This is a genomic window from Wenjunlia tyrosinilytica (assembly GCF_014646055.1).
Taxonomy (GTDB): Bacteria; Actinomycetota; Actinomycetes; order Streptomycetales; family Streptomycetaceae; genus Wenjunlia; species Wenjunlia tyrosinilytica.
Map to the genome: position 1 here is coordinate 113291 of NZ_BMMS01000001.1, position 115343 is coordinate 228633.

At 71.1% G+C, this 115343-nt stretch carries 92 protein-coding genes and 1 other RNA gene (2 of these 93 running past the window's edge); 55 read left to right on the forward strand and 38 right to left on the reverse strand.

The window, feature by feature from the left end; all coding sequences use genetic code 11:
- Both efeU and IEY86_RS00510 read left to right on the forward strand, forming a co-directional pair.
- Positions 1–55, forward strand: partial view of an iron uptake transporter permease EfeU gene (efeU, locus tag IEY86_RS00505; RefSeq protein WP_189129419.1) — the final stretch only. The gene continues 794 nt to the left of window position 1, outside the view; only the last 55 of its 849 coding nucleotides appear in the window; the start codon falls outside the window, past its left edge; its stop codon occupies positions 53–55.
- A gap of 10 nt (positions 56–65) precedes the next feature.
- The gene (locus IEY86_RS00510; RefSeq protein ID WP_189129420.1) at positions 66–1040 is read left to right on the forward strand and encodes an SCO2278 family lipoprotein; all 975 of its coding nucleotides are present in this window, start codon (positions 66–68) and stop codon (positions 1038–1040) included.
- A gap of 109 nt (positions 1041–1149) precedes the next feature.
- On the opposite strand, the gene IEY86_RS00515 is transcribed toward IEY86_RS00510, so the two are convergent.
- On the reverse strand, positions 1150–1443 hold the full coding sequence (locus IEY86_RS00515) for a hypothetical protein (protein WP_189129421.1): 294 nt from the start codon (positions 1441–1443) through the stop codon (positions 1150–1152).
- Positions 1444–1820: 377 nt separating this feature from the next.
- On the opposite strand from IEY86_RS00515, the gene IEY86_RS00520 reads away from it, so the two are divergent.
- The 3 genes from IEY86_RS00520 to IEY86_RS00530 all read left to right on the forward strand — a co-directional run bounded on the left by IEY86_RS00520 (position 1821) and on the right by IEY86_RS00530 (position 5289).
- On the forward strand, positions 1821–2873 hold the full coding sequence (locus IEY86_RS00520) for a chitinase (RefSeq protein WP_189129422.1): 1053 nt from the start codon (positions 1821–1823) through the stop codon (positions 2871–2873).
- 90 nt (positions 2874–2963) lie between these two features.
- Complete coding sequence (locus IEY86_RS00525; protein WP_189129423.1) at positions 2964–4484, forward strand: fibronectin type III domain-containing protein; 1521 nt, start codon at positions 2964–2966, stop codon at positions 4482–4484.
- Positions 4485–4680: 196 nt separating this feature from the next.
- Complete coding sequence (locus IEY86_RS00530; RefSeq protein ID WP_189129424.1) at positions 4681–5289, forward strand: hypothetical protein; 609 nt, start codon at positions 4681–4683, stop codon at positions 5287–5289.
- A 65-nt stretch (positions 5290–5354) separates the two neighbouring features.
- Here IEY86_RS00530 and IEY86_RS00535 read toward each other — a convergent pair whose 3' ends face one another.
- Positions 5355–6077 (reverse strand): bifunctional DNA primase/polymerase, encoded by a 723-nt coding sequence (locus IEY86_RS00535; RefSeq protein WP_189129425.1) that lies wholly within the window; start codon positions 6075–6077, stop codon positions 5355–5357.
- A gap of 270 nt (positions 6078–6347) precedes the next feature.
- Between IEY86_RS00535 and IEY86_RS00540 the strand changes: the two genes are divergently transcribed.
- Both IEY86_RS00540 and IEY86_RS00545 read left to right on the forward strand, forming a co-directional pair.
- Positions 6348–7001, forward strand: a complete 654-nt coding sequence (locus IEY86_RS00540) for a biliverdin-producing heme oxygenase (protein WP_189129426.1) — start codon at positions 6348–6350, stop codon at positions 6999–7001.
- A 27-nt stretch (positions 7002–7028) separates the two neighbouring features.
- Positions 7029–7229, forward strand: coding sequence for a hypothetical protein (locus IEY86_RS00545; RefSeq protein WP_189129761.1), 201 nt, complete (start codon positions 7029–7031; stop codon positions 7227–7229).
- A 58-nt stretch (positions 7230–7287) separates the two neighbouring features.
- On the opposite strand, the gene IEY86_RS00550 is transcribed toward IEY86_RS00545, so the two are convergent.
- Together IEY86_RS00550 and IEY86_RS00555 are read right to left on the reverse strand one after the other, a co-directional pair.
- Complete coding sequence (locus IEY86_RS00550) at positions 7288–8325, reverse strand: aspartate-semialdehyde dehydrogenase (RefSeq protein WP_189129427.1); 1038 nt, start codon at positions 8323–8325, stop codon at positions 7288–7290.
- A gap of 303 nt (positions 8326–8628) precedes the next feature.
- The gene (locus IEY86_RS00555; RefSeq protein WP_189129428.1) at positions 8629–12477 is read right to left on the reverse strand and encodes a GH92 family glycosyl hydrolase; all 3849 of its coding nucleotides are present in this window, start codon (positions 12475–12477) and stop codon (positions 8629–8631) included.
- 401 nt (positions 12478–12878) lie between these two features.
- Between IEY86_RS00555 and IEY86_RS00560 the strand changes: the two genes are divergently transcribed.
- The 3 genes from IEY86_RS00560 (at position 12879) to IEY86_RS00570 (ending at position 18951) form a co-directional block, all read left to right on the forward strand.
- Positions 12879–16163 carry a GH92 family glycosyl hydrolase gene (locus tag IEY86_RS00560; RefSeq protein ID WP_189129429.1) on the forward strand — a complete coding sequence of 1095 codons (3285 nt, stop codon included), beginning with the start codon at positions 12879–12881 and terminating at the stop codon, positions 16161–16163.
- 96 nt (positions 16164–16259) lie between these two features.
- A complete protein-coding gene (gene ddaH, locus IEY86_RS00565) occupies positions 16260–17114 on the forward strand; it encodes a dimethylargininase (RefSeq protein ID WP_373286928.1) in 855 nt (284 codons plus the stop codon).
- A 406-nt stretch (positions 17115–17520) separates the two neighbouring features.
- Positions 17521–18951 carry a sugar transferase gene (locus tag IEY86_RS00570; protein WP_189129430.1) on the forward strand — a complete coding sequence of 477 codons (1431 nt, stop codon included), beginning with the start codon at positions 17521–17523 and terminating at the stop codon, positions 18949–18951.
- An 8-nt stretch (positions 18952–18959) separates the two neighbouring features.
- Here IEY86_RS00570 and IEY86_RS00575 read toward each other — a convergent pair whose 3' ends face one another.
- Positions 18960–19904 (reverse strand): GDP-L-fucose synthase family protein, encoded by a 945-nt coding sequence (locus IEY86_RS00575; RefSeq protein ID WP_189129431.1) that lies wholly within the window; start codon positions 19902–19904, stop codon positions 18960–18962.
- Between the two features lie 153 nt (positions 19905–20057).
- Here IEY86_RS00575 and gmd point away from each other — a divergent pair, with 153 nt between their 5' ends.
- Genes gmd through IEY86_RS00590 form a run of 3 tightly spaced genes read left to right on the forward strand, consistent with a single transcriptional unit; the run spans position 20058 to position 22719 of the window.
- Positions 20058–21071, forward strand: a complete 1014-nt coding sequence (gene gmd / locus IEY86_RS00580; protein ID WP_189129432.1) for a GDP-mannose 4,6-dehydratase — start codon at positions 20058–20060, stop codon at positions 21069–21071.
- On the forward strand, positions 21068–21604 hold the full coding sequence (locus IEY86_RS00585; protein WP_189129433.1) for a DapH/DapD/GlmU-related protein: 537 nt from the start codon (positions 21068–21070) through the stop codon (positions 21602–21604). Before gmd ends, IEY86_RS00585 begins: the two co-directional genes overlap by 4 nt.
- The gene (locus IEY86_RS00590; protein WP_189129434.1) at positions 21601–22719 is read left to right on the forward strand and encodes a glycosyltransferase; all 1119 of its coding nucleotides are present in this window, start codon (positions 21601–21603) and stop codon (positions 22717–22719) included. The genes IEY86_RS00585 and IEY86_RS00590 overlap by 4 nt, the downstream gene beginning before the upstream one ends.
- A gap of 91 nt (positions 22720–22810) precedes the next feature.
- Here IEY86_RS00590 and IEY86_RS00595 read toward each other — a convergent pair whose 3' ends face one another.
- On the reverse strand, positions 22811–24013 hold the full coding sequence (locus IEY86_RS00595) for a glycosyltransferase (RefSeq protein ID WP_189129715.1): 1203 nt from the start codon (positions 24011–24013) through the stop codon (positions 22811–22813).
- 319 nt (positions 24014–24332) lie between these two features.
- Here IEY86_RS00595 and IEY86_RS00600 point away from each other — a divergent pair, with 319 nt between their 5' ends.
- The 5 genes from IEY86_RS00600 (at position 24333) to IEY86_RS00620 (ending at position 31232) form a co-directional block, all read left to right on the forward strand.
- The gene (locus IEY86_RS00600; protein ID WP_229698054.1) at positions 24333–25823 is read left to right on the forward strand and encodes a hypothetical protein; all 1491 of its coding nucleotides are present in this window, start codon (positions 24333–24335) and stop codon (positions 25821–25823) included.
- Positions 25820–27529 carry a Wzz/FepE/Etk N-terminal domain-containing protein gene (locus tag IEY86_RS00605; RefSeq protein WP_229698055.1) on the forward strand — a complete coding sequence of 570 codons (1710 nt, stop codon included), beginning with the start codon at positions 25820–25822 and terminating at the stop codon, positions 27527–27529. Before IEY86_RS00600 ends, IEY86_RS00605 begins: the two co-directional genes overlap by 4 nt.
- The gene (locus IEY86_RS00610; RefSeq protein WP_189129436.1) at positions 27526–29055 is read left to right on the forward strand and encodes an oligosaccharide flippase family protein; all 1530 of its coding nucleotides are present in this window, start codon (positions 27526–27528) and stop codon (positions 29053–29055) included. Before IEY86_RS00605 ends, IEY86_RS00610 begins: the two co-directional genes overlap by 4 nt.
- A gap of 79 nt (positions 29056–29134) precedes the next feature.
- A complete protein-coding gene (locus IEY86_RS00615) occupies positions 29135–30670 on the forward strand; it encodes a fibronectin type III domain-containing protein (protein WP_229698056.1) in 1536 nt (511 codons plus the stop codon).
- Between the two features lie 127 nt (positions 30671–30797).
- Positions 30798–31232 carry an FAD synthase family protein gene (locus IEY86_RS00620; RefSeq protein ID WP_189129437.1) on the forward strand — a complete coding sequence of 145 codons (435 nt, stop codon included), beginning with the start codon at positions 30798–30800 and terminating at the stop codon, positions 31230–31232.
- Here IEY86_RS00620 and IEY86_RS00625 read toward each other — a convergent pair.
- A complete protein-coding gene (locus IEY86_RS00625) occupies positions 31224–31928 on the reverse strand; it encodes a CDP-alcohol phosphatidyltransferase family protein (protein WP_189129438.1) in 705 nt (234 codons plus the stop codon). The two genes, IEY86_RS00620 and IEY86_RS00625, sit on opposite strands and share 9 nt — an antisense overlap.
- 84 nt (positions 31929–32012) lie before the next feature.
- Here IEY86_RS00625 and IEY86_RS00630 point away from each other — a divergent pair, with 84 nt between their 5' ends.
- The 3 genes from IEY86_RS00630 to IEY86_RS00640 all read left to right on the forward strand — a co-directional run bounded on the left by IEY86_RS00630 (position 32013) and on the right by IEY86_RS00640 (position 37767).
- Positions 32013–33329, forward strand: coding sequence for a glycosyl hydrolase family 28-related protein (locus tag IEY86_RS00630; RefSeq protein WP_189129439.1), 1317 nt, complete (start codon positions 32013–32015; stop codon positions 33327–33329).
- A 320-nt stretch (positions 33330–33649) separates the two neighbouring features.
- Positions 33650–36163 (forward strand): collagenase, encoded by a 2514-nt coding sequence (locus IEY86_RS00635; protein WP_308425089.1) that lies wholly within the window; start codon positions 33650–33652, stop codon positions 36161–36163.
- Positions 36164–36228: 65 nt separating this feature from the next.
- The gene (locus tag IEY86_RS00640; protein WP_189129718.1) at positions 36229–37767 is read left to right on the forward strand and encodes a phytoene desaturase family protein; all 1539 of its coding nucleotides are present in this window, start codon (positions 36229–36231) and stop codon (positions 37765–37767) included.
- 60 nt (positions 37768–37827) lie between these two features.
- On the opposite strand, the gene IEY86_RS00645 is transcribed toward IEY86_RS00640, so the two are convergent.
- Positions 37828–38439 (reverse strand): TetR/AcrR family transcriptional regulator, encoded by a 612-nt coding sequence (locus tag IEY86_RS00645; RefSeq protein ID WP_189129440.1) that lies wholly within the window; start codon positions 38437–38439, stop codon positions 37828–37830.
- 147 nt (positions 38440–38586) lie between these two features.
- On the opposite strand from IEY86_RS00645, the gene IEY86_RS00650 reads away from it, so the two are divergent.
- Positions 38587–39723: an acyl-CoA dehydrogenase family protein gene (locus tag IEY86_RS00650; RefSeq protein ID WP_229698086.1), complete on the forward strand. Its 1137-nt coding sequence runs from the start codon at positions 38587–38589 to the stop codon at positions 39721–39723.
- A gap of 825 nt (positions 39724–40548) precedes the next feature.
- Positions 40549–41469 carry a class I SAM-dependent methyltransferase gene (locus IEY86_RS00655; protein ID WP_189129442.1) on the forward strand — a complete coding sequence of 307 codons (921 nt, stop codon included), beginning with the start codon at positions 40549–40551 and terminating at the stop codon, positions 41467–41469.
- Between the two features lie 256 nt (positions 41470–41725).
- On the opposite strand, the gene eda is transcribed toward IEY86_RS00655, so the two are convergent.
- Complete coding sequence (gene eda, locus IEY86_RS00660) at positions 41726–42340, reverse strand: bifunctional 4-hydroxy-2-oxoglutarate aldolase/2-dehydro-3-deoxy-phosphogluconate aldolase (protein ID WP_189129443.1); 615 nt, start codon at positions 42338–42340, stop codon at positions 41726–41728.
- A 144-nt stretch (positions 42341–42484) separates the two neighbouring features.
- Positions 42485–43285 carry a peroxide stress protein YaaA gene (yaaA, locus tag IEY86_RS00665; RefSeq protein ID WP_189129719.1) on the reverse strand — a complete coding sequence of 267 codons (801 nt, stop codon included), beginning with the start codon at positions 43283–43285 and terminating at the stop codon, positions 42485–42487.
- Between the two features lie 116 nt (positions 43286–43401).
- Here yaaA and IEY86_RS00670 point away from each other — a divergent pair, with 116 nt between their 5' ends.
- The gene (locus IEY86_RS00670) at positions 43402–44844 is read left to right on the forward strand and encodes an RNB domain-containing ribonuclease (RefSeq protein WP_373286929.1); all 1443 of its coding nucleotides are present in this window, start codon (positions 43402–43404) and stop codon (positions 44842–44844) included.
- 24 nt (positions 44845–44868) lie between these two features.
- An RNA gene (gene rnpB / locus IEY86_RS00675) (RNase P RNA component class A) lies at positions 44869–45272 on the forward strand.
- 449 nt (positions 45273–45721) lie between these two features.
- On the opposite strand, the gene IEY86_RS00680 is transcribed toward rnpB, so the two are convergent.
- Together IEY86_RS00680 and IEY86_RS36105 are read right to left on the reverse strand one after the other, a co-directional pair.
- Positions 45722–46255 (reverse strand): GNAT family N-acetyltransferase, encoded by a 534-nt coding sequence (locus tag IEY86_RS00680; protein ID WP_189129444.1) that lies wholly within the window; start codon positions 46253–46255, stop codon positions 45722–45724.
- The gene (locus IEY86_RS36105) at positions 46252–47115 is read right to left on the reverse strand and encodes an NsdA family TPR-like regulatory protein (RefSeq protein WP_506016872.1); all 864 of its coding nucleotides are present in this window, start codon (positions 47113–47115) and stop codon (positions 46252–46254) included. Before IEY86_RS36105 ends, IEY86_RS00680 begins: the two co-directional genes overlap by 4 nt.
- 582 nt (positions 47116–47697) lie before the next feature.
- On the opposite strand from IEY86_RS36105, the gene IEY86_RS37965 reads away from it, so the two are divergent.
- Together IEY86_RS37965 and IEY86_RS00690 are read left to right on the forward strand one after the other, a co-directional pair.
- The gene (locus IEY86_RS37965; protein ID WP_373286930.1) at positions 47698–48279 is read left to right on the forward strand and encodes an ATP-binding protein; all 582 of its coding nucleotides are present in this window, start codon (positions 47698–47700) and stop codon (positions 48277–48279) included.
- Between the two features lie 286 nt (positions 48280–48565).
- Positions 48566–51070 (forward strand): WD40 repeat domain-containing protein, encoded by a 2505-nt coding sequence (locus IEY86_RS00690; RefSeq protein ID WP_189129445.1) that lies wholly within the window; start codon positions 48566–48568, stop codon positions 51068–51070.
- 445 nt (positions 51071–51515) lie between these two features.
- Here IEY86_RS00690 and IEY86_RS00695 read toward each other — a convergent pair whose 3' ends face one another.
- Together IEY86_RS00695 and IEY86_RS00700 are read right to left on the reverse strand one after the other, a co-directional pair.
- A complete protein-coding gene (locus IEY86_RS00695; RefSeq protein WP_189129446.1) occupies positions 51516–52292 on the reverse strand; it encodes a class II aldolase/adducin family protein in 777 nt (258 codons plus the stop codon).
- Positions 52289–53662 (reverse strand): MFS transporter, encoded by a 1374-nt coding sequence (locus IEY86_RS00700; protein ID WP_189129447.1) that lies wholly within the window; start codon positions 53660–53662, stop codon positions 52289–52291. The genes IEY86_RS00695 and IEY86_RS00700 overlap by 4 nt, the downstream gene beginning before the upstream one ends.
- Positions 53663–53927: 265 nt before the next feature.
- Here IEY86_RS00700 and IEY86_RS00705 point away from each other — a divergent pair, with 265 nt between their 5' ends.
- The 8 genes from IEY86_RS00705 to hpaD all read left to right on the forward strand — a co-directional run bounded on the left by IEY86_RS00705 (position 53928) and on the right by hpaD (position 62796).
- A complete protein-coding gene (locus tag IEY86_RS00705; RefSeq protein ID WP_189129448.1) occupies positions 53928–54881 on the forward strand; it encodes a LysR substrate-binding domain-containing protein in 954 nt (317 codons plus the stop codon).
- A gap of 125 nt (positions 54882–55006) precedes the next feature.
- On the forward strand, positions 55007–56191 hold the full coding sequence (locus IEY86_RS00710; protein WP_189129449.1) for a cytochrome P450: 1185 nt from the start codon (positions 55007–55009) through the stop codon (positions 56189–56191).
- Between the two features lie 41 nt (positions 56192–56232).
- Positions 56233–56556, forward strand: coding sequence for a 2Fe-2S iron-sulfur cluster-binding protein (locus IEY86_RS00715; RefSeq protein WP_189129450.1), 324 nt, complete (start codon positions 56233–56235; stop codon positions 56554–56556).
- On the forward strand, positions 56553–57791 hold the full coding sequence (locus IEY86_RS00720; RefSeq protein WP_229698058.1) for an NAD(P)/FAD-dependent oxidoreductase: 1239 nt from the start codon (positions 56553–56555) through the stop codon (positions 57789–57791). The genes IEY86_RS00715 and IEY86_RS00720 overlap by 4 nt, the downstream gene beginning before the upstream one ends.
- A 13-nt stretch (positions 57792–57804) precedes the next feature.
- Complete coding sequence (locus IEY86_RS00725) at positions 57805–59250, forward strand: fumarylacetoacetate hydrolase family protein (protein ID WP_189129451.1); 1446 nt, start codon at positions 57805–57807, stop codon at positions 59248–59250.
- Positions 59247–60167, forward strand: coding sequence for a 4-hydroxy-tetrahydrodipicolinate synthase (gene dapA / locus IEY86_RS00730; RefSeq protein WP_189129452.1), 921 nt, complete (start codon positions 59247–59249; stop codon positions 60165–60167). The genes IEY86_RS00725 and dapA overlap by 4 nt, the downstream gene beginning before the upstream one ends.
- 131 nt (positions 60168–60298) lie before the next feature.
- Positions 60299–61789, forward strand: a complete 1491-nt coding sequence (hpaE, locus tag IEY86_RS00735; protein WP_189129453.1) for a 5-carboxymethyl-2-hydroxymuconate semialdehyde dehydrogenase — start codon at positions 60299–60301, stop codon at positions 61787–61789.
- Entirely contained in the window at positions 61786–62796 is a 1011-nt protein-coding gene (gene hpaD / locus IEY86_RS00740) for a 3,4-dihydroxyphenylacetate 2,3-dioxygenase (protein WP_189129454.1), read from the forward strand. The genes hpaE and hpaD overlap by 4 nt, the downstream gene beginning before the upstream one ends.
- 130 nt (positions 62797–62926) lie before the next feature.
- On the opposite strand, the gene IEY86_RS00745 is transcribed toward hpaD, so the two are convergent.
- Genes IEY86_RS00745 through IEY86_RS00755 form a run of 3 tightly spaced genes read right to left on the reverse strand, consistent with a single transcriptional unit; the run spans position 62927 to position 65807 of the window.
- Positions 62927–64090 (reverse strand): bifunctional RNase H/acid phosphatase, encoded by a 1164-nt coding sequence (locus IEY86_RS00745; RefSeq protein WP_373286931.1) that lies wholly within the window; start codon positions 64088–64090, stop codon positions 62927–62929.
- The gene (locus IEY86_RS00750) at positions 64090–64833 is read right to left on the reverse strand and encodes a zinc ribbon domain-containing protein (RefSeq protein WP_189129723.1); all 744 of its coding nucleotides are present in this window, start codon (positions 64831–64833) and stop codon (positions 64090–64092) included. Before IEY86_RS00750 ends, IEY86_RS00745 begins: the two co-directional genes overlap by 1 nt.
- Positions 64830–65807, reverse strand: coding sequence for a Nif3-like dinuclear metal center hexameric protein (locus IEY86_RS00755; protein WP_189129455.1), 978 nt, complete (start codon positions 65805–65807; stop codon positions 64830–64832). The genes IEY86_RS00750 and IEY86_RS00755 overlap by 4 nt, the downstream gene beginning before the upstream one ends.
- Before the next feature lie 306 nt (positions 65808–66113).
- On the opposite strand from IEY86_RS00755, the gene IEY86_RS36110 reads away from it, so the two are divergent.
- Positions 66114–67499, forward strand: a complete 1386-nt coding sequence (locus IEY86_RS36110) for a hypothetical protein (RefSeq protein WP_229698059.1) — start codon at positions 66114–66116, stop codon at positions 67497–67499.
- A gap of 256 nt (positions 67500–67755) precedes the next feature.
- Positions 67756–67932, forward strand: a complete 177-nt coding sequence (locus IEY86_RS00765) for a hypothetical protein (RefSeq protein ID WP_189129456.1) — start codon at positions 67756–67758, stop codon at positions 67930–67932.
- Positions 67933–67954: 22 nt separating this feature from the next.
- Here the strand turns inward: IEY86_RS00765 and IEY86_RS00770 are convergent, their stop codons facing one another.
- The 3 genes from IEY86_RS00770 to chsH3 all read right to left on the reverse strand — a co-directional run bounded on the left by IEY86_RS00770 (position 67955) and on the right by chsH3 (position 70964).
- Positions 67955–68887, reverse strand: coding sequence for a 3-oxoacyl-ACP reductase (locus tag IEY86_RS00770; RefSeq protein WP_189129457.1), 933 nt, complete (start codon positions 68885–68887; stop codon positions 67955–67957).
- Positions 68888–68974: 87 nt separating this feature from the next.
- On the reverse strand, positions 68975–70054 hold the full coding sequence (locus IEY86_RS00775) for a Zn-dependent alcohol dehydrogenase (RefSeq protein ID WP_189129458.1): 1080 nt from the start codon (positions 70052–70054) through the stop codon (positions 68975–68977).
- Between the two features lie 52 nt (positions 70055–70106).
- Positions 70107–70964 carry an enoyl-CoA hydratase ChsH3 gene (gene chsH3, locus IEY86_RS00780; protein ID WP_189129459.1) on the reverse strand — a complete coding sequence of 286 codons (858 nt, stop codon included), beginning with the start codon at positions 70962–70964 and terminating at the stop codon, positions 70107–70109.
- A gap of 278 nt (positions 70965–71242) precedes the next feature.
- Here chsH3 and IEY86_RS00785 point away from each other — a divergent pair, with 278 nt between their 5' ends.
- From IEY86_RS00785 to IEY86_RS00795, 3 genes are all read left to right on the forward strand, one after another.
- Positions 71243–72382 (forward strand): sensor histidine kinase, encoded by a 1140-nt coding sequence (locus IEY86_RS00785; RefSeq protein WP_189129460.1) that lies wholly within the window; start codon positions 71243–71245, stop codon positions 72380–72382.
- Entirely contained in the window at positions 72379–72984 is a 606-nt protein-coding gene (locus IEY86_RS00790; protein WP_189129461.1) for a response regulator transcription factor, read from the forward strand. Before IEY86_RS00785 ends, IEY86_RS00790 begins: the two co-directional genes overlap by 4 nt.
- 121 nt (positions 72985–73105) lie before the next feature.
- Complete coding sequence (locus IEY86_RS00795; protein WP_189129462.1) at positions 73106–74284, forward strand: methyltransferase domain-containing protein; 1179 nt, start codon at positions 73106–73108, stop codon at positions 74282–74284.
- Here IEY86_RS00795 and IEY86_RS00800 read toward each other — a convergent pair.
- Positions 74270–75466, reverse strand: coding sequence for a lipid-transfer protein (locus IEY86_RS00800; protein WP_189129463.1), 1197 nt, complete (start codon positions 75464–75466; stop codon positions 74270–74272). The two genes, IEY86_RS00795 and IEY86_RS00800, sit on opposite strands and share 15 nt — an antisense overlap.
- A 170-nt stretch (positions 75467–75636) precedes the next feature.
- On the opposite strand from IEY86_RS00800, the gene IEY86_RS00805 reads away from it, so the two are divergent.
- The 5 genes from IEY86_RS00805 to IEY86_RS00825 all read left to right on the forward strand — a co-directional run bounded on the left by IEY86_RS00805 (position 75637) and on the right by IEY86_RS00825 (position 80815).
- Positions 75637–76221, forward strand: a complete 585-nt coding sequence (locus IEY86_RS00805) for a class I SAM-dependent methyltransferase (protein WP_229698087.1) — start codon at positions 75637–75639, stop codon at positions 76219–76221.
- A gap of 184 nt (positions 76222–76405) precedes the next feature.
- On the forward strand, positions 76406–77689 hold the full coding sequence (locus tag IEY86_RS00810; protein WP_189129465.1) for a YML083C domain-containing protein: 1284 nt from the start codon (positions 76406–76408) through the stop codon (positions 77687–77689).
- Positions 77679–78599: an N-acetylmuramoyl-L-alanine amidase gene (locus IEY86_RS00815; RefSeq protein ID WP_189129466.1), complete on the forward strand. Its 921-nt coding sequence runs from the start codon at positions 77679–77681 to the stop codon at positions 78597–78599. The genes IEY86_RS00810 and IEY86_RS00815 overlap by 11 nt, the downstream gene beginning before the upstream one ends.
- Before the next feature lie 112 nt (positions 78600–78711).
- Complete coding sequence (locus IEY86_RS00820) at positions 78712–79575, forward strand: hypothetical protein (RefSeq protein WP_189129467.1); 864 nt, start codon at positions 78712–78714, stop codon at positions 79573–79575.
- Positions 79576–79804: 229 nt separating this feature from the next.
- Complete coding sequence (locus tag IEY86_RS00825) at positions 79805–80815, forward strand: LLM class F420-dependent oxidoreductase (protein ID WP_189129468.1); 1011 nt, start codon at positions 79805–79807, stop codon at positions 80813–80815.
- 61 nt (positions 80816–80876) lie between these two features.
- Here the strand turns inward: IEY86_RS00825 and IEY86_RS00830 are convergent, their stop codons facing one another.
- Positions 80877–81419, reverse strand: coding sequence for a hypothetical protein (locus IEY86_RS00830; RefSeq protein ID WP_189129469.1), 543 nt, complete (start codon positions 81417–81419; stop codon positions 80877–80879).
- Positions 81420–81597: 178 nt separating this feature from the next.
- Here IEY86_RS00830 and IEY86_RS00835 point away from each other — a divergent pair, with 178 nt between their 5' ends.
- Positions 81598–81885 (forward strand): hypothetical protein, encoded by a 288-nt coding sequence (locus IEY86_RS00835; RefSeq protein WP_189129470.1) that lies wholly within the window; start codon positions 81598–81600, stop codon positions 81883–81885.
- A 16-nt stretch (positions 81886–81901) separates the two neighbouring features.
- Here IEY86_RS00835 and IEY86_RS00840 read toward each other — a convergent pair whose 3' ends face one another.
- The 3 genes from IEY86_RS00840 to IEY86_RS00850 all read right to left on the reverse strand — a co-directional run bounded on the left by IEY86_RS00840 (position 81902) and on the right by IEY86_RS00850 (position 85254).
- Positions 81902–83014 carry a prenyltransferase gene (locus IEY86_RS00840; protein ID WP_373286932.1) on the reverse strand — a complete coding sequence of 371 codons (1113 nt, stop codon included), beginning with the start codon at positions 83012–83014 and terminating at the stop codon, positions 81902–81904.
- A complete protein-coding gene (locus tag IEY86_RS00845) occupies positions 83011–83832 on the reverse strand; it encodes a class I SAM-dependent methyltransferase (RefSeq protein ID WP_189129471.1) in 822 nt (273 codons plus the stop codon). The genes IEY86_RS00840 and IEY86_RS00845 overlap by 4 nt, the downstream gene beginning before the upstream one ends.
- A 93-nt stretch (positions 83833–83925) precedes the next feature.
- Positions 83926–85254 (reverse strand): glycosyltransferase family 4 protein, encoded by a 1329-nt coding sequence (locus IEY86_RS00850; RefSeq protein ID WP_189129472.1) that lies wholly within the window; start codon positions 85252–85254, stop codon positions 83926–83928.
- A 336-nt stretch (positions 85255–85590) separates the two neighbouring features.
- Between IEY86_RS00850 and IEY86_RS00855 the strand changes: the two genes are divergently transcribed.
- Both IEY86_RS00855 and IEY86_RS00860 read left to right on the forward strand, forming a co-directional pair.
- Entirely contained in the window at positions 85591–86208 is a 618-nt protein-coding gene (locus IEY86_RS00855) for a TetR family transcriptional regulator (RefSeq protein WP_189129473.1), read from the forward strand.
- A 171-nt stretch (positions 86209–86379) separates the two neighbouring features.
- Positions 86380–86985, forward strand: a complete 606-nt coding sequence (locus IEY86_RS00860) for a response regulator transcription factor (RefSeq protein WP_229698060.1) — start codon at positions 86380–86382, stop codon at positions 86983–86985.
- A 140-nt stretch (positions 86986–87125) separates the two neighbouring features.
- Here the strand turns inward: IEY86_RS00860 and IEY86_RS00865 are convergent, their stop codons facing one another.
- The 9 genes from IEY86_RS00865 to IEY86_RS00905 form a co-directional block, all read right to left on the reverse strand.
- The gene (locus tag IEY86_RS00865) at positions 87126–87332 is read right to left on the reverse strand and encodes an MbtH family protein (protein ID WP_189129474.1); all 207 of its coding nucleotides are present in this window, start codon (positions 87330–87332) and stop codon (positions 87126–87128) included.
- A 104-nt stretch (positions 87333–87436) separates the two neighbouring features.
- A complete protein-coding gene (locus tag IEY86_RS00870) occupies positions 87437–88813 on the reverse strand; it encodes an MFS transporter (RefSeq protein ID WP_189129475.1) in 1377 nt (458 codons plus the stop codon).
- Positions 88810–94956, reverse strand: a complete 6147-nt coding sequence (locus IEY86_RS00875; protein ID WP_189129476.1) for a non-ribosomal peptide synthetase — start codon at positions 94954–94956, stop codon at positions 88810–88812. Before IEY86_RS00875 ends, IEY86_RS00870 begins: the two co-directional genes overlap by 4 nt.
- On the reverse strand, positions 94838–96604 hold the full coding sequence (locus IEY86_RS00880; RefSeq protein WP_373286941.1) for a condensation domain-containing protein: 1767 nt from the start codon (positions 96602–96604) through the stop codon (positions 94838–94840). Before IEY86_RS00880 ends, IEY86_RS00875 begins: the two co-directional genes overlap by 119 nt.
- 162 nt (positions 96605–96766) lie before the next feature.
- Positions 96767–98128, reverse strand: coding sequence for a serine hydrolase domain-containing protein (locus IEY86_RS00885; protein ID WP_189129478.1), 1362 nt, complete (start codon positions 98126–98128; stop codon positions 96767–96769).
- Between the two features lie 130 nt (positions 98129–98258).
- Positions 98259–99497, reverse strand: a complete 1239-nt coding sequence (locus IEY86_RS00890; RefSeq protein ID WP_189129479.1) for a copper amine oxidase — start codon at positions 99495–99497, stop codon at positions 98259–98261.
- Positions 99498–99509: 12 nt separating this feature from the next.
- Positions 99510–100232 carry a Tat pathway signal sequence domain protein gene (locus tag IEY86_RS00895; protein ID WP_189129480.1) on the reverse strand — a complete coding sequence of 241 codons (723 nt, stop codon included), beginning with the start codon at positions 100230–100232 and terminating at the stop codon, positions 99510–99512.
- Between the two features lie 302 nt (positions 100233–100534).
- Positions 100535–100768 (reverse strand): ferredoxin, encoded by a 234-nt coding sequence (locus IEY86_RS00900; RefSeq protein WP_189129481.1) that lies wholly within the window; start codon positions 100766–100768, stop codon positions 100535–100537.
- A complete protein-coding gene (locus tag IEY86_RS00905; RefSeq protein ID WP_189129482.1) occupies positions 100768–102231 on the reverse strand; it encodes an aldehyde dehydrogenase in 1464 nt (487 codons plus the stop codon). Before IEY86_RS00905 ends, IEY86_RS00900 begins: the two co-directional genes overlap by 1 nt.
- Before the next feature lie 199 nt (positions 102232–102430).
- Between IEY86_RS00905 and IEY86_RS00910 the strand changes: the two genes are divergently transcribed.
- The 6 genes from IEY86_RS00910 (at position 102431) to IEY86_RS00935 (ending at position 109025) form a co-directional block, all read left to right on the forward strand.
- Complete coding sequence (locus IEY86_RS00910; protein ID WP_189129483.1) at positions 102431–103462, forward strand: Strvi_7410 family MBL fold metallo-hydrolase; 1032 nt, start codon at positions 102431–102433, stop codon at positions 103460–103462.
- 68 nt (positions 103463–103530) lie between these two features.
- Positions 103531–104721 (forward strand): SCO2321 family membrane protein, encoded by a 1191-nt coding sequence (locus tag IEY86_RS00915; RefSeq protein ID WP_189129484.1) that lies wholly within the window; start codon positions 103531–103533, stop codon positions 104719–104721.
- On the forward strand, positions 104721–105449 hold the full coding sequence (locus IEY86_RS00920) for an SCO2322 family protein (RefSeq protein ID WP_189129485.1): 729 nt from the start codon (positions 104721–104723) through the stop codon (positions 105447–105449). The genes IEY86_RS00915 and IEY86_RS00920 overlap by 1 nt, the downstream gene beginning before the upstream one ends.
- The gene (locus IEY86_RS00925) at positions 105449–106528 is read left to right on the forward strand and encodes an energy-coupling factor transporter transmembrane component T (protein WP_189129486.1); all 1080 of its coding nucleotides are present in this window, start codon (positions 105449–105451) and stop codon (positions 106526–106528) included. The genes IEY86_RS00920 and IEY86_RS00925 overlap by 1 nt, the downstream gene beginning before the upstream one ends.
- Complete coding sequence (locus tag IEY86_RS00930; RefSeq protein ID WP_189129487.1) at positions 106525–108168, forward strand: ABC transporter ATP-binding protein; 1644 nt, start codon at positions 106525–106527, stop codon at positions 108166–108168. Before IEY86_RS00925 ends, IEY86_RS00930 begins: the two co-directional genes overlap by 4 nt.
- 32 nt (positions 108169–108200) lie before the next feature.
- Positions 108201–109025, forward strand: a complete 825-nt coding sequence (locus IEY86_RS00935) for an ECF transporter S component (RefSeq protein ID WP_189129726.1) — start codon at positions 108201–108203, stop codon at positions 109023–109025.
- Between the two features lie 76 nt (positions 109026–109101).
- On the opposite strand, the gene IEY86_RS00940 is transcribed toward IEY86_RS00935, so the two are convergent.
- The gene (locus IEY86_RS00940) at positions 109102–110271 is read right to left on the reverse strand and encodes a steroid 3-ketoacyl-CoA thiolase (RefSeq protein WP_189129488.1); all 1170 of its coding nucleotides are present in this window, start codon (positions 110269–110271) and stop codon (positions 109102–109104) included.
- A 222-nt stretch (positions 110272–110493) separates the two neighbouring features.
- Here IEY86_RS00940 and IEY86_RS00945 point away from each other — a divergent pair, with 222 nt between their 5' ends.
- Positions 110494–111729, forward strand: a complete 1236-nt coding sequence (locus IEY86_RS00945) for a cytochrome P450 (protein ID WP_189129489.1) — start codon at positions 110494–110496, stop codon at positions 111727–111729.
- A 108-nt stretch (positions 111730–111837) separates the two neighbouring features.
- On the opposite strand, the gene IEY86_RS00950 is transcribed toward IEY86_RS00945, so the two are convergent.
- The 3 genes from IEY86_RS00950 to IEY86_RS00960 form a co-directional block, all read right to left on the reverse strand.
- Positions 111838–113469 carry an alpha/beta hydrolase gene (locus IEY86_RS00950; protein ID WP_189129490.1) on the reverse strand — a complete coding sequence of 544 codons (1632 nt, stop codon included), beginning with the start codon at positions 113467–113469 and terminating at the stop codon, positions 111838–111840.
- Positions 113470–113661: 192 nt separating this feature from the next.
- On the reverse strand, positions 113662–114501 hold the full coding sequence (locus tag IEY86_RS00955) for a patatin-like phospholipase family protein (RefSeq protein WP_189129491.1): 840 nt from the start codon (positions 114499–114501) through the stop codon (positions 113662–113664).
- 81 nt (positions 114502–114582) lie between these two features.
- On the reverse strand, positions 114583–115343 hold the 3' portion of the coding sequence (locus IEY86_RS00960) for a bifunctional glycosyltransferase 87/phosphatase PAP2 family protein (RefSeq protein WP_189129492.1). 1315 nt of this gene lie beyond the right edge of the window; the window shows 761 of its 2076 coding nt (coding positions 1316–2076); its start codon lies beyond the right edge, outside the window — the gene reads right to left on this strand; it ends in the stop codon at positions 114583–114585.

Here is a 115343-nt window from a genome sequence, read left to right on the forward strand (position 1 = left end):
CCCGGCCAAGGCTTCCGCCCAGACCGCCGACCGCCGGGTGACCGCGGCCAAGTAGGGTGCTGCGGGTGCGATCGACATCCCCTTCACGGCTCCTGGTGGCGCTGGCGGTGTCGGCGGCCCTGACGGCGGCCGGCGGGTGCGTCACCGTGCACGGCGAGACCGCAATGGTGCCCTCCGTCGGCAAGGACGACGCGGCGCGGGTCCTGGCCTCCTTCACGGCCAGGACCAACCGCGCCAACCAGAAGCTCGACCTCGAGTTGAACAAGCGGAACGAGACCGGGGTGCTCGGCGCCATCGACGAGGCCACCTTGAAGGTCAAACGTGCCTCGCACCCCCAGGGCGACCCCGGTTACCGGCCGTTGGAGCTGTCCGGCGCGCGCTTCCTCATACCCGAGCAGCGCGGCTGGCCGAAGTGGTTCGTCGCCGACACCGCGAACAACCGGGACACCAACCGGTGGCTGATCTCATTCGTCCGAGCCGGGGCCGGGCAGCCGTGGAAGGCCACCTACCTGCTGGTGCTCGATCCGAAGGAGATGCCGAGGCTGAGGATCGGCAAGGACGGCTACGCCCGCGCGGTCCCGCCGAAGGACCCGGGTCTGGCCGTGTCCCCCGCCGACCTCGGCGCGGCCTTCGCCGGCTATCTGCGGACCGGCGGCCCCCGGGGGCGGTTCGCCGACGGCGCCCACACCTCGCGGCTGCGCAGAGAGCGCGACCGGACGGCGAAGACCCCGAAGTACGTGACGCAGTACGTGGACCAGCCGGTGTCCGGTCGGGAGTACCCGCCGATCGCGCTGCGCACGGCGGACGGTGGCGCCCTGGTGCTGTTCACCTCGCAGCACAGCTGGAAGGTCACCGCCGCCCGGGGCACCCGCCTTCCGGCGTCCGGCTCCTACACCAAGGTCCTGATGACCGGTGCGCCGAAGCGGTCGGTGACCCGGGTGGGCATGGCCGAGCAGGCGGCGGTCGTGCCGAGGGCCGGAGCGGGTGAGGTGGAGATAGTGAACCGCATCATCGGCATCGTTTCGGCGCACGGGGAATAGCGCCGCGCGGGGGCGCTTTTTTGGGGACCTTCGCCCATGAACGGCCGCGAAGGGCCGCCAGGAAGCCACTCATTGCCGCGGCGAATTCATCCGATTTCCCTGACCGGGATCAGGCGAAACCCTCGTCGGCCCCGGCCGGCAGGGGAACACAGGGGGCGGGCTCGTTCCCCAGCCCCCATGCGCCGGCGCGGCCCGCGATCACCACATAGGCGAGAAGGACCAGGAAGGCGGCCGTCATCACTATGGCGGCGGTACGGAAGGAGCGGCGCTCCTCGTCGTCCGGCCGGTTCGCCCCCACGGTGATGTGCAGGACGGGCCCGGTCGCACCGCTGACGGTGACGGCGGTACCGGGCGAGCCGTTCAACCGCTGCTTGGGAGTGGCGAACGAGTCCGTGTCGGTCATGGGTCTCCGTAGAGTCGTACGTGCCGCGGCGGGCAGGACGCCGTTGCCCATCAGCGAGAACCAACACCCGGCGTCCTGCCCTGGCACCACCACACCAGCGGCTTCGCCGCTTGGCAAGCCATGAAAGCGAATTACCCCAGACTTTTCGGTACCCGCATGAATTATTTCGGTACCGACACCATGTCATTTCGGTGCGGCCGTACGGACCTTCGCCGACTATCGTGCCCAGGAATGCATGCCTGTTAACGGCTCCTCAGAATTTCCTTAGCCAATCCTTAAGAACGGCCGCGGTCTCTTCCACGGGCTCTACCGTGCTGGGGCACCAGTCGCTCACGAGCCATCACTTCGCTGATGGAGGAGACGAGGTAATTCTCCGTATGAGCAATCACCGTCGTACCGTCAATCGCAGGGCCATCGCCGCCATCGGTGTCCTGGTCGGCGGCGCCCTCGCAGCGGGCGCGGCCGGGATCCTCCCGGGTGTGGCACTGGCCCATCCCCCTTCTGCGCACAAGGCCTCCGTACCCAAGGCGGGCGCTCAGCGCGCCACCTTCGCGCCGTACGTCGACGCCTCGCTCAGCCCTCCTTTCGACCTGCCGTCGGAGTCGAAGGCCTCCAGGGTCAAGGAGTACACCCTGGGATTCGTCAACCGCGGCAGCGGCTGCGTCCCGCAGTGGTCCGGCACGTCCAGCCTCGACAACCCCGTGGCGGCGAAGATCGGCGCCCTGCGCAAGGCCGGGGGTGATGTGCGGGTGTCCTTCGGCGGCGCCGCGGGAGCGGAGCTGGCCACCGTGTGCTCCAACCCCACGAAGCTGGCCGCCGCCTACGCCAAGGTCGTGGACCGCTACAAGCTCACCAAGCTGGACTTCGACATCGAGGGCTTCGCCCTGCACATGCCCGATGTCACCACTCGCCGCTCGCAGGCGCTGGCCAAGCTCCAGAAGGACCACCCCGGTCTCGACATCACCTTCACCCTGCCCGTTCTGCCCAACGGCCTGACCCCGGACGGCGTCAAGCTGCTCGCGGACGCCAAGGGCAACGGTGTCCGGGTCTCCGGCGTCAACATCATGGCGATGGACTACGGGCCCTCGTTCAAGGGCGACATGGGCGATCTGGCGATCAAGGCCGCCACCGCCACCCAGGGCCAGCTCAAGAGCACGCTGCGGCTGTCCGACGCGGCGGCGTGGAAGGCGCTCGTGGTCACCCCGATGATCGGCGTCAACGACGTCCAGGGCGAGACCTTCACGCTCCAGGACGCCCGGCAGTTGGTCACCTTCGCCAAGTCCAAGCATCTGCGGGGGCTTTCCATGTGGTCCACCACGCGGGACAAGCAGTGCCCGGGAGGCACCAAGGACCAGGCCGACCCCACGTGCAGCGGCATCGTCCAGAAGCCGCTGGCCTTCACGAAGGTTTTCGCCTCCTACCGGGGCTAGAGCACGGCGGACACCGTCCGCACCGTCGATCACCACCTGGGCTGAAGCACGCCCCCACCCACAGTCATACAAGATGATTGGAAGTCTGCAATGCCTGGAACAAGAGCGGCGCACAAGGACAAGACGGACAAGCACAAGCGCAAGCACCGCGTCCTGTTCGCCGCGATCGCCGCAACGGCCGGTCTCGCGGCCGGCGCGGTGGGCATCAGTACCGCGATGGGAGCCATCGCGCCCACGTCCCATACATCGCACACCTCGTCGTCGCGGCACTCCTCGACCGACCCCGACCCGGCCTCGAAACCGCTGCACAGGACGGCTCCCGCTCCACTGGCCTCGACGCCCCACAGTGACAAGAACCGGGGCATGGTCTACGACGGCCTGATCACCGCGCCGAAGGGCGACCGGTGCGTCGGTGCCTTCCGCGTCGTCGACTCCCCGCTGTGCACCCATGGACCGGACGCCCCGCCCAAGGGCGTGGACATCCACAAGGACACTCCTCCGGCGGTGAAGGCCGACCCGGGAGCGCTGTCGCAGGACGGACTGCCCACGGTCGATGTCAGCCGGGGCGGCACGAGGGCCGCGGGCTCCACCCCGGTCTCCGCCCCCGGCTCCACGGCGGCACCTTCGGCGGTGGCCTGCGACGGGGACGGCAAGCAGGGCAACCGGGTCCAGGTGCTGTATCTCCACGCACCCGGCCAGGACCGCTTCGCCCAGTACCTGCCCTCGTTCAGGAAGTGGGCGGCGGACGCCGACCTCATTTACAGCGAGAGCGCCAAGGAGACCGGAGGCACCCGCCACATACGGTTCGTCACCGAGCCCGGCTGCAAGGTCTCGGTGCTGAACGTCGAGATATCCGCCGACGCGCTGCGCGACTTCGGCGCGAGCAACCAGGCCCTGGGCGCCAAGGGCTTCAACCGCCACGACCGCAAGTACATGGTCTACGCGGACTCCCAGGTGTACTGCGGGATAGGCACCCTCAATGGGGACGAACGGCCGGGAGCCGACAATCAGAGCAACTTCGGTCCCTCGTACGGCCGCTCCGACTCCGGCTGCTGGAACGGCTCCGTCTCCGCTCACGAGCTCGGGCACAACCTCGGTGCGGTGAACAACAGTGCCCCGCACACCAGCAAGGGCGGCCACTGCGTGGACGAGTGGGACATCATGTGCTACTCGGACTCCCCGAACCACCCCCAGATGCAGATCCTCTGCCCCGAGCGCGGCCACGACCAGCGCCTGGACTGCAACCACGACGACTACTACAACACCAGCCCCAAGCCGGGCAGTTACCTGACCACGCACTGGAACGTGGCCAACAACAAGTTCCTCATCGCGGGCAAGGGCCAGCCGGCCGACCCGAAGACCGGCCCCAAGGCCAAGGCATCCCGCATCACCACGAACGCCGCCCTGCTGAAGTGGCAGCCGGTCGACTCCGCGCGGAGTTACGACGTGCGGCTCAACGGGCGGAGCATCGGGAAGTTCACCTCGACCGCCGTGCTGGTCAAGGGCCTGAAGCCCGATACGAGCTACAAGGTCACCATCGTCGTGCGCGACAGCGGCGGCCACGCCTCCAAGCCCGGCCCCGCCACCACCTTCCGCACCAAGAAGTCCTGATGAGCCACGACCCGGTCCCACCCCGGCCGGGTCGTCTCCGGTGGCCCCGGCACACCCCTTAGGCGGGGCCACCACCCCGGCGGTACGCGAGTCAGGCTCAACGCCGACCCGTACCGCCGGGGCCTTTCCCCTCCCCCGTTCCCTTCCCTCCCCCCGTTCCGCTCTTCCCCGTTCCGCTCTTCCGCGAGGAGTCGCCATGCGTGTCCACCCCGCCTCCGTCCCAGTGACGGCACTGATGTCCGCGGTCGCCCTCCTGGGAGCGGTGGCACCGGCCGCCGCCCACGGCGGCACCATCGAGTTCCGGGTACACGGCCACGACGGGGACGGCGGCCATGTAAGAGCCGTCGCCACCTACGCGGACGACCAGGACCCGGTGACGGAGAAGGTCTCGGGGACACTGAGCGCGGTCTCCTCCGACGGGCGCACGGCGGGGCCCTGGCGTCTGGTGGCCGTCCCCAGGAGCCCGGGGACGTACACCACCCGCGAGGAGCTGCCCAAGGGCGAGTGGCGGGTGACCGTGGAGAGCGGCTTTCCCGAAATCGGCTCCGGCAAGGGCAAGGTGAGGATCACCTCCGCGGCGGCGCCGGCCGACGGGAAGAAGGAGCCCGACGCCGCGCGATCACCTGCCGACGGCGGGACGGACACGGCGGACACCCGGGAGGAGAAGGCGCATCCGTCCGACCGGGCGAGCGGCGAGGCCGCATCGGCCGGAGGCAATCAGTGGATCGGCCTGGCGGCGGGCATCGGAGGCGCCGTGGGCGCGCTGCTGGGCTGGCGCTGGCGCAGAAACCGCCGCGGGCGCTAGCCGCGCGGGCCGGGCCGCGGCACCCCGCCGCTCCCACCCCGGCACTCGCCCCGCCCGGACCGCGCCTACCGCCCCAGCAGCCGCTCGCGCTCGTTGTCCCGCTCGCGCTCGAGCCGCTCCGCGTGCTCGGCCGCGGTGGCGCAGGTGTCGGTGAGGATCTCCAGCAGCGGGAGCGGGTCGGGCAGCGGGTGTTCGGGCCCGCGCAGCCAGCTCACCGTGCCCCCGGCCGGGTGCCGGGACGGCGGCAGCAGCACATAGCTCCCCCGGCAGTGCCAGCGCAGCCCCGGATGCTCCTCCAGCGTCTCCGGGTGGCAGTCCAGCTCGCACGGCCACCACTCGTCCTCGTCGGCAGGGGTGCCCCGGGTGGCGGTGAAGAACAGATAGCGGTCCGGGCCGCACAGGGCCACGGGACCGGCGTCGAGCCCCCGCTCCTCGAGCCTGCGCAGCGCGGCGGCACCGGCCTCGGCGGGGACGTCGAGCACGTCGTGGGAAGTGCCGGTGGCGGTGATGAAGTTGGCCTGGGGCTGGGTGCGCAGCCAGCGCCGTACCTGGTCCGGGTCGGTGGTGGCCTGGGTCTGCCAGGCGAACGAGACCGGGTGCATGCCCGGGGTGGGACAGCCGACACGGTCACAGGAACAGCCGAATCCCGAGGGATGCGCCGCCGGGGCCACGGGGAAGGATGAAGCGGCGGCTCGCAGGAGCAGGTCCTCGCGGCTCGCCGCGTCGTCACCGCCGTCCGTCCGCGGCCGACGCCGCAACCACTCGGACATCCTGCTCCTGCGCTCCATCGAGCCCCTCTCCTGGCACGCGCCGTGGTCCAGTCCACAGTACGGAGCCGCGGCAGCGTACGAGAGGGAAACCACGGATGGTTTCCCCATCCTCCTCCTCCCGGCCACGGCTGTCACAACGGGGGTGCCGCCGACGCGCCGCTCCGGGCTTTCGCCGCCTCCCCCTCGATTGCCCCGGACCGGTGTGGAGGACGCCGTGGCGGGGCACACATGAGGGGAGAACTTGCCGACCCCTTGTCGGCAAGCTGCCCCGGCGCACCGGAGGTACCCATGGAGCCCACCCCGTTCTCCACGGCCATCCGTACCGCCTCGCAGGGCAGCCATGCCGCGACCAACCACTCCCCGTTCATGAGCCATCTGCTCGACGGGCGCCTCGGGCTCGACGCCTTCACCCGGATGACCGAGCAGCTGTGGTTCGTGTACGAGGCGCTGGAGGGCAGTGCGCAGCGGCTGGAGGACGATCCGGTGGCGGGCCCCTTCCTGAAACCGGAGCTCATGCGCGCCGCGGAGCTCGCCAAGGATCTGGCCCATCTGTCGGGCCCCGGATGGCGGCGCCGACTGGAGCCGCTGCCCGTCACCGCGGTCTACGCCGCGCGCATCCGCGAGGTCGCGGAGGAATGGCCCGCGGGGTATGTCGCCCACCACTACACCCGCTATCTGGGTGACCTCTCCGGCGGGCAGATCATCCGTTCGATCGCCGAGCGCCGCTGGGGCCTGGACCACCGGGGCGACGGTGTGCGGTTCTACGTCTTCACGTCGATACCGAACCCGGCCGAGTTCAAGCGGGAGTACCGCGCCCTGCTGGACGGGCTGCCCGTGGACGAAGTGGAGAAGCAACGGGTGATCGAGGAGTGCCGCCGGGCGTTCGGCTTCAACCGCGGCATCCTGGAGGCGCTGGACGGGCAGTTCCCGCTCAGCGCGTGAACGAGGCGCTGGAGCACAATGGACCGCATGGGCTCCCAGGAATCCTCTTCCGCGCCTCGGTGCTGCGGCGACGACCCCACCGAGGCCGACACCCCGGCCGAGGGCTCACCCTCGGCGGCGGTGAAGGCTTGCGTCTGCGACCTGTGCGGCGAACCGACCGAGGACGGCGCCACCCTGTGTCCGGTCTGCCACTGGCAGCAGGCCCAGCGCTCCCAGTGCTCCGGCTGACCGGAGCATTGGGCTGGACCCGAGCACGGGGCTGGACCGGCCGGTGCGCCCGCACCGGCTAGCGCGCGCCGAGCTCCGCGGCGACCAACTCGGCGATCTGCACGGCGTTGAGCGCCGCTCCCTTGCGGAGGTTGTCGCCGGAGCAGAACAGCGCGAGGCCGTTCCCGCCGTCAACGGTCTCGTCGGCCCGGATACGGCCCACGAAGGTCGGGTCCTGACCGGCCGCCTGGAGCGGGGTCGGCACCTCGGACAGGCTCACACCCGGGGCACCGTCGAGCAGCTCACGGGCGCGCTCCGGGGTGATCGGACGGGCGAACCGGGCATTGAGCTGGAGCGAGTGGCCGGTGAAGACGGGCACGCGCACACAGGTGCCGGACACCTTCAGCCCGGGGATCCCGAGGATCTTGCGGCTCTCGTGGCGCAGCTTCTGCTCTTCATCGGTCTCGTAGGAGCCGTCGTCCACGATCGAGCCCGCCAGCGGCAGGACATTGAACGCGATGGGGCGCACGTACTTGTTCGGCGCGGGGAACTCCACCGCCGAGCCGTCGTGGGTCAGCTCCTTGGCCCGCTCGGCGACCTTGTTGACCTGCTCGTCGAGCTCCGCGACCCCCTCGAGCCCGCTGCCGGAGACCGCCTGGTAGGTGGAGGCGACCAGGGCGACCAGCTCCGCCTCGGCGTGCAGCGGCCGCAGGACCGGCATGGCGGCCATGGTGGTGCAGTTCGGGTTGGCGACGATGCCCTTGGGGCGGTCCGCCACGGCGTGCGGGTTGACCTCGGAGACCACGAGGGGCACCTCGGGGTCGCGCCGCCAGGCGGAGGAGTTGTCGATCACGACGGCCCCGGCCGCCGCCACGGTGGGCGCCAGCGCCTTGGAGGTGGAGCCGCCCGCCGAGAACAGCACGATGTCCAGGCCGCTGTAGTCGGCCGTGGCCGCGTCCTCGACCGTGATGTCACCGCCGCGCCACGGCAGCGTCCGCCCGGCGGAGCGGGCCGAGGCGAACAGGCGCAGCGTGTCCGCGGGGAACTGCCGCTCGTCCAAAATCTTCCGCATGACGCCGCCGACCTGGCCGGTGGCTCCTACAATGCCGATCCTCATGACGGCGACCCTACCCAGCGGCCCTGTCCCCACCCAAGCCGATATCGCCCATCGGACACCGGCTCCGGGCCGGCTCGCGTGCGCGGCGGCTGTCCACGACGGCGCGGCCCACGCAGGCCCCAGTCCACGCAGGCCCCAGTCCACGCAGGCCGCAGTCCACGCAGGCCCCGGTCCACGGCGGCGCAGCCCGCAGCGGCCCGGCCGGCTCAGCCCCTCCGCCGACCGCCCGGCACACGGGTGGCGGCCGGAGGTCCCCTCGGGGGCGGGGACCTCCGGCCTCGGGGGGGAGGGGGATGGGGATGGTCAGGAGAGCAGCTCGAACTCCGCGAGGGAGGCCGGGCCGCCGGTCAGTTCCAGGCGGTAGTGGGTGTAGCGCCCGGGGTGGCCGATCCCGAAGACACGGGTCTGCTGGTTCCAGGAGAAGGACTGGTCGGACCGGGTGTCCAGCACCTTCCACTTCTCACCGTCGTCCGAGCCCTTGAGCACCCAGCCCGACGGGGCCTTCGAGGCGTCCATGGAGGTGAGGGTGTACATGCGGGGTCGGGACTTGCCGTCCAGCTTCACCTGCGCCCACTCCACGGAGGTGGCCGTGGCCGAGGTGTTGTCCACCAGGGCCTTGGCGTCGCCCGCGCTGGAGGTGGTCTCGGTGTCCGCCGTGGTGACGTCGGCGAGCGGTGAGGGGACCTCGTCGCCCTTGGTGATCGAGGTGGGAGCGGAGTCCCGGCCGGTGCCCCAGTGGGAGGGCCGCGGTCCCATGGCGAACTCCAGCGTTCCGCCCCTGGCCAGCAGCGCGTGCGGCAGGGCCGTGGAGTTCCAGCGCCTGCCGTTGACCTCGAGCCCCTGGACGTAGACGTTGGACGCGCTGTTGCGCGCAGCCCTGACCACCAGGTCCCGGCCGTTCTCCAGGTGCACGGTGGCCTTCCTGAACAGCGGCGAGCCGACGGCGTACTCGGGGCTGCCCATCACCAGCGGGTAGAAGCCGAGGGAGCTGAAGACGTACCACGCGGACATCTCGCCGTTGTCCTCGTCGCCCGCGTAGCCCTGGCCGATCTCGCTGCCCGCGTACAGGCGGGAGACGGCCTCCCGCACCAGCGCCTGCGTCTTCGAGGGCTGCCCGGCCGCGTCGTACATGTAGGGGATGTGGTGGGAGGGCTGGTTGCTGTGCCCGTACATCCCCATCCGCACATCGCGGGCCTCGGTCATCTCGTGGATGATGCCGCCGTAGGAGCCGGCGAAGTCCGGGGACGCGGTCTCGGGCGTGGAGAAGAAGGTGTCGAGCTTCTTGGCGAGCTTGTCCTTGCCGCCGTAGAGGTTGGCCAGGCCCCGGCCGTCCTGGGGCGCGGTGAACGCCATGTTCCAGCCGTTGGTCTCGGTGTAGTCGTAGCCCCACACCCGCGGGTCGTACTTGTCGGCCGGCAGGCGCCATTTGCCGGAGGCGTCCTTGCCCTGGAAGAAGCCGATCGACGGGTCGTAGAGGTTGACGTAGTTGCGGGCCCGGCCGAGGAAGTAGTCCCCTTCCTCCTTGTACTGCCGCTTGCCGGTGCGCTGGTACAGCTTCTTCGCCATCTGCGCGATGCCGAAGTCGTTGAGGTAGCCCTCCAGCGCCCAGGACATGCCCTCGCGGGTGCCGGTGCCGGTGTAGCCGAGGAAGACCGAGGTCTCCATGCCCTTGCGGCCGACGCCGGAGTTGGGCGGGGCGACGGTGGCGTTCTTCAGCGCCGCGCGGTACGCCGCCTCCGCGTCGAAGTCGACGCCCTTGAGGTAGGAGTCGGCGAAGGCCACGTCGGAGCTGGTGCCGGTCATGAGGTCGGCGTAGCCGGGTGAGGACCAGCGGGACATCCAGCCGCCGTCCTTGAACTGCTGGACGAATCCGTCGACCATCTCACCGGCCCGCTTCGGGGTGAGGAAGGAGTAGGCGGGCCAGGTGGTGCGGTAGGTGTCCCAGAAGCCGTTGTTGACATAGACCTTGCCGTCGACGATCTTCGCGCCCGTACGGGTGGGGGTGTTCTCGCCGGTGGGGGCGGAGAACGGGCTGGCGTACCGGATGCCCTCGTCCGTCTTCTCGAAACCGGAGTTGGGGTAGAGGTAGAGGCGGTAGAGGTTGGAGTACAGGGTGGTCAGCTGGTCGCGGGTCGCCCCCTCGACCTCGATCCTGCCGAGGATGCCGTCCCAGGCGTCGCGGGCGCGGGCCTCGACCGAGGAGAACGACGCCGACTGCGGGATCTCCTGCTCGAGGTTGGCCTTGGCCTGGTCGGTGCCGATGAGGGAGGTCGCGATCCTCAGGTGAACGGTGCGGTCGGCGCCGGTCCTGAAGCGGAAGAAGCCGGTGACGTTGTCTCCCCCGCCGCCCTTGAGCTTGCCGCTGTCGGTCACCGGCGCGTCGAAGACGCCGTGGACGAACAGGCGCGTGGCCCCGGTGGACAGGCCGCTTTTCACATCGGAGTAGCCGGTGAACGTGCCGTGCTCGGCGTCGAGGGTCAGGCCGCCCTTGTCGTTGACGTTGTCGAAGATGACGCTCGCGTCGTCGCCGGGGAAGGTGAACCGCATCATGGCGGCATGGTCGGCGGGGGCGATCTCCGTCCTGAGCCCGTTCTCGAAGGTCACCCCGTAGTAGTGGGGCTTGGCCGTCTCGTTCTCGTGGCGGAACGGCAGGGCGCGGGCCTTGCGTGAGGCGTCGGGGGTGCCGGCGGCGGAGGAGGGCATGACCTGGAAGGTCTGCCGGTCGCCCATCCACGGGCTGGGCTCATGGCTGGCGGTGAACGCCTGGAGGGTCGGCAGGTTCTTGTCGTTGTTGGCCCGTGCGTAGTCGTAGAGCCAGCTGGTGGAGGCCGAGTTGGTCATCGGGCTCCAGAAGTTGAAGCCGTTCGGGACCGCCGTGGCCGGGAAGTTGTTGCCCCTGGAGAAGTTGCCGGTGGAGTTGGTGCCGCGGACAGTGGAGGCGTAGTCGGACAGGTGCGCCGACGGCTTCTCCTGCGGCGCCGGTCCGATGTCGATGTCGTCCACCCAGCCGCGGAATTTCGCCGGGCCCTTGGGCGCGTCGTAGGCGACCAGGACCCGGTCGACGGTCCGGCCCGCGGCGACGGCGCCGATCGCCGACTCCTTGTGGTTCCACTGGTTCACGTAGAGCGTCTTGGAGGCGCCCTGCCCCTGTGGTGACAGGCGTGCGCCCTGCTGGTCGACCGCGCGCAGATCACTGAGGTACGTGCCGTCGGTGAAGGCGAGGTCGAGCGAGGTGTACGTCGCCGGGTACTTCAGGTCCGTCTCGGGCATCTGAGGGAAGATCATGTAGGACAGCCGCGTGCGCGCGGTGACCTTCACATCCACGTCGAAGACCTTGTTGTACGAGTAGGCGCGGCCGTCGGGCTTGTGGGTGCCCGCGTACTGCAGCGCGTGAAGACCCGTGAAGCCCGCGTTGGACTTCGCCGTGGGCGAGCCGGACGGGCCGCGGTGGACGAAGCTGCGCATGTCGGAGGGGGCGGGCGGCGCGGTGTTGCCGTCGGAGAACTGCACCTCGGCGAGTTGCAGGATGCCGTCCCCGGCGTTGCGGGTGATCTCCAGCCGGTAGTGCTGGTAGGCGGTGGAGTTGTCGAAGGAGTACTCCTTCGTCTGGAACCGCTCCTCGAAGCTCTGGCCCTCGCGGGTGTCGAGCGTCGTCCAGTCCTTGCCGTCCTTGGAGCCCTGGAGCTTCCAGTCCCTGGGGTCCCGCCCTGGTTCGTCGTTGGCGGAGGACAGGGCGTACCGGACGACGGCGACGGGGTCCTCGAGGTCGAACTCGACCCAGCCGGTGTTCTCGAAGACCAGCCATTTGGAGGAGACCTCGCCGTCGACGAGGTTCTCCTTCACCTCGCCCGACGCCTCGTACTCGCCGTTGGCCCTGACGTCGGTGACCTTGTCGGTGACATTGCCGGGGATACCCGTGGTGACCGTGCCGTCTATGCCCGACGCCCTCTTGGCGCCCGCCGCGTCGGTCTCGACGGTGTTGCGCCATGCGGGCTGCGGGTCGCCGGGCTCGAACGAGGAGGAGAACCGCCCCGCTGCCGGAGCGGGCTCGTGGGGAGCGGCGGCAGCGGCCCCCTGTGCGGTCGCGACCAGCACAACGGCCGCCACGAGGGCGGCCGCTCGTCCGTGTCCGCGCCTTCGTCTGCGCTGCATTCCGAGCCTCTCCTGTTCGTGGGGTACGGGAGTTGCTGTGCTGAAGGTGGCTTGCCGGACGGTGATCGCGACAACGTTGTCAGCCCAAATCCGAGAACGGCAGGGCCAGTGCGCGAAAACAAGTACGACCCAGCGGGGCTGGTGGTGTCAAGGGGGCTGCTGGCTCGGCGTCACATACCATCCGTGCGGCTCCGGTTGCGGCTGCCCCGTGGCACGCCACGCCGGCGGCACGGCAACGGCACCGCCCCGCACCTCACACGCTTCGTACGACCGGGTGCTCCTGACATCGCATCAGCGACCGGGCCGGACGGAGCTGTTCCGCTCCTCGGGTCCGCCGCGGTACAGTGCGCGCGGCTTGCACGACCCGGTGATCGCGGCCCCTCCTGGAAGGTGGGTCCGCAGTGCCCTTCCGTCCCTTGTCCTCCCTACTCGCCGCGGTGGTGACCGGCGCGCTGGTCACCACGGCCGCTCCGGCGCTCGCCGCGCCCCGTCACGACGACGGACTCGTCGACGACCCGACCGCCTATGTCGATCCGCTGATCGGCACGAAGAACGGCGGCAATGCCTTCCCCGGTGCCGTCCTGCCGTTCGGCATGGCCTCGTGGAGCCCGGAGAACACCCGCGGGGACGCCACCCGCACCGCCGCCCCCGGCGGCTACCAGTACGACGCCACCCGCATCCGCGGCTTCAGCCTCACCCATATGTCGGGCACGGGCTGCGCGGGAGGCTCCGGCGACATCCCGTTCTTCCCCCACGTCGGCGACGTCACCTCCTCCCCCGCCTCCGACACCAAGGACGCGGTCTACGCCTCCGACTTCAGCCACGACGACGAGACCGCCGAGCCCGGCCACTACAAGGTGGCCCTCAAGTCCGGCGCGAGCGCGGACCTGACGGCGACGACCCGGACGGGCGCGGCCAGATTCACCTATCCCCAGGACAAGCCGGCCTCCCTGCTGATCCGCACCGCCAACTCCGAGGTCGGCAGCACCGACGCGGACATCGACATCGACCCGGCCACCCGGACCGTCTCCGGCTCGGTCACCAGCGGCAACTTCTGCGGCTACCTCGACCCCGAGGGACGGCGCAGCTACTACACACTGCACTTCACAGCCGTCTTCGACCGCGACTTCACCGCCACCGGCACCTGGCAGGACGGGGACCTGCGCCCCGGGACCACGAGCGCCAAGGGCGGCACCGGCGGCTTCGACAACGGCGGCCGACCGGTGGCGGGCAAGGGCTCCGGCGGCTATGTGCGGTTCGCGCCCGGCAAGGAGCCGGTGAACGTCCGGGTCGGCATCTCCTATGTCAGCCGGGCCGCCGCGAAGGCCAATCTGGAGGCCGAGAACCCCGGCCGCCGCGGCTTCGACCGGCTCGTGCGCGCCGCCCACGGCGCCTGGCGCGACCAGCTCGCCGCGATCAGGGTGGGCGGTGGCACCGACGCCCAGCGCACCACGTTCTACTCCGCGCTCTACCACAGCCTGCTGCACCCCAATGTGATCAGCGACGCGGACGGCCGCTACTCGGGCAGCGACGGCAAGGTCCACCGGGTCTCCAAGGGCCACCGCGCGCAGTACGGCACCTTCTCCGGCTGGGACGTCTACCGCTCGCAGGTGCAGCTCCTCACTCTTCTGAGGCCGCGCACCGGTTCCGACATCGCGCAGTCGCTGCTGAACCTCGCCCAGCAGAACGGCGGCATCTGGGACCGCTGGATCCACAACGCGGGCGGCACCCACGTGATGAACGGCGACCCCTCGGCCCCCGCTCTCGCCGGCATCCATGCCTTCGGCGGGCGGGACTTCGACCTCGACGCGGCCCTGGACTCGCTGGTGAAGGCCGCGACCAGGCCCACGGCGAAGGACCTGAGCCCCGCGGGCAAGCCGATCATGTCGGTCGGGCAGCGGCCCTCCCTCGACAAGTACCTCAAGCTGCACTACATGCCGTCGGTGTCCAACGCGTGGGCGGGCGCGGCCGAGACGCTGGAGATGTCGGGCGCCGACTACGCGCTCTCCCGGCTGGCCGCGGCCGCCGGGCGCCCGAGGACCGCCGAGGAGTTCGGAAAGCGCGCGCAGTGGTGGCAGAACAACTTCAATGTCGAGGCCGACAAGGGGGGCGGCTACATCGCCAACCGCAAGGCCGACGGCAGCTGGGTCACCGGCTTCACCCCGGCCACGGGCAATGGGTTCGTGGAGGGCACCAGCGCCCAGTACACCTGGATGGTCCAGCACAACCCCGCCGGCCTGTTCGCCGCGATGGGCGGCCGGGACAAGGCGCTGGCCCGCCTGGACTCGTTCTTCCACAAGGCCGACGGGAGCTGGGCGCTGACCGGCTCGGGAGGGGACAAGTCCGAGCTGGACAACGAGCCGTCGGTCAATGTCCCCTACCTGTACGACTACGCGGGACGCCCCGACAAGGCCCAGGAGACGGTCCGCGCGGCGATGAAGCAGCTGTGGACCACCGCCCCCGGCGGCATCCCCGGCAATGACGACCTCGGTGAGATGTCGTCGTGGTACGTCTTCTCGGCCCTCGGTATGTATCCGCAGGTGCCCTCGCGCGCCGAACTGGTCCTGGCCTCGCCGCTCTTCCCGCGGGTGCACATCGAACGGGGCTCGCGGGACATCACCGTCTCGGCTCCCGCGGCCGCCGAGGACGCTCCCTTCGTGCATGGCCTGCGGGTCAATGGGCGCACCAGCGCCAAGCCCTGGCTGCCGGGCTCGTTCCTCGAGCACGGCGGCAGGCTCGACTACACCCTCGGCACCACCCGCGATCCCGACTGGGGCGGCTCCGCCGCCGACGCCCCGCCGTCCTTCCGCGACGGCGAGCAGCCGTACCAGATCGGCGTGGGCCCGACCACGGCCACGCTGGCGCCCGGCGAGAGCACGAAGGTGAAGGTCTCCACGGTCTCGTTGAACGGGAGCACCGGGCCCCAGCTCCGCTTCGAGGTCCGCGCCCCGGACGGGGTCACCGCCTCCCCGGCGTCGGGAACGGTGCGGGACGGCACGGCGGAGATCACGCTGTCCACGACGGCGGAGACCAAGCAGGGCTTCAGCGACGCCGTGGTCACGGTGACGACCGAGGGCCAGACGGTCCGGCAGCCGGTGGCCCTCACCGTCGCCGAGCCCGGCACCCTGCTGGCGGCTTTCAACAACGCGGGCGCCTCCCAGGACTCGGGCGACCACGACGACGCCGACTTCGACGGCGGGGGCTGGAGCTACTCGCGCCAGGCGCTCGCCGCCGAGGGGCTGACCCCGGGCGCCGCCAGGACCGTCGAGGGGCTGGAGTTCACCTGGCCGGACTCCCCGGCCGGGCGCCCCGACAACGCGGTGGCCTCCGGGCAGACCCTGGACCTGCCCCCGGTCACATCCCTGTCGTTCATCGGCAGCGCCAGCAACGGCGACAGCTCCAGGACGGCCAAGGTCACCTACACCGACGGAAGCACGGGCACCGCGGACCTGTCGTTCACCGACTGGACGATCGGCGGCGGGGGCGGCACCATCCAGTACGGAAACCTGGTCGTCGCCAAGACTCCGTACCGCAACGTCATCGGCAGTGACAAGGACCCCGTGGGCACCTATGTCTTCGCCACCAAGCCCTTCCACGCCCCCGAGGGCAGGAAGATCGCGAGCGTGACACTGCCGGACGACGAACAACTGCACGTTTTTGCGGTCGCCACGGGGAGTTCGGGCTGATTTTCCGCAGGAATCCATGGCGTGCTCTGTGCATTTCCTAGGATCCGGGGGGACAGTCTGCGCACAGGTGTCCCACCCGGACCTTAGGAGCCCTCATTGCGCACACACGCCGTGCCGGAACGGACCGCCACACCCCGGCGGTATCTGATGTGCCCGCCGACCTACTTCGAGGTCACCTACTCCATCAATCCCTGGATGGATCCGACCAAGCCCGTCGACCGGGAGCTGGCCCTCGCCCAGTGGGAGGACCTGCGCGACCGGTACCTCTCGCTCGGCCACACGGTCGAGGTGCTGGACCCGGTCCCGGGCCTGCCGGACATGGTCTTCGCGGCCAATGGCGCGACGGTCGTGGACGGCAGGGTCCTGGGCGCGCGGTTCGCCAACCCGCAGCGGCGGGACGAGGCGACGGCGCATCTGGAGTGGTTCCGGGCCCAGGGATACAGGGACGTGCACGAGCCGGAGCACGTGAACGAGGGTGAGGGCGACTTCGCCGTCACCAGCTCCTGGCTGCTCGCGGGGAAAGGTTTCCGCAGCAGTCCCTTCGCGCACGCCGAACTCCAGGAGTTCTTCGGCCGCCCGGTCATCAGCCTGGAACTGGTCGACCCGCGCTACTACCACCTCGACACCGCCCTGGCCGTCCTGGACGGCGACGAGGTCGTGTACAACCCGTCGGCGTTCTCGGCCGGGAGCCGGGCGGTGCTGCGGCGGCTGTTCCCGAACGCGGTGCTGGCCACCGACGAGGACGCCACCGCCTTCGGGCTCAACGCGGTGTGCGACGGCCGCCATGTCCTGCTGCCGCAGGGGGCGCAGGCACTGGCGGCCCGGCTGAGGGCACACGGCTACGAGCCGATCGGCGTCGACACCTCCGAGCTGATCAAGGCGGGCGGCAGCGTGAAGTGCTGCACGCAGGAACTGCGTGAACGGGGTGAGGAGATCGCTGTCGCGGCCTGACCCGACCCGAGCAGGAGACCGCGCCCGCCCCGGGCTGCCGTTCGGGGCGGCCACGGTTGTCCCTGCCCCTGTCCCTGCCGCCCACGCGTCGCGCCGGCAGCGGCGGCAGGCTCGCCCGAGCGATCCCGAACGCGCGCGAAACGGCTCCGCTGTCGTACGCTGCGCATCGTTAGTGCGGGCGGGCCTCAACTGCATCGGGCCCCCCGTTATGTGAACCAGGGAACAACTGAACCATCAAGTTAGGTAAATCGCAGCGGACACACTGGTCAGTGTCCTAGCGTTCGATGGTGGAATGGCGAGCCGACACTCTGGGGGAGTGACAGCTGCGCCAGATGTTCCGGCTGAGCCAGCAGGGGGGTCCATGCGGCTGTTCGGAATCGCGGGTTCGAGTGTGCTCGATCCCGCGATGGCACGGAAGAGAACATTCCTCAAACAGGAGGAGAAGGCCGGGTGGTATCTCCCGACCGCCTTGCTCGTCGACGCGCTGGGAGTCGCCCTGCCGGTCGGTGCCGTCTTCGACGCCACCGACCAGCCGCGCCCGGGGTGGTGCGCGGTGGCCGCGGCGGCCGCCTGGCTGTCGATAGCGGCCTCGAGGAACCGGTACAGCCGCAGGCAGCTCGCCGAGAGCGGCTCGGTGATCGCCGTCGCCCGTGACTGGGTGACGCTGATCGGTGTGCTCGCGGTGCTCCACGTGGTCGCCGGTGACAGCACCTCGGCGGCGGCCGCGCTCGTCGCGCTCCTGCCCTGCGTGCTGGTGACCGTTGTCCGCAGGAAGGCCATGCACCGGCATCTGCTGGCCACCCGCCGTGAGGCGCAGGCGGTCCGCCGGGTGCTGGTGGTGGGTGAGACGACGGCGGCCGACCACATCGTCGGGCACCTCGCCCGCCGCACCGACCACGAGTTCGTGGCCGTGGGCATCTGCGCCATAGGAGAGGGTGCCTCCGCGTCCGGCCTTCCCGTGTACACCCGGCTGGGCGGTGCGGGGGCCCGCCCCGGCCCGGACGACGCGGCGGCCGTGCTGGAGAGCGCCGACACCCTCGGCGCGGATCTGATCTTCGTCGCGCCGGGACAGCACATGGCGGGTGAGCGGCTGCGCCGGCTCTCCTGGGCGCTCCACGACAACGGGCGGCCGCTCGCCGTGCTCCCCGGTCTGACCGACGTCTCACGGCGCCGGGTCCGGCTGGCCTCGGCGGCCGGACTGACCCTCATGCATGTCGCGCCGCCCATCCGGCGCGGCCTGCCGTCGGTGCTGAAGACGGTGACCGACCGGGTGGGCGCGCTGGCCCTCATCGTGGGCTTCTCCCCGCTGTTCACCCTTGTCGCGCTGGCGGTCCGCCTGGACTCAAAAGGCCCCGCGTTCCATCAGCAGATACGTATCGGCAAGGTCGGCAGGCCTTTCCGGATGTGGAAGTTCCGCACGATGATCGACGGCGCCGAACGGCTTCGGGGGGAGCTGGAGTCGGCGAACGAGAACGACGGCCATATGTTCAAGATGCGCAAGGACCCCCGGGTGACCCGGGTCGGACGCTTCCTGCGCCGCTACTCCCTCGACGAGCTGCCGCAGCTGTTCAACGTCCTGGCCGGGCACATGTCCCTGGTCGGACCGAGGCCGCCGCTGCCCGAGGAGGTGGCCCGCTACGACGAGGTCGAGATGCGCAGGCTCAGCGTCAGGCCGGGCCTGACCGGTCTGTGGCAGGTCAGCGGACGGTCCGACCTCTCGTGGGACGAGACCGTCGCGCTGGACCTCAGCTACGTGGACAACTGGTCCCTCGCCAGGGACGTCGACGTCATGGCCCGCACCCTGCGGGCGGTGGTCGACGGCCGCGGCGCCTACTAGGGCGGCGCTCAGGCGTGGGCCGGTGCGGACTGCCACGAGCGGTAGGTGGCCGCGATCCCCTCGGCCAGCGGGATCCGCGGCGCCCACCCGAGGGCGCGCATCCGGCCGATGTCGAGCAGCTTGCGGGGGGTGCCGTCCGGACGGCTGCGGTCCCAGACCAGCTTGCCCTCGTAGCCGACGGCCTCGGCCACGGTCTCGGCGAGCTCGCGGATCGTCAGGTCCTCGCCGCAGCCGACGTTGACCACGTCGTCCCCGTCGTAGCGGCGCAGCAGTGTCTCGCAGGCCGCCGCGAGGTCGTCCACGTGCAGGAACTCCCGGCGCGGGGTGCCGGTGCCCCAGAGCTCGACCTCGGCGCGCTCCTCCTGCCTGGCCTCGTGGAAGCGGCGGATGAGGGCGGGCAGGACATGGGAGGTCTCGAGGTCGAAGTTGTCGCCGGGGCCGTAGAGGTTGGTCGGCATGGCGGCGATGTAGGAGGCGCCGAACTGCTTGCGGTAGGACTGGATCTGCACGATCCCGGCGATCTTGGCGATGGCGTAGGCCTCGTTGGTCGGCTCCAGCGGGCCGGTCAGCAGCGCGTCCTCGGTGATCGGCTGGGGTGCGAACTTGGGGTAGATGCAGCTCGATCCCAGGAAGAGCAGGCGGCGCACTCCGGCGGCGTGGGCGCCGGAGACGACGCCGAGCTGGATGAGCAGGTTGTCCTCGAGGAACTCCACGGGGCGGGTGCTGTTCGCCATGATCCCGCCGACCTTGGCGGCGGCGAGCACGACCGCGTCGGGTCGGGCCTCACGCAGGTAGGCGGCGGTGGAGGCGGCGTCCCGCAGGTCGAGTTCGGCCCGGGTGCGGGTGAGGACCTCGTAGCCACGGGCGGCGAGGCGGCGGGCGACCGCGGATCCCACGAGACCGCGGTGGCCCGCGACGAAGACCCGGGCGGGGGGCGGCAGCAAGTCATCCATGGGATGGATTCTGCCAGTGACTCGGGGCGGCTCCACCGGATCGAGGGAAATTCCGGACATGGGCCCACTGCTCGACTCCGGTGATCCGGAACAGGTACGGTCCCCGCTCGGGGGCACATTACGAACGGGGACTGCCTTGAGGGGGGCACAGAAATGAACAAGACCGCCGTCATAACTGGCATAACCGGTCAGGATGGCTCGTACCTTGCCGAGCTCCTGCTCGACAAGGGCTACACGGTGCACGGTCTGATCAGGCGCTCGTCGAGCTTCAACACCGAGCGGATCGACCACATCTACCAGGACCCGCAGACACCGGACCGCCGCCTGGTACTGCACCACGCCGACCTGTCCGACGGTGTCGCGCTGGTCAACCTGCTGCGGGACATACAGCCCGACGAGGTCTACAACCTGGGCGCCCAGTCCCATGTCCGGGTCTCCTTCGACGCCCCCCTGTACACCGGTGACGTGACCGGGCTCGGCGCGGCGCGGCTGCTGGAGGCGATCCGGGCGAGCGGGGTGCGGACCCGGCTGTACCAGGCCTCGTCATCGGAGATGTTCGGCTCGACGCCCCCGCCGCAGAACGAGCGCACCTCGTTCCACCCGCGCAGCCCCTACGGCTGCGCCAAGGTCTTCGCGTACTGGTCGACGGTGAACTACCGCGAGGCGTACGGCCTCTTCGCCGTCAACGGGATCCTGTTCAACCACGAGAGCCCGCGCCGCGGTGAGACCTTCGTCACCCGCAAGATCACCCGCGCCGTCGCCCGTATCCACGCGGGGCTCCAGGAACGGCTCTACATGGGCAATCTGGACGCCGTGCGCGACTGGGGCTACGCACCGGAGTACGTCGAGGCGATGTGGCGGATGCTCCAGCGCGACGTACCGGACGACTACGTGGTGGCGACCGGTGTGCCCGCCACGGTCAAGGACTTCCTGGGCGCGGCCTTCGGCTCCGTCGGCCTGGAGTGGGAGCGGTATGTACGCTTCGACCCCAAGTACGAGCGCCCCTCCGAGGTCGACGCGCTGATCGGTGACGCCTCCAAGGCCCGCGACCTGCTGGACTGGACCCCGAAGGTGCAGTTCGACGAGCTCGCGCGGATCATGGTCGAAGCCGATGTGCGGCAGCTCGAGGACGAGATGTCGGGGCAGACGGTCCGGGTCGACCGATGACGGCGGACCCTCGGGAGCGCAGCCTGCGGGGGTTCACCGGAGCGGGGTACGACAAGGGCCGGGGCATCGCCGTCCAGGCGGCCTGGTTCGCCGCGCTGAACCTGCTCTTCGTCAAGTGGTGGTTCCCCGCGCGCTGGCGGCCGGCCCTCCTGCGCGCGTTCGGCGCCGCCGTCGGGCAGCGGGTGCTGATACGGCACCGGGTGCGTGTGCAGTGGCCGTGGAAGCTGGAGGTGGGGGACGACGTGTGGATCGGCGAGGACTCCTGGCTGATCAACCTCGAGCCCATCACCATCGGCAGCGACGTCTGCGTCTCCCAGGGCGCGATGCTGTGCACCGGCAGCCACCAGCGGCGCTCGCCCACCTTCGAGTTCGACAACGGGCCGATCCGGCTGGAGCCCGGCTCCTGGGTCGCCGCCCGCGCGGTCGTGCTGCGCGGGGTGACGGTCGGCGAGGGCGCGGTCGTCGGAGCCGGGGCGGTCGCCCACCAGGACGTCAAGGCGGGCGCGGTGCTGACCACCGGGGGCACCTCGTGAGGGTCGCTCATGTCGTCACGCTGGTCAGCGACGACGGCGCCTACGGCGGGCCGGTCAGCGTGGCCACCGGGCAGCTCGGCGAACTGGCCGCCCGAGGCCACGAGGTGGAGCTGCTGTCGCTGTGGCGGGGCGCCGCCCCGGCGCCGGACCAGGTGGACGGGGTCCCGCTGCGCGCCCGCCGGGCCCGCACCCTCATTCCGGGCCAGGGCTTCCTCGGCCTGTTCCACCCCGGCCTCGCGCTCGACCTGTGGCGGCGCACCGGCCGGGCCGACGCCGTCCATGTCCACGCCGGACGCGACCTGGTCTCGCTGGCCGCGCTCGCGGTGGCCGTGCTGCGGCGCCGCCCGTTCGTCGTCCAGACCCATGGCATGGTCCAGCCCCGGCGCTCGCCGGTGGCCAGGGTCTTCGACCGCCTGTATGTGCCGCTGCTGCGCAGGGCGCGGGCCGCGCTGGTCCTCACCGACGAGGAGGAGGCGGGTCTGCGCGAGGTGTTCGGGGACAAGGCGCCCCCCTTGGTGCGGCTGCCCAACGGGGTGCGGGTCGTGGAGCGCACACGGGAGGCGGCCGGCCTCGATGTGCTGTACCTGGCCCGCCTCCAGGAGCGCAAGCGCCCTGAGGCCTTCGTCGAGATGGCCGCCCTGGTCCGCGAAGAGGTGCCGGACGCCTCGTTCACCCTCCACGGCTCGGACGAGGGCTCACTGCCCGCCGTCCTGCGCCTGATCGAGGAACGGGGCGTGGGCGGGACCGTGGTCTACGGCGGCGCCCTGGACCACACCGCGGCCGTCGCGCGGACCGCCGCCGCCGACGTCTATGTCCTGCCGAGCGTCAATGAGCCCTTCCCCATGAGCGTGCTGGAGGCCCTGGCGGTCGGCACGCCGGTGGTGTGCACGAGCAGCTGCGGCATCGCCGCCGAACTCGACCACCGCGGCGCCGCCCTGGTCACCGACGGCACCCCCCGCGCCCTCGCGGACGCCGTCCGCACCCTCCTCACCGACGACAAACTGCGCCGCTCCCTGACGGAGGCGGGCCACCGAGCGGTGAAGGAAGCCTTCTCGGTGCAGGCGGTGGCGGACCGCCTGGAGAACCTGTACACACCCGCCGACGCCGACCGCTGATCAGAACGGGACCGTGTGGACCCTGCGCTGCCGAGGACCCCGAACGGCGCCGGCGACGGTCGCGAGAAGCCGTTGTCGTCGTGAAGCACCGTCACCCCGTGGTCAGCGCCTCCCGCAGGAGGGAGGTGATACGGGCCAGGCCCGCTCGGCGGCTCAGGCGTTCCTCGACGTAGGCCGGGCCCCGCTCGCCGAGTTCTCGGGCGTGGCCGGGGTTGGCGGCGAGTTTGCGGACGGCGTCCAGCAGGGCCTGCGGGTCCTCGGGGGGCACGACGACGCCCGCGCCGGAGCGTTCGACCTCCTGGGCCGTGCCGCCCACTGCCGCCACCGAGGCGATGACCGGGCGGCCCGCCGCGAAGTACGAGGTGAGCTTGGAGGGCAGGCTCATGTCCAGCACGGACGCCTTCTGGGTGACGGCGAGGACATCGGCGGCGCCGAGGATGTCGGGGAAGTCCGCGTCCTCGGCCGGCGGCAGGAACGCGAAGTTGGCCAGGCCCTCGGACAGGCGCCGCAGTTCCTCGCGCTGGTTGCCGTCGCCCATCAGCACGATCCGGATTCTCGGGTCGCCGGCCGCGCGGGCCGCTTCCACCAGGACCTCCAGCCCCTGTTTGAGGCCCATGTTCCCCGAGTGGAGCACGACCGTGTCCTCGGGAGCCCAGCCCAGCCGGGCGCGCACGGCCGAGCGGTCGCCCGTGGGCCCGTTGACGTGGGTCCAGTTGGGCACCACCCGGATCCTGGACTCCGGCACCCCCATCGCGGCCACCCGTGCCACGAACGACTCGTGCACCACCCCGACGACCGCCGCCGAGCGCAGCACCCGCCCCTCGATCCCGCCGGCCAGCGCCGCGACCCTGCCGCCGCCGCTGATCCCGCTCTGGGCCGCCGCCGCGCCCATCAGGTCCTGGACCACGACGGCATGCGGCACCTTGCGCCGCCTGGCGATCCGGGCGCCGATCACTCCCCCGGCCAGGCTCGGCATCTGGCTGAGCACCACGTCGGGCCGTACCTCGGGCCCGGCCAGCGAGCCGTGGGCGAGGAAGCTCGCCTCGTACAGGGCCCGGCGCACGGCCGTCTGGCGCGGTGGCACGGTGTGGCGGCGCCGGTGGACCCGCACCCCGGCCCTCAGCTCCGTGGCCCGCCACCGCCCCCGGTACTCCTCGTCCACCCGCCACGCCGGGTAGTGCGGCATCCCCGCCAGGACATGCGTCTCCACACCGGAGGCGGCCAGATGCTCGGCTATCTGCGTGGAGTACGGGCCTATGCCCGCGTGCTCGGGCGCGTAGTTGGTGGACACCAGGAGCACGCGACGCCCGTCGAGACCGGCCTCCGCACCCGCAGCCGCACCTGGTGCCTCTGTGCGGTCCGGCCCCCCGCCGCCCTCACGCACCGCGCCCCCACCGGCCACCGCGCCCCTGTCCGGCGCTGATTCCCTGTCCGGCAATGAATCCCTGCCCGGCACTGCATCCAAAACGGGCCCCTCCCCTACAAATGTCTGATCATCCTAGGAGTTCGCCGGTGATCCTGTGGTGCCGCCAAGGTTTCGGTTCGGCCCCGGAGACTTCCTCATGGCCCGATGTCCCATAGATTGGCCCGGGGGCACTTGGAGGGGGATGTACGTGCACGGCGGTCGGATCCGTGGTCTCGCGGCGGTGTGCTCGTGGACCGTGCTGCTCGTCGTCCTGCTGCCCACCCTCATCCTCCACTCGCTCGACGCGCGTTTCGGCGGGGCGCTCGCCCTCCAGTGCGTGATCGTCGTGCACAGCGGCGGGGCGCTCGCTCGGGTGCTCACCGATGTGAAGGTCCGCATCGTGGCGTTCGGCTTCTGGCTGTTCTCCTACGTCTGGCTGGGGCTCGCGCCTTTGGCGATGCTCGCCACCGACACCTACCCGCGCGGCTTCATCGTCGACGACAAGACCGCCTTCGCCGCCACCGCCGTCGTCGAGACAGGGCTGCTCGCCTACAGCCTCGGCGCCGCCCTGTCGGGCAGCCGCGCCCACCGCGACTCGACCGTGCTCGAACCCCTGCTCGCCCGCCGGATGGCGCCGGTGCGGGTGCTGCTGCTGTGCGGGCTGGCATTGCTGCTGGCCGCCGCGCTGATCCCCGGGCAGGGCGGTGTCGCCACCTTCTTCGCCAGCCGCCAGGCCGCCAACGAGGCCGCGAGCACCGCCGCCCAGGCCGACTCCGCGACCCGGGCAATGGCCGCCTGGTGCCTGTCGGTGCCCGCGTTCTGGGCGCTGGTGGCGCTGGCGCACGTCCCCCGGATCAAGGACGGCGACCGTACGCTGCGCGGGGTGCGCTGGATCCTGCTGCCGGTGCTGCTGGTGCTCAACGCGATCGTCAACAATCCCATCAGCCAGCCCCGTTTCTGGGCCGGAACGGTCCTGCTGACGGTGGTCTTCGCCTTCCCCGCGATGCGCCGCCCCCGCGCCTTCCGCGTCGGGGCCGCCGCGATCATGGTCACCGTCCTCGTCGTCTTCCCGTACAGCGACTACTTCCGGTACGACAAACGGGAACCGGTCCACGTCGTCTCACTCGCCGAGCAGTTCACGACCAACGGCGACTACGACGCCTACCAGCAGATCCAGACCGGCATCAGCTACGTCCACGAGAACGGCTTCACACCCACCGCGGCCCTCGGCCCGCCGCTGTTCTTCGTGCCGCGGTCGGTCTGGCCGGGCAAGCCCGCCGACGCGGGCATCCTGCTCGCCGGGCACGCGGGCTACACCTTCGACAACCTTTCCGCCCCGCTGTGGGTCGAAAGCTACATGTGGGCCGGGATACCGTCGCTCGCGATCGTCTTCGGCCTGATCGGCGCCGTCGGACGACGGGTCGACGACATCAGGAACAGGCTGCGCGGGCAACCGGGCACCCTGGCCGCCGTACTCGTCCCCGGATTCGCCTTCTACCAGCTGATCCTGCTGCGCGGCAGCCTGATGGCCATCGTCGGCCCTCTGGCGCTGCTGCTCGCCATACCCCTCGTCATCACGACGAAGGGCAGACCCCGGCGCACCGCCGGCCCGGCCGTGCGCCGGGCCGCGGCCGGATCCGCCCCGACCACAGAACCCATCGAGGCCAGACCCCTCGGAACAGGAGGGCCACGTCCGTGACCGGTCCCACTCGCATCGACGACTCCTACGAGGGGCAGGATCAGCTGCGCGACCAGCTTCGCCAGCTCTTCCGCTACCGGGTGTTCATCGTGCTCGGCGTCGTGCTCGGACTGCTCGGCGCCGCCGCCCTGTCCTTCCTCGGCGGCGACACCTACACATCCACGGGTGAAGTGGTCGTCCAGCCGATCAGCACCGCCCCGTTCGAGGCCGGAGGCGTCTCGGCGGACAAGCAGCTCAGCATGGGCACGGAGAAGCAGATCGCGCAGAGCGCCTCCGTGGCCGTGCGCGCCGCCAAGGACCTCGGCGAGACCGTCAAGCCCGCCAAGCTCCAGCGCGACCTGCGGGTGAGCAACCCGCCGGAGACCCAGACGCTGAAGTTCGAGTACACCTCCAACTCACCGGGTCGCGCGGCCAAGCTGGTCAACGCGTTCGTGCGGGCCTACCTGGACTACCGCGAGGAGTCCGCCAAGGGCCGCATCGACAAGACGGTCAGCAAACTGCAGAGCGAGCTCAAGCCGCTGATCAAGCAGCGCAAGGTCCTCGACCGGCAGATCGCCAACGAGATCGACGGCCCCTCCAAGGACACCGACGAGGCCGAGCGGGGCACGCTGGTCACGCAGATATCGGACTCGCAGGGCCGTATCTCCAGCCTGAAGTCCCTGGACACCACCCCGGGTGACGTCGTGCGCAAGGGCGAACCCCCGGCGTTCCCCTCCGGCCCCGGTCTGACCATGCTGCTGATCATCGGCGGCGTCGTGGGCCTGGCGGCCGGCATCCTGGCCGCCTGGATCCGCTCGGTCCTCGAACCGCGGGTGCGCTCGGTCGCCGATGTGCAGGCGAATCTGCGCGCGCCCGTACTGGGCATCCTCCCCCGCAACCCGGGCGGCGAGGACCTGCTCGTCGTGGGCCGCACCCGCAACAACAACCTCGCCGAGGCCTACCGCACGATCGCCTTCCGCCTCGTCCACGACCAGCGCTTCGCCGGCCGCAGCAGCCTCCTGGTGGTCGCCCCCCGGGAGAACGCGAACGCCGCCGCCGTCGCCGTGAACCTCGCGGGCGCCTTCACCGAGATCGGCAACGACGTCCTGCTCGTCGAGGCCGACCTGCGCTCCCCCGAACTGGCCCAGCGCCTGCCCGTGCACGGCGCCAGGTCGCAGGACGAGTCGCAGTCCTGGCCGGAGGGGCACCGCCTGGCCGTGGACGCGGGCGAAGCCGGTGAGTACGGCCTCGTGCCCGGCCTCCGGGTCCCCAACGTCGCCCGGGTCCTGTCCTCCCCCCAGGTCACGCGGATGCTGGCCACGCCCGCCGACCCCAATGAGTCGGTCGTCGTGGTCACCCAGCCCCTGCTCAGCCACGCCGACGGCCTCGCGGTCGCCAAGCGGGTCGACGGTGTGCTCATCGTCTGCGACCTCCAGGAGGTCAGGCGCGACGACCTCGACCGTGTGTGGGAGCTGATCACCGGCGCCGGAGGGCGGATCCTCGGCGCGGTCCTGGACAAGGGCTCCGGCCGCCGCTCGTTGTGGCGTGCGCTGGACGGCGGCCCGTCGTACCGCAAGTCCCGCCGCGGCGGCAGCGGCCCGAGCACCCAGTACACGCGGCCGATGCCGCGCGCCGACCGCTTCCCGGACGGCTCGCAGGCGTACGACGCCGACGACGAGGTGTCGGCGGGCCCGCGCGACAACGGCCTGATGACGTTCCGCGGATGACCGCCGAAGCACCGACGGCCGCCGACCGTCCTGGCGTGGCCAGGACGGTACGGGGCGGATGGCTGGGCTTCGCGGGCTCGGGCGTCAACGCGGTCTTCGGCTTCGCCCTCGTCGCCGTCGTCACCCACGCGGTGGGGGCGCGCGGCGCGGGCGCGGTCTTCACCGGCGTCGCCGTCTTCACCATCCTCAGCAACGCCTTCAAGCTGGGCGCCGACACCGGCCTGGTCCGCTTTGTCTCCCGTGACCTGGAGACGACCGGCGGCTCACGGATCCCGGCCCTGCTGCGCACGGCCGTCGTACCCGGCCTGGTCGCCAGCACGGCGGCGGCCGCCGTGCTGCTGTTCTCTCCCGCGCTGGCGACCGAGCTCCTGCCCGACCTCGGCCGGGGCGAGGCGGTGGCCGTCATGCGGCTGTTCGCGCTGTTCCTGCCGGTGACCACCGTCTCGCTGGTGCTGCTCGGGGCGACCCGCGGCTACGGCACGGTGCTGCCGTTCGTCGGCGTCGAGCAGATCGGCAAGCCGGTGCTGCGCGTGCTCATCGCGCTGCCGGTGGCACTGCTGGCGCCCGGAGTGCTCGCGCTGTCGGCGGCCTGGCTGGTCCCGTCGCTCGCGGGCGCGGTGGCGGCGTGGCTGGCGCTGCGCCGCTCCAGGGCCGAGCACACCGCCCCGAGGGATCCGACGAGCCAGGCACGGGAGTTCTGGACGTTCGCCGGGCCCCGCGCGGTCTCGTCGGTCTTCGACATCACCGCGGTCTGGGTCGGGGTGATCCTGCTGTCGCTGCTGGGCACCGCCACGGAGGCCGGGATCTACACGGCGATCGGCCGCCTCGTCACGGCGGGGACCCTGCTCCAGCTGGCGATCAGGCTCGCCGTGGCCCCGCAGATCAGCCGGCTGCTCGCGGGCGGCAACGAGGCGCAGGCCCACCATCTGCACCGGTTGTCCACCCGGTGGATCGTGCTGTTCTCCTGGCCGCTGTTCGTCCTGCTGGCGGCGTTCCCCGGCACGGTGCTGTCCGTCTTCGGGCCCGGTTTCGACGACGGCTCGGCCGCGCTGGCCGTGCTGTGCGCGGCCTGCGCCGTGAACGTCGGGGTGGGCAATGCCCAGACGGTGATCCTCATGGCCGGCCGCAGCTCGTGGAACCTCGCGGTCGCGGGAGCGGCGTTCGTCGTCCAGCTGGGCTCCGGAGTGCTCCTGGTGCCCCGCTACGGGGTGCTGGGGGCGGCCGTGTCCTGGGGGCTGGCGATCGTGGTGGACAATGTCTCCTCGGCACTGCTGGTGCGCCACCGGCTGGGCTTCACGACGGTGGACCGTGGCTATCTGTACGCGGCCGGACTCGGGCTCGTGGTGGTCGGCTCGGTGGCGGCTTTGGTCCGTACCTTCGCAGGTGACACGGTGCCAGGGACATTGTTGGGGTTCGTTTTGACCATTGGGGCTTTCGCTTTCGGAGTGTGGCGCTATCGTGTGCCGCTGGGGGTCGGCGAGTTCTTCGGCGCACTGCGCAACCGCAACACGAGAAACTCGCCATGAACGCTGAGCAACCACTGGTGGCACAGCATCTGTCGCTTCACCCCTGCCTCCGTCCCTGCTCATGTTCCTGGGGGGAACTATGCGCCGAAGAAGACTTCTTCACGCCATCCTGGCGACATCCACGCTCAGCGCCGCCGCGCTGGTGACCGCCGCGGGTCCTGCCGCCGCGACCGGTGAGACCACGCTGACGGCCGACCCGATGAAGACCTGGCAGACCGACGGCATCGTCTGGTCCGTCGCCTACGCCAAGGGCGTCGTCTACGTCGGCGGCACCTTCGACCACATCCGTCCGCCCGGCGCCGCCGCGGGAACGGACGAGGTGGCCCGCAAGAACTTCGCCGCGTTCGACGCCGTCACCGGCGAGCCGCTCGACTGCGCGCCGGCGTTCACCGGCGGCTCCAACACGATCCGCGCCATGAAGGCATCCCCCGACGGGGACGTGCTCTACATCGGCGGATCGTTCAGCCAGGTCAAGGGCATCGGCCGCTCCAACACGGCCGCGCTCAACACCTCGGACTGCACCCTGCGCTCCGCGTGGAAGCCCACCGTCTCCTCCACCGTCCGGGCGATCGACGTCACCTCGGACACCGTCTACATCGGCGGAGGCTTCGGGACCGTCCAGGGCCAGACCCGCCAGCGCGTGGCGGCGCTGACCTACTCGGGCACCCTGCTGCCGTTCAAGGCCACGATCACCGGCTCGTCGGTCACCAACGACCCGACCCCCTCGGTGAACGCCATCACCGTGGCCCCGGAGCTGAACAAGGTCATCGTCGGCGGCCGCTTCACCTCGGTGAACGGCAGCTGGCTGACCGTCCACGCCCTGGTCGGCCTCAACGCCACCACCGGCAAGACGGTCAACAACTTCACCGGCTGGATCCCCTCGCGCTCCTCGGTCAAGGCGCTCGTCAACGACGGCACCAACTTCTACCTGGGTGCCGAGGGCAGCGGCGGCGGTGTCTTCGACGGCCGTATCGCCGGCAAGCTCTCCGACGGCTCGATGAAGTGGAAGGACACCTGCCTCGGGGCCACCCAGACGGTGGTGCCCTACAAGGGCGTCCTCTACAGCGGGTCGCACGCCCACGACTGCAAGAACACCCCGGGCGGCTTCACCGACATCGGCAACCGCCAGCACCTGCTGGGCCAGTCGATCAACGACAAGACGATCCTGGCGTGGTTCCCCGACACCAACGACGGCCTCGGCGAGAAGATCGGTCCGCGCTCCATGGCGATGGCCGGGGACATCCTGTGGGTGGGCGGTGAGTTCACCACGGTGAACGAGAAGCCCCAGCAGGGCCTGACCCGCTTCCCGGCCTCCCCGGACACCGGCGCCCCGCAGGTGCCCATCCTCAGCGGCACGAGCTCGGCCAAGGGGAAGGTCACGCTGAGCTGGAAGGCCTCGTGGGACCGGGACGACGGCGTCCTGACCTACAAGATCTACCGCGACGGTGTGTACCTGACCTCGCTGGACCAGGACTCGCGGTACTGGAACCGTCCGAACATGAGCTACACCGACACCGTCGACCCCGGCTCGACGCACCGGTACTCGCTCCTGGTGACGGACGGCACCAATGACTCGGGCAAGAACGGCCCGGTCTACGTGACCGCACTGAACTGACCGATCCTCGTCCGCCACGGGCGGCCCTCCCTGCCGCGGGGGGAGTTCGCCGGCACGGGTCCGCCCGTGGTGGGTCCGGGGAAACGAGTCGCCCCGCCTTCGCGGCGGGCGGCAGGGAGGGGGGACCATGGCGGAACGAGTGGGCTACGCGCCCGGGGTCTACGACCTGTTCCACGTCGGGCACCTGAACATCCTCAGGCACGCGCGCAGCCAGTGCGATTACCTCATCGCGGGCGTCGTCTCCGACGAGATGGCGGTCCAGGCCAAGGGGAAGGCCCCCGTGATACCGCTCACCGAGCGGCTGGAGATCGTCCGCAGTGTGCGCTTCGTGGACGCGGCCTTCGTCGAGACGGTGCCGGACAAGCTCGAGACCTGGAAGCAGGTCCGCTTCGACGTGATCTTCAAGGGCGACGACTGGCGCGGCACGGAGAAGGGCGACCGGCTCGAGCGTGACTTCGCCACCGTCGGCGTGGACGTCGTGTACTTCCCGTACACCGTGCACACCTCGAGCACCCTGCTGCGCAAGGTGCTCGACGGGATGCTCGACGCCGACTCAGCGTGACAGCTCCCGGTACCACTTCGCGAGGAACGCGGCCATGAAGAGCAGATGGGCCGCGAGGAACGCGCAGTACAGGAGGAGAAACAGGTCCTGGTCGCCGAGGAAGAGGAAGACCGCGCAGAAGAGTCCGTAGTCCACGGGCAGCAGTGCCACGGACCGCAGGGTGGAGGCAGGGGCGGGAGCCGTCCCCGTCTCCTTCCTCCGCTTCAGCTGCTCGGTGAGGATGCCGCCGAAGAAGACCATGACGGCGGCGAACTGGAAGGCGACGGGCGCCAGCAGATACGCCTTCGCGGGCAGGTCGAAGAAGCGGTAGAAGGACACGAGCACGGCCATGTGGAGGGCGAGCATCTTCGCGCAGTCCACCACGTGGTCGAGCCACTCGCCAGCCGCGCTGCCCGCCTTCCTCAGCCGCGCGAGCTGCCCGTCGGCGGAGTCGAGCGCGAAACCGGTGACGAGGGCCAGAAACACCCCTGCCGCCATGGCGTGCGAGGGCTCGACCATGGCTATCGTGCCAACACCGGTGAAGGTGAACGCGGCACTGATGAGCGTCACCTGGTTCGGGGTGAGCCCGATGGTGTAGGAGGCGGCGGCGAGCACCCGGCCGGCCGGACGGTTGACGAAACGCGAATAGAGGGACACCCCCTTGCCCGACTTCTGAGCTGCCGAGAGCTCCCTGAGCGCGTAAGTGAAATCAGTCATTTCCCCCCACTTCAATGTCCCCCACTTCAACGAGTCTGCCCCCCGCACCTCCCACCAAAGTCTCCTTCGGAGAGGAACAACATCATGGCAGGTACCCGAGGCGAGGGCGGCCGCTCGAGCCGCAGGGCTCTGCTGACGGGCGGCGCGGCCGCCTTGGCCGCAGCCGGGCTCGCGGGCTGCGACGCCCAGGCGTCCCCGGCGCCCAAGAACCCGTCGGACGACATGGCCACGACCGTGTCGGGCAGCAAGCCGAAGGGCAAGTCGGTCGTGGACGTCGTGGCCGACTTCGGGGCCAAGGGCGACGGCCGCACCGACGACAGCGCGGCCTTCCAGAAGGCGTACCAGCACGCGGCGGGCCGGGTGTGGGACCACATCGGCCGCACCGTCGTGGACATACCCGCGGGCACCTATCTGATCCGAAATCCGGGGGCGCTGCTCGGGGGCACCAAGGGCGGGCTGAAGGCCAACGGGCTGCGCTTTCGCGGGGCGGGCAAACGGATGACGCAGATCATTTTCGCCCCCGAGAAGGCGGACGGCTCGTACCTGTGCCGCAACGAGGACACCTGGGCGAACCTGATGTTCGAACAGCTGGGATTCCGCTCGGGCACCCCGGGGGCCTCGTTCTTCTACTCGTACTCGACGGGGCAGGCGCAGGACTACCGGTTCACCGAGTGCGAGTGGACCGGTGAGTGGGAGTACGGGCTGGCGCTCGACGGCACCAACACGAACTCGGAGATGCGCTGGGACGCCTGCCGGGTCGGCGGGGCGTACCGCAAGGCGTTCCTGTACTCGGGCCTGTCGGAGAGGTCGGAGAACGACCGGCAGCAGGACCAGTTCCTCAACTACTGGTTCAACGACATGAAGGTCGAGTACGAGTGGGGGAACTTCCTGGAGTTCCCCTACGGCGGCTCGATCACCTGCCGGGGCGGCTCGTACATCGTCACCGGCCGCCGTCCGGCCGACGACAAGGAGTACGGCCGCACCAGCACCTTCTTCCGCTTCCCGCGCGGCTCGCACTACGACGCCGTCCAGCGCTTCCACGCCGAGGACATCCGGTTCGAGGTGCGCGACCCGGACGTGGTGGTGATCGACTGCGCCTGGAACAGCGGCACGGTCCACTTCAACGACTGCGACGACACCGCGAACGCCTTCAAGGACTTCTCCGACGGCGCCCGCCCCCACCGCTTCAACGTCGGACCGCGCGGTCCGCTGGTGCGCTACGACTCGTGCCAGCTCGTCGGCAGGCACCAGTACCGCCTCCAGGGCCCGGCGGCAGCGGTCCCCGCGGTGGTGCGGTACGACATGTGCTTGTTCAAGAGCCACCCGCAGAACGCCTTCGTGGACAGCTCCGGCTCGCAGGCGGCCGACTTCACCCGCTTCGTGGACTGCCTCGGCGGCTAGGGCCTCGCCGTCCTCAAGGCCGATCGGGTGAGCGGTGGAAGGCACCGGACACCCGGTCGGCGTAGGCGTTGTGCCGGTTCGGCGTGTCCCTACCTGACTATCAGTCAGTGAAATTTCACATTGCTATTCTATCGACGCGGTTCGAGCCCCGTGTCACGACGGAGTGATGCCAGGAACACCCGCTCGGTCGGCGGCCCATCTCGCGCGGCCGCCTCGGGGCACCTTCGCCTGCCCGCCGGCCGCGAGGCCCAGGGCGGCGTATCGGCGAGACCGCACCACAGCACGGCTCCCCACCCCTGCCACACACCAGGAGTGCTCCGGTGTCCAGATCCCGTTCGGTGCGCAATGGCCTGCTGGTCGCCGTACTCTCGGCGTCCCTGACCCTGCCGATGGCGCCGACCGCGCAGGCGGTGCCGCACTCCGCCGCGGCCGGGGCGGGAAGCGGCACGGGCGCCCTCCCCGCGGCCACGGCCACATGGCCCGGCTCCGGCGCGGTGGGCGCGAGCGGCTGGAGCGGCTGGAGCGGCGGCTCCATCGGTGCAAGCGGGACGGGCGTTGGCTCCAGCGGCCTGAGCGCCCGTGGCTCCCTGGACGAGGTCCGGCGCATCGCGCAGGCACCGGCGACAACCGGCCGCCCCGCCCCCGCTCCGGCCCCCGGCAGCGACGACCTCCCCCGGAGCAGGCCCGGTGAGCTGCTCGGCGAACTCCCGGGAACGGGCGGGAGCGGCCTGGAGTTCGGAGCCACCGGCCTGCACAGCCGTCCCTCGGCGGCCGCCCTGCGCGGCTCCGCCTTCCGGGCAGGGCGCGCCGGTGTCCCCTGCACGGCGGACGCGGTCACCGACCTGACGCCGCGGGGGCTCGCCGACTTCCTCACCCAGCCGGACGTCACCGCGGACGGCTGCCTGCGCGCTCTGATCTGGAGCTGGGACCCCCGGCTGGCACCGGTGATGTCCGACGCCCACATCCAGGCGGTCGCCGACCGCATCACCGCCGTCGCCCCTCAGCACGACGGCACCGACAAGGCACACCTGAGCGAGCTGTGGACGTATCTGCACGCCGCCGTCCACCACGACTTCTCCCGGCCCGAGATCGACCTCACCGACGAGGCGACGCTGACCAGCCTGCGCGACGCGATCTCCGTCTACGCCGACAGCGCGCACACCTTCGACCCGACCAGGAACAATGCCTTCATCCTGCGTGAGGCCCTGGTCGTGGGCAGCGCGCCCGGCCTGAGACAGCACCAGCTCCCCCTGATCAAGAAGGTGCTCGCCACCATGGCCCCGGACGCCCGCACGGCGACGGACCCCGCGTGGGGAGGGGCCGCCCTCGGGGCGCTGACGGTGAACTACCTGGGCGTCAACCCGGGCAACCAGGACACGGCCTTCCGCGCCGCCGTCGCCGCCGATCCCTCCTACCGCGCCGCCTTCCGGGCCTTCTCCGGCTACGCCCACCTCAAGGGCACACCCAACGCCTGGGTCGCCCGCGACGCGCTGAGCGAGTACGGCCGCTTCGGCCAGATCGACGGCATCAAGGACGCGGTGGTCACCGACCTCGGCCACCTCCTCGACGCCACCGACGCGGCCTTCGGCGACTACCGGGCACCCTGGGCCGTGGTCGCCGCATGGCTGAACTACTACGGGATGTGCGAGCGGGACAACGTCTGCGCCCCCCAGATCGAGGACCGCCTCTTCCCCCGCACCTACCGATACGACAGCGGCGCAATCCAGGTCCGCACCGCTCTGCCGCGGGCCGAGGTGGACCGGCTGTACTACGCGGGCAAGCAGGTCAAGGCGCAGTTCTTCCGGGTGCTGGGCACCACCAGGCCGCTGCCCGACGACCAGAACAGCACCCTGACGGTCCATGTGTACGCCAACAAGGCCGACTACGAGCTGTTCCACCCGCTCCTGACCGGACTGCCCACCGACAACGGCGGCATCTACGTCGAGGGATCGGCCACGCTCTACACCTTCCAGCGCACGGCGCAGGACACCCCGCTCACGCTCGAGGAACTGTTCCGCCACGAGTACGTCCACTACCTCAACGGGCGCTGGGCGGTCCCCGGCACCTACGGCGACGGCAACTGGTACGACGGCGACCGCACCACCGCCATGGACGAGGGCACCGCCGAGTTCTTCGACGGCGCCACCCGCGACGACGGCATCGAGGTCCGCAGATCGCTGGTGCGCGGCATCGTCCAGGACACCGCCGGCGGGCGGCCCCGGATGACGGTGGCCCAGATGCTGCACGCCACCTACGACGGCGACGGCTTCCGCTTCTACGACTACGCGGGCACGTTCTTCGAGTTCCTGTGGGCCGAGCACCCCTCGTTGATCCGGCTGATGTACCGCCACCTGCGCGCGAACGACCCGGCCCGCTTCGACGCCTGGCGCGCCGACATCGGGGCAGATGTCGCCCTCCAGCGCCAGTACGACGCCTTCCTCGACCGCAACATCGCGCACGTGGCGGAGCTCTACCAGCCGGACACGGCCTTCGTGCCCAACGCGTCGCTGAGGTACGCCAACGCCGGGGGTGTCGCGGCCGCGTTCGCCGAGGCCACCCGGCTGGCGCCCTCCTGCCGGCGCACCGGGGACCAGGACGACCTTCCCCGTTTCGTCTGCGCCGGGCGGATCACCGCCGACCTGTCGGACTCCCGAAGCGCCGACCAGGTCTTCAAGGACATGTCGGAGACCGTCGACCGGACCCTCCTCGACCGGACCGCGCGGGCGGCGAGCAACTTCACCGACATGAACTGCTTCTTCGGCCCGGTCGAGGTGTGGCCCGGCGGGGAGTCCGGGAGCGCGCACTACACATGCGAGGGCCCGCTGCGGCAGTGACCGCGGCCGGGCAGGTGTAGGCAGCATGCCCTCTGAAGTGCTACGACTGTGCGATGCCGAAGTCGATGGTGCAGCGCACCGCCTATGACGCCGTGATCGTCGGCGGCGGCCACAACGGTCTGGTCGCCGCCGCCTACCTCGCCCGCGCGGGCCGCAGCGTCCTCGTGCTGGAGCGGCTGGACTCGACGGGAGGGGCGGCCGTCTCCACCCGCGCGTTCCCCGGTGTGGACGCACGGCTGTCACGCTACTCGTATCTCGTCAGCCTGCTGCCGCACCGCATCGTAAGTGAGCTGGGGCTGCGCTTCGAGGTCCGCAGGCGGCGTATCTCCTCCTACACGCCCACCGTGCGGGACGGGCGGCCGACGGGCCTGCTGGTCGACGCCGAGGACGAGTCCGGCACCAGGGAGGCGTTCGCCCGGCTGACGGGATCGGACCGGGAGTTCGCGGCCTGGCAGGAGTTCTACGGCAAGGCCCGGCGGGTGGCGGAACGCGTCTTCCCGACGCTGACCGAACCGCTGCCCTCCGCCGCGGAGCTCGAGCGGCGCATCGACGACAAGCCGGCCTGGGAGGCGTTCTTCGAGCGGCCCCTCGGCGAGGTGGTGGAGGAGACGTTCGAGGACGACCTCGTGCGCGGGGTGGTGCTCACCGACGCTCTCATCGGCACCTTCACCCATGCCCATGACCCGTCCCTGCGGCAGAACCGGTGCTTCCTCTACCACGTGATCGGCAACGGCACGGGTGACTGGGACGTGCCGGTCGGCGGCATGGGGGCGCTGACCGACGCCCTGGCCGCCGCCGCCCGTGACGCGGGGGCGGAGATCGTCCCCGGGCACGAGGTGACGGGCATCGCCACGGACGGCAGGAGCGCCGAGGTCGCCTACCGGCACGGCGACCGGCGGGGCCGCGTCTCGGCCGCGCACGTCCTGGCCAATGTCTCCCCGCACACCCTCGCCGGACTCCTCGGCGAGCGCGCGCCCTCCCCCGCTCCCGAGGGCGCCCAGCTGAAGATCAATATGCTGCTGAAGCGGCTGCCTCGGCTGCGTGACACGGGAGTGGACCCCCGCGAGGCCTTCGCGGGCACATTCCACATCGCCGAGTCGTACTCCGAGCTGGAGACGGCCTACCGGCAGGCCGCGGCGGGCCGTCTGCCGGGGGTCCAGCCGTCGGAGATCTACTGCCACTCGCTGACGGACCCGTCGATCCTCTCCCCCGAGCTGGCCGCGAGCGGACATCACACGCTGACGCTGTTCGGCCTGCACACCCCGGCCGGACTGTTCGCCGAGCCCGGGGCGAAGGAGGCCGCCGTGGACGCGGCGCTCGCGCAGCTCGACGCGCATCTGGCCGAGCCGATCCGCGATGTGCTCGCGGTGGACGGCCAGGGGCGGCCGTGCATCGAGGCGAAGTCCCCGCTGGACCTCGAACGTGAACTCGGCATGCCGGGCGGTCACATCTTCCACCGCGACCTGAGCTTCCCGTACGGCGAGGGCTACGGCGTCGAGACCGCCCACCCCAACGTCCTGATCTGCGGCGCCGGTGCCATCCGCGGCGGCGGTGTAAGCGGCATCCCGGGGCACAACGCGGCGATGAAACTGCTCCGCGGCTGAGCCGCGCGGCCCCGGAGGCCGCATTCCGGACTCCGCCGCGCGCCGGAGCCGCTCCGGCGGCTACTCCGGCGCGGAGATCCCGTGGAGCAGCATCGTGGCGAGTTCGTCGTACGCCTCGGCGTCCCGCAGCCCGGTCCGCTCGCTGATCTCGCCGCGCTGGATGGCGACCATGGCGGTGCTCACGATCTCGCCGACGAAGGCGGCGTGCACCTGCCGGAAGGCACCGCTGCGCACGCCTTCGTCCACCAGGGAGCGCACGCGGGCCGCCGCGATCCTCGTATTGCGCCCGTACACCTCGAGCGCGGGCGGGAAGGCCGCGAGATCCTGGTAGAAGCGGGCCGACGCGGGCCGCAGCTCTCGGGCGACGGCGGACAGGTAGGCCCCGACGCGCTCCAGCGGGCCGTCCGCCTGGCTCGTACGCTGCTCCACCCGCCCGGCCGCCCGGCGGAAGAAGTACTTCACGACCGCCACCGCGAGCTGTTCCTTGCTGCTGGCGAGCGCGTACAGGGTCGACTTCGAGCAGCGCAGACGGCCGGCGAGGTCGTCGAGGGTGAAATCGGCGAATCCCTCGGCAAGGAAGAGATCGACGAGCTGGTCGAACAGTTGCGCCTGCCGCCCGGTCAGACCGCGTCCTCGGACGCGCTCGATCGAGGCCCGAGATCCGACACTCATGGTGCTCACCCTAGCCAACGTCCGACGAACCCCCGATCCCGGACCTGCACCGCTTGACTGTACTGCCGTACGTTCTACAGTACTGGTAGCAGTTCATGTCGTGCCCTTACGCTTGGCAATCGGAGGCTCCCCGTGCCGGTCGACCGCATGCTTCCCACCACCGAAGCCCGCGACCTGATCGAGCTCACCCGCGACATCGCCGACCGGGAGCTCGCCCCCATCGCCGCCGAGTACGAGGCCGAGGGCAGGTTCCCCCGCGAGGTGTTCCGGACGCTCGGCCGCGCCGGGCTGCTCTCCCTGCCCTACGGCGAGGAGTACGGAGGCGGCGGCCAGCCGTACGAGGTCTACCTCCAGGTCCTCGAGGAGATCGCCGCCCGCTGGGCCAGCGCCGCCGTCGGGATGAGCGTCCATGTGCTCTCGTGCTACCCGCTGGCGCAGTACGGCACGGAACAGCAGCGGCAGCGCCTCCTGCCCCCGCTGCTCGAGGGCGAACTGCTCGGCGCGTACTGCCTGTCCGAACCGCAGGCCGGCTCCGACGTGGCCTCGATGAGGACGCGCGCCGACAAGGCCGAGGCCGGGATGTTCACCCTCACCGGCACCAAGGCCTGGATCACCCACGGCGGCGAGGCCGACAGCTACACGGTCTTCGCCCGCACCTCCGACGACCACCGGCACGGCATCTCGTGCTTCACCCTGGACGCGGCCGAGGCCGAGGGCCTGTCGTTCGGGGCGCCCGAGAAGAAGATGGGCCTGACCGGTTCGACCACGGCGATGGTGAACCTGGACGGTGTGCGCGTCCCCTCCGAGCGCCTGGTCGGGGACGAGGGACAGGGCATGTCCATCGCCCTGAGCGCCCTGGACTCCGGGCGGCTGGGGATCGCCTCCGTCGCCGTCGGCCTGGCCCAGGCGGCGCTCGACGAGGCGGTCGCCTACGCCAAGGAGCGCCGGCAGTTCGGCAAGGCGATCATGGACCACCAGGGGCTGGGCTTCCTGCTCGCCGACATGGCGGCGGCCGTCGAGTCGTCCAGGGCCACGGTCCTGCACGCGGCCAGGCGGCGTGACGCCGGGCTGTCGTTCTCACGCGAGGCGAGCATCGCGAAGCTGGTCGCCACCGACGCGGCGATGAAGGTCACCACCGACGCGGTCCAGGTGCTGGGCGGGTACGGCTACACCAGGGACTTCCCGGTCGAGCGCTACATGCGCGAGGCGAAGGTGATGCAGATCTTCGAGGGCACCAACCAGATCCAGCGCCTGGTGATCAGCCGCCACCTCTCGAAGTCCTGACCGCCCAGGTCCTGACAGTCCGGACCCTGACCGCCCGGCTCCTGACCGCCCGGCTCCTGACCGCCCGGCTCCTGACCGCCCGGGCCCTGACCGCCCGGCTCCTGACCGCCCGGCTCCTGACCGCCCGAGCCCTGACCGCCCGGCTCCTGACCGCCCGGCTCCTGACCGCCCGGGCCCTGACCGCCCGGCTCCTGACCGCCCGGCTCCTGACCGCCCGGCTCCTGACCGCCCGGGCCCTGACCGCCCGGCTCCTGACCGCCCGGCTCCTGACCGCCCGAGCCCTGACCGCCCGGCTCCTGACCGCCCGGCTCCTGACCGCCCGGGCCCTGACCGCCCGGCTCCTGACCGCCCGGCTCCTGACCGCCCGAGCCCTGACCGCCCGGCTCCTGACCGCCCGGCTCCTGACTGCCTGGGCCCTGACCGTACGGGTCCTGACCGGCCGGCTCCTGACCGCCCAGGTCCTGGCTGCCTGAGCCCTGACTGCCCGGGCCCTGACCGGCCGGGTCCTGACCGCCCGGCTCCTGACCGGCCGGGCCCTGACTGCCCAGGTCATGACCGCCCGGCTCCTGACCGGCCGGGCCCTGACCGCCCAGGTCATGACCGCCCGGCTCCTGACCGGCCGGGCCCTGACCGCCCAGGTCATGACCGCCCGGGCGCGGTGGGCTCCCTCGAAGAGGGGAGGCGGGTCGGGGCGGTCGGCGCACCGGCACGGGAGTTTCAAGAAGGGCACACGAAGTACACCTGGCGTACCACTGACCGCTCCCTTCGGGCCAGTAGTGTTCCGGCCACTTCCCGATGTCCGTTCCCCGTGCCCGAGGAAGCGATATGAGCACTGCGACCGCCGTCCCCTCCGAGCCGCGCCCCAGCCGACTGGACGACGTCAAGGGCTGGTTCCCGGGCCTTGACCAAGTGCTTTTCGACTGGCTCCTCTCCCGCCAGGCCCGCCTGGGGGAACGCGGGGACGTGGTGGAGATGGGCGCCTTCATGGGCAAGAGCGCGATCTTCACCGCGGCCTACCTGCGGAAGGGCGAGCGGTTCACGGTCTGCGACCTCTTCGACGCCCCGGCGCCGGACGAGGACAACGCGGCCGAAACCCGTAAGTCCTACTCCACACTGACCCGCGTCGCGTTCGAGCGGAACTACCTGTCCTTCCACGACGAGCTCCCCCATGTCGTCCAGGGGCCCACGTCCGAGATACCGGACCATGTCGCCCCCGCGACCTGCCGCTTCGTCCACGTCGACGCCTCGCATCTGTACGTGCACGTGGCCGGGGACATGGAGAACACCCGCAGGATCGTCGTCCCCGAAGGCATCGTGGTCCTCGACGACTTCCGCTCCGAGCACACCCCCGGCGTGGCCGCCGCCACCTGGGAGGCCGTCTTCACCCGGGGGCTGCGGCCGATCGCGCTGAGCACGCAGAAGTTCTACGGGACCTGGGGCGACCCCGGGCCGATCCAGGAGGATCTGCTGGAGCTGGCGGCGGGGCGCGACGACCTCCATGTGAGCGTTCCGGAGATCGCCGGGAGCAGGGTCCTGCGCTTCTCCGGCCGCGCCAAGCCGCCGACGGGCCCGCGCTCGCGCTTCCCCGCTCCGGTACCGCCGCCCGCTCCCACCCCGGCGGCTGCCGCGGCTGCCGCCGCCCCGGCGGCGCTTCCCTCCGGTCATTCCTCGGTGCGTCGACTGGCAAAGGAGATCCTGCCGCCGGTACTCACTCGGGCGCTGCGCCGTCGTCTGCGACGAGGCTGACCGCCGGGCGGAGCAGAGGCTTGCCGCCGGGCGGCGCCGAGGCCATCCACCGGGCGTCACCGGGGGCGGTAGCCCGGTGGCCGGTGGGTGAGGGCCATGGCCGGTGGGTGAGGGGGCGTGGCCGGTGGGCCTTCGCCGGTGGGCCGTGCCCGGTGGGTGAGGGGTTGTGGCCGGTGGGCGGGGGCCGTGGCCGGAGAGTGGGGGTCGTGGCCGGAGGGCCTTCGCCAGTGGGCGGGGGGCCGTGGCCGGTGGGCGGTCAGCGCAGGGCGGCGGCCTCGCGGGCCAGTCGCTCCACCACGGCCCAGTCCTTCGCGGCGAGGGCCTCACCGGGCAGCATCCACGTCCCGCCCACACAGCCGACGTTCGGCAGGCCGAGGTAGGAGGGCGCCAGCCAGGCGTTGATCCCGCCGGTGGGGCAGAAACGGGCCTGCGGGAGCGGCGAGGCAAGGGAGTTGAGGTACGAGGTGCCGCCCGCGGCCTCGGCCGGGAAGAACTTCATCTCCCGCACCCCGCGCTCCAGCAGCGCCATGACCTCGGAGGCCGTCGAGACCCCCGGCAGATACGGGACGCCGGACCCGGCCATCGCGTCCAGCAGGCGGGGCGTCCAGCCGGGGCTGACCATGAAGCGCGAGCCCGCCGCCACCACTGCCTCGACCTGCTCCGGTGTGAGCACCGTGCCCGCCCCCACCACGGCGTCCGGCACCTCCGAGGCGATGGCCCGGATGCCGTCGAGGGCCACAGGGGTGCGCAGGGTCACCTCGATCGCCGGGAGGCCGCCCGCGACCAGGGCACGGGCAAGGGGCACCGCGTCGGCGGCATCCTCCAGCACCACGACGGGGATGACGGGCGCGAGGTCGAGGACGGAGGCCATGGCCCCATCGTGCCCAGGAGCTACCACTGTGCGCAACGTACGTTGCGCACGGTGCAATGCCGCCGCGAGGAGCGGCGGGCAATGGCCTCCTCCGTGCGACGATCCCGGGACCGACGATCCTGTGCCCGCGGCCGACGACCGCGGCTAGTGGATCTCCGTCACCAGGACATCCACCTGCCATGCCGTGCCCGCCCGCTCCGGAGCCCGCGCCTCGACCCGGTAGCCGAGCGCTCTCAGTGCCTCCACCAGCTCGGCGGGTTTCCTGGGCCGGTGCCCGGCGACCAGCAGATCCCGGGTGAGCCGCCCCTTGGTGGCCTTGTTGAAGTGGCTGACCACCGAACGCTTCTCCACCCCGTCGACCGTCTTGACCTGGAGCACCCGCACGGTCGCCGTACGCCCCGCCACCTCGCCCTTCGGCTTCCACGCGCTCGCGTAGGCGGACGACCGCAGGTCCAGCACCAGCCCCCTGCCCGCCGCCTCCGGCATCGCCGAGGCCATGGGTCCGCGCCAGAAGGCGCCGAGCGCGCCGACGCCCGGCAGCTTCACGCCCATCGAGCAGCGGTAGGGCGGGATGCGGTCACCGATGCGCACGGCGCCCCACAGCCCGGAGAACACCAGGAGCGAGCCCCGGGCTCGGCGGCGGGCGGCCGGATCCAGCGTCGCCAGGCCCAGCGCGTCGTAGAGCACGCCCGTGTACACCTGGCCGGCGGGCAGCGCGGGGGCGGTGAGCAGACCCGCGTTCCTGGCGGCCTCCTCGCGCAGCCCCTCGCTGAGCCCCAGCACCTCCAGCGCCTTGGCCTCGTCGCCGGAGCACAGGTCGACCAGGGCGCCGAGCACCGCGCCGCGCGCCTCGGTCAACGAGGGCAGCCCCAGTCCGTCGAGGTCCAGCGCCGGACCCGACCCGGCGGCGGCCTTGCCCTCGGAGGGGGGAAGCAGGACGAGCACAGCGAACTCCTCAACACGTTCGGCGGCGGCGGACGCCGCGCTCACGCAGCATATGGCTCGAAGTGGAGGCCGACCGTTCCGGGCAGTGCACCCGGTGGCGCCGTACTCTGGGCTGCGTGCCACTGCGACACATGCATGTGAGGACCGCGGACGGTGAGGAACTGCGCGCGGCCCTCCGTGCGCTGCGCGCGAAGATGGACATCCCCGGAAGCTTCCCCGCGGACGCGCTCGCCGAGGCCGAGAAGGCCGCCGTGGATCCCCGTCTGCCGTCGCTGGACGCCACAGACATCCCGTTGTTCACCATCGATCCGCCCGACTCGACGGATCTCGACCAGGCGATGCACCTGGCGCGCAACGGCTCCGGCTACCGCGTCCACTACGCCATCGCGGACATCGGTGCCTTCCTGACCCCCGGCGGGGCGCTGGACGCCGAGGCCCACAGGCGGGGCACCACCCTCTACTTCCCCGACAGGCGGGTGCCCCTGCATCCCCCGGTGCTCTCGGAGGGCGCGGCCAGCCTCCTGCCGGGCACGATCCGCCCCGCCCTGCTGTGGCGGCTCGACCTCGACTCCTCCGGAGAGGTGACCGACGTCGAGGTGCGCCGCGCCCTCGTGCGCAGCCGCGCCAAGCTCGACTACGCGGGAACGCAGGAGGCCATCGACTCCGGCACCGCCGAGGAACCCGTCACCCTGCTGCGCACCATCGGCACCCTGCGTGAGGAGCTGGAACGTGAGCGGGGCGGCATCAGCCTCAACCTCCCCGAGCAGGAGATCGTCGAGCGCGACGGCGGCTTCGCCCTGGAGTACCGGGCGCCGCTGCCCGCGGACGGCTGGAACGCGCAGATCTCCCTGATGACCGGCATGGCCGCCGCCGATCTGATGACCTACGCCGGAATCGGCATCCTGCGCACCCTCCCGGCCCCGCACGCCGACGCCGTCCAGCGGCTGGAGCGCGTGGCTCGCGCGCTCAACGTCGACTGGGCGGTGGGCACCCCGTACACGGACGTCGTCCGGTCCCTCAACCCCAGCCGCGCCAACCACGCCGCGTTCATGCAGGAGTGCGCCACCCTGCTGCGGGGCGCCGGCTACGCCGTGTTCCCCAACGGCTCCGAGCGCCCGGCGTGGCACGCCGCCGTCGCCGACGCCTACGCCCACTGCACCGCGCCGCTGCGGCGCCTCGTCGACCGCTTCACCGGGGAGATCTGCGTGGCCGCGTGCGCGGGCATCGAGGTGCCGGAGTGGGTGCGGGCCGACCTGGCCGGACTGCCGAAGATCATGGAGTCCGCGGACCGCCGCGCGGGCCAGGTCGAACGCGGCTGCGTCGAGCTGGTCGAGGCCGCGGTGCTCGCGGACCGGGTCGGCGAGGTCTTCGACGCGGTCGTGGTGGACGTGCGGGAGAAGGAGCCGACGGTCGGCACGGTCCAGCTCCACGAGCCCGCGGTCATCGCCCGCGTCGAGTCACCTCCGGGCAGCCCCGGCCTCCCTCTGGGCCGCAGGCTGCGCGTCCGGCTCACCGAGGCCGACCCGGCCAGGCCCAAGGTGCTGTTCGCCCCCGCGTAACCACTACGATGGAAGCACGGCGGACGAGCCGGCCGGGCGGCCGCGTCGGAGTCCTCGGACTCCGCCGAGGAACGTCCGGGCTCCACACGGCAAGGTGGTGGGTAACGCCCACCCGGGGTGACCCGCGGGACAGTGCCACAGAAAACAGACCGCCGAGGGCTTCGCGCTCTCGGTAAGGGTGAAACGGTGGTGTAAGAGACCACCAGCGTCCGGGGTGACCCGGACGGCTAGGTAAACCCCACCTGGAGCAAGGTCAAGAGGAGCCGCCCCCGGGCGGCTCTGCGCGGACGCTCGAGGGCTGCCCGCCCGATGTCCGCGGGTAGACCGCACGAGGCTGTCGGCAACGGCAGCCCTAGATGGATGGCCGCCTCCCCCGGGGCCGCAAGACCCCGGGGAGACAAAACCCGGCGTACAGGCCGACTCGTCCGCCGCCACCCGGGACTTCACCACGGAGGGCCTCCGATCTGCGTCGGAGGCCCTGTGCGATCTTTCACGGGCTCGCTGTCTTACGCAGGGAAATGTCCCTCGCAAGTCCCTCTGACAGCACTGAGAGTCCTTGAGAAGTCCCTGGAAAATCCCTCGGTGAGACACCAACACCGCCCGAACTCACCGCTTGCCCGCCTTGGTCTCCGTCCGCGCGTTGGGCGCCCGGCGCGGGGGCCGGGGGCTACGGATGGGGAGGCGGGGCTGATGGACCGACAGGCGCGAGACGAACTGAAAGCCTCAGTAACCGCGGCCTTCGGCAACACGCTCTGGCCACCGCACGGCTCTGCCCACTGGTGCTGCCCGTAGGTGCGGGAAGGCGCGACGCGGGTCAGTCGAGTCTTGACAGTCCAAACACGAAGTGGTGGTCGTCCGCCGCCGCCGGAACGGAGGGTCAAGCCTTGATGGGCAAGGCGAGGACCATCGCGCAGACCTTGCGGACACCCTCGGCGGGGGCAGGCGGAACGTGGGCGTAGCCCCAGGACTCGTAGTGCTCGACGAGGCAGGTGCGGGAGGTGAGCACGCGAAGAACCGCGCGTGCTTCGGTACGGGGCGCGAGTAGTTCGTGGTGCATCCGCCGAGCGACGCCTGTCTTTCGCCACGGCTTGCGTACGCCGAGCTCGGCGAGGGTGAAGGTGCGGCTGCCTGTCTCGGCAATCCAGTCGAGGGAGAGATGCGGCGCCGTTCTGGTCCACCAGTCAGTGTCCGGTGGGAGAGGCGAGCCGAAGGCGTAGCCGACCGCTTCTTGGCCGTCGTAGCCGATGACACATTCCCAGGTGGGGCTTGTACACCATCTGTCGAGGCGTTCACCGAAGGCAGCGGTGTCTCCGACGGGGTCACCGACGTACACATCGGTGTACAGGTCTAGAAGCAACTGCCGCAGACCAGGGGCATCATCACGTCGGAAGTGGTGCAGCTCGACAGTCATGCGGCTCCTGTCAGGTTGTTCCCGCTGGTGTGGTCTGCCCACTGACGGGCTGCTGTCGAAAGCGGCGCAACCCTCTCGAGCCTGGTGCCGAAGTCGGCGAGGAGTCGAGCCGTCCTGCCGCGCCACATCTCGATGGGCACGACCTTTGCCGAAGCAACCGCGGCGTCCAGCTCGTTCTGACCCAGCTGCGAGTGGGCCAGGTCCGCCTGGGTGAGGGCGCGGTTGCGCACCAGTTCGGGCTTTCGCAGCGCCAGGCTGCGGTGGGCGCGGGCTTCGGCTTCGGCGTACATGCCCAGGCGCAGGAAGGCGAGCATGGCCAGGCCCTCATGTTCGGCCCGGTCGTAGAAGTGCATCCACGGTGGGCGCTGAGCGGCCGCGTCGGCCCGGTCGAGTGCCGCTTCCGCGAAGCCGAGGGCACGTCGGGTGGCCACCTGGTCGCCCAGGGCAGCGTGAGCGACAGCGGCGCGCGAGTGGGCCAGGGAGGCGTACATCGGGTCGCGTCGCGCTGTTGTGGTGGTGCGCGCCACTTCTTGGGCGGCCAGGGCGTCCACGGGGCGGCCCAGTTGGCGGAACATCGCGCCGGCGTGGCCCCAGACCCGGAATCGGACGGCGGGATCGGCGGACATGTCGGCGAGGGCGACAGCACGATCGAGGTATCTCTGAGCCTGGCCGAAGCGGCGGCCGTCGCTGGCGGCCCACATGGCGCTGGACGTGAAGGCGGCTGCGAGTGAGTAGAGCCGGCCCCGCACACGCTGGCTCGCGGTGCCCAACTGCTGGAGATCCAGGGCTTCCTGCGCGAGTGTGATGGCGCTGGTCTCCAGGTCGGCGGTGCCGCCATGCCGGTCGTCGGCCGCGACGATTTCAGCGAGTCCAACGCTCTAGACGGTCTACGTCCGCCGTCCCGACGCGCTGCGGCGGTCCTGTGCCTATCGCGGCGGCGGCTCCTGCGGCGGCAAGGAAGGTACGTCGCCTCAACGGGTCCTCCTCGTGCGCGGGCGGGGACACACGTGCTCCGCGGCGGACGAAGCCCAAAGCTTCAGCTGTGCAGCCCGTGACCTGCTCCAATGCTGCGCGCTGTCGCTCGTGTGGCCATTGGTTCTCCCCCGCGAGCCACCGCCAGACGGTGTGCTCGCCCACCTCTCCCCGCCTGCCAGTGAGACGGAGGATGGCGTCGTTGACGTCTTCGGCAAGCTCAGCAGCGGTCACGCCATTCTTGGCCATCCAGCCGGTCAGTACCGAATTCCGTGTACGCGGCATACCGAGCACCGTACGGCGACCGTTCATTCACGGAAAGTAAAGGACGGGTCAATTCGCCAGTCGGGTGCACCGCCAAGGCCACCACTTCGCCATGTTCACGTGCTGTACCTGGCCGTTTACTGAACATCAGCCGCACGGCCAGTCCCGCGGACGGCTACGGGGGAGGGACGTGCAAGCGGCCGTTGATGCAGCGGTCGGGGCGAGCGGTCGTCGCCGGGTCACTCCCTTCCAGACAATTGAACGCCGTAGGAGATGCAGTGACCTGGCCTTTGCTGCCCGGTTCTCCATCGCTGGGGAGAAGAACGAGGTCGCCCCGGCCCGCAAGCGGATTGCTGCGCGTCTGGGAAGTGCAGCTGGACGGGGAGCTGGAGACCGATGTGGAACTCGTCGCCTCCGAGCTGCTGACCAACGCGTTGGTCCACGGGCATGGACCATTCCTGGTCGGCGTATACCTGGGCTGCGGGCGTCTGTTGCTTGAGGTCCACGACGGCGACTCCACCTTCCCGCGGGAGCGCGACGCCGGTCGTGACGCAGAGTCCGGCCGCGGGCTCCCGCTGATCGGGGCGCTGTCCGAGGCCCACCGCTGGGAGCCGGTAGGCCGGGGAAAGCGTTGCTGGGCTGAGATCAAGGTTCCTGAGGCTGCCGAAGACGAACACGCGCGCAATCCATGGGTCGCACCAACTCAGTGCCCCTGCCTCCCGCCCGTCCTTTCAACCAGACAGGAGAGCCGTGACATCACATCCGATCGGCAACACTCGTACCGATGACCGGACTGCCACGGCGCGGCCCCCGTACGAACTTCCCTGCCGACCCGCCCCTGCCAGGCCACCGGGCAACGCCTGTCCAGTTCGTCGGACACGCTTCCTTGCCGCCCGCGATCACCCGGCGGAGCGGCAGCGGCCACCTCAACGGCCGCGCCAGGTTCGGAGTTCAGAGGCCACCGCCGTCGCTGTCGGTGGCCGTCTGTAGCATCCGTGGCCAGGTTGGTGACCCGATCGCCCCCCGCTGCGGGAAGGAACGGGGCCGTGAACGGGCTGCGAGGAGCGTGTGGCGATGGTGAACAGCAACGGGTCCGAAGGGCTGATGCTGGATTCCGACGACGAAGCGGCGCTGTCGCGGCCGTTGGCGTTCGCCGAAGGCGCGGGTCTGCCCCTTGCCCTGTGGGTGGTGCTGGCGCGCGCCCTGTCGGGTCATCCGTGGACGGTTCAGGACGTGAGCGTGTTCCGGGACCGGGTCGGCGAACTCGTGGTCGAGACGCAGGCACCGGCGGGTCCGGCCTACCGGCTGCGTGCCCCGGGAGATCGGTCGGGCGAGCGGCACACGCAACAGGCGATCACGAGCGCGCTGCTGGCCGAGGTGCCCCCGGACGGGGATCGCGGGCGCCGCGACTGGTCGGCCGCCGCACCGTACATCGTCGACCATCTCGCCGCGCACGCCGGCGCGGCCGGTGTCCTGGACGAGGTAATGGAGGACGCCGAGTACATGGTGCACGCGGCCCCGCGCGGGCTGCTCCGCGCGCTCAACACCCTTGGCTCGGCCCGGGGGCGGGTCCGGCGGAGCGTCTACCGGGCCTCCGTCCACGTCCACGCCACCGCCAGCCTGCCCGAAAGGCGGGACATCCTCGCCGTCGACGCCGCGCGCCACGGTGAGAGCGGCCTCGCCCGGGAGCTGTCTCGCGGCCGCCCGTGGCGACCGCGCTGGGCGACCGGCACGATGGTCCATCCCGCGCTGCGCCTCACCCGCACGGGACTGGGCGTGGACGCCGCCGCGTGCACCGTCGTCGACGGGCGTCCCCACGCAGTGACCGGCTGCTACGACTCCAACGTCCGCGTGTGGGACCTGGTGGACGGTGCCGAACGCCTTGTCATCACCGAGGACGACGGTGTCTACGCACTGGACTGCGCCGAGATTGACCGGCGTCCCCATGTCGTCACCGGAACCTGCTCCGGCAGCCTACGGGTGTGGGATCTGGATACCGGGGCCGAACGGTTCGCCCTCGCAGGTCACAAGGGCTGGATACGCGCGGTGGGCTGCACGGTGATCGACGGCCGGCCCCACGCGGTCACGGCGGGAGAGGACTGCCTGGTCCGGCTGTGGGACCTGGTCGACGGGTCGGAACGCGCACGGATGCCCGGCCACACCGACGAGGTGCGAGCGGTGGCGTTCGCCGAGGTCGCCGGCCGCCCCGTTGCCGTGACCGGGGGCTATGACAACACGGTGAGGCTGTGGGATCTGGAGGACGGCGTCGAGCAGGCCGTGCTCACCGGCCACACGTCCGCCGTCTACTCGGTGGCCTGCACGGTGATCGACGGCATCCCCCACGCCATCACCGGGAGCGGCGGGGAGCGCACGGCACGGGTCTGGTGCCTGGCCGACGGCTCGGAGCGCGCTGTGCTGGGCGGGAACACCCCGTGGGTATCCGCCGTGAGCTGCGTCGACCTCGACGGCCGCCCCCACGTGCTGACCGCCGGTGGTGACTGCACGATCCGCGTGTGGGACCTGACCGAGAACGCGGAGCGCGCCGCCCTGACCGGACACCAAGGCCACGTGGACGTACTGGCCTGCACGGTGATCGACGGGCGCCCGTACGCTGTGAGCGGCGGGCATTCCGCGAGCCCGCGCGTATGGGATCTGGGTGACGCCGCCTTGCCCGCGGCGCGCAAGGGCCACACCGGGACCGTGCAGGCCGTGGGCGCGGTGAAGATCGACGGACGTCCGCACGTCGTCACCGGCGGCGAGACCACGATACGGGTCTGGGACCTGGCCGACGGGACGGAACGGCGCACCCTGTCCCACGGGCACTGTGTGGAGGCGATGGCGTGCACGACGGTCGACGGCCGCCCGTACGCCGCCGTCGGAGGCTGCTGCGGCATCGCCCGGGTCTGGGACCTCGCCGCCGGGACCGGATTCCGAAACCTCCCCGGGCACGACCACCGCGTGGAGACCGTGGCGTGGGCCGACGTCAGCGGCCGTCCCCACGTGGTCACCTCCGACCAGGACCGCACCGTACGCGTGTGGGACCTGGACGAGGACGTGGAGCATCCGCTCCTCACCGACCGCACCCGGTCGGCAGTGCGGGCCATGGAGTGCGTCACGGTCGACGGCCGCCCCCACCTCCTCACGGGGAGCGATGACGCCGCACTGCGGCTGTGGAGGCTCACGGGGAAGGGCCGACGCGTCACCGCCACCGTTCACACGGGGCACCACTCGATAGGGGCACTCGCCGGCACCGTCCTCGACGGCCGTCCGCACGCGCTGACCGTGGGCGGGAACGACACAGCGGCGCAGGTGTGGGATCTGACGGACGGCACCCTGCGGACCACCCTTGCGGGGCACTCGTCAGGAGTGCTCGCGGTGGCCTGCACCACGTGGGACGACCGCACGGACGCCATCACCTTGGACAGCAGCGGTACGGTCCACGTGTGGGATCTCGCTCCAGCCCGGCTCCGGGAGAAGGTGGCTCTGCCGGCGCGGGCCCAGTGCGTGATCGCCGCCGGTCCGGACATCGTCATCGGCATGGGCGACGACGTGGTCGTACTCGTGCGCAACGACCGGTGAACCGCAATCGCTGAGGCATGTGCACGGCCGGGCGGACAGCGGCGCACTCCAACGGCGGTGGCGCAGGCACTGGCGCTGAGCGACCGCGATTCAAGTATTGAGAGGCCGACGGCGTCGGGCTCTGCGCTGAGACGCACACCGTCCACCGGACGCCCCACATCCGGGCCATGGCGGTGAAGGCGCTCGTCTTCGTCCATTCGTCATGCCCTTCTTCCGTCATGCCCTTTCTCTTGTCGGCTCTCTTGTCGACTCGATGGGGTTGGTGGTGCGCAGACCGTGGGAAGGGCCTCCGACCTGCGTCGGAGGCCCTTCCACTCTTTCCACTACGGTACGTGCAGGTCTTTTAGGTGCAGGTCTTTCCCCTCTTTCCCCCGTCGGACCTGAGCGGACGCCGTCGCCGAATTCGGTGACCGCCCGCTCAGGGTGGCGGGGATCGCCGTGGGCGCTATTGGGCGTAACCGGGGTCGAGCCGATCGACCTTGCGCAGGAGCGCGTCGAACATCATCTGCTCGGGGCCCCGCCCCGGCTCCAGAAAATCCGCGGCGGCGCGGGAACTGGAGCGCGCGGCGGCTTCGCTCACCCGGCGCAGGGGCTGTCCTGTCGATTGGGCGGCGAGCTGGATCTCGCACGCCCGGCTCAGCGCCCACAACCGGTAGAACGCTTCGGCGGTGGTGCGGCCGTGGGCGAGGAGCCCATGGTTGCGCAGGATCAGCAGGTGCTTGTCGCCGAGCGCCTCGAGCATGCGGGGGACCTCGCCCTCGTTGACGGTGATCCCCTCGAACTCGTGGTAGGCCACCGCGTCGTGCAGCTGCGCGGCGTAGAAGTTGTCCGGGGACAGCCCGCTGTCCATGCACGCCACCGCTGATCCGGCCGTGGTGTGGGTGTGCATGACGCAATGCGCGTCCGGCACGGTGCGGTGGATCGCGCCGTGGAACAGGAACCCGGCGGGGTTGGCGGAGTAGGGGCTGTCCTCCACCAGGTTCCCGTCCAGGTCCACCTTGATCAGGCTGGACGCCGTCACTTCCTCGTACATCAGGCCGAACGGGTTCATCAGATAGGTGGGGGTTTCGCCCGGCAACCGCAGCGAGATGTGGTTGAAGATCATCTCGTCCCAGCCGAGCATGGCGAAGATCCGGTAGGTCGCGGCGAGTTCGAGGCGTGCCTCCCACTCGGCTTCCGCCATGCCCGCAGGAGTCGTGGTGTACCGCAGCGCGATGGTCATCGGACGCCTTCCGGTCGCGTGTGCTCGCCGGCCATGAGCTCGGCGGCGGGTGTCGGCGCTGGGCGCTTCTCGCCCGCCAGCGGGTCGCGCGACGGCTCGCCGAGCGCGAACGCCGCCGCCGCGCTGACCAGGCTAATGGCCACGACGTAGGCGGAGATCGACAGGGCGGTACCCGTCGACGCCAACAACGAGGTGGCGATGGCCGGGGTGAAGGCGCCACCGAGGATCACTCCGAGCTGGTAGCACAGCGAGACACCGGTGTAGCGGACGCGGGCTCCGAAGATCTCGGCGAAGATCGCCGCCATCGGTCCGTACATCGCGTAGGAGGCGAGCTGCATGACGATGAACGCGAGCAGGATCAGCAGCGGGACCCGCGTGTTGAACAGCAGGAAGAACGGGACCGCCCAGACCGCTTGGCCGACCGCGCCGCTGAGGAAGACCTTGCGTCGGCCGACCCGGTCGGACAGCGCGGAGAAGAAGGGGATCCCCGCCCCGCCGACGGCTGCGGTGACGAGGACGAGAGTCAGCATCACCGGTCTGCTCAGCTTGAGGACCGCGGTGCCGTAGGTCAGGCCGTAGGTGAGGATGAGGTAGCCGACGGCGATGTTCGCTGCGGCCGCCAGGCTGCCCAGGATGACCTGCTTCCAGTAGCTTCGCAGCACTTCGATGATCGGTGTGGGCGACACCGTCCGGGCCTGCTTCACCTCGGTGAAGACCGGACTCTCCTCGACCCTGAGCCGGATGAACAGGCCGACGGCGGCGGGCACGATGGCGATCAGGAAGGGCACCCGCCAGCCCCAGGACAAGAACTGGGCGGGGCTGAGCGCGGTGGTGATGATCAGGAAGACGAGGTTCGCGAGGATGATCCCGGCGGGGACCCCGATCTGCGGCCAGCTGCCGTAGAAGCCGCGCTTGCGGTCGGGGGCGTGCTCGACGGCCATGAGCACCGCACCACCCCACTCGCCGCTGACCCCCACCCCCTGGATCAGACGCAGGACCAGCAGAAGCACCGGGGCGGCGGGGCCGGCCACGGCGTAGGTCGGCAGCAGACCGATGGCGAAGGTGGCCAGCCCCGTCAGCAGGAGCGAGACGACCAGCAGGGACTTTCGTCCGATCCGGTCACCGAGGTGTCCGAAGAAGATGCCGCCCAGCGGACGAATGAGATATCCCATGGCAAAGGTGACGAACGCGGCGAATGTGGCGGCCGCACCGCCCAGTTGCGGGAAGAACAACTGGCCGAAGACCAGTGCCGTGGCCGCCGCGTAGGCGAAGTAGTCGTACCACTCGACGGTGGTGCCGATGGCGCTCGCGAGCGCCACCTTCCTGACGGTGCGGGCGTCGTGACGCGGAGGACCTTGCACACCTGTCATGAGGACTCCTCGGGGTTCAGGCGGGTTGGGGAGAGCGAGGGGTTCGGATGGGGATCGCGCAGCCGTCGGTGCCGGTCGGCGGCAGGGCACGCCGAGGGTGGGGCGCGCCAGGGTACGGCAGCCGACTGACCTGCGGGGACGGGGGGAGCAGGCCGTGGATCATGGCGTCGCCGGGCCCGCCTTCGATGTGAGGTGCCCCACAGCGAGTGGTGGATACAGTGCACCCGTCGGCGCACGCGTCACAACGCCGCGGAAGGACAGAAACATGGGGAACCACATTGATAAAACTGTGCAGACCTCCCGGGCGCCCAAGGTGCCGGGGTTCTCGCTGCGGCAGGCGCTGTACTTCGTCACGGCCGCGGAGAGCGGCACGCTGAGCGAGGCCGCCCTCCGGCTGCACGTCTCCCAGTCGGGGCTGTCCTTGGCGATCAATGAGCTGGAACGGGCGCTGAAGGTCCAGCTGTGCATCCGGCGCAAAGCGCACGGCATCACGCTGACGTCGGCGGGCAAGGAGGCGCTGCACCAGATGAGGGCACTGCTGCGACAGGTCGAGGAGCTGGAGTCGGCGGTGTCGGGATCGGGGGACCATCTGTCCGGCCGACTGTCGGTCGGCTGCTATGTCACCCTCGCGCCGACCGTGCTGCCACCTCTGCTCCAGGGCTTCTCCGAGCTGCATCCGATGCTGACCGTCGACTTCACCGAGGGCACGCAGGACGCGCTGCAGCGGAAATTGCTCGATGGCGAGCTCGACCTGGCTGTGCTGTACGACATGGACGTGCTGCCGGAGATGGAACGCGTGGCGCTGTTCTCCATGCGGCCGCACGTGCTGCTCCCCGCCGACCACCGCCTGGCGGGTGAGCCGAAGGTCGCCCTGCGCGACCTGGTCGCCGAGCCGATGGTGCTGCTCGACGCCCCGCCGAGCTCACTGCACACCCTGTTGCTGTGCAAGACCGCCGGTGTGACCCCGCTGGTGCGGCACCGCACCACCAACTTCGAGATGGCGCGGGCACTCGTGGGGCGGGGACTGGGATACGCCATCTTGATCCAGCGGCCGCCCAACGACCGTACCTACGAGGGATTGCGCGTGGTGCACAAGGAGATCGCCGAGCTGCCGGAGGCCGCCGTGTCGGTCCTGCTGTGCTGGCCGCAGCAGGTGGCCCAGACCCGGCGGGCCGCCGAATTCGTGCGGTACTGCCTGGAGGACCGCCGCGGCACCTGAAATGGCCCGGCGACGGGCGATTATGAGTTTCCCTGCGGCAGTACAGCGGGAACCTGTGCTTTTCATCGGAAGTGCTGACCGCCACAGTCATGGCCAACCGTGCATCGCCCCACGGAAGGCAGGCCATGGCCCAGACCATCGAGGACTTCACCAGCACCATCCATCTGCAGGACCTCTGGGAGGACCCCTACCCGATCTACCGGCAGCTGCGCCACCACCGACCTGTCGCCTGGGTTCCCGCCGCCAACCGGTACCTGGTCACCAGGTACCGGGACGTCGTCCACCTGGAGCGCCACCCGGAGATCTTCAGTGCGGCCGAGCAGGACTCGCTGATGATCCGGGTGATGGGCAGGACCATGCTCCGCAAGGACGGCGCCGCCCACCTTCGGGAACGTAAGGCGGCCGAGCCCGCACTGCGCCCGCGGGCCGTCAGGGAGTACTGGACGCCGATCTTCCGGAAGATCGCCGACGAGCTCATCGACGGCTTCTACGAACGCGGCGAGGCGGACCTGTTCACCGACTTCGCCGGCCCCATGGCCGCCCGCAGTCTGGCCGTGGTGCTCGGCCTGCACGACGTGGCCCCGCAGGACCTGCAGACCTGGTCCCAGGCGATGATGGACGGCACCGGCAACTACGGCGACGACCCGGCCGTCTGGCAGCGCTCCGACGCCGCCGCCGGCGCGGTGGACGAGGCCGTGGACGCCGCGATCGCCTCGCTGCGCTCCGCCCCGGACGAGTCGGTGATCTCCGCGATGCTGCGCGCCGACGACCCGCTGACACCGGAGGAGATCCGGAGCAACATCAAGCTGTTCATCGGCGGTGGCCTCAACGAACCGCGCGATGTCACCGCGGTCGCGAGCTACGCCCTGCTCACCCACCCCGAGCAGCGCACGCTCGTCACGGCGGACCCGGCCCGGTTCAAGGACGTCTTCGAGGAATCGGCGCGCTGGATCGCCCCGATCGGCATGTACCCGCGGCAGACCACCGCGGAGGTGGAACTGGGCGGCACGCTGCTGCCCGCCGGCGCCCGGCTGGGTGTGATGCTCGGCTCGGCCAACCGCGACGAGACCGCCTTCGCCGACCCCGACGCCTTCGACATCAACCGCCGGGACCGCGCACACGTCGCCTTCGGCGGAGGTCCTCACTTCTGCCTCGGCTCGTGGACCGCCCGCGCCCAGGTCGGCCAGGTGTCCCTGCCCACGCTGTTCCGGCGTCTGAGGGGCCTGCGCCTGTCCGACTCCGAACCCGTCCGCCTCGGCGGCTGGGTCTTCCGAGGAGTCCTCAACCTGCCGGTGCGCTGGGAACCGTGACGGAACCGCGCACCCGACCTTCTTCGAACGGAGAGACCGCCATGCCGAAAGTCGTCTATGTGCACCCCGACGGCTCCCAGGACCGTCTCGACGTGCCCGAGGGCACCAGCGTGATGCAGGCCGCGGTGGCCCAGGGAATCGTCGGCATCGTGGCCGAGTGCGGCGGTTCGGCGATGTGCGCGACGTGCCACGTCTACGTCGACCCGCCCGACGCCGAGTCGCTGCCCGCGGTCGGCGCCGACGAGGACGAGATGCTCGACTGCACCGCCTGCCCGCGCGAACCAGGCAGCCGGTTGAGCTGCCGGATCGTGCTCACCGCGGACCTCGACGGCCTCACGGTCCGCCTTCCGGAGAAGCAGCGGTGAGCACGGTCATCGTCGGCGCCGGCCAGGCCGGAGTACACCTGGCGGCCACCCTGCGCCAAGAGGGCTACCAGGAGCGGATCGTCCTCATCGGCGACGAACCGGAACCGCCCTACCAGCGCCCCCCGCTGTCGAAGGCGTTCCTGCTCGGCTCGGCCCCCGAGCACACGCTGCACCTGCGCGCGGAGTCCTTCTACCGGGACAGCGCGATCGAACTGCTGCGTGGCGAGCGGGTCACCTGGATCGACCGGCCCGGCAGGCGGGTGCGACTGGCCGGAGGAACGCACCTGGCCTGGGACCGTCTCGTCCTGGCCACCGGTGCCCGCCCCCGACCCCTTGGCGTGCCGGGCGAGGATCTCGGCGGAGTACTGCCGCTGCGGAACCTGGCCGACGCGCGGGCATTGCGGGAGCACATGGCCTCGGCCCGGTCGGTCGTCATCGTCGGCGGCGGATTCGTCGGTCTCGAGGTCGCTGCCGCCTTCGCATCCGAAGGCGGTGAGGCGGTGCTGCTGGAAGCCGGTGACCGGCTGATGGGCCGAGCGGTTACCGAGCCGGTGTCCCGGTTCTTCGCCCGCGCCCACGCGGACAGGGGGACCCGGATACGGCTCGGCGCCGGCGCCGCCGAATTCCTCGGCCGCCGCGGGCACGTCACCGCGGTCCGCACCACCGACGGCCGCACCCACCCGGCCGACCTCGTGGTGACCGGCGTGGGCGTACTGGCGAACAGCGAACTCGCCGAGTGGGCCGGACTGGCGGCGGACGGCGGAATCCTGGTCGACGCCGCCCTGCGTACCACCGACCCCCGCGTGCACGCCATCGGGGACTGCGCGCGGTTCCCCAGCGCCCACCACCGCGCGCGGGTGCGCCTCGAGTCCGTGCAGAACGCCGTCGACCAGGCCGTTCACACCGGCCGCCTCATCGCCACCGGCGAGGTGCGCTCCTACCGCGAGCTGCCCTGGTTCTGGAGCGACCAGAAGGGCCTCAAGCTCCAGATCGCCGGTCTGCCGACCGGACACGACCATGTCCAACTGCTCGGCGAGCCCGGCAGCGGCCGGTTCTCCACCCTGGTCTTCCGGGGCGGCCGACTGGTCGCGGTGGAGTCGGTCAACCGCCCCGCCGATCACATGGCGGCCCGGCGCCTTCTGGCGTCCGGCCGCGAGCTGGCTCCCGACCGGGCCGCCGCCCCCGGGTTCGACCTGAAGGCCTTCACCGCCGACACCGCCGAACTCGCCGTCTGAGCCAGGGAGAACCATGTCACACCCACTCGGCCGCACGCCCGGCAAGGTGATCGCGGTCCACCTCAACTACCGCAGCCGGGCCAGGGAACGCGGCCGCGTCCCCGACCAGCCGTCGTACTTCCTCAAGCCGCCGACCTCGCTGGCCGGGACGGGAGAGCCGCTCCTTCGGCCGCGCGGCTGCGAACTCCTGGCCTTCGAGGGCGAGGTCGCGCTGGTCATCGGCCGCCGTGCCCACCGGGTCGATCCGGCCGACGGTTGGTCGTACGTCCACTGGGTGACGGCGGCGAACGACGCGGGCGTGTACGACCTGCGGTACGCGGACCGGGGGTCCAACCTGCGGTCCAAGGGCGCCGACGGGTTCACCCCGATCGGGCCGCGCCTGCTGGACGCCCGCCGACTGGACCCGGGCGCACTGCGGTTGCGTACCTGGGTCAACGGGGAGGTGGTGCAGGACGACACCACCGACACCCTGCTGTTCCCCTTCGCGGAGCTGGTCGCCGATCTGTCGCGGCTGGTCACACTGGAGCCGGGGGATGTGATCCTGACCGGCACGCCGGCCGGAGCCTCGGTCGTCTCACCCGGTGACGTGGTCGAAGTCGAGGCCGTATCGGGCGAGTTGAGCACCGGCCGCCTGCGCACCCCGATCGCGGACGCCGACCACGATCTGGAGACGTGGGGCGCGATGCCGAAGGCCGGTTCGGCCGAACGTGCCGCCGCCTGGGGCGCGGCGTTCGTCCCCGAGGCCCTGCTCGACAAGGGCATCGAGGAGGGCTTGCGCGGCGTGGCGGTCGCCACGCTCAGTGCTCAGCTGCGCAAACGGTCCCTGCCGCACATGAGCATCGACGGTGTACGCCCGACCCGGCCCGGCGACACGATGGTGGGCGTCGCGCACACCCTGCGCTATCTGCCGCTGCGCGAGGACTTGTTCCAGCGGTACGGCAACGGCATGAACGCCCAGAAGCGGGCTGTCGAGGAGCTGCGCCCCGGCCATGTCCTGGTGATGGACGCCCGCCGGGACACCAGCGCGGGCACACTCGGCGACATTCTCGCCCTGCGCGCGCTGCGGCGCGGCGCGGTCGGCGTCGTCACCGACGGGGCGGTGCGGGACAGCGCCACCGTCGCCGCTCTCGGCCTGCCGGTCTACCACGCGGGCGCCCACCCGTCGGTGCTCGGCCGCCGCCATGTCCCCTGGGACACCGGCATCCCCGTCGCGTGCGGCGGTGCGCTGGTGCAACCCGGCGACCTGCTCGTCGGTGACGCGGACGGCGTGGTGGTCGTGCCGCCGGAGCTGGCCGAGGGGCTGATCGCCGACTGCGTCGAACAGGAGCGGCAGGAGCGGTTCATCACCGAGAAGGTACGCGCCGGACAGAGCATCGACGGCCTCTACCCGCTCGGTCCCCAGTGGCGCGCGGCGTACGCGAAGTGGTGCGACAGCGACAGCGAAGGAGACCAGCCATGAAGTTCCGCAGTGATCCGTCCTCCATCCGGGGTTCCATCGCGCCGGTGGTCACCCCCTTCACGGCCGACGGAGCCGTCGACCACGATTCGCTCCGCGTCCTGATCCGCTTCCAGCTGGAGTCCGGCTCGCACGGTGTCTCCCTCGGTGGCTCGACCGGTGAGCCGAGCGCGCAGAGCCCGGTCGAGCGGATCGCGGCCATGGAGGTGGCCGCCGAGGAGATCGCCGACCGGGTGCCGTTCCTGCCCGGCACCGGCTCGCACAAGCTCGACGAGACTCTGGAGATCACAGCCGCCGCCCGGGAGCTCGGCGCCGACGCTGCCCTGGTCATCACCCCGTACTACGCGCGCCCCACCCAGGAGGCGCTGTACCAGTGGTACGCCACGGTGGCCCGGGAGTTCCCCGACCTGCCGATCGTCGCCTACAACGTCCCCTCCCGCACGGCCGTCGACATCGCGCCCGACACCGTGAAGCGCCTGTTCACGGACTTCGACAACTTCGTCGGGGTCAAGGAGACGACGAAGGACTTCGAGCACTTCTCCCGGGTGCTGCACGCCTGCGGGCGGGAGTTGCTGGTGTGGTCGGGTATCGAGCTGCTGTGCCTTCCGCTGCTCGCGCTGGGCGGCGCGGGCTTCGTCAGCGCCGTGGCCAACCTGGCGCCGAAGGCGGTGGCCCGGGTGTACGAGCTGTGGGAGGCCGGTGACGCCGATGCCGCCCGCGACCTCCACTACCGCCTCCACCCCTTGGTCGACCTTCTCTTCGTGGAGACGAACCCGGCCCCGGTGAAGTGGGTCCTGGCCCAGCAGGGCCGTATCTCCTCCGACGCCGTGCGCCCACCGCTGGTACGGCCCACGGACACTTCGCTGACGCGCGTCCGCGCCCTGCTGGCGGAGGGCGGCGACCTCACCGCCCAGATCTGACCCCCGGCCACCGGCCCGCGCGGGACGCCACGACCCGACGCCGCGACCCGACCCCGCCACCTCGACGCCGCCACCCGACGCCGCCGTTCCGCAGCGGCCGCGACGCCGCCCGCACCAGAAAGAGGATTCCGATGTCACCCACCTGCCCCGACGGACTGCCTCGGGCGATCCGCCACTGGATCGGCGGCGCAGCAGCCGACAGCGCGGACGGCTGCACCTTCGAGGTCACCGATCCCGTCTCCAACACCCCCTACGCCCATGCCGCCGCAGGCGGCAGGCCGGACGTCGACCGGGCGGTGGCCGCCGCCCGGTCGGCCTTCCCCGCCTGGTCGGCGCTCGGCAACCGCGCCCGCGCCACCGTCCTGACCCGGATCGCGGACGGCATCGAGGCGCGCGAGGAGCGGCTGGCCGCCTTCGAGTCGTACGACTCCGGGCTGCCGATCACCCAGGCGCGCGGCCAGGCCCGCCGCGCCGCCGAGAACTTCCGTTACTTCGCGGACGTCGTCGTCGCCCTTGGCGAGGAGGCGTTCCGGCAGGGCCAGGAGCAGTTCAGCTATGTCGTGCGCACCCCCATCGGGGTGGCCGGGCTGATCACCCCGTGGAACACCCCGTTCATGCTGGAGAGCTGGAAGCTCGCGCCCGCCCTCGCCTCCGGCTGCACGCTCGTCCTCAAGCCCGCCGAGTGGACCCCTCTGTCCGCGAGCCTGTGGCCGGAGATCCTCACCGAGGCGGGGGTGCCCGCGGGGGTCGTCAACATCGTGCACGGCATCGGCGAGGAGGCCGGGCAGGCGCTGGTCGACCATCCGGACGTGCCGCTGATCTCCTTCACCGGGTCCACCGACACCGGCCGCCACATCGCCCGCAGCAGTGCCCAGCACCTCAAGACGCTGTCCATGGAGCTCGGCGGCAAGTCCCCGGTCGTCGTCTTCGCCGACGCCGACCTCGAAACCGCCCTGGACTCCGTTGTCTTCGGTGTGTTCTCCCTCAACGGCGAGCGCTGCACCGCCGGTTCCCGCGTCCTGGTCGAGCGGCCGCTGTACGAGGAGTTCAGCCGCCGCCTCGCCGAGCGCGCCAAGCGTGTCACGGTGGGCCCGCCGTCCGACCCGGCCACCGAGGTCGGAGCTCTCGTCCACCCCGAGCACTACGCCCGCGTCCTGGACTATGTGGACATCGGCCGCAAGGAGGGCCGCCTCGTCGCGGGCGGCACCCGCCCCGCCCACCTGCCCGAGGGCAACTACCTTCAGCCGACCGTCTTCGCCGACGTGCCGCCCGACGCCCGGATCTTCCAGGAGGAGATCTTCGGCCCGGTCGTCGCCGTCGCTCCCTTCGACAACGAGTCCGAGGCCGTCGAGCTGGCCAACGCCACTCAGTACGGTCTGGCCGCGTACGTCTGGACCTCGGACCTGAGGCGCGGTCACCGCGTCGCGCACGCCGTCGAGTCCGGCATGGTCTGGATCAACTCCCACAACGTACGCGACCTGCGCACCCCCTTCGGCGGCGTCAAGGCGTCCGGCGTCGGCCGGGAGGGCGGCGCGCACAGCGTCGACTTCTACACCGAGTCCAAGATCGTGCACGTCGCACTCGGCGAGGTGCGCACTCCTCGCTTCGGAGGCAAGCGATGACCCCGGCTCCCGCACCCGCACCCGATGTCGTCCGCTCCGCCTACGCCCAGCTCGTCGTCACCGATCTGGCCAAGGCCCGTTGGTTCTGGGCCGACATGCTCGGCTTCCATGTCCAGTACGAGGCTCCCGGAATCATCTGCCTTCGCGGCAGCGACGAACTCACCCACCACTCGGTGGTGCTGCGCGAGGGCGAGGCCGCCGCCCTCGACCACATCGCCTACCGCGTCCGCACCCCCGCAGACCTGGACAGGGCCGAGCGGTTCTTCCACCGCCTCGACCGCCCCGTCCGCCGTGTTCCCCGCGGCGAGGGCACACCGGGTGTCGGCGACGCGGTCCGCGTCGTCGACCCGCTCGGCTTCCCCGTCGAGTTCTTCCACGACATCGACCGCGCCGAACGCCTCATCCAGCGCTACGACCTGCGTCGCGGCGCCGAGGTGGCACGCCTGGACCACTTCAACATCTGCACCCCCGACATCCCGGCCGCCTACGCCCACTACCGGTCCCTCGGATTCGGATGCTCCGAGACCATCGAGGGCGACGAACACGAGCTCTACGCGGCCTGGATGTACCGCAAGCAGACCGTCCACGACGTCGCCTTCACCGGCGGCGCCGGACCCCGCCTCCACCACCTCGGGCTGGCCACGCACGAGTCGCACCATGTCCTGCGCTGCGCCGACCTGTTCGGCTCACTGCGCAAGGAGCACCACATCGAACGCGGCCCCGGCCGGCACGGTGTCTCCAACGCCTTCTATCTGTATCTGCGCGACCCCGACGGCCATCGCGTGGAGATCTACACCTCCGACTACTACACCGGCGACCCCGGCCACGAGACCTACCGGTGGAACGTCCACGACGACCGCCGCCGCGACTTCTGGGGCAACGCCGTCATCGAGTCCTGGTACCGCGAGGCCGCCCCGGTCCTGGACCTGGACGGCGAACCCCAGCCCGTCACCGACGCCCTCCTCGACGAATCCTCCGTCCGGGTCGGGGCCGACGGCCTCGGCTGACGGCCCCCGACAGATCCCCCGCCCCGCCTCACCGGCCCCGCGCGGCGCCGGTCACCGGGGGCCGCCCCCGGTACGCGGGGCGGCCCGCGCCGGGCCGCGACCGGCGGGCGGCCAGGGGCCGGTGAAGCGGTCAGCGCAGGTGGGAGGTGTCGTTGAAGAGTCTCAACGACGCGTTGCCGTCCGCGTAGTACTGCACTGCGGACAATGAGGCCGGGGAGAGCTCCATACGGAACAACGACTCCGGCGGAGCGCCCAGCGCCAGGCGGATCAGCGTCTTCACCGGGGTGACATGGCTGACCACCAGGACGGTGCGCCCGGCGTGGCGGGCGAGCAGCTTGTCGCGGGAGAGGGCGACGCGGCGGGCCACCGACGCGAAGCTCTCACCTCCCGTGGGCGTCGCCTTCGCGGAGGTCAACCAGGCGTTCAAATCGGCCGGGTGACGGTCCTTCACCTCCGAGAAGCTCAGTCCCTCCCACGCGCCGAAGTCCGTCTCGCGCAGCCCGTCGTCGATACGCACCTCGAGGCCGAGGCGGTCGGCGACGGCCTGCGCGGTCTGGTGGCAGCGGGCCAGCGGGGAGCTGACCACGGCCTGGATCGTGCCCCGGGCGGCGAGCGCCGCCGCGGTGCGGTCGGCCTGCCAGCGCCCCTTGTCCGACAGATCGGGGTCGGTGCCGCCGCTGCCGGAGAAGAGCTTCTGCGGGGTGAGGAGGGTCTCGCCGTGGCGCAGCAGGACGAAGGTCGTCGGGGTGCCGAGGTCGGCGGCGGCCGACCAGCCCGTGGTGGGCGGCGCCGGTTCGCTCTCCTCGTCGGCGGAGGGCTGGGCCGACTCCGCGGCGGGCTGGGCCGACTCCGCGGCCCTCGACTGCCCCGGCTCCCACTGCCTGCCCGCCTTGCCCGCGTCCATCGCCTCATTGGCGAGGCGGTCCGCGTGCTTGTTCTTCTCGCGCGGGATCCAGGTGTACCGGACCTGCCCCGGCGGGAAGATGCCCTTGGCCTCCTCGGCGAGCGGGCGCATGTCGGGGTGTTTGATCTTCCAGCGGCCCGACATCTGCTCCACTACGAGCTTGGAGTCCATCCGCGCCTCGACCTCGGCGGACGGGTCGATGGCGTGCGCGGCGCGCAGCCCGGCGATCAGTCCGCGGTACTCGGCGACGTTGTTGGTGGCGACGCCCAGGTACTCGGCGGCCTCGGCCAGTACCTGGCCGTCGGACGCGTCCCGCACCACGGTGCCGTACCCGGCGGGCCCGGGGTTGCCCCGGGACCCGCCGTCCGCCTCGATGACGAATCTGCGCATCAGATGCCGGAGTCGGGGGTGCGGACGAGGATGCGGCGGCAGTTCTCGCACCGCACCACGGTGTCGGGGGCGGCTGCCCTGACCTCGTTGAGCTCCGTCACTCCGAGCTCGAGGCGGCAGCCCTCGCAGCGGCGCTGGTACAGCCGGGCCGCGGCGACGCCGCCCGCCTGGTCGCGCAGCTTCTCGTAGAGCTTGAGGAGGTCGGCCGGGATGGCACCGACGAGGACCTCGCGCTCCTTGGTGAGCGAGGCGATCTCGGTGTCGATCTCCTCGGAGGCGGCGGCCCGGCGGCCCTCGGCCTCGGCGGTCTTGCCCTCGAGGGACTCCAGGCGCTGGGTGAGTTCGACAGCGCGCGCCTGGGTGGACTCGCGGCGTTCCATGACCTCCAGGACGACGTCCTCGAGGTCGGCCTGGCGCTTGGCGAGGGAGGCGATCTCGCGCTGGAGGTTCTCCAGGTCCTTGGGCGAGGAGACCGCGCCCGAGTCCAGGCGCTGCTGGTCGCGGACGGCGCGGGTGCGCACCTGGTCCACGTCCTGCTCGGCCTTGGTCTGCTCGCGGGCGTTGTCGCTCTCTTCGGTCTGGGCGGCGACGAGCAGGTCGCGCAGCTGGGTCACGTCGCCGGTGAGCCGCTCGATCTCGGCGTGCTCGGGGAGGCTGGCGCGCTTGTGCGCGAGCAGACCGAGGCGCGAGTCGACGGCCTGGAGGTCTAGGAGGCGGATCTGGTCGGCGGGCGCGGCGTTCAGCTTGGGGCTCCTGGGCTGCTGGTCGGGACAGAGGTCTGTTCGTGTGCCGCGGGGGACGGGGCGGCGGGGGACGGGGCGGCGGCGGAGTGTGCGGCTGGGGACGGTGCGGCGGTGGGCTCGGCCGGCTCGTCGGCTTCGGCGTGGGCGTGCACGGTCCACGGGTCGGTGACCTGGCGGGAGACATGGGTGCGCAGGGCCCAGCCGTGCCGGTCGGAGATCTCGTCGAGCTGGGCGGCTGCCTGCTCGCACCAAGGCCATTCGGTCGCCCAGTGGGCGGCGTCGACGAGGGACGGCCTGCCGTCGCGGAAGCGGCCGGCCTGCTGGGCCTCGGAGGCGGGGTGGTGGCGCAGGTCGGCGGTGAGGAACGCGTCCACGCCCGCCGCGCGCACCTGGTCGAACAGGCTGTCGCCGGAGCCTCCGCTGACGGCGACCGTGCGCAGCACCTGGTCGGGGTCGCCCGCGACCCGGATGCCGGTGGCCGTGCGCGGCAGGGCCCTCGCGGCGAGGTCGGCGAACTCCCGGAGCGTGATCGGCTGCCGCAGCTCGCAGACGCGCCCGAGGCCACGGCGTCCCGCGGGATCGGTCGGGTCGGGCACGAGCGGCCCGGTCACCTCGAGGTCGAGGGCTCCGGCGAGGGCGTCGGAGACACCGGGGTCGGCGGTGTCGGCGTTGGTGTGGGCGACGTGCAGCGCCACATCGTTCTTGATGAGCGTGTGCACGACACGGCCCTTGAACGAGTCGGCGGCCACCGTCGTGGTGCCCCTCAGATAGAGGGGGTGGTGGGTGACCAGCAGATTCGCCCCGATGCGCACGGCCTCCTCGGCGACCTCCTGCACGGGGTCGACGGCGAAGAGCACCCGGGTGACCTCGGCGTCCGGTTCCCCGCAGACGAGGCCGACGGCGTCCCACTGCTCGGCCCGCTGAGGTGGCCAGAGAGCTTCGAGGACGTCGATGACGTCGGACAGTGTGGGCACGCTCAGAGGCTACCTTGCGTACCCGCCCCGGCCACAGCCAAGACAGCCGGCGGCAGCGCACCCACGGCGGTCCCCGTCCCTCGGACGGCGCCGCACGCGGCCCGGGCCAGCACATCCGTCCCGCGTTTCCCAGCGGATCCGGGCCATCGCCACCCTTATGTGTGAAGCCCCTGAACTCGCGTTGTTCGCCCAGGAATGCGAAAACTAGCGTCGGTCCTGGAGGTGACCGAAATGACGGTCTGTGCGGCCCCCGGAACCGCGCCTGCTGGGGCGAGGACGGTGAAGACTGCCGGTACGGCACGGCGCGTGGGGTTCACTTTCGCGGCGGACGGCTCCTATGCCGCGTGCCTGGCGGACACCCGTGACGGGGAGTGGTTCCCGGAGCGCTGGACGCTCGGCGGTCCGGAGCCCTACACCGTCCCCCTGCCCGGTCGGGAGCCCGAGGAGCCGGGCAGCAGGGTGCTCCCGCTGGAGGACGGACGGGTCCTGATCTGCCGGCGCGAGGGCGCCCACCGGCGCGAGGGCGGCCCCCGGCCCGCGAACGGCAAGGGCCAGGGCCGGGGAAACGGGAACGGGACGGGGAGGGGCGGCAACGGCGTCGGAGACGGGACGGCGGGCGACGGCGGAGGCCGGGGCGGATTCAGCCTGGCCCTGCTCTCCCCCACGGGCCCCGGCACGGCGGAGCTGCCGGTCGGCCGTCTGGCACTGGACGAGGTGCGGCTGCTGCCGCTGCCCACCCCGCCCGTACGCCCGGGAGGCAGTGCCTGGCAGGCGGGCCCGGCGCTCGCGCTCGCCCTGGGAAGCTCAGCCGACGGCAGCGGTGAGCGCACCACGTCCGTGTGGCTCATCTCCTCGGACAGCCCTTCGCCGGACCGGCTCGCCGAGCTGCCCGGACGCCATCTCGGCGGGATCTGGCTGGACCGGGAGGGGCGCATGCTCGCCCTGGACAGGGTGGCCGACGGGCGGGTGAAGACGGTCGTGCTGGACATGGAGAGCGGCGAGGCCACCCCCTTGCTGCAGATCGCCCCGGAGAGCAACGACCGGTTGCTCCTCGCCGACCCCGAGAGCGGGCTCCTCGTGGTGCGCAGCGACGCGCCCGGCAGCGACCGGGTGGGGTGGGGTGTGCTGTGCAGTGAGCGGCCCGTCCGGTTCCCCGAGTGCCTGCGGCTGCCGGACGCGGTGGTGACCCCGTTCGCCGTCCAACCGGGGCCCGCGCTGACCCCCGAGGAGTGCGGGGTGGCGCTGCGCATCGAAGGGCCGCAGCGGTCCCGGCTCGCGGTGTGGCGGCCCGCGCGGCGCAGGCTCGATGAGCTGACCGCGCCCGAGGGATGGCTGGTCGGCGCCGGGCATTGGTCGCACAACGGGCTGCGGCTGCCGTACGCGACAGGCGACTGCCCGTTCGGGGTGGCAACCGTGTCGGCCGAGGAGGAGGGCGGCGCGCCTCCGGACGCCACCCGGCCGGAGCTCACGCGGCCCGTCGCGGCGCGGTCCCCGTCAACGCCCGCACCCTCCGAACGGCCCGCCGCCACACGGCCCCACTCCCCACGCCCCGCGTCGGCGAATCCGTCACCCGGACAGCCCGCCATAACGCTGCCCCGCGCCGCCGACCGGCCTCCCCTGCGCACCCCCGTCCCTTTGCAGCAGGCCCCGTTGACCACGGCTCAGGCCCCGTTGACCACCGCTCGGACATGAGCACCCTCCCTGATGAGTGCGTTCATCGGTCCGCACGGGGCACTCCTAACGGACGGGCAACGAAGGCGTGGGGCACGTACGACATGGATCAACGCCCCGATAGACTCACGCGGGCGCTACGCGGCCCGCGCGCTCGCACACCCGGGGTGACAGCACACCCGCGGTGACAGCGACGGCTGCGTGGACGCAAGGGCGCAGCCTGGACAGCTCGTTCGCCCCGGAACCCCGACAGCTGAAGATGCACGGAGAGACCTTCATGTCCGAAGCCCGAACCGACACGACCGAGGACCGCGCGGCGCAGGCGGCGTCCGGCAGCAGGCACGGCAGGCACCGCGGCCCGGCCTCGAGCGACACGGATGCCTCGAACGGCACCACCGGTCACGGCAAGCACCGTCGGCCGACGCACGGTCAGGACACCGCCGCCGCGAGCTGACGCGGCGGCGGGTCCCTCGCCGTCACTCGTGCCGCAGGCTCAGCACATCGGTCATGGCGAAGCCGCCACCGCCCGCGCGTTCCGCGTAGTAGGGGGTGAGCAGGCCGTCGAGCTCCTCGACGCCGAACGCCTCCTTCGCGGTGTCGAACCTCGCCTCGACACGCGGGCTGGAGACCACGGCGACCATCCCGCCGTGGACCACGAACACCTGCCCGTTGACCCCGTCGGCGGGCGGCGAGGCCAGATAGGCGACCAGCGGTGAGACATGCTCGGCGGCCAGCGGATCGAGTCCTTCGCCGGGCGCCGGAACGCCGGCGAAGACGTCGTCGGTCATCCGGGTACGGGCGCGTGGGCAGATCGCGTTGGCCCGCACCCCGTACTTGGCGAGCGCGGTCGCCGTGCTGGTGGTGAGGCCGATGATTCCGCCCTTGGCCGCCGCGTAGTTGGGCTGGCCGGGTGATCCTGCGAGGAACGCCTCGGACGAGGTGTTGACGATCCGTCCGTAGACCGGGTGTCCCGCTTCCTTGGAGCGCTCGCGCCAGTGGGCGGCGGCGAAGTGGGTGGTGTTGAAATGCCCCTTCAGATGGACGCGGATCACCGAGTCCCACTCGTCCTCCGTCATGGAGAAGACCATGCGGTCGCGCAGGATGCCCGCGTTGTTGACGAGGATGTCGAGTCGGCCGTAGGTGCCCACCGCCAACTGGACGAGTTCCCGGGCCTGTTCGAAGTCGGCCACGTCACCGTGGTGGGCGACGGCCGTGCCGCCCTCGGCCTCGATGGCCGCCACGGTCCGCCTCGCCGGGGTGGCCGATGCCTCGCCCGAGCCGTCACGGCTCGGGCTGCCGAAGTCATTGACCACCACACGCGCGCCGAGCCTGGCCAGCTCCAATGCCTCGGCGCGGCCGAGGCCCCGTCCGGCGCCCGTGACGATCGCGGTCCTGCCTCGCAACAGCATCCGGCTTCTCCTCGGAGTTCGGCTTCGGCGGCCCCGGCCCTCCCGGGCCCGAGCCGTGGACGTATGGAGCGGAGCGAGTGCGCGCGGTCAGAGCGAGATGCATGTACGCAGCGCCTCGCCGCTGCGCATCTGCGTGATCGCCTCATTCACCTCGTCGAGGCGCACCCGGTGGGTGATCATGCTCTCCAGGTCTATCCGGCCCGCCCGCCAGAGCTTGGTGATCCGCTCGTAGGAGCGCAGCACATCGCCGCCGCCGTAGATGGACGGCAGGATGCGCTTCTCGTCGAAGAAGAGCTCGAACATGTTGAACTGCGCGAAGTCGTCCATCGCCCCGGCTCCGACGACGCACACCGTGCCGCCGCGCCGGGTCGCCTCGTAGGCCGCGCGGGCGGTGGCGGACTTGCCGACGACCTCGAAGACGTAGTCGAAGCCCTCCCCGGCGGTGATGCGCTGTCCGGCGTCGGCCAGCGCGTCGGGGGCGACCGCTTCGGTGGCCCCGAAGCCCAGCGCCGCCTCGCGGCGGGAGGCCACGGGGTCGACGGCGACGATCTCGGCGGCGCCGGCGACCCGTGCGCCCTGGACGGCGCTGATGCCCACCCCTCCGCAGCCGATGACGGCGACGGAGGAACCGGGCTCCACCTCGGCGGTGTTGAGGGCGGCGCCGATGCCGGTGGTGACACCGCAGCCGATGAGTGCGGCGACGTCGTAGGGCAGGTCGTCGGGGATGGGGACGGCGCAGCCCGCGGGCAGCACGGTCTCCTCGGCGAACGTTCCGGTGCCCGCGAAGCCGAAGACGTCCGCCCCTGCGGTGAACCGGAAGTTGGGCGTGCCGGCGTTCATGAAGCCGGTGAGGCAGAGATTGCCCTGGCCGCGCCGGCACGACGGGCAGGTGCCGCACGGCGGCAGCCAGCACACGATGACCCGGTCGCCCGGCTTTGCGCCGGTGACGTCGTCGGCGACCTCGACGACGTCGCCCGCGCCCTCGTGGCCGGGGACGAACGGGGCGGGCTGCGGCAGGACGCCGGTCATGGCCGAGAGGTCGGAGTGGCACAGGCCGGTGGAGTGCAGCCGCACCCGTACCTTGCCGGGTCCGAATCCCACCGCCTCGACGTCGTCGCGTACTTCGAGCTTGTCCTGACCGGTCTCTTGCAGGATGGCTGCGCGCATGCCCGGCTCCTCGGGTGGGTTCGATCAGGTGTGGGAAATCAGGTGCGCTCGATCAGGTGTGCTCGATCAGGGTGTCGGCGAGCACGGGCGCGTGGTCGCGCTCCACGGAGGTCGCCAGGACCTGGATGCGGCCCTCGCCCTCGTTCCACATCCGGATGCGCATGGTCTCGCCGGGGAAGAGGATCCCGGCGAAGCGCGTCGAGTAGGCCCGGACGCGGGTCGCATCGCCGCCGAGCGCGGCGTCGACGACGGCCTTCAGCACGATGCCGTAGGAGCACAGGCCGTGCAGGATGGGCCGGTCGAAGCCGGCGAGCTCGGCGAACTCCGGGTCGGCGTGCAGCGGGTTCCAGTCGCCGCAGAGGCGGTACAGCAGCGCCTGGTCCTCGCGGGTGGCGCGCTCGACGGTGCGGTCCGGCTCGCGCTCCGGTGCCTCGAGGCGGTCGGAGGGGCCGCGCTCGCCGCCGAATCCGCCCTCGCCGCGGACGAAGATCCGGGTGGACGCCGACCAGAGCGGCCCTTCGTCGTCGTGGACGTCGGAGCGCAGGACGATGACGGCGGCCTTGCCCTTGTCGTGAACGGCCTCCACCCTGCCGATCGCGGTGGCCCGGCCGGTGACGGGGATGGGCCGGTGCAGCTCGATGCGCTGGCCGCCGTGGAGGACGGTGGCGAGGTCCACCTCGATACCGGGGGCGGCGAGCCCGCCCGCGAGCGCCATCGCGCCGCCCGCCACGGTGCTGAAGCTCGGCAGGACCTGGAGTCTGCTCTCCAGCGTGTAGCGCAGTTCCTCGGCGTCGGTGGCCGGCCGTCCCGCTCCCACTCCGAGGTGGTAGAGCAGGACGTCCTTGTGGTCCCAGGCCAGCTCGGCAGTGCGAGGCTCGGCGGCGACGGCCCTGGCGGCATCGATGGGCATGTCCATCCCTTCCGGGCGCGGTGGGGGCGGCCGTGCCGTGGTGAACCCCGGCACGGCCGTCCGCACCGTCAGCCGCACCGGGGTCGTCCGGTCAGAACAGGTCTGCGATCTAGAACACGTTCTAGGCAAGGCCCATGTATAACGCATCACAGCGGACATGGGAAGGGATGACAACGTGTCAGTAACGCGCCTCGGTGGCCACCCGGGACTTTTGTCCTGCCGGACCGCGTACATTCGCAACTGCCCAGGTCAGAGATGGTTCTCGTAGTCTTCCCGGCATGAAGGCCACAGAAGCGCTGCGGGAGCCGTCGTTCGAGGAGCACCTGGACCGGATGACACCGCCGACCGCGAAAACGTTCCTCCCCTGGCTGCTGGTGGCGGCGGGCCCGGCGGTGCAGGTGGTCAAGGGCGAACCCCCGCTGCCCTGGGTGGCCGCGGCGGGCCTCGCCGCCTTCGCGGTGCTCTACGCATGGACCGTCGTGGCCGCGTTCGGCGCCCGCACCAAGGGCGGTCCACTGCCCAAGCGCCTGCTCCGGGTGCTGACGGTCCTCACCTTCTGCCTCACCGTCGGATACGGGCCGGACTGGCTGCTGCTGTTCCCGCTGCTGTCACTGGCCATGGGAACCGTGCTGCGCTACCGCGTCCTCGGGCTCGCCCTGACGGCGCTGTCGGGCACCGCCGGCATCGTCGCGGGCTGGCGCGGCGACGACTTCTGGGACTCCCTGTCCATCGGCTACGGCACCTTCATCTCCGGCATGGTGACCTCGGCGATCCTCTCGCTGTTCGAGACCGTGACCCGGCTGCGCGAGACCCGCAAGGAGCTGGCCAGGGCGGCGGTGGAGGAGGAGCGGCTGCGGTTCTCCAGGGACCTGCACGACCTGCTCGGGCACACGCTGTCGGTCGTCGTGGTCAAGGCGGAGGCGGTGCGCCGCCTGGCGCCGCGCGACCTGGACGCGGCACTCGGGCAGGCGGCCGACATCGAATCGGTCGGGCGCCAGGCGCTCACCGAGATCAGGGAGGCCGTGACCGGCTACCGACAGGCCGACCTCGCGACGGAACTGGACCGGGCCCGCTCCGCCCTGCTGGCGGTCGGCATCGAGCCCCACGTGCGTGAGTCGGGTCCGGCGCTGCCACCGCAGACCGAGGCCCTGCTGGGCTGGGTCGTCCGCGAGGGGGTCACCAATGTGGTCCGGCACAGCCGCGCCCGGCGGTGCGACATCGAGTTGAGCGGTGACGGGGAGGTGGTGCGCCTGGAGATAAGGGACGACGGACGGGGAGCGTCGGGCCCCGTAGGCTCGGGCAGCGGACTGCGGGGGCTGGGGGAACGGCTGGCGGCGGCGGGCGGCGGGCTGACCGCCGAGCCCATGGACCACGGCTTCCGTGTGGAGGCGACACTGCAGGTGGGAGGGGCCGAGTGATCCGGCTGCTGCTGGCCGAGGACCAGGGCATGATGCGCGGGGCGCTGGCGTTGCTGCTCGGCCTGGAGGAGGACTTCGAGGTCGTGGCCCAGGTCGGGTCGGGCGACGAGATCGTGCCCAAGGCCCTCGAGACGACTCCGGACGTGGCACTGCTCGACATCGAACTGCCCGGCCGCAGCGGCCTCGACGCCGCCGCCGAACTCCGCGAGGAGCTACCGGGCTGCCGGGTGCTGATCCTCACGACGTTCGGCCGCCCCGGCCATCTGCGCCGGGCGATGGAGGCGGGCGCCGGCGGCTTCCTGGTCAAGGACGGCCCCGTGGAGGAACTGGCCGCGGCCGTGCGCCGGATCCTCGACGGTGAGCGGGTCATCGATCCCGCGCTGGCCGCCGCCGCGCTGAGCGCGGGCCCCAACCCGCTGACGGCGCGTGAACGCGAGGCGCTCACCGCCGCCGTGGACGGGGCGACCAGCGCTGACATCGCCTCCAAGCTCCATCTGTCCGAGAGCACCGTGCGCAACTACCTGTCGTCGGCCATCGGCAAGACGGGCACCCGCAACAGGATGGAGGCGGTCCGCGCGGCCCGTCGGAACGGCTGGCTCTAGGGCCGGTCGCAGGGCGGGGCGAACGGGCGGCAGCGCGCCGCGCGCTCGCCGCCGGGCGCCGAGCCGGTCAGGAACGCCCTGGCCAGGGGCCGTTGTCAGTGGTGCCTGGCAGGATCCGGGCATGGCTTCGCAGAGCGGTATCAGCGACAACGCCGACATCACCGGCTACTGGGACGCGGCCGCGGACGCGTTCGACAGCGAGCCCGATCACGGCCTGCTCGACCCCTGCGTGCGGCAGGCATGGCGGGAGCGATTGCGCTCATGGCTCCCGGAGGAGCCGAGCCGTGTGCTCGATCTCGGCTGCGGGACGGGGAGCCTGGCGCTGCTCGCCGCCGAGGCCGGTCATGAGGTGACCGCCGTCGATCTGTCGCCCCGGATGGCGGAGCGGGCCCGCGCCAAGCTGGCCGGAACGAGCGCGCGGGTCCTCGTCGGTGACGCCGCCCGGCCGCCCGTCGGACCCGGCGCCTTCGATGTCGTGCTCGCCCGCCATCTGGTGTGGACACTGCCCGATCCGGTGAACACCTTGCGGCACTGGGCCTGTCTGCTGCGTCCCGCCGGGCGCCTGGTGCTCATCGAGGGGCGGTGGGCAGGCACCGGGCAGTACGTCAACGGCAGCCGGGCGCGCCTGCCGTGGGTCGGCGGCGTGACCGCCGATGCCCTCGCCGAGGCCGTGGCGTCCTGGGCGGCCCGTATCGAGACCGACCGGCTGCGCGAGGCGGCCCTGTGGGGCCGCGAGATCAACGACGAGCGGTACGCCATGGTCGTACGGCCGGCGCCGCCCACGCGCCACCGCGAGGTGGTCGACGTCCATCTGATCGTGCGCCGGGGCGAGGAGGTGCTGCTGGCCCGCCGATCCGGTACCGGCTACGCCGACGGCCTGCTCCACGCCCCCTCCGGGCACGCGGAGGACGGCGAGGACGTATGTGAGGCGATGGTCCGGGAGGCGCGGGAGGAGATCGGTCTCGACCTCGCGCCCGAAGACCTGCGCGTGGCGCTGGTGATGCAGCACTGCGCCCCCGGCGCCGCGGAGCCGCGCATGGGCTGGTTCTTCGAGGCGGCGTACGGAGTCGGCGGTGAGCCGGTCAACCTCGAGCCCCACAAGTGCTCCGAGCTCGGCTGGTTCCCGCTGGACGAGCTGCCGCTCGACATGGTGGCGTACTGCAGGGCGGGGGTCGACGCCTACCGGGAGGGGCACCGCTTCGCACTGCACTGGCACCACCCCGGTGACAGCATCGCGTTCGACCCGGACGCCCCCGGCCGCGCCGTCGCGCTGCCCATGGCACACCTACCCGCGCCGTAGCAGGGTGACGACCGCCGCTCCGCCGAGGCCGATGTTGTGGGCGAGGCCGACCCGGGCGCCGGGGACCTGGCGGTCGGCGGCCTCGCCCCTGAGCTGCCAGACGAGTTCGGCGCACTGGGCGAGGCCGGTCGCGCCCAGTGGATGCCCCTTGGAGATGAGTCCTCCGGAGGGATTGACCACCCACTGCCCGCCATAGGTCGTGGCGCCGTCGGCGACGAGCTCGCCGCTGCCGCCCTCGGCGCACATGCCCAGCGCCTCATAGGTCAGGAGCTCATTGATGGAGAAGCAGTCGTGGAGCTCGATCACGTCCACGTCCTCGATACCGAGCCCCGACTCCGCGTAGACCCGCCGGGCGGCGGCACGGCTCATCGGCAGACCCACGGCGTCGACGCACGAGCCGGAGGCGAACGACTCCTCGGTGTCCGTCGCCATGGCCTGGGCGGCGATCTCCACCGCCCGCTCCCCCAGCCCGTGCTCCTCCACGAACCGCTCGGAGGCGACCACCGCGGCCGCGGCGCCGTCCGAGGTCGGGGAGCACTGGAGCTTGGTGAGGGGGGCGTGGATGGTCCGCGCGTCCAGCACCTCGTCGAGGGTGTACTCGTCGCGGAACTGGGCGTAGGGATTGCGCACGGAGTGCCGGTGGTTCTTCACGCCCACGGTGGCGAGTTGCTCGGGCGTGGTGCCGTGGCGCTCCATGTGCTCGCGCGCCGCGTTGCCGAAGATCTGAGCGGTGGGCGGTGACTTCTCGAAGCCGTGCCGCGCCGCCATGACGCCGTAGTGGCGGGAGACGGGCGAGGTGGAGAAGTCCCCACCGGAGGCGGAGCCGCCCAGCGGGCCCCTGGTCATCTTCTCGAAGCCGAGGGCGAGTACGCAGTCGTTGACTCCACCCGCGACGAACTGCCGCGCCAGCATGAGCGCGGTGGCGCCCGTGGCGCAGTTGTTGTTGACGTTGTAGACGGGGACGCCGCTCAGGCCCAGCTCGTACGCGGCGCGCTGGCCGGCCGTGGACGCCTGGTAGCAGTAGCCGACGGGGACCTGCTCCACCTGCCCGTAGGCGATCCCGGCGTCGTGCAGGGCGGCGCCCCCGGCCTCACGCACCATGTCCCAGTACTGCCGGTCCCCGGTCTCGGGCTTCTCGAACTTCGTCATGCCCACGCCGACGACGAACGCCTTCCGGGTCATGGCCCGCCCCTCTCCTCGGCTCGCCGCGATACTAGAACGCGTTCCAATCTGATGGAAGGTCAGAAGTCGACCCGATCGCCGCCATGAGGCACCATGTGCGGGTGACAGAGACCGCCGACATAGCACCCAAGCCGGACATCCTCGACGCTTTCCGCAAGGCCACCGGCTTTATGCCCGAGGACGAGGGCCTGGCCCTGTACGCCACCGCGGTGCGGGCGGCACGCTCCGGGCTGCCCCTGCTGGAGGTGGGCACCTACTGCGGGCGCTCCACGATCCTGCTGGCGGCCGCCGCCCGCGACGCCGGCACCGTGGCCGTGACCGTCGACCACCACCGCGGCTCGGAGGAACAGCAGCCCGGCTGGGAGTACCACGACCCCCGGCTGGTGGACCCCGAGGTGGGGCGGATGGACACCCTGCCGACGTTCCGCCGCACCCTGCACGCGGCCGGGCTCGAGGACCACGTCATCGCCGTCGTGGGGCGCTCGCCGCAGGTCGCCGCGGTCTGGGGCGGGCCGGTGGGGCTGGTCTTCATCGACGGCGGGCACACGGACGAGCACGCCACGGCCGACTACGAGGGCTGGGTGCCCCATCTGGCACCGGGCGGGCCGCTGGTGATCCATGATGTGTTCCCGGACCCGGCGGACGGCGGGCAGGCCCCGTTCAGGATCTACCGCCGGGCGCTGGAGTCGGGTGACTTCACCGAGGTGTCGGTGACCGGTTCGCTGAGGGTCCTGCGTCGGCGCGCCGCTGCCTAGGCGGTTCGCCGCGGCGGGCGCACTCGCCGCGGCGAACCGCGGCAGGCGCGGTTCCGCCGCGTCAGCGCGGCATTCGGTGTCGCTTTCGCTGTGAAAGCGGCATCCACCTGGCGCGGCGCCACCGCCGCGCTGGAGAATCAATCGGGGACCGATACGGGATCGCACGACGTGGGGGCGGCACGGCATGGGCAACGAGGGTGACGGCTGGGTTCCCGGCGTATGGGATCCCAAGGCCAACGGGGGCGCGGGCGGGTGGGTGCGCAGGCAGGACACCGGCACCCACCATCTCGGCCGCCCGACCGCGCCGGAGGAGTCCGCGCCAGAGGAGCCCGCGCCCGAGCAGGAGAGCCGGTCGGAGCAGGAGAGCGGACCGGAGGACGCCCAGGACGACGCGCGGAGCACCAGCCGGGCGAACGGGCAGACGAGCAGCATCGGGCCCCTCCCGGCCGGGTCCGCGGACACCCGGGTGGGCGCGCCGAGGGACGAGCACGCCGCCCGGACCGCACCGCAGCCGCCGCCCTTTCGTCCCCCGGCCCCCACGGCCCCTTACCCGCAGCCGTTCAACGCTCCCCCGCCGCCTCCGCTGCCACCGCGGCACACGCAGTTCGGGAAGCCGCCGTACACCGAGCCGCCCCATCCCGGGGCGCAGCACGCCGAGCCGCCGTTCGCCGAGCCGCAGCACCCCGCCCCGCCCTACCCCCAGCAGTTCCCGCCGCACGCGCCCGGTCGCGAGCCCGGGTACCACGGCGGCGCCGGTCCCGAGCCCGCGCATGACGGCGGCGCCGGACGCAAATGGCTCATCGCGCTGGCCCTCGGCGCCGTCGGGGTCGGTCTCGGCTTCGGGGCCGTGTACGCGCTGGACTCCGGCGGCGGGGGCGGCGACAAGGCCGCCCACTCGCCCGCGCCCGATCCGGGCAAGGACAAGGGCGGCAAGAGCGACGGGCAGGCTCCCGACACCTCGGACTCCTCGGCCTCCTCGCCCTCGGCCTCCGCGACCCCCGACGACCCGGCCGCCGAGCAGGCGGGCGATCTGGACGACCTGCTCGGCCAGAGCTCGCAGGACCGGAAGAAGGTGAGCGACGCCGTGAACGCGGTGGACGCCTGCGCTTCGTCGGACACCGTGTCGACCGCCAGGAGCGATCTGCGTGACGCGGCCGAGCACCGTGACCAGTTGGTGGACAAGCTCGACAGCCTGGAGCTGGACCGGGTCGAGGGCGGCGCCGAGGCCGCCGCCGCGCTGAGGACCGCCTGGCAGCACTCCGCGGACGCCGACCGGGCGTTCGCGGACTGGGCCACCACCATGGCGGCGGGCGGCTGCTCCTCGGGCAGCGCCCCCCATGACGCCGACTACGATCTCGGAACCGCGAGCAGTGAGCGAGCGTCCAAGGCCAAGAAGGATTTCGTCAAGAAGTGGAATCCGATCGCCGGCGAGCACGGATTGGAGGCAAGGTCCGCGGATGCGCTCTGAGTCGCGTCGCGGGAGCAGGTCGCTGATCGCCGTCGCCGCACTGCTGCCGACATGCTGCGCGGGCTGGCTGGTGTGGCAGTCGTTCGACGATCCGCAGGAACCGTCCGCGGGTGCCTTCCCCGCCCCCTCTTCCTCTTCGTCCGCGCGCCCTTCGCCTTCCTCCTCGAGGACCGAGCAGGCGAAAGAGGCGGACAAGCCCGACGGAAAGGGCGGCAGTGGCGGACAGGGGCCACTCTCAGGCATGGTCGTGGTGCTCGATCCGGGGCACAATGTGCACAACCGCGACCACCGGGCGGAAATCAACCGCAAGGTCGACGCCGGGACGTTCCGCAAGGAGTGCGACACGACGGGGACCGCGACCAACTCCGGTTACACCGAGGCCGAGTTCACCCTCGACGTGTCGCGGCGGGTCGGCAAACTGCTGAAAGCACGGGGGGCGACGGTGAAGTTCACGCAGAACGGCGATCGCCCCTGGGGGCCTTGCGTGGACGAACGCGCCCGCATCGGCAACAAGGCACACGCCGACGCCGCCGTCTCGATCCACGCCGACGGCTCACTCGGCACGGGCAACCGGGGCTTCCATGTCATCGTGCCCCGTTCCGTGCGCACCTCGTCCGCCGACACCACGGCAATCGTGGGCCCTTCGCGGCGGCTCGGCCGGCAACTCAAGAAGCACTACGCCGAGGCCACGTCGTTCCCCCTCGCCAATTACCTCGGCGGGGGAAGCGGCTTGACGGTCAGAGAAGACCTGGGCGGTCTCAATCTTTCCAAGGTTCCGAAGGTTTTCATCGAATGCGGCAATATGCGCAACGCCACGGACGCACGTGGTCTCACCAGCGCATCCTGGCGACAACTCGCCGCCAAAGGGATAGCGGAGGGCATCTCCGCCTTCCTTGTCAATAATTCTTGACGGACCCCCGGCCCCGGCGCGGGAGCCTCAATCCGCCCCCGTACGATGGTGCTTCCGCGCCCGAAGCACCGGCGACAGCGACGACGACACCAAGACCCACAAAGGACTTCACGTGAACATCCGCTCCCTCACCAGAGGAGACGGCGCGGTCATCGGCGCCGCGCTGCTGCTTTTCATCGGCTCGTTCCTCGGGTTCTTCACCTTCGAGGACAGGAGCTTCAACGGCTCCTCGAAGGACTACACGGTCAGTGCGTGGAGCCCGGCGACATTCCCGCTGCTGCCCACGGTCCACCTCGCCGCGCTGATCGGTGTCGCGCTCATCATCCTCGGACGCTCCGCCAATCAGAGCCGTAAGATCGCCGGGCTCGAACTGCCGCAGTGGGGCACGGCGCTGTGCGTGTTCGCCGGCTGGTCCGCCCTCTGGTCGGTGTTCTCCAACCTGTGGCCGTCGATCTCGGACATCTTCGACGAGGCCAACGACAAGACCGACCTCGGGGCCGGTGCCTGGCTGACGTTCGTCTTCGGCATCGCCGTCGCCGTTCTCGCGGTACTGGGCAACAGCCTTCCCGCGCTGAAGGCCCCGCTGATGTCCGCCCCGCGCCAGCCCCAGCCCCAGCCCCAGCCCGGCTACGGCTACCCGGGCCAGACCGGTCAGCCCGGCCACCCGGGTCAGCCCGGCGGCTACGGCTACCCGGCCCAGGGCGTCGACCCCTCCTTCGGTGGCCAGGCCGCGGCGGCCCCCGGTCCGCAGGCGGCTCCGGCCACCGGTGCGCAGGAGTTCACCCCGTTCTGGTTCGCCGTGCCGGTCGCCCGGCCTCTGTTCCCCGAGGACGGCTCCTCCGGCGCCCCGATCGCGGAGCTGACGCCGGGCCAGTGGTACCTGGCCGTCGACCAGCGCGGGCCGGCGATCATCGCGCAGACCCAGGACGGCCGCCGCGGCGTGCTCCAGGACTCCTCCGGCATCCAGCGCGGCTGACCGTGACCGCCCGACGGCGCCGGAACCGCGGCAGGTGAACCGCGGCGCGTGAGCGCACCCGGCGCCACCGAGCACCGGCGCGAGGCCCCGACCCCACCGTGGGTCGGGGCCTTCCCGTTTCGTCCCCGGCGCCCTAAGGTCGGCTCCCGACGCCCGGTCACCCGTTCGGCCGACCGATACGGAGTCCTTCCGGTCGGGAGGCTTGGGGTCTTCGAGTAGGAGTAGCCTCATGCGGCTCGGTCTCGCCCTCGGGTACTGGGGGCGCGGTCCCTCGCCCGACACGCTCCCCCTCGTCCAGGAGGCGGAACGGCTCGGCTACCACTCCGTGTGGACGGCCGAGGCCTGGGGCTCCGACGTCTTCACCCCGCTCACCTGGATCGCCGCGCACACCACCCGGATCCGGCTGGGCACCGCCATCGCCCAGATGGCGGCACGCACCCCGACCGCCACCGCGATGCACGCCCTCACCCTCGACCACATGTCCGGCGGACGGATGATGCTCGGTCTGGGACTGTCCGGGCCGCAGGTCGTGGAAGGCTGGTACGGCAGGCCGTTCCCCCGCAGCCCGTTGACGGCGACGCGCGAGTATGTCGAGGTGATCCGGCAGGTGCTGCGCAGGTCCGAGCCGGTGCGGCTGGACGGCGACTACCACCGGCACCCCTACAACGGGCCGGACGCCACCGGCCTGGGCAAACCCCTCAAGCCGATCGTGCACCCGCTGCGCCCGGACCTGCCGATCCTGCTCGGCGCCGAGGGCCCGAAGAACATCGCCCAGACCACCCGGATCGCCGACGGCTGGCTGCCGCTGTACTGGTCGCCGTTCCGTACCGGCGCCTACGCCGAATCGCTCGCCGAGGCGCCGAAGGACTTCCTCGTCGCCCCGATGGTGCACGCCCGGGTGTGCGACGACGTGGCGCAGGGGCTGGCGCCGGTGAAGGCCGTCATCGGCTTCTACATCGGGGGCATGGGCGCCAAGGGGCGGAACTTCCACGCCGATCTCATGGCCAGGATGGGCTTCGAGGCCGAGGCCCGCCGGATCCAGGAGCTCTTCCTCGACGGGCGCCGGGACGAGGCGATCGCGCTGGTGCCGGAGGAGTTCGTGGACGAGATCTCGCTGGTGGGACCGCGCGAGCGCGTCGCGGAGCGGCTGGAGGCATGGCGGGAGGGCCCGGTGACGGACCTGCTGATCACCTCGCGCGACCGGGACACCCTGCGGACCCTCGCCGAGCTGGTCGGCTGACCCGGACGGGCCCCGGCCGAAGCGGTCGGCCGAACCGACGGGCCGGTCCCCCGCGGCGGGTTCAGCCGCCCAACTGCCCCGCGGTGGGCAGCCGGTCGGTGACCGGGGCGCCGCAGTCGTCCCCCGCCTCCTTGACGCTGCTGATCACATTCTCGAAGGTGTCGATGTCCTCGTCGCCGGCGTCCCCCGCGCGCAGCTTGGCACCCAGCCCCTGAAGGCTCTCGATGCCCTCGCCCAGCGGGGCGACGGACTCGGTCAGCCGCGGGTCGCCCTCGGCCTCCCTGGTCGCGGCCTTGAGCCTGCTGTATGTGAACGAGCCCGCGAGCCCGGCCTTGACCAGCGCCATCGTGCGTCCCTGCGCACCCTTGCGCAGCCGCCCCGCCTTGTACGGCTTGACGATCCACTGGTACGTGGCCCCGGCGGCCAGGCCCGCGTTGGCGACGAACCGGGTCTTGGCGAACCTCGCCCGCTCTGCCGAGGCCGCGGGAGCCGCCGGACCCGCGGCGGTTTCCTCGGCAGTCGATCCGCAGGCGGGTACCGACAGCAGGGCAGCGGCGAGCAGAAGTGCCGTCAGCGTCCGCTGGAGGGACGAGGCGTACGGCACGGCGCTGTACCTTTCGGGGGCATGAGTGTGCGAGGGTCTTCTGCAGACTCACACGGCCCACCCGTCCTCGCGATCCATGCGCGTCCGTTCGGGTGGCCCGCCGAGCGCGGACAAACAGCCGTTCGACGGGTGGGAAACAGCGGGGTTTCAAGTCGTCGGTTGCGGCAAGCCGTTGACTATGGCCAGACACTATGGAGGAAACCAGGCCGCGGTCGTGATACGGGTCGTCGCCGACATCATGGCGCTGATCCTCGGACTGTGGATCCTGATGTATGTGCTGGACGCGAACCGCGCGAACGACCTGGTCAGCTTTGTGCGGGACGCCGCGAACTGGCTCGCGGGCTGGTCCCACGACCTGTTCACCATGGACACCGACTGGCTGCGGGTTCTGCTGAACTACGGCCTGCCCGCCGTGGTGTACCTGCTGATCGGGCACGCTCTCGCGGCCCGCGTCAGCCGCCTGTAGGACACCCGTCCACCGGCTATGACGCGCAGCCGTCAGCCTCGCATCCGCTCGCCGAGGGCTCCAGGCCCACCGGGAGCAGATCTCCCCCGAAGACGGCGGTGGTGGCGTCGTCTCCCCCGAGCGCCGCCACCGCGAGCAACAGCGAGCCCGCGGTCCACGAGGTCTTCTCCTCGGGCCAGACCGCGTCGTCCTCGAACACGTAGCCGGTCCAGTACATGCCGTCCTCCGCCCGCAGGTGTCCGATCCACCGCAGGATCTCCACCGCCCGGTCGGACTCACCCATCGCCCACAGCGCGAGCGCCAGCTCGGCGCTCTCGCCGCCGGTCACCCAGGGCCGGTCGGAAACGCAGCGCACCCCCAGGCCGGGGACGACGAAACGGTCCCACTCGGCCTCGATCCGCTCCTTTGCCGCGGCACCGCGCAAGGCCGTGCCCAGCACCGGGTAGTACCAGTCCATCGAGAAGCGTCCCTTGTCCAGGAAGCGCCCGGGGTGGTCGAGCACCGCGTGGCCCAGCCGCCCGGTGGCCAACTCCCAGTCAGGCTGCGGCTCTTCACGGTGCTCGGCGATGGCCAGGGCGCAGCGCAGCGCCTGGTACATGCTCGAGCAGCCGGTCAGCAGGGCCTCGTCGGGAGCGGTGCCGTCGGGGTCGCGCTTCCAGCGGATCTGCCCGCCGGGTGCCTGAAGGCCCAGGACGAACTCCACCGCCGCGTAAACGGTCGGCCACATCCGGTCGAGGAAGGCGTCGTCCCCGGTGGCCAGGTAGTGGTGCCAGAGCCCGACCGCGATGTAGGCGCAGAAGTTGGACTCGCGCACCCGGTCCGTGGGGACGCCGTCGGTGTAGGCGGCGTACCAGGAGCCGTCGCTGTTCTGGTTGTCGGCGAGCCAGCGGTAGGCGGCCTCGGCGCGCTCGTGCTCGGCGGCCACGTCGAGGGCCATGGCCGACTCGACGTGGTCCCACGGGTCCAGATGGCCTCCGGTGAACCAAGGGATGGCGCCGTCGGGACGCTGGATCGCCGCTATCGCGCGCACGGTGGCCGCGGCCTGGTCGGCGGTGAGCACCCCGGGCAGTTCCAGCAGCGAGTAGGAGTCGCCGCCGGTGCGGCCGAGGGGCCTTCCTGGCGTGGTCACCGGCCGCTCTCAACGGACGGCGCGGCGGCGGACACGGCGGCTTCGGCGGACACGGCGGACACGGCGGCTTCGGCAGAGCCCGCGGGCTCTGCCGGCGCGGCCGGCAGGTGGGGCTTGGTCGCGTAGGCGACGAAGCTCTTGCCGATCAGCGGGTTGAGGGCCTGCTCCGCCAGGCGGGTGGCGAGCGGGCGCTTCATGATGTCCCAGACCAGCAGCTTGTGATACGCCTTCACCGGCAGTGCCTTGTCGTTGTCCACGCCGACGGCGCATTTGATCCACCAGTACGGCGAGTGCAGCCCGTGGGCGTGGTGGGTTCCGTAGGGGTTCAGGCCCGCCTCGCGCATCCTGCCGAGCAGTTCGTCGCCGCGGTAGATGCGGATGTGGCCGCCCTCGACCTCGTGGTACTCGTCGGAGAGCATCCAGCAGATCTTCTCGGGAAGCCAGCGCGGCACGGTGACGGCGATGAGACCGCCCGGCCGCAGGACGCGGACCATCTCGGCGAGCACGCCCTTGTCGTCGGGGATGTGCTCCATGACCTCGGAGATGATCACGCGGTCGAAGCTGTCGTCCGGGAACGGCAGGGCCAGGGCGTCGCCCTCGATGGCGACGGCGGTGGCTCCGGCCGGGGCCTCGCCCTCGAGCGCCATCGCCCCGAACATCTTGCCGACCTCGAGGATCTCGTCAGCGTTGCGGTCCAGGGCGACGACATTGGCGCCGCGCCGGTAGCACTCGAAGGCATGGCGGCCGGCACCGCAGCCGAGGTCGAGTACCCGGTCGCCGGGGGCGAGCGGGAAGCGAGAGAAGTCCACGGTCAGCACTGGGGGCTCTGCTTTCGTCTGAGGCGTATCGCTGCGTCGGCTGGTCGGCTTCGGCTGGTCGGCTTCGGCTGGTTCGGCTTCTGCGAGGGGGGGTCAGCGTGGTCGGGTGGCGGCCCTGGCCGCGATGGCCTCGCGGTAGCGGTCGGCGGTACCGCGGGCGGCCTGCTCCCAGGTGAAGCGGCGCAGCACCCGTTCGCGCCCCGCGGCTCCGAGGCGACGGCGCAGGTCCGGGTCGCCGAGCAGGCGGCACAGGGCGGCGGCCAGCGCTCCGGCGTCGCCCGGAGGCACGGCGAGGCAGGTCCGCCCGTCGGGGCCGGCGACCTCCGGGATGGCTCCGCCGGTGGTGGCCACCAGGGGGGTGCCGGTCGCCATGGCCTCGGCGGAAGGCAGGGAGAAGCCCTCGTACAGGGAGGGCACGCAGGCCACCTCGGCGCCGCGGATGAGGTCGACGAGTTCGGCGTCGCTGATGCCCTTGACGAACTCGATGGCGCCACCGAGCCCGAACCGCTCGATGGCGGCGGCGACCGGCCCGTCGTCGGACCGCTTGCCGACGACGACGAGGTGGGCGTCGGGCCGTTCCGTACGCACCTTGGCGAGCGCCTCGACGAGGTGGATCAGACCCTTGAGCGGTACGTCGGCGCTGGAAGTGGTGACGATGCGGCCGGGCACCTCGGGCACGGAGGGGTCGGGCGAGAACAGTCCGGTGTCGGCGCCGATGTGGACGACATGGATGCGCTCGGGACGCACACCGAGGTCGTCGATGATCTCCTGTCGCGAGGTGCCGGAGACGGTCAGCACCGACGGCAGGCGTCGGGCCACGCGCTTCTGCATCCGGGTGAAGCCGTACCAGCGGCGCACGGACAGGCGGCGCCGCCGGTTGGGCGCCGCGTCGAGCTCCAGGCGCCGGTCCACGGTGATCGGGTGGTGGATGGTGGTGACGAGCGGGAAGCCGAGGCGTTCGAGGCCGAGCAGTCCGTAGCCGAGGGTCTGGTTGTCGTGGACGACGTCGAACTCACCGCGCCTGGCGGCGAGGTGACGGCGGGCCCGCAGGCTGAAGGTCAGCGGCTCGGGGAAGCCCGCGCTGAGCATGACGCCGACCTCGAGCAGGTCCACGGCGTCGCGGTACTCACGCGGCCCGGGTACGCGGAACGGGTCGGGCTGCCGGTAGAGATCGAGGCTCGGCAGCTCGGTGAGCGGCACCCCGCCGTCCAGGACCGGGTAGGGCTGGGCGCCGATGACCTCGACGGTGTGCCCGAGCCGGGCGAGTTCGCGGGAGAGGTGGCGGACGTAGACGCCCTGGCCTCCGCAGAACGGGTTTCCCTTGTACGAGAGCAGCGCGATGCGCAGCGGACCCTCACCGGCGGCGGGGGCGATCGGTTCGACGGGATCGGGCCCGATCGCCTGCGCGGCCTCAGCGGTCACTCGCGGCCCCCTTCTCACTGCGGCTCAGCCGGAGCGTATCCGTCCATGTTCATTTAGAACAAGTTCCACTATCGGATCGCCCGGGAAGTCTCGAAGATACCCGCCGCCGCCACCTTCCCTGTCACCGCGTCCCGTGATCCGCGCCACTCCCTCGCCCCGCCACGCCACCCGAACCCACCGGGAGCAGGACGAACGCACACTCCTCGCGCTAAAGTAGAACGGGTTTCAATGATTCGCGCACGGCGGCGCCGCCTGCCATCATCCCCGTGTCCGCAAGCCGCGCGGACGGACCACGGGCGCGGATCGCTGAGGCCGCACCGTTCGAAAGGAAGCCCGGTGACAGCAGCCCCCAAACCGGCCTCCCTGCCGCTGACCGAGCGCCAGGAGGCGCGCCGCCGCCGGATCCTCCACGCGAGCGCCCAGCTCGCCAGCCGAGGCGGCTTCGACGCGGTCCAGATGCGCGAGGTGGCCGAGACGTCCGAGGTGGCACTCGGCACGCTCTACCGCTACTTCCCGTCCAAGATCCATCTGCTCGTCGCGACCATGCAGGACCAGTTGCAGCACATGCACGAGCAGATGCGCAAGCGTCCGCCGGCGGCACAGGAACCTTCGGCCAGAGTGGCCGAGACCTTGATGCGCGCCTTCCGCGCCCTCCAGCGAGAGCCTCATCTGGCTGACGCAATGGTAAGGGCACTTACGTTCGCAGACCGCTCGGTGAGCGCCGAGGTGGACATGGTCAGCCGTCTGACCACGGCCATCATTCTGGACGCCATGGGGCTGGCGACACCGCCGACAGCCGAGCAGTTGTCGGCCGTCAGGGTCATCGAACACACATGGCACTCGGCCCTCATCACCTGGCTTTCCGGGCGTGCCTCGATCGCTCAGGTCAAGATCGACATCGAGACCGTCTGCGGGCTCATCGACGTCACGCGCACTGACCAGCGGTCCTCGTAGCGCTACCTCGAGTCACGGCGCGCGCAGGGGGCGCGTGCGCCCCGCTTACGCCCGCTCACTCCCTGTTGGCTGAAACCGGCATCCATGGTCCGGGCGATGGCGGGTACTAATGACCTGCTCAACCGGCCTGCTCGAAGGAGCGCCGGTACACGAGGTCTGGAGGGGGCAGTCGTGATCCGGGTTCTACTCGTCATAGAGACGTGCCTGATGCGGTCGGCACTGGCGGCGCTGCTGGGGAGAGAACAGGACATAGAAGTGGTGGCGGCGCCGTGGAAGGACGCGCCCGGAAGAGCACGTCAACTGAGGCCGGATGTCTGCGTGGTGGACATGGACGGGGCGGACTCGCCCTCCGCCCACGACGCGGCGCAGTTGACCGTGAGCGAGTCCGAGGAACAGCGAGCGCTCCTCGTTCTCGCGCCACCGGGCAAACCCGGCCTGCTGCGCCAGGCCGTGAAGACGAGGGCTCTCGGCTTCGTCAGCAAGGACGCTCCCCCGCAGCGGCTGCTCCGCGCGATCCGCCGTGTCGCCGAGGGGGAACGTTTCATCGACAGCGCGCTCGCTTTTGGTTTCCTCCAGGCGGCCGAGATGCCGCTGACTCCGCGCGAACTCAATGTGCTCTCACTGGCGGCCGAGGGCGCCTCCGTCTCGGAGATAGCCAGGAGCCTGCACCTGTCCAATGGAACGGTGCGCAACTACATGTCCGCCATCACCCGCAAGACCGGCGCCAGAAACCGTGTCGACGCCATCCGGATCTCCAAGGGGGCCGGCTGGCTCTAGGGGCCCGCGTAGGACAGGCCCTGGCGGCACGAAGTGCCCCACCCGGGCGGGATTCCGCCGGGCGAGGCACTCCGGGAGTTCGGGACTCCGGACGCGGGGCCGGTGAGAGCCGGGACCGCGAAGGCCGGGACCCGCGAGGGTCAGGACCGGGCCGCGTTGTCCATGCGCTCACGCAGGCTGCGCGGCCGCATGTCCGTCCACACCTCGTCGACATAGGCGGAGCACTCTTCCTTGCTCCCCTCCTTGCCGACGCGGTGCCACCCCTCGGGAACCTCGTGGCCCGCGAGCCAGAGGGAGTACTGGTCCTCGTCGTTGCGCAGAACCTCGTACCTCGCGTTGTCGTCCATGTCCATTCTCCTTTTCCGTTTCCGCTCGGGTCATTCCTCTTACGGTGTTGCTTTCGGTGTGAAGTTGTTGCGGCGATGGCTTGTCGGCGTGGTGCGGCCATGAGTCATGGACGCGGGAGCCGGCGAAGGACCGGGCTCGCGGTGGCCAGCACCGTGGCGGTCGCCATACCCGCCGCGCACAGCAGGACCGCCTGGTCCCCGGAGACCAGCTCGGTCAGCAGGCCGCCCAGGGCAGGCCCGCCGGCCGCGGCCACCCCGCAGGCCAGACCGATCACAGCGGTGAGCCTGCCCCTCAACTCGTCCGGGGTCAGGAGCAGTTGCTGGGTCATGATCGTCGTGTTCGCGGTCGGCGGCAGCAGAGCCATGCCGGCGAACAGCGCGCCCATGAGGTAACCGCTGTCGATGACGGCCGCGAGCGGCGTGAGCACCGTCAGCACCCAGAACACCGCGATGATCGACACATAGGGGCTCACCCGCTTGTGCAGGTGGGGCGCGGCAATGGCGCCGGCGACTCCGCCCACGCCCAGCATCGCCGCCATGACACCGATCTGGCCGGACGGCACCCCATTGGCCTCGGCCAGCACGATGACCACGATGTAGAAGGCACTGAAGAACAGGTTCAGCACCACCACGCACAACGCGGTCACCCGGATGTGCTCGTGCCGCCACACCCAGCGCAGCCCGGCCGCCATCTCCCGGCCGAGACTGCCCGGACGCAACGGGCCTTCCGCGACCTCGCGCGGCGGCACCGTCCCGCCCGAAGGGGCCGCTTCGCCCGATGACACCGTCTCGCCCGATCGCACCGTCTCGCCCGATCGCACCGTCTCGCCCGATCGCACCGTCTCGCCCGATCGCACCGTCTCGCCCGATCGCACCGTCTCGCGCGGCGGCACCTTCAGAAACGACAGTCCGCAGAACGCCAGGGTGTGCGTGACGACGTCCACGGCGAACGGGACGAACCGTCCGACGGCGAACAGGAACCCACCGGCCGCCGTGCCCGACAGATGCCCCAGGGACGCCCGCGCCGAGTTCATCGCGACCGCTGTCGGCAACTGCTCGTCGGGCACCAGATTCGGCAGGCAGGCGCTCTCCGCCGGCTCGAACAGGGCCGCGCACACTCCGATCACGGCCGCCACGGCCACCATGTGCGCCACCGTGGCGGTGTCCCACCACAGCGCGGCGACCAGGCTGGCCGCCGCCAGTGCCTGCGCCGCCTCGCAGCCGAGCATGACCCGCTTGCGGTTCCAGCGGTCCACCAGGGCGCCCGCGGGGAGCCCGGCGACCAGTTGCGAGGCCGCGATGGTCCCCAGCACGAGCCCGGACGCGGCGGCGGAGCCGGTCACGGCGAGGACGACCAGGGGGAAGGCGATCACCGACGCGTTGAACCCGAACTCCGACAGCGCCAGACTGCCCCACAGCAGCCGGTAGTCGCGGTTGCGCGACAGCGGCACCGCCGCCTTCTCGGGCGCCGTCGCGGTCACATCGACTCCCGGCAGTCCCGGGCGATCCCGCGCAGCGCCTCGGCGAAGTCCTCGGCGACGCCCTCGATGGTCGACCGGTCGTGCAGGTCCGGCCGGTAGTGCCAGGAGAAGCCGAGCCGGCCGCTCTGGACCGCGCCGACCACCTCCAGCAGATGGGAGCCCCTGTCCCGCGGGTCGTGATCCTGCCCCAGCGCGGAGTGCTCCGCCCACACCAGCCCGTTCCCGCCGTCGCCCGGCCCCTGTGAACGCGCGTCCCACTGGCCGAGGTAGTTGAAGACGATCTGCGGCCCGGCGGTGTCGGCGGCCAGACGTTCCCGCGCGGCGGCGGAGCCGAAGTGGCGCAGCGCTCCCCAGCCGAAACCATTGCCCGGCACGGCTCGCATCTGTCTGCGCACCGACTTGACCAGAGCGCGCCAGTCCGGCTCAGAGGCGGCGGGCACCTCGAGCGCCACCGGGAACATCGTGGTGAACCACCCCACCGTGCGGGACAGGTCGACGCCTTCGACGACCTCTTCGCGGCCATGGCCCTCGAGTTCGACGCAGACCCGCCGCCGCCCCGTCCACCGGGACAGCGCCAGGGCGAGCGCGGCGAGCAGGACATCGTTGATCCGTGTGCGGTAGGCGGTCGGTGCCGCTCTCAGCAAGGCGTCGGTGTCATCGGCGTCGAGCCGGACGGAGACCGTGAGCGCCTCGTGCACCTGTGGTGCCCGCGTTGCCGCCGGCTCCGCCGACTCGTGGTCGAGGGGGAGCACGGCGGCGTCGACGGTCCCCGCCCAGAAGTCGAGTTCATGGTCCAGCCCGCCGGAGGCCACATGCTCCTCCAACCGCCGTGCCCAGTCCCGGAACGACGTCGTCTTCGACCCCAGCCGCACGGCCTGCCCGCTCACCGCCTGCTGGTAGGCCGTCTCCAGGTCGTCCAGCAGGATGCGCCACGACACCCCGTCCACGGCCAGGTGGTGCGCCGCCATGAACAGATACGGCCGCTGCCCCTCCCCCAGCGAGAAGAGCACCGCCTTCAGGAGCGGACCACGCCCGAGGTCGAAGCCCGCGTGCACCTCGTCGGCGGCCTTCTCCATCGCGGCGGGCCGCTGCCGCGGGTCCACATCGGACAGGTCCCGCACATGGAGCACGGGCCCGGACCTGGAGGCGGGATCGTGCTCGTGGGCGGGACGGTGCTCGGGCGCCGGGTTGTACTGTCGCCACTGGCCGTCCACCTGCTCGAACCGCATCCGCAGCGCGTCATGGTGGACCAGCAGCGCGTCGAGCGCGATCCGCAAGGCACGCTCGTCCAGTTCATCGGTCAACTCCACGACCGTGGACTGGTTGAAGTGGTGGGGGTTCACGGTGTGCGACTGGAAGAACCACTGCTGGATCGGGGTCAGCGGAAGCGAGCCGACAACCGGCTCCCGATCGGCCCGCTCGGTCTCGACGGTGGCCACGGAAGCCAGCGCGGCGACCGTCTGGTGGAGGAAGAGGTCCTTGGTGGTCACATGCAGTCCGGCCTGCCGGGTACGGGAGACCACCTGGATGCTCAGGATCGAGTCCCCGCCGAGCTCGAAGAAGTTGTCGGCGATGCCGACGCGCTCCAGTCCGAGCACATCCGCCCAGATCGCCGCCAGGGCCTGCTCGGTCGGGTTGGTCGGCGGAAGGTAGCGGGAGCGCCGGTCGGGCTGCGGATCCGGGGCCGGGAGCGCCTTGCGGTCGAGCTTGCCGTTGGCGCTCAGCGGCAGCGCGTCGAGTGCCACGAAGGCCGAGGGCACCATGTAGTCCGGCAGGGTCCGCGCCAGATGATCGCGCAGGGCGGTGGCCCCAGGAGCGGCCGCCCCCGGCGAGGCCACCAGGTAGGCGACGAGTCTCTTGCGCCCACCGCGGTCGTCCTCACGGGCGATGACGGCGGCCTCGCAGAGATCGGGATGGGTTCGCAGCGCCGTCTCGATCTCACCGAGTTCGACACGGAACCCTCGGATCTTGACCTGATGGTCCACACGCCCGACGAACTCCAACTCACCGTCCGCGTTCCACCGCGCCACATCACCCGTGCGATACAGGCGCGAACCCGGAGCACCGAAAGGATCGGCCAGAAAACGCGAGGCAGTCAGACCAGGACGGTTCAGATAACCACGGGCCAGACCCACACCACTGATGTACAACTCCCCCGGCACACCGAGCGGAACCGGACGAAGGACCCGGTCCAGAACATACACCCGGGTATTGGGAATCGGCCGACCGATCGGCGGCACCCCCGAACCCGCCCCGGACAGCGGACCGGTCCAGGTCGCCACCACCGTGGCCTCGGTCGGACCGTAGGAATTGATCATCCGACGCCCAGGAGCCCACCGCCGCACCAACTCCGCCGAACACACATCCCCACCCACAACCACCGTACGCAACCCCGCCAGCCCCGACACCGCCCCCCGCCCCACCGTCGCCAACGCCGCCGGAGGAATCAACGCATGCGTCACCCGCCCCCGCTCCAGCACCCCCGCCAACTGCTCCCCCAGCAAAGGACCCCCCGGCGGCACCACCAGCGCCGCACCCACCGGAAGCGACATGCACAACTCCAGCACCGAGGCATCAAAACTCGGCGAAGAGAACTGCAGCACCCGATCACCGCACCCCACCGCATACCGCTCCGCCTCCGCAGCCGCAAAACTCGCCAACCCCGCATGAGTGACCACCACACCCTTCGGAACCCCCGTCGACCCCGAGGTGTAGATCACATACGCCGGATGCCCCACCACCAAAGGCACCACCCGGTCCCCATCCGTGGGCGCATGCTCCGGCCCCGAACGCACCCACACATCCGCCGGATCATCGAGCACCACCACCGGAGCGGCATCAGCCAGCATGAACGCGATCCGCTCCTGCGGATAACCCGGATCCACCGGCAGATACGCACCACCGGCCTTCACCACCGCCAACTGCGCCACCACGATCTCCACCGACCGCGGCAGCACCAGCGCCACCACCGACTCCGGCCCCACCCCCAACCCGATCAAACGATGAGCCAACCGATTCGCCCACACCTCCAACTCCGCGAACGACAATGCGACACCACCGTCCACGACCACCGCCGCAGCATCAGGAGTGCGCGCCACCTGCGCCTCGAACAACGCACCCAACATCGACGGCGCCACATCCCGCTCGGTGGCATTGCACTCCACCACCACACGCCGCCACTCCTCCTCCGGCAGGACATCGACGCGGTCCAATGTGGCCGTACCGCCGTCGGCGCCGAAGACATCGAGGACATGAGTCAGGTGGCCCGCCATGCGCTCGACCGTGGCCTCGTCGAAGAGGTCGGGGTCGTAGCCGAACTCCACCGACAGCCGCTCACCCGGCGAGACGACCACGCTCAGCGGGTAGTTGGTCGTCTCGATCGCCTGGAGCTCACGCAACCGGAGGCCGTGGACCGCGGCGGCCTCATTGTTGATCGGGTAGTTCTCGAAGACCACGATGCTGTCGAAGAGGTCGACCCCGCCGGGCAGTTGGGTCCACCCCCGGAGCTGGGCCAGTGAGACGAAGTCGAATCTGCGGGCCTCGGCCTGCGCGGATTGCAGTTGTCGCAGCCACTCGGCCACTCCCGCACGCTCGTCCACCTCGACCCTGACGGGCAGGGTGTTGATGAAGATGCCGGTGATCGTGTCCGCTCCCGCGAGGTCGGCGGGGCGGCCCGACACCGTGGCGCCGAAGCACACATCCCGCTGCCCGCCGTAGCGGGACAGCAACAGGGCCCAGGCTCCCTGCACGACGGCGTTGAGCGTCAGACGGTGGCGCCTGGCGAAGTCATTGAGCCGACCGGTCTCCTCCTCCCCGAGCTGGAAGGGCAGCCACCGTGCCGAGCGGGTCTCCTGCGCCTGGCCGCGTGCCCGGTCGTAGGGCAGCGGTGTGGGGGAGTCCAGTCCGGCCAGCACGCCGCGCCAGTGCTCCTCTGCCTCGGACCGGTCCCGCTCGTTCAGCCAGGCCACATAGTCCCGGAACGGGCGCCGGGCCGACATCTGCGGGCGCTGCCCACCGGCGAGTGCGGCCTGGCACGCGAAGACGTCCGAGAGCACCTGGAAGACGCTCCAACCGTCGAGGAGCACATGGTGGAAGGTCCAGACGACCTGGACCTCCGTGGCGGTGAGCCTGGCGAGGGCGACCCGCATCAACGGGGCGACACCCAGGTCCAGCCCCAGGGAGCGGTCACGGTCGAGGAAGGCCGTCAGCGCATCGCGGCGCTCCCCCTCGGACAAGCCGGTCCAGTCGAGGTGCTCCACCGGCACCACGACATCGCGCTGTACGACCTGGAGCGGTTCGGGCACCCCTTCCCAGGCCATACGGCTGCGCAGCACCGGCGTCCGGTCCACGACGTGCTGCCAGGCCGCCGCGAGGACGTGCGGGTCCTCCACTCCGTCCAGCACAAAGGTGGCCTGTTCGAAGTAGACGCCCTGCTCGGCCTGGGAGAGCCCGTGGAAGACCATCCCGGCCTGCATGGGTGTCAGCGGGTAGACGTCCTCGACCCCGCGGCCGTCGCCGACCAGGCGGTCCACCGCGGCCTGGTCGAGGCCGGCCAGCGGGAAGTCCGACGGGGTCCGGCCGCCGGCTCCCGGCTGCGCGCAGTGCCGTACCACCGCGCGCAGCGCCGCCAGCATGTCCTCGGCCAGCCGGGAGACGGTGCTCTCCTCGTGCAGGTGCGCGGAGTAGGACCAGGTGAACTCCAGGCTCCTGTTCTCCACTCGGCCCACGACATCGAGGACGTGGGTCCTCATGGCCTGCGGGCTGACATCGCCTTCCAGGCCGCCGCGCACGCTGTGCAGCAGGGCGCTGTTGGCGGGCGCTGCGTCGAACTGGCCCAGATAGTTGAAGCTGACCTGAGGCTCCGCCGCCTCGACCGGCCCGTTCTTCTCGGTGAGGTAGCGCAGGGCGCCATGGCCGAGGCCACGTCCCGGCACCGAACGCAACTGCTCCTTCGTGGACTTGAGGACGGCTCCCCAGTCCCCGTCGGACACGTCCAGGCCGACGGGGAACATGCTGGTGAACCACCCCACGGTGCGGGAGAGGTCGACTCCGTCGAGCACGTCCTCGCGACCATGGCCCTCGAGGTCGACCAGGACCCTGCCGTTCCCCGTCCAACCACTCAGCACCCGGCCGAGGGCGCCGAGCAGAACATCATTGATCTGCGTGCGGTAGACCCCGGGGACGTCCTGGAGCAGGGCCCGAGTCTCCTCGGGAGAGAGCCGGACGGTGAACGAGCGTGTGGAGGCAACGGTGTTGGGTCCGGCGCCGTCGGTGGGCAGAGCACTCGCGCCGGGTGAGGTGCCGCTCCAGTGGCCCAGCTCGTCGTCGAAGCCGCCCGTCGTGGCATGTTCGCGCAGCCGTAGTGCCCACTCACGGAACGAGGTGGTCTTGGGCCGCAGCCGTACCTTCTCCTCACCCGCCGCCTGCCGGTAGGCCGTGTCGAGGTCTTCGAGAACGATGCGCCAGGAGACCCCGTCGACGACCAGATGGTGCACCGCGAGGAACAGCACCGGGCGCCGCCCCTCTCCGAGGTCGAACAGCACCGCCTTCAGCAGGGGGCCGTGCCCGAGGTCGAAGCTCGTATGGACGGCTGCGGTGGCATCCCGGATCGCCTTGCGCTGCTCGTCGCCGTCCAGGAGCGACAGATCACGGATCCGCACGGCCTCCGTCTCCTCGGCCGCCGTCGGCGGAGCGCAGTACTGGTGCCACTGGCCGTCGATGTACTCGAACCGCATCCGCAGGGCGTCGTGGTGCTCCAGCAACGCGGCGACCGCCGAACGCAGAGCGGCCTCGTCGAGGCCGTCGGCCAACTCGACCGTCAGGGACTGGTCGAAGCGCTGCGGCTCGGAGTTGGACGCGAACAGCCAGTGCTGGATCGGGGTCAGCGGCACGGGCCCGCTGACGGGACCCTGCTCGGCGACGGGGGTGGGAGCGTCGGCCGGGTCCGCCTCGTTCACACTCGCGACGAGGGAGGCGACCGTCTGGTGCTCGAAGAGTTGCCTCGGCATGATGCGCAGCCCGGCCTCACGGGCTCGGGAGACCACCTGGATGCTGAGGATGGAGTCGCCGCCGAGTTCGAAGAAGTTGTCCTCGACCCCCACGCGTTCCAGACCCAGCACATCGGCCCAGATCCCCGNGCGCATCAGGAGTCCGCGCCACCTGCGCCTCGAACAACGCACCCAACATCGACGGCGCCACATCCCGCTCGGTGGCATTGCACTCCACCACCACACGCCGCCACTCCTCCTCCGGCATGAGCGGCAGCTCGCCCACCGGCCGGTCGGCGTCAGCGGCGATCCCTTCGAGCAACACCAGCAGATGGCCGGCCATGCGCTCGATCGTGGCGGCGTCGAAGAGGTCCGTGTTGTAGGTGACGGCCCCCTGAAGCCCCCCATCCTGCTCGGCGAACTCCACGGTGATGTCAAAGCTCGCCGTCATGACGGGCAGGCAGACCCCCTCCACGGAGAGACCGGGGAGTTGCAGGGCATCGCCGGGCAGGTTCTGCAGCACCACCATCGCCTGGAACAGCGGGGTGCGGCTGGTGTCACGGGTCGGCTGGAGTTCGTCCACCACACGTTCGAAGGGAACGGCCTGGTGGGCGAAGGCCTCCAGCACGGTGTCCCGCACCTCGCCCATGAACTCGCCGAAGGTCCGGCCACGGTCCACGGTGGAACGCAGAACGAGCGTGTTCACGAAGAAGCCGACGAGGTGCTCCACCTCGGCCCGCTCCCGGCCGGAGGTGACGGTGCCGACGGCGATGTCGTCCTGCCCCGACCACCGGGCGAAGAGCACCTGGCAGGCCGCGACAAGGGTGGTGAACAGGGTGCTGCCGCGCCGCTGCCCCAATTCCTTGAGCCGGGACGTGACTTCGGCGGGAACACGGAAGTCCAGCAGCGCCCCGTCCTTGGTCTGCACGGTCGGCCTCGGCCGGTCCGTGGGCAGCTCCAGCGGTTGTACGTCGGTGAGTTGACGACGCCAGTAGTCCACCTGCGCGGCAACCGCCTCCCCCGACAGCTCCTCACGCTGCCATGCCGCGAAGTCCGCGTACTGGACCGGCAGCAGGGGAAGGTCCGCCTGCTCATTTCGGAGCGCCGCGCCGTAGAGGGCACCCACCTCCTCGGTGAGCACACCGGTCGACCACCCGTCGGTGACGATGTGGTGCAGCATCATCGTCAGGACATGGTCGTCCTCGGCCAGCCGCACCAGGCAGGTACGCAGGAGTGGGCCCCGCCGCAGGTCGAACGGGCGGGCGCTCTCCTCGGCGAGGACACGCAGGAGCTCGTCCTCGCGATCCGGCACCCCGGACAGGTCCAGCACATCGAGCCGGACCTCGTACGGCGGACCCACCACCTGGACACCGTGACCGTCCACCTGGTCGAAGGTGGTCCTCAGTGACTCATGCCGGGCGACCACCGAGCTGAGTGCGCTGTTCAGGGCGCCGATGTCCAGCTCCCCACGCAGCCTCAGCGCGGTGGGCGTGACGTACTCGGCGCTGTCCGGTTCGAACTCGTCGAGGAACCACAGCCGTTGCTGGGCGAAGGACAGCGGCAGCCCGCCGTTGCGCGCGATCACGGGAATGGCGGCGGCCTTCTCCGTGCCGGGGATCGCCCCCGTGAGCGCGGCGACGGTGGGGTGGGTGAAGACAATCCGTGGGGACAGCTCCACACCGAAGGCCGCACGCAGCCGCGATGCCACTTTGATGGTGAGGATGGAGTCGCCGCCGAGTTCGAAGAAGTTGTCCTCGACCCCCACGCGTTCCAGACCCAGCACATCGGCCCAGATCCCCGNAATAGGTCAGCCCACCCCCATCGATCCTCACCACCGCCGGCGCATCAGGAGTCCGCGCCACCTGCGCCTCGATCATTTTCGGCAATGGCACAGCAGCCACCATGATTTCCGCCCCTTCGGACGTGATTCATCGACAGAAGTGTTGTGGAGGGATGTCAGCGAGGCTCAGTGCACGTGGCTGGGACACCGCTGAGCGAGACGGCCGCCGAGTTGCACGCGGTCGGCATTTCCCGTGTCCGGGTCCCGCAGAAAGCGCCCGCCGAAGACCGATTTCCCGGATTCCGGGTCCCGCATGGAGAAGGTCAGGTCTTCGAAGAGGGTGAGCCGGGCGGGGGTGTCGCCGTCGACGGACAGGGTCAATGCCCCGTTCTCGTCGTCCGCCACCACGTATTCGACGTCGCCGTTGGCGTACGTGCCGACGTACTCCATCGGGGGTGCGACCGGTCGCGACCGCGACACCCAGGAACGGGCGGCGGGCACGGGGACGCGCATCGTCCCCGCGAGTTCGGCGAGAAGGTCCCGCCACAGCGCGTGACCGGTGTTGGAGTTGCTGGTGAAGGCGACGATCCACTCGTCCACCGGGTCCACGCGCAGGTAGCAGGAGGTGCCATGGGCGTTGCCGTCGTGGCCCACCCAGGTGTTCCCGCCGTCCTGGTACATGGCCAGGCCCAGGCCCCAGCCGTCGGCGAGCCCGAACGGCTCGGCGGCGGGCAGGTCCTCCCGCATGAGCTCGGCGTAGGGGCCCTCGAGGATCTGGGGCAGTCCGCGGCCGGTGTGCATCCGGCCGAAGGAGACGAGGTCGGTGGCGCTGAGGGCGAGCGCGCCGGTCGGGGCCTCGACGGGAGCCAGCGACTGCAGGACGGGCCTGATCCTGCCGAGGGCCGCGTTGACGGAGTGCCCGGTGGCGCGGCGGCGGTTGCCGGACGCGGGCACCGCGGGTACGTCGATGAAGGCGGCAGTGATGCCCAGGGGCCGAAGCAGTATCGATTCCGTGGCTTCCCGCCAGGTCATCCCGGTGATGGCCTCGATGAGGCGGCCGACCAGGACGTACCCCATGTTGGAGTAGGAGAAGCCGGTGCCGGCCGGGAGGACCACGTTGTGGGCGCGGACGTGGTCCGCCACGTACCGGGCCGGTGAGACGGTGGTGATGTCGTCGGAGTCGGGACCCGAGGCGAGTCCGCCGGTGTGGCTGAGCACATGGCGGAGGGTGAGGCGCCGGGTGGCTTCGTCGACGAGTTCGGGGAGGTGTTCACCGAGCGGTTCATCGAGTTCTATGTCTGCGTCGGCGACCAGGATCATCGCCACGGTGGCGGTGAAGCACTTGGTTATGGAACCGATGGGGAATGCGTCGTCCGCCGTGATGGCGAGGCCGCTTCCGTGCTCCGGTTCGCCGAATTCGGCGGTCACGGTCTCACCGCGGTGGTGAATGGCTATTTGGGCTCCGGGAGTTCGGTGCTCCCGGGCCATTGAGGCGAATCTGTCCTCGAGGAGGAGCCGGACATCGGGCTCTGTCAGAAGGCCGGTCATCTGGGGACGTCTCCGTCGGCGTCGTGGTACACGCGCGCGTGAGTCATTGAATTCCTTTTCGTCTGACGGGACCACCGTCCCGGGTGGGGCGGCGGGGGAGTCCCGCGGATCTTTGAAGGAAGCGCGTCTTTCAAGGGAGCTGGCTGGTCGCTGTCACATCTCGAGGGAGGATCCTGAACCCTTGCCAGTGGGTCGGCATCGGGTCCTGGTCCTCGTCTCTCGGTACGTGGTGGAACCCGACGTCGACCCAGAGAACGGGGTCCTTGAGCTTCTCGCCGTTGACGTACTGGTCCACCGATGTCGCGCAGCCGGGCATGGTGCCGCCGTAGGCCAGTACCTCGCATTCCCGGTACTGGGTGACGTACACATCGTGATGGGTGAAGTCCTCGGTGTGCTCCGGACCTCGGTATTCGTCGCTGTCGCGGACATCGATCTCCCAGGACATCGGGTGTCCGTCGGTGTTGAGCGCGGTGGGGTTCTTGATCCTCCAAAAGCGCATCGGCGCCAGCTCCGCCGCGGTCTCCTTCGACAGCGTCGTGAGCTTGGTGGACCGGGAGGCGGTGCCGCTGCCGGTGTAGTCGTACTGCTCGACGACGTTTGCGGTCTTCCCGTTGACGTCGAAGTCGAGCCGCCAGAAGACGTTGTGGCTGTGGTTCTCGCTGAACCTGCTCGAGCCCACGCCGGTCGGCCAGCCGCTGGCGGCGTCGCTGAACTGGAACGGCGAGAGCGTGCCCGTGGCCCCCTCCCGGGGAGTGATCGAGCCGTCGTCCGCGAAACGCCACTCGGTAATGTAGTCGTACCAGCCGATCTCGGAGACCGAGAAGACAACGAGGTCGTCCCCGTGCAGGACGCCCTTCTGGACCGCGCTCTTGTAGGCGAACTCGCGCGGCTGCGTCTCGACGCACAGCACCTTGTGGCCGCTGAACGACCGCAGTTCACCGGTCGGGCAGTCCCGCTTGCCCAAGGTGGTGAGCGTGCCGAGTTCAAGGTCCCCGAAGCCGATGGAGGAGATGTCGTAGAAGCGGGGCCGGCCGCTGTCGTACGGAACGTGCACCTCGGCCAGGGCGGCGCTGCTGAGGACCCGCGTCGGCCTGCCCCGGTTCGGCGTGTAGGTGATGTCGCTGAGGACCAGGCCGGTGAGCCGGCGGATGTCCCAGCACATCTGCCAGCGGGCGCCGTTGGTCATGGTCCGATCGATGCGGTACGTGCCCGAGCAGCTCGTCGGCGCGGCGGAGGGCGCCGAGGAGACCGGGGACGCGGGGGACACCGGGGACGCCGGGGCGGCGCCGAGTCCGACGGCGCAGAGCAGGATTGCGGCGACGACCGCCGCCGTACGGGCATGCCTGAGCCGCCTGATGGTCGTGATCATGGCATGGTCCCCCTACAGGCCGATGACGGCGGCGCGGTCGGCCGACAGGTCGATCACGATGCGGCTGGTGTCCACCCATTTGCCGCGGGGGATCCGCACGAAGAGCTGGACACATCGGTGCACGCCGCACCGGGCGACCTTGCCGGAGCCCTCGACACCCGTGGCCCGGGAGGCGAGGAACGCCATTCCCTGGGCATGCAGTTGGGACGGCTTGGTGAGCGGCTTCGAGGTCTGCGCGCGGTAGTCCGCGCGAATGCCCTTGCCCAGCCGGGGATCCGCCATCACGACCTCCAGCGCGCGGGTCACCTCGGCCGCGGTGGGAGGCACTTGGACGCCGTGCTGCCGCGAGGAGCGCTCGACCCGGCCGGTGCCCAGGTCGACCAGGCGGTTGATCAGTGTGTCGGAGGCGTAGTCGTACAGGTACACATCGGCGAGCCTGCGCCGGTCGTCACCGCTCTTGCCGAGGTCCCGGTGGCGCTCGGACCACAGCACCTGGGCTCCCGGACGTCCCCGGACGTCCCTGCCCGGCGCCGCGGCGGTGGCTGCGCCGCCCGGGCCCGCCTTCGCCGCCGTGGCGACGCGTACGGCCCGTGCCGTCTCCCGCGCCGTCAGCGGACCTCCCCTGCCGCTCGTCCGCGCGGCGCGGCCGTGATCGGAGCGGTCGTCCGCGCCGGCCGCCCCCACGGCGCCCGCCGTTCCGGCTCCGAGCAGGCCGAGCAGGCCGATGGCTGCCACGACGCGTCCTCTCCGGGACCGCGGCCGGCGTTTCTTCCCCCCCTGCGTATCTCTCATCCCTCACCCCCAGCTGATCGCTGTCATGGACTGTGCGATGTCGCTGACCGGTCGTTGCGCGGCACTCGGTCCCCAGATCCGAGGCCGCCCGGATCCGGGCAACAGCGGTGAGATTTCCACGCTGTCAAATCGCGGAACAGTCACCGATGTAATGAAGGGTGCGTGAGGAATGCACAGGTACGGAAAAGGGGCGGAAGATGTGGCTCCGGACCACAACTGCCGCCCCTGCCTGCGGTTTTGCCCGCTCACTCCTCCGGCGGGAACACCGGTTCCCCCGTCTTCGCCAGTCGCACGGTGATGGCTTCCACGGGGCAGCTTTCAGCCGCCTCGAGCAAGGCTTCAGCGGCGTCCGTGACCGACTCGGCGGGGTGCGACTGCCGTGCGGAGTCGAGCCGGAAGCCCTCCGGGGCGGCGTTCACGCACAGTCCGGAGCCGATGCAGACCGAGCGGTCGACCTCGACGTGCCAGCGGTCGCCCATCAGCCCTCCCCACGGAAGTCGGCGGGCAGATGGATCGTCTTGTGCTCGAGGTACTCGCAGAAGCCCTCGGGCCCGAACTCCCGCCCGAGTCCAGAGCTCTTGAAGCCCCCGAACGGCCCGCGCATGTCCAGGCTGAAGGTGTTGACGTTGTAGGTCCCGGTGCGCACCCGGCGGGCGACCTCGATACCGCGGTCCACGTCGGCGGTCCACACGCTGCCGGACAGGCCGTAGTCGGAGTCGTTGGCGATGGCGACGGCCTGCGCCTCGTCCTCGTAGGGCAGCAGGCAGACCACGGGGCCGAAGATCTCCTCGCGGGCGACCCGCATGGTGTTGGCCACCTCGCCGAACAGGGTCGGCTCCACGTACCACCCGGTCTCCAGGCCCTCCGGCCGCCCGCCCCCGGTGAGGACCTTGGCGCCCTCCTCCTGGCCGACGGCGATGTAGTCGAACGAGCGCTGCTGCTGCCTGCGGGCGACCAGCGGCCCCACCTGGGTCGCGGGGTCGAGGGGGTCGCCGACGACGAGCGCGGAGGCCGCGGCGGCGAACCTTTCGGCGATCTCGTCGTAGTGGGCGCGCGGGGCGAGGATGCGCGTCTGGGCCACGCACGCCTGGCCGTTGTTCATCCAGGCGTTGGGCATGATCCCGGCGACGGCCGCGTCGAGGTCGGCGTCGGGGAGGATCACCGCGGCGGACTTGCCGCCGAGTTCCAGCGTGATGCGGGTGAGGTTGCGGGAGGCGACCTCCATGACGCGCTTCCCCGCCGCGACCGACCCGGTGAACGAGACCTTGTCGACGCCCGGGTGCCCCACCAGGTACTCGCTGACCTCGCGGTCGGCGGGCAGGATGCTCAGCACACCCTCCGGAAGCCCGGCCTCGGCGGCGATCTCGGCGAGCAGGTAGGCGTCGAGCGGCGATTCGGGCGAGGGCTTGAGGATCACCGTGCAGCCGGTGAGCAGGGCGGGGGCGAGCTTGGCGCCGGCCACGAACTGGGGGACGTTCCACGGTACGACGGCCGCGACGACACCCACGGGCTCGCGGCGCACCAGGATCGGCCCGAGGACACCCGCGCGGTGCTCCTCGTAGGCGAACTCACGGGCGACGGTGATCGCGGTGTCCCAGACCATCATCGCGCCGAGCGCCTGGGCGAGGACGCTCCATGAGTAGGGCGAGCCGTTCTGGGAGCTGACCAGCCGGGCGATCTCCTCGTGGCGGACGGCGATGGCGTCCTTGATCCGGGTGACGGCCTCGATCCGCTCCTCCAGCGACATCCGCGGCCAGGGACCGGAGTCGAAGGCCTCGCGCGCCGCGGCCACGGCCCGGTCCACGTCCTCGCGAGCCGCGTGGGGCACTCTTCCGATGACCTGCTCGGTGTGCGGGGAGATCACCTCGATGGTGTCCTGGCCCATCGGGTCGACGAGCCTGCCGCCGATGAACAACTGACCGTGCTCCAGCACGTCGGTCATCGCACTGCCTCCTCGGAACGTGACACGCGACACATTCCTGAACTGATACCAGTTCTAGTTATAGGGAGCAACGGCCGGACAACTGTTGGTGCACGGGCGGCCCATGGCTCAATTCCATGTAGGGAACATGTTCTAACATCCATACGGATGCGCAGTCAGCGCAGCGATCACGGGCAGGTGTCCGGAGGGGGAAGCCGGCATGCGAGTCACCGACCACGGCGGCGGGGTGTGGAGCATCCCCGTCCCCATCCCGGACAATCCGCTCGGCCACACCCTCGTCCACCTCCTCGACACCGGCCGAGGACCCGTGCTCATCGACACGGGGTGGGACGATCCGGACTCCTACGCGGTGCTGGAGCGCGGACTCGCCGAGGCGGGCACGTCCGCCGCGGAGATCCACGGCGTGATCATCACCCACCACCACCCCGACCACCACGGCCTGTCGGGAGCGGTCCGCGAGGCCTCCGGCGCGTGGATCGCCATGCACCCGGCCGACGCCGACGTGGTCCGCCGCACCCGCGAGGTCGGGCCGGGCACCTGGATCCGCTACGTCATCGAGCGGCTCGAGGAGGACGGCGCGCCGGACGAGCACGTGGCACCGTTGCGGGCCGTGCGCGACTCGGGCCGCTCCCGCCGAGCGTCCGGCGCCCGCGCCGCGCTGCCCGACCGGGAGATATCCCCGGGCGAACTGGTGGATCTGGCGGGGCGGCGGCTGCGGGCCGTCTGGACACCCGGCCACACTCCCGGCCATGTCTGCCTGCATCTGGAGGAGGAGGTAGGCGGCGACCCGAGGGGGCGCCTGTTCTCCGGGGACCATCTGCTACCGGAGATCACCCCGCACGTCGGGCTGTACGAGGACCCCGAGGACGGGACGGTCACCGACCCGCTCGGGGACTACCTGGACTCGCTGGAACGGATAGCGCGCCTGAATCCCGCTCAGGTGCTGCCCGCCCACCAGTACGCGTTCGAAGACGCCGGGCGCCGGGTGCGCGAGCTCCTCGACCACCATGCGGCCCGGCTGGCCGACCTGCTCCGGCTGATCACCGAGGCTCCCCGAACCCCCTGGCAGCTGGCCGAGGCCATGGAGTGGAACCGGCCCTGGGACCAGATCCCCTACCGGTCCAGGAACATCGCCGTCTCCGAGACGAGCGCCCATCTGCGGCGGCTGGTGAAAGCGGGCCTGGCCGAGGCCGCCCCGGGCACCTCGCCGGTGGCCTACCGGGCGGTATGAGGGTGATCCGGGCCGGTTAGAGTGACGGTGCCCTGATCAGATGCTCAACGGAAGGCCGTCCACCCCACATGTCCCTCTTCCGCCGCAGCGCCGCGGCGCTGGCCGCCGCCGCGTTCGCCGCCGCCGCATCCCCGGCCGCCCATGCCGCACCCTCGCCCTCTCCTTCGGTGAAGGTGCCCGAGGCGCTGTACGGGAAGTCCGACCCGTCGTTCGACGGTGTGTGGCGGCAGTCCTTCGCCCTGCTGGCCCTGGACAGCGTCGCGATCACACCGGCGGACAGCGCGGTCGAGTGGCTGACGGGACAGCAGTGCGAGGACGGCGGCTTCCCGTCGTTCCGCGCCGACACGGCCAAGGGCTGCGACCCGAAGACCGAGGACACCAACGCGACGGCGGTGGCGGTCCAGGCGCTTGTCGCGCTGGGCGGCCACGAGGCGGAGGTGGACAGGGCCCTGACCTGGCTCGACAAGATCAAGAACAAGGACGGCTGGCCCTACAACCCGGGCGGGGTCAGCGACACCAACTCCAGCGCGCTCGTGGTCATGGCGTTCCGCGCCGCGCACAAGAAGGCGCCGTCCACGCTGCCCACGTACGTGGTCACGTGCGACGCTCCGGCGGACGAGCGCGGCGCCTTCGCCTACCAGCCGGACAAAAAGGGCAAGCTCTACGCCAACGACAGCGCCACGGCCGCCGCCGTGCTGGCGCAGTCAGACCAGATAATCCCGGTGAAGGCCGGGGCGAGCGGCGTCGAGCCCGGCAAGGTCGAGTGCCGCGGAAAGAAGGCGACGTTCGAGTCCGGCCCCGCCTCCCTCGGCTACCTGCTGAACAAGGCCGAGAAGAACGGCCACCACCTCGACTCACCCCAGAAGGCCGCCGGCCCGGACTTCTCCACCACCGCCAACGCCGCCATGGCGCTGGCCGCCGCCGGGCAGCCGGACGAGGCCAAGAACATCGTCACCTGGCTGGAGAAGAACTCCGGGTCCTGGTCCAAAAGCCGGCCGGCCGCGCTCGCCAACCTGATACTCGCCGCCAAGGCCACCGGCGGCTCCCCCGCCGACTTCGGTGGGGCCGACCTCGTCCAGCAGCTCACGAACCTCGGCCCCGCGCCCTCGACCAAGGGCAAGGCCACCGGCGGTATGACCAGGGACGAGAAGAAGAAGGACGACGAGGGCGGCCTCAGCGTCTGGTTCACGGTCGGCATCGGCCTGCTCATCGGCGTCGGCGGCGGCTTCCTCATCAGCATGCGGAAGAAGACGGGCTGATGCGCGCCCGCACGGGCGCGATGGCGGCCACCGCCGCGGGGCTGTTGCTCGCGCTGCTCGCCACCGCCTCGCCCGCGTCGGCCACCGGTTACCGCTACTGGTCCTTCTGGCAGGCGGCCAAGGGGACGTGGGCGTACGCCCAGCAGGGCCCGGCCACCGTCCGCCCCTCCGACGGCGATGTGGACGGCTGGCGGTTCGCGGTCAGCGAGGACAGCTCGGCCGAGGCGGCCCGGCCGCGCGGCAGGGCCGACTTCGCCTCCATCTGCGCCGGTACCCCGGCCAGGCACGGCAGCAAGCGCGTCGCCGTCGTCCTCGACTTCGGAACGGCGGCCGACGCCTCCGGTGACGCGCGGCCGCCGAAGCCGCGGACCGAGTGCGCCCGCGTGCGCGAGGACGCGACGTCCGCCGACGTTCTCGCGACGGTCGCCAAGCCGCTGCGCTACAACTCCAATGCCCTGCTCTGCGCCCTCGCGGGCTATCCGGCCTCGGGGTGCGGCGAGACCGTGTCCTCCACGTCCTCCACGTCGGGCTCGGGAGCGAAGTCCGGGGCCGGGACCGGCTCGGGGCCCGGTTCGGCGTCGGGGTCCGCGTCCGGCGCGAAGGCGAGCCGTGCCGAGCCCGCCTCGTCCAACGACGACGGCCCGTCCGCCGGACTGTGGGTGGGCCTCGCCGCCGTGGCCGTACTGGCTGCCGCCGGGCTGTGGCAGGCACGCCGCCGCCGCGTCTGATGGCTCGCGGAACCTGCCTGCACGCCGGAGCGTGGTGGCTGTGGGCGCTCGGGCTCGCCGCCGCGGCATCGCGCACCACCAACCCGCTGCTCCTGCTGCTCCTGATCGCCGTGGCCGGTTATGTCGTCGCCGCCCGCCGGACCGAGGCGCCCTGGGCGCGCTCCTACGGGGCGTTCCTGAAGTTCGGGCTGGTGGTGCTCGGCATCCGGCTGGTCTTCGCGGTGTTCCTGGGCTCCCCGATCCCCGGTACCACCGTGCTGTTCACCCTCCCGGAGGCACCGCTGCCCGACTGGGCGCGAGGGGTGCGCCTCGGCGGACGGGTCACCGCGGAGGGCGTGCTCTTCGCCGCCTACGACGGGTTGAAGATGGCGACGCTGCTGGTGTGCGTCGGCTCGGCCAACGCGCTCGCCAATCCGGCGCGGCTTCTCAAGTCCCTGCCGGGCGCGCTGTACGAGGCCGGGGTGGCGGTCGTCGTCGCCATGACGTTCGCCCCGCACCTGGTCTCCGATGTGCAGCGGCTGCGCTCCGCCCGCCGCCTGCGCGGACGCGAGGACCGGGGACCGCGTGCCCTGCTGCACATCGGACTGCCGGTCCTCGAAGGCGCGTTGGAGCGTTCCGTCGCACTCGCCGCCGCCATGGACACGCGGGGGTACGGCCGTTCGGCCGACGTTCCCCGGGCCGTTCGGCGCACCACCGCCGTCCTCACGCTCGGTGGGCTCGCCGGGGTGTGCCTCGGCTCGTACGGACTGCTGTCCGACGACGGGGGACTGCTGGGGCTGCCCGTCCTGCTCGTCGGGCTGGCCGCGGCGGTCGCCGGTCTGGTGCTCGGCGGTCGCCGGGCCGCCCGCACCCGCTACCGGCCCGACCGCTGGGGACCCCGTGAGTGGCTGGTGACCGCGTCCGGCGTGGCCGTCGCGGCACTGATGTTCCATGCCGACGGGCTCCACCCCTCCACGGTCCCCCTCGCCGCCCCGGCCCTGCCCCTCCTTCCCGCCGCGTCCGTCCTCATCGGCCTGCTCCCGGCGTTCATCGCGCCGGCCCCGCCCAGGGACCACCCGCCCGAGGAGCCGAAGAAGTGATCCGTTTCGAGCACGTCGGCGTCACCTACGCGGACTCCCCGGCCCCGGCCCTGAGCGGCGTCGACCTCACCATCCCGGAAGGGGAACTCTGCCTGCTCGTCGGCCCGTCCGGCTCCGGGAAGTCCACTCTCCTCGGCGCGGTGAGCGGCCTCGTCCCGCACTTCACGGGCGGCACCCTGCGGGGGCGCGTCACCGTCGACGGCCGCGACACCCGTACACACCGGCCCCGCGAACTGGCGGACGTCGTGGGCACGGTCGGCCAGGACCCGCTCGCGCACTTCGTCACCGACACCGTCGAGGACGAACTCGCCTACGGCATGGAGTCGCTGGGCATCGCACCGGCGACGATGCGCCGCCGTGTCGAGGAGACCCTGGACCTGCTGGGCCTGGCCGGCCTTCGCGACCGCCCGCTCGCCACCCTGTCCGGTGGACAGCAGCAACGTGTCGCCATCGGCTCCGTGCTGACCGCGCACCCCAAGGTCCTCGTCCTGGACGAACCGACCTCGGCCCTCGACCCGGGCGCGGCCGAGGAGGTCCTCGCGGTCCTCCAGCGGCTCGTGCACGACCTCGGCACCACCGTCCTCCTGGCCGAGCACCGCCTGGAACGCGTGGTGCAGTACGCCGACCAGGTCGTCCTGCTGCCGGGCGCGGGTCAGCCGCCGACCGTCGGCGCACCGGCCGACATCATGTCCATATCGCCGGTCCACCCGCCCGTTGTCGCCCTGGGCCGGGCCTACGGCTGGTCGCCGCTGCCCCTGTCGGTCCGCGACGCCCGGCGCCGGGCGTCGGACCTGCGAGAACGCCTGGCGCCCCTGGCTCCGCAAGCGCCCGCCGCGTCGGTCCCCTCCCCCTCCCCCGCCGCCTCCGTCTCCGTCGCCGTCGCCGTCGCCGAAACGGTCCGGCTCTCGATCCGGCGTGGAGGCGTCCAGGCGCTGAGCGGGGTGAGCCTGTCCGTATCGGCGGGTGAGACCGTGGCGCTCATGGGCCGCAACGGGGCGGGCAAGTCCACCCTGCTCGGCTCCCTGGTGGGACTGCACAAGCCGACCTCCGGGAGCGTGACCGCGGGCGGGCTCGTGCCGCACGCGGCAAAGCCGCGGGACCTCCTGCGCCGGGTCGGCCTCGTGCCGCAGGAACCGCGTGACCTCCTCTACACGGAGACGGTCGCGGCGGAGTGCGCGGCGGCCGACTCGGACGCGGGCGCCGAACCCGGCACCTGCCGCGCGCTGGTGTCCCGGCTCCTGCCCGGCGTCCCGGACGCGACCCACCCCCGTGACCTCTCCGAGGGCCAGCGCCTCACCCTCGCCCTCGCCGTCGTCCTCACCGCCCGCCCTCCGCTGCTCCTGCTGGACGAACCCACCCGCGGCCTCGACTACGCCGCCAAGTCCCGGCTGGTCTCGGCCCTGCGGGAGCTGGCGGCCGAGGGGCACGCGACGCTGCTCGCCACCCATGACGTGGAACTGGCCGCCGAGGTGGCGGACCGGGTGGTGATCCTGGCCGACGGCGAGGTGGTCGCGGACGGCCCGACCGCCGAGATCGTGGTGTCCTCACCGGCGTTCGCGCCCCAGGTCTCCAAGGTCCTCGGCCCCCAGCCGTGGCTCACCGTCGCGCAGGTCCAACGGGCCCTGGAGAGCGTTTCGTGAACGGCGCGAGCGGCGCGAACGGCGCGAACACCATGACCGCAATGAAGACCGCCGCCCAGGTCCGCCCGATACGCCTGGGCCCGCGTTCCACGGTGGTGCTGGTACTCGTCTCGCTCGTCGGCGTTGCCGCGTTCGGCTGGCCGCTGCTGGCGGATCCGCAGTCGGATCTGGCCCATTCCGCGGACGCCCCCTGGCTGTTCGCCGCGCTCCTGCCGCTCCTGCTGGCCGTGGTGATCGCCCAGATCTCCGAGGGCGGCATGGACGCGAAGGCGGTCGCCATGCTCGGTGTCCTGGCGGCGGTGGGCGCGGCGCTTCGCCCCCTGGGCGCGGGCACGGCGGGCATCGAGCCGATGTTCTTCCTGATGGTCCTGTCCGGGCGCGTCCTGGGTCCGGGCTTCGGCTTTGTGCTGGGCTCGGTGTCGATGTTCGCCTCGGCGCTGCTGACGGGCGGGGTGGGCCCGTGGATGCCCTTCCAGATGCTGAGCATGGGCTGGGTGTCGATGGGCGCGGGACTCCTGCCGGACCGCCGGCGCGGCCGCCGGGAGACGGCACTGCTCGCGGTCTACGGCGTCGTCTCCTCGGTGCTGTACGGGACGGTGATGAACCTTCAGGGCTGGCCGTACATCGGTGGCATGAGCAGCTCGGTCTCCTTCGTCCCCGGCGCCCCCGTCCCCGACAACGTCACCCGTTTCGCGGCCTACTGCCTGACCACCTCCCTCGGCTGGGACCTCCCCCGCGCCGCCGTCACGGCCGCCCTGACCCTCACCCTGGGCCACCCCCTCCTGAGAACGCTGCGCCGCGCCACCCGCAGGGCGGCATTCGACGCGTCCGCGACCTTTGCCGGCGAACGGAGTTGAACTGCCGCGTCCCGCTCGGCGGGGCGGTCGGGGACCAAGGGGCCGGGCGCGCACTCGCGCCCGGCCGGGCGTCCCGTCAGACCCTCTGGATGATCGTGCCCGTCGCCAGGGCGCCGCCGGCGCACATGGTGATCAGGGCGAACTCCTTGTCCGTTCGCTCCAGTTCGTTCAGGGCCGTCGTGATCAGGCGGGCGCCTGTCGCGCCGACCGGATGGCCCAGCGCTATCGCGCCGCCGTTGACGTTGACCTTCTCCAAGTCCTGGTCGAAGACCTGGGCCCAGGACAGCACGACGGACGCGAACGCCTCATTGATCTCCACGATGTCGATGTCCCGCAGGGTCATTCCGGCCTTGCCGAGCACCGCCCTGGTGGCGTCGATCGGGCCGTCGAGGTGGTAGTGCGGGTCCGAACCGACGAGGGCCTGGGCCACGATCCGCGCCCTCGGCTTGAGCTTCAACGCCCGGGCCATCCTGCGCGAGGCCCACATGACGGCCGCGGCGCCGTCGGAGATCTGGGAGGAGTTCCCGGCTGTGTGGATGGCCGTCGGCATGACCGTCTTCAGTCCCGCCAGCGCCTCCATGCTCGTGTCGCGCAGGCCCTCGTCGCGGTCGACCAGCCGCCACATGCCCTGCCCGGCCGCCTGCTCGTCCTCCGTGGTGGGGACCTGCACGGCGAAGGTCTCCCGTTTGAACCGTTCCTCCGCCCAGGCGCGAGCCGCCCGCTCCTGCGAGATCAGCCCGAGGCGGTCCACGTTCTCCCGGGTGAGGCCGCGGTTCCTGGCGATGCGCTCCGCCGCCTCGAACTGGTTGGGCAGGTCGACGTTCCACTCGTCCGGCCACGGCTTGCCGGGGCCGTGCTTGGAGCCGCTGCCCAGTGGCACGCGCGACATCGCCTCGAGGCCGCAGCCGATGCCTATGTCGATCACGCCCGCCGCCACCATGTTGGCGACGATGTGGTTGGCCTGCTGGGAGGAGCCGCACTGGCAGTCCACGGTGGTGGCCGCGGTCTCGTAGGGCAGGCCCACGGCCAGCCAGGCGTTGCGGGCGGGGTTCATCGACTGCTCGCCCGCGTGGGTGACGGTGCCGCCGACGATCTGTTCGACGGCGTCCGGCTGGATGCCCGTCCTGGCCAGCACTTCGCGGTAGGTCTCGCCCAGGAGGTAGGCCGGGTGGAGGTTGGCGAGCGCGCCGCCGCGCTTGCCGATGGGGGTGCGCACTGCTTCGACGATGACGGGTTCAGCGGCCATGACTCGTCCTCTCTCGTCCGTCGGGCGTCCCGGCGCCCGAGGAAGAACTAGTACGCGTTCTAGTTCCCAACAGCCTTCTTATTACCCGGGGTAGCCCCTACGCAAGAGTGCGGTCACGTCCCTTGTTTCCTTGTGCGGCGCTCATTACCGTCGGACGACATACCTGATGGGACGTCAGCCACTGTCGGCGGGCGCCCCGGCCCGTGCGTGCCAGGAGCCGCCATGTCCTGTCCAGCGCTGCCCGACGGATTCGACTTCACCGACCCCGACATCTACCAACAGCGCGTCCCCCTGCCCGAGTTCGCCCTCATGCGGGAGACCTCGCCCGTCTGGTGGAACGCCCAGCGCCACGGGGTGGCCGGTTTCGACGACGACGGCTACTGGGTGGTGACCCGCCATGCCGACGTCAAGGCGGTCTCCACCAACCCCGAGGTGTTCTCCTCCAACACCAACACCGCGATCATCCGCTTCAACGAGACCATCACCCGCGACCAGATCGATGTGCAGAAGCTGATCCTGCTCAATATGGATCCGCCCGAGCACACCCGCCTGCGCCAGATCGTCCAGCGCGGCTTCACCCCCCGCTCCATCCGCGCCCTGGAGAACGCGCTGCGCGAGCGCGCCACCCGTATCGTCGCCGACGCCACCTCCGGCGGCACCGGCAACTTCGTGACCGACATCGCCTCGGAGCTGCCGCTGCAGGCCATCGCCGAGCTCATCGGAGTCCCCCAGGGCGACCGGGCCAAGCTCTTCGACTGGTCCAACAAGATGGCCTCCTACGACGATCCCGAACTGGCCATCACCGAGGAGGTCGGCGCCGAGTCCGCGATGGAGCTCATCTCCTACGCCATGAACATGGCCGCCGCACGCAAGGAGTGCCCCGCGCACGACATCGTCACCAGGCTGGTCGCGGCGGAGGACGAGGGGAATCTGACCTCCGACGAGTTCGGCTTCTTCGTGCTCGTGCTCACCGTGGCGGGCAATGAGACCACCCGCAACGCCATCACGCACGGCATGCACGCCTTCCTCACCCACCCGGAGCAGTGGGGGCTGTTCAAGGCGACCCGCCCCCCGACCGCCGCCGACGAGATCGTGCGCTGGGCCACGCCCATCGTCTCCTTCCAGCGCACCGCCACCCGCGACACCGAGCTCGGCGGAGCGGCGATCAAGGAGGGGGACCGGGTCGGCGTCTTCTACTCCTCGGCCAACTACGACCCGCGGGTCTTCGACCGGCCCGACGTCTTCGACATCACCCGCGACCCGAACCCGCACCTCGGATTCGGCGGCGGCGGGCCGCACTTCTGCCTCGGCGCCAGCCTCGCCCGGGTGGAGATCAACCTCATCTTCAACGCGATCGCCGACGCCGCCCCCGACATCCGGCTGGTGGGCGACGAGCCGCGGAGGCTGCGGTCGGCGTGGATCAACGGGGTGAAGGAGATGCGGGTCAGATACGCCTGAGCCTGCCCGAAGCACCCCGGAGGAGACCTACGGGAGACAGCACGGCCCCCGACGCTCGGTGAGCGTCGGGGGCCGGTACCGGTTGCCCGGCAGTTACCGCGTTGCGCGTCAGTGAACGGCGGGCACGTCTGCCAGCGCGCGCCGGGACTGCTTGGCCGCGGCCGCGGTCGGCTCCGGCTGCGGGTGGGCGGCGCAGGTCACATCGCCCTTGTCGAGCTTGCCGGTGAGCAGGTAGGTGTCCACCCGGTCGTTGATGCAGGGGTTGACCAGGCCGGTGACACCGTGCGAGCCGGCGCCCTTCTCCGTGATGAGCAGGGAGTCCTTCAGGCGCTTGTGGAGCGAGAGCGCGCCGGAGTACGGGGTCGCGGCGTCACGGGTGCCGTTGATGAGCATGATCCGCGGCAGGCCCTTGCGGGTCTCCACCTTCACCGGGGTCTGCTGCGGCACGCCCCAGGTGGCGCACGGCAGGTTCATCCAGGCGTTGGACCAGGTCAGGAACGGGTACTTCTTGTGCAGCTCGGTGTTGTCCCGGTCCCACTTCTTCCAGGACGTGGGCCACTTGGCGTCGGTGCACTCGACCGCGGTGTAGACGGCGTTGCCGTTCTCCGCGGCGATGTTGCCCTTGGTGTCGCTCATGTCGGGGGCGGCGTTGTCGATCAGCGGCTGCGGGTCTCCCGCAACGTACTTGCTCCACGCGTCGGCCACGGGAATCCAGGCCGAGTCGTAGTAGGGAGCCCTCTGGAAGAAGCCGAGCAGCTCGGCCGGACCGACCTTGCCGCCGATGGGGTTGGCCTTGGCCGTGGCACGCAAGTTCCGCCACGCCGTCTCCACCTTGGCCGAGGTGTCGCCGATGTGGAAGGTGGAGTCGTGCTTGGCGACCCAGGCCTTCCAGTCGTCCCAGCGCACCTGGAACGCCACGTCCTGGTCGAGGTTGGCCTCGTACCAGATCTTCTTGCGGCTCGGGTCGACGATGCTGTCGACGATCATGCGGCGCACATGCGTCGGGAACAGCGTCGCGTAGACGCCGCCGATGTAGGTGCCGTAGGAGACGCCCAGGTAGTTGAGCTTCTTCTCGTGCAGCGCGGCGCGGATGACGTCGAGGTCGCGGACCGTGTTCGCCGTCGTCATGTACGGCAGAAGGGCGCCGCTGCGCTCCTTGCAGCCCTTGGCGTAGTCCTTGGCGAGCTTGCGCTGGAAGAGCTTGTCGGCCTCGTTGTCCGGGACCGGGTCCTTCTTCGGACCCTTGACGAACTCCTGCGGGTCCATGCAGGAGATCGGCGCGGAGTGGCCGACACCGCGCGGGTCGAAGCCGACGAAGTCGTACGCCGTCGAGGCCTTCGTCCACAGCGGGTTCTTGTTGGTCACGCGCGTCGGGAAGCGCATGCCGGAGCCACCGGGGCCACCGGGGTTGTAGACGAGGGCGCCCTGGCGCTGCGTCTCGCTCCCGGTGTTCTTGATCATGTCAACGGCGATCTTGATCTGCTCGCCGTCGGGCTTGGCGTAGTTGACGGGGACCGTGACGTAGCCGCACTGGATCGGGGCCGGGAAGCCCCAGTCAGTGGGACACAGTGCCCAGTCGACGCCCTTCGCGGCCGCCTTGGCGGCCGCGATCTTCACACCAGCGGCTTCGGCGCTGCCGCCGGGGACGTCGCCGCCCCGGGCCGCCGATGCCGCCGGGGCGGCGGCAACCGCGCCCGCCAGGAGAGTGCCGGCAACGCCGAGCACCGCTATTCGCTTCACAGGATGGTCCTCCCCCAACCGATCCGCCGCTCGTGGCAGCGGTGAAGTCCGAACGTTGTGGGCCGATCCTGCACGGAGGGGGAGGAATTCGAAAGATCGTCTCTGCAAATTTTTTGCCAATGCCTGAATGTTGACAGGATTACCTGCGGTTGATGTCCTGAATTGACTCCAATGTCCTCTGAGTTGAGGGGTTCAGACGGTGGACCAGACCTCGGCGACCGCGTCCGCCGCCGAGGCCGCCTGCTCCCGTCCCGCGCGGGCCGCGGGAGCGCGCCGGGCGGGATCGAGCATGTCGCCGCCGACGATCCTGCGCGTCGCCGGATCCGGCGAGACCACCACCACCTCGGGCCCTTCTCCCAGCTCGCGCACCTGGTCGGCCACGCTCTTGATGGCCCCCAGCCCCGCCGTCATGGGCGCCAGCACCACGATCCGCTCGCAGCCCGCGGCCAGGTCGACATTGGCGGGCGAGCGCACCCCGCCGTCCATCCAGCGGCGCCCCTTGATGGGGACGGGCGGCCAGACTCCCGGCACGGCGCAACTGGCCGCGACGGCGTCGATCAGATCGACCCCGCTCTCCCGGTCGAATGCCGCGAACTCCCCCGAATCCACGTCGACCGCAGTGATGAGGAGCCTGCGGTCGGGCCAGGTGTGGGTGGCCAGCCGGCTCGCTATGACCTTGCGGCGCTGTTCCTGCGGCACGGTGGGGACGGCGAGCGACATCCGCCCGAACCGGGCCCTGGCCTCCTGCTCGTCCCCCTCCCCGAAGAGGGCGGCGGCCATCCGCATCTTCTCGCGCATTCCGAGTCCGCCGGTCATCTCACCGACCGGTTCCTCGAGTTGGCGCTCGTAGTACACCTGGACATCGGCGCCGCAGGCCAGATGGACCCCCACGACCGAGCCCGCCGAAGTGCCCACGAACAGATCGGCGTCGGTGAGGTCGATCCCGGCGTCCGCGAGACCGGCCAGAACGCCCCACTCCCAGCCGATCCCGGTCAGTCCGCCGCCGCCGAGCACCAGTGCCCTGTCCCCCACAGCTCCCCCTCCGCGAGCACTCGCGCGGTCCACGGTCCGAGCCCGTGCTCCCACGGCCCGAGGCGGGCCGTGGACGGTCCGTCAGACCGAGGTTACGTCGACCCGCTCGCGTCGCTCTGTGGTGCTCTCGGCGCCGTCCCCCACGGCTGCCTCCTCGGCGTCCTCGGCCCCCGCACCCGGCCCCGGCGGCTTCAGGACCGGCTCCGGTTCCTTGCGGGAGAACGGGGTGACGCCGGTCAGCGCGTACTGGAGGCCGAGCCCGGCCGCCACCACGACCACTCCGCCGACCGCGTCCAGGACATAGTGGTTGGCCGTGCCGATGATGACGAACGTCGTCATGAACGGGTAGAGCAGGCCGAGCGCCTTCATCCACAGGCGCGGCGCCAGGAAGGCGATCATCAGCCCGCACCACAGCGCCCAGCCGACATGCAGCGACGGCATCGCCGCGTACTGGTTGGACAGCTTGGTGAGCGCGCCGAAGTCGGGGTGGGACAGGTCCTGGGTGCCGTGCACGGTGTCGACGGAGTTCATGCCGGGCATCAGCCGCGGCGGCGCCAGCGGGTAGAACCAGAAGCCGAACAGCCCGATGAGCGTGGCCAGGCCCAGCGAGGTGCGGGCGGCCCGGTAGGTCGCGGGACGGCGCGCGTAGAGCACACCGAGAATGGCCAGCGGAACGAGGAAGTGGAAGGTCGAGTAGAAGAAGTTCAGCCCGCTCTCGAGCCAGGAGACCTTGATGACCTGGTGGTTGAGCCAGTGCTCGATGTCCATGAACAGGGCGCCCTCGATGTCGAGGACCTGCCGCCCGTGGTGCTCGGCGACACTGCGCTGGTCGGGCACGGAGC

Excerpts from the sequence above, each read along its gene's own strand:
- IEY86_RS00515 (WP_189129421.1), bottom strand. The coding sequence starts at position 1,443 with ATGACCGACACGGACTCGTTCGCCACTCCCAAGCAGCGGTTGAACGGC.
- IEY86_RS00520 (WP_189129422.1), top strand. The coding sequence starts at position 1,821 with ATGAGCAATCACCGTCGTACCGTCAATCGCAGGGCCATCGCCGCCATC.
- IEY86_RS00525 (WP_189129423.1), top strand. The coding sequence starts at position 2,964 with ATGCCTGGAACAAGAGCGGCGCACAAGGACAAGACGGACAAGCACAAG.
- IEY86_RS00530 (WP_189129424.1), top strand. The coding sequence starts at position 4,681 with ATGCGTGTCCACCCCGCCTCCGTCCCAGTGACGGCACTGATGTCCGCG.
- IEY86_RS00535 (WP_189129425.1), bottom strand. The coding sequence starts at position 6,077 with ATGGAGCGCAGGAGCAGGATGTCCGAGTGGTTGCGGCGTCGGCCGCGG.
- IEY86_RS00540 (WP_189129426.1), top strand. The coding sequence starts at position 6,348 with ATGGAGCCCACCCCGTTCTCCACGGCCATCCGTACCGCCTCGCAGGGC.
- IEY86_RS00545 (WP_189129761.1), top strand. The coding sequence starts at position 7,029 with ATGGGCTCCCAGGAATCCTCTTCCGCGCCTCGGTGCTGCGGCGACGAC.
- IEY86_RS00550 (WP_189129427.1), bottom strand. The coding sequence starts at position 8,325 with ATGAGGATCGGCATTGTAGGAGCCACCGGCCAGGTCGGCGGCGTCATG.
- IEY86_RS00555 (WP_189129428.1), bottom strand. The coding sequence starts at position 12,477 with ATGCAGCGCAGACGAAGGCGCGGACACGGACGAGCGGCCGCCCTCGTG.
- IEY86_RS00570 (WP_189129430.1), top strand. The coding sequence starts at position 17,521 with ATGGCACGGAAGAGAACATTCCTCAAACAGGAGGAGAAGGCCGGGTGG.
- IEY86_RS00575 (WP_189129431.1), bottom strand. The coding sequence starts at position 19,904 with ATGGATGACTTGCTGCCGCCCCCCGCCCGGGTCTTCGTCGCGGGCCAC.
- gmd (WP_189129432.1), top strand. The coding sequence starts at position 20,058 with ATGAACAAGACCGCCGTCATAACTGGCATAACCGGTCAGGATGGCTCG.
- IEY86_RS00585 (WP_189129433.1), top strand. The coding sequence starts at position 21,068 with ATGACGGCGGACCCTCGGGAGCGCAGCCTGCGGGGGTTCACCGGAGCG.
- IEY86_RS00610 (WP_189129436.1), top strand. The coding sequence starts at position 27,526 with ATGACCGCCGAAGCACCGACGGCCGCCGACCGTCCTGGCGTGGCCAGG.
- IEY86_RS00615 (WP_229698056.1), top strand. The coding sequence starts at position 29,135 with ATGCGCCGAAGAAGACTTCTTCACGCCATCCTGGCGACATCCACGCTC.
- IEY86_RS00620 (WP_189129437.1), top strand. The coding sequence starts at position 30,798 with ATGGCGGAACGAGTGGGCTACGCGCCCGGGGTCTACGACCTGTTCCAC.
- IEY86_RS00625 (WP_189129438.1), bottom strand. The coding sequence starts at position 31,928 with ATGACTGATTTCACTTACGCGCTCAGGGAGCTCTCGGCAGCTCAGAAG.
- IEY86_RS00630 (WP_189129439.1), top strand. The coding sequence starts at position 32,013 with ATGGCAGGTACCCGAGGCGAGGGCGGCCGCTCGAGCCGCAGGGCTCTG.
- IEY86_RS00640 (WP_189129718.1), top strand. The coding sequence starts at position 36,229 with ATGGTGCAGCGCACCGCCTATGACGCCGTGATCGTCGGCGGCGGCCAC.
- IEY86_RS00645 (WP_189129440.1), bottom strand. The coding sequence starts at position 38,439 with ATGAGTGTCGGATCTCGGGCCTCGATCGAGCGCGTCCGAGGACGCGGT.
- IEY86_RS00650 (WP_229698086.1), top strand. The coding sequence starts at position 38,587 with ATGCTTCCCACCACCGAAGCCCGCGACCTGATCGAGCTCACCCGCGAC.
- IEY86_RS00655 (WP_189129442.1), top strand. The coding sequence starts at position 40,549 with ATGAGCACTGCGACCGCCGTCCCCTCCGAGCCGCGCCCCAGCCGACTG.
- eda (WP_189129443.1), bottom strand. The coding sequence starts at position 42,340 with ATGGCCTCCGTCCTCGACCTCGCGCCCGTCATCCCCGTCGTGGTGCTG.
- IEY86_RS00680 (WP_189129444.1), bottom strand. The coding sequence starts at position 46,255 with ATGACTGTCGAGCTGCACCACTTCCGACGTGATGATGCCCCTGGTCTG.
- IEY86_RS37965 (WP_373286930.1), top strand. The coding sequence starts at position 47,698 with ATGCAGCGGTCGGGGCGAGCGGTCGTCGCCGGGTCACTCCCTTCCAGA.
- IEY86_RS00690 (WP_189129445.1), top strand. The coding sequence starts at position 48,566 with ATGGTGAACAGCAACGGGTCCGAAGGGCTGATGCTGGATTCCGACGAC.
- IEY86_RS00695 (WP_189129446.1), bottom strand. The coding sequence starts at position 52,292 with ATGACCATCGCGCTGCGGTACACCACGACTCCTGCGGGCATGGCGGAA.
- IEY86_RS00700 (WP_189129447.1), bottom strand. The coding sequence starts at position 53,662 with ATGACAGGTGTGCAAGGTCCTCCGCGTCACGACGCCCGCACCGTCAGG.
- IEY86_RS00705 (WP_189129448.1), top strand. The coding sequence starts at position 53,928 with ATGGGGAACCACATTGATAAAACTGTGCAGACCTCCCGGGCGCCCAAG.
- IEY86_RS00710 (WP_189129449.1), top strand. The coding sequence starts at position 55,007 with ATGGCCCAGACCATCGAGGACTTCACCAGCACCATCCATCTGCAGGAC.
- IEY86_RS00715 (WP_189129450.1), top strand. The coding sequence starts at position 56,233 with ATGCCGAAAGTCGTCTATGTGCACCCCGACGGCTCCCAGGACCGTCTC.
- IEY86_RS00725 (WP_189129451.1), top strand. The coding sequence starts at position 57,805 with ATGTCACACCCACTCGGCCGCACGCCCGGCAAGGTGATCGCGGTCCAC.
- dapA (WP_189129452.1), top strand. The coding sequence starts at position 59,247 with ATGAAGTTCCGCAGTGATCCGTCCTCCATCCGGGGTTCCATCGCGCCG.
- hpaE (WP_189129453.1), top strand. The coding sequence starts at position 60,299 with ATGTCACCCACCTGCCCCGACGGACTGCCTCGGGCGATCCGCCACTGG.
- hpaD (WP_189129454.1), top strand. The coding sequence starts at position 61,786 with ATGACCCCGGCTCCCGCACCCGCACCCGATGTCGTCCGCTCCGCCTAC.
- IEY86_RS00745 (WP_373286931.1), bottom strand. The coding sequence starts at position 64,090 with ATGCGCAGATTCGTCATCGAGGCGGACGGCGGGTCCCGGGGCAACCCC.
- IEY86_RS00765 (WP_189129456.1), top strand. The coding sequence starts at position 67,756 with ATGTCCGAAGCCCGAACCGACACGACCGAGGACCGCGCGGCGCAGGCG.
- IEY86_RS00770 (WP_189129457.1), bottom strand. The coding sequence starts at position 68,887 with ATGCTGTTGCGAGGCAGGACCGCGATCGTCACGGGCGCCGGACGGGGC.
- IEY86_RS00775 (WP_189129458.1), bottom strand. The coding sequence starts at position 70,054 with ATGCGCGCAGCCATCCTGCAAGAGACCGGTCAGGACAAGCTCGAAGTA.
- chsH3 (WP_189129459.1), bottom strand. The coding sequence starts at position 70,964 with ATGCCCATCGATGCCGCCAGGGCCGTCGCCGCCGAGCCTCGCACTGCC.
- IEY86_RS00785 (WP_189129460.1), top strand. The coding sequence starts at position 71,243 with ATGAAGGCCACAGAAGCGCTGCGGGAGCCGTCGTTCGAGGAGCACCTG.
- IEY86_RS00795 (WP_189129462.1), top strand. The coding sequence starts at position 73,106 with ATGGCTTCGCAGAGCGGTATCAGCGACAACGCCGACATCACCGGCTAC.
- IEY86_RS00800 (WP_189129463.1), bottom strand. The coding sequence starts at position 75,466 with ATGACCCGGAAGGCGTTCGTCGTCGGCGTGGGCATGACGAAGTTCGAG.
- IEY86_RS00805 (WP_229698087.1), top strand. The coding sequence starts at position 75,637 with ATGCCCGAGGACGAGGGCCTGGCCCTGTACGCCACCGCGGTGCGGGCG.
- IEY86_RS00810 (WP_189129465.1), top strand. The coding sequence starts at position 76,406 with ATGGGCAACGAGGGTGACGGCTGGGTTCCCGGCGTATGGGATCCCAAG.
- IEY86_RS00815 (WP_189129466.1), top strand. The coding sequence starts at position 77,679 with ATGCGCTCTGAGTCGCGTCGCGGGAGCAGGTCGCTGATCGCCGTCGCC.
- IEY86_RS00825 (WP_189129468.1), top strand. The coding sequence starts at position 79,805 with ATGCGGCTCGGTCTCGCCCTCGGGTACTGGGGGCGCGGTCCCTCGCCC.
- IEY86_RS00835 (WP_189129470.1), top strand. The coding sequence starts at position 81,598 with ATGGCCAGACACTATGGAGGAAACCAGGCCGCGGTCGTGATACGGGTC.
- IEY86_RS00865 (WP_189129474.1), bottom strand. The coding sequence starts at position 87,332 with ATGGACGACAACGCGAGGTACGAGGTTCTGCGCAACGACGAGGACCAG.
- IEY86_RS00885 (WP_189129478.1), bottom strand. The coding sequence starts at position 98,128 with ATGACCGGCCTTCTGACAGAGCCCGATGTCCGGCTCCTCCTCGAGGAC.
- IEY86_RS00890 (WP_189129479.1), bottom strand. The coding sequence starts at position 99,497 with ATGATCACGACCATCAGGCGGCTCAGGCATGCCCGTACGGCGGCGGTC.
- IEY86_RS00900 (WP_189129481.1), bottom strand. The coding sequence starts at position 100,768 with ATGGGCGACCGCTGGCACGTCGAGGTCGACCGCTCGGTCTGCATCGGC.
- IEY86_RS00905 (WP_189129482.1), bottom strand. The coding sequence starts at position 102,231 with ATGACCGACGTGCTGGAGCACGGTCAGTTGTTCATCGGCGGCAGGCTC.
- IEY86_RS00910 (WP_189129483.1), top strand. The coding sequence starts at position 102,431 with ATGCGAGTCACCGACCACGGCGGCGGGGTGTGGAGCATCCCCGTCCCC.
- IEY86_RS00915 (WP_189129484.1), top strand. The coding sequence starts at position 103,531 with ATGTCCCTCTTCCGCCGCAGCGCCGCGGCGCTGGCCGCCGCCGCGTTC.
- IEY86_RS00920 (WP_189129485.1), top strand. The coding sequence starts at position 104,721 with ATGCGCGCCCGCACGGGCGCGATGGCGGCCACCGCCGCGGGGCTGTTG.
- IEY86_RS00925 (WP_189129486.1), top strand. The coding sequence starts at position 105,449 with ATGGCTCGCGGAACCTGCCTGCACGCCGGAGCGTGGTGGCTGTGGGCG.
- IEY86_RS00935 (WP_189129726.1), top strand. The coding sequence starts at position 108,201 with ATGACCGCAATGAAGACCGCCGCCCAGGTCCGCCCGATACGCCTGGGC.
- IEY86_RS00940 (WP_189129488.1), bottom strand. The coding sequence starts at position 110,271 with ATGGCCGCTGAACCCGTCATCGTCGAAGCAGTGCGCACCCCCATCGGC.
- IEY86_RS00945 (WP_189129489.1), top strand. The coding sequence starts at position 110,494 with ATGTCCTGTCCAGCGCTGCCCGACGGATTCGACTTCACCGACCCCGAC.